This is a genomic window from Asaia prunellae JCM 25354 (assembly GCF_000613885.1).
GTDB classification, from domain to species: Bacteria; Pseudomonadota; Alphaproteobacteria; order Acetobacterales; family Acetobacteraceae; genus Asaia; species Asaia prunellae.
Genome location: NZ_BAJV01000006.1, coordinates 113993 through 197962, shown reverse-complemented (window position 1 = coordinate 197962; position 83970 = coordinate 113993). Strand labels below are relative to the sequence as shown.

The window sequence follows — 83970 nt, the reverse complement described above, 5'->3', positions numbered from 1 at the left end:
TCGTCAGCAATGACAAGATTGGTGATCCATCTCAGGTGATCTGGTCCAACCAGTCAGGTGCCGTACCCGGATCAACCGCCTTCCCGTCTTTCGGGGGCGCCAGCACAAGTCTCAAACTGGAAAATGCGGCAGGTACTGAGAGCATCTCCTATGACCGCATTTCGGGAGGCGTAACCAGTCCCGGATTTTACGACCCCAATGCGCATTTCAATATGCCCTGCTTCCTCGCAGGTGCCATGATACTGACGGAACGCGGCTATTGCGCAGTGGAATCACTTCGCCTCGACGATAAAATCGGAGTGTTTCTTGGATCGACCGTCAAATGGCGCCCAATCAAAGCACTCTCGACTGGCATCTGCCATGTATCAAACGATCCCTTCCCGGATCGCGCCGGGTATCCGGTCGTCATTCGCAAGAATGCTTTCGGAGAAAATAAGCCGAACGACGATCTGCGCGTAACCCCTGATCACGCAATTGACATTGATGGCACTCTTTTCATGGCCAGAAGCCTCGTCGACGGTGCCAAGATCTATTTTGATAAAGAGGTAAGATCCTATTCCTATTACCATATCGATCTTCACGACCATCATGTCATTGAAGCTAATGGTTTACGTGTAGAAAGCCTTATCAATCACAATTCTCAAAGTGTTTTCAGAAACACTGTAACGCAGCAGAACGAGAATTTTTCAGCCATTGGACCGGCCAGACAAATACCTCTTTGCACCGATCCAGCAAAAATCGAGAGTGTACGCAACAGACTTGATCTGCAGTCCTGTCCAGCTGCATCTCAGACAGGCGCTCCCCTCTCCTTCAGGGTTTTCAGTGATGACGGTCAGGAATTGCCTTTCCGATCCGCAACTGGTCAAAAAGCCAGCTTTGTCGTACCTGCGCACGTCAATGCTGTAAAAATTGTTTCGGAAATTGCACGCCCTTACGATGCGATAGGCGTTCATATTGAAGATCGTCGCAAACTGGGCCTGCTCATAGGTGAAATCACTATCTATGAGTCTTCCTCATCCGTCACACAAAAGAGCCATCTTGAGCATCAACGTGGCTGTGGCTGGTCTTCGCTCGAATCAGATACGTGCAGATGGACGGCAGGAGAGGCTCATCTGAAACTCGATCGTCACGATCCTGCCAATGACGCGATCATTGCCTTCGATGTACTCGATGACTGTGCACGTTTCCTGCACTATCATTGATAGATCAATGAGTGAGACTTTCTTGCAAGTCTCACTCAAAAGAGCCGGGCAGAGAATAAAACCAGTTCCATTGCCTGCCCGGCAATTTCCATGACGCATGCTACTGTACGGTTTGAATCTCTGCTTTCTGAACGCGCCCTGTTCAGAGCCCGGAAAACTCGTATGAGTTACCGCACAACTTAAATATTCACGACACCGTTTTCCCGGATCCTAGTCTTTTATCCCGCCCATGATTGGCCGCAATTCCACACGGCTCTGACTTCTGCGCCTTACGGGTGGACGAGGCTGGCAGGAAACAAAATATAGACCTATTGCGAAAATCAGATTTGACACGATCATAAACAGATCAACGAGCATCAGGGGGCCGCTACCGGTTACCCCTCTCCACAGCGAATAGATCAAGAAAGCAACGTTCAGCGGGCGCATACCAAGCAGGAGCGAACGTAAGGGATTGGCCTGTCCCGGCTTCACCAGAACGCGCATTCTCATGATACCCAGATAGAATGTCACGAAGAGTATCCAGTTCAGAATATTGAACACGGAAGCTCCAAGAGATGCATAGCCGCAAAAAGACAGAATGACGATTGCCGCCAGGAAGAAAATGATAGCTCCGAGTTGCAGACTCATACCGAGTTCGGCTGAGGGCAGTTTCTCGGGTAATCTGTCCGAGACAGGCTGGAATATCTTATCGAGCAGCCAGAGATCGGCCTGATTGATGCGTTCGACGAATGTGGACATGAGGCTGATTTAACCTGCTCTTTGCCAAGCCGCATCTTTTTTCTTCATGCTCCGGATATGACACTCCGACGCGTCATATCTGCTCCACCAAACAGAAGAGTGCGGCACTGTCCACCAGAACAACAATCGTATTCTTGACGAAACAAAAAAGACAATAGTATATTTTTTCAGTAAACTAAAAGAAATCAGAATGATTCTTCGCCTTATCAAGGGTTTATCGCATGTCCTTTCCGGTCTCTTTATCGGGTGTTTGCAAGACCTGTGATAGCAAAAAAATTCTTGACGACATCACTGTCTTTCTACGCCCGGGAAGCATTAATGCTCTGCTTGGCCCCAATGGTGCGGGCAAGACGACACTGATCGGATGTCTTCTGGGGCTTCTGACACCGGATTCAGGTTCTGTACAAATCTGGGGCGAAAAAGCCGATGCCCTGAGTGACTCAATGCGCCTGCGTATCGGTTTCGTTCCACAGACCATGACCGGACTTACCTGGTTCCGCGTGCAGGAACTCAAGGATTATCTTGCGTCTTTTCGAAACAGCAAAGAAGATCAGGAAGACCGGATATGGGCTGACTGGGCCGCGCTGGATCCGAAAGCGCGCATCTCAACGCTGTCAGGTGGAGAACGACAACGTCTGGCCATTGTTCTGGCCCTTCGTTTCTCACCGGATCTGATTATCCTCGACGAACCTGTCGCCAGCCTCGATCCTGCAGCGAGACGTGATTTTATCGATCTGCTTTCGCGCCATGTACAACGCCGAGAGACCACGGCTCTGATTTCCTCGCATATTATTTCCGATCTGGAACGGATCTGCGATCGCTTCCTCTTTCTTCAGAAAGGGCGGCTAATTGGCGATCTGGCTGCCGATGTCTTTACACGTGAGATACGTCGTCTCGCAGTCTGGCCTGATACGCATCTCGGCCTGAGGATCATCTCAGATCAACCCGATGGCAGTGTCTGGGTAAGCGGCTGGAGGCCCGAGCTTGATACGCTGGATCTGCCCGTTCTGTCCGGCGATATGGAAGCGTATTTTCTGGCATTGACCCGATGAACACCTTCGGAAATTCGGGCTCCCGCCAAGTAGTCACAGATTGCCGGCGTGCCGTGCGGCTGTATATCTCGCCTGTTTTCACGCGAGAAAATCCAATGGCTTTTCTCGCAATTCTGTACGGGATCTTCTGCTTTTCTCTAGCCTGTATCCTGCGCCATGGCCAGTTCTGGCATGATGGACATTATGCAATTCCGCCAGTTCTGGCATCCTTCTGGTGGTTTCTTCTCTATAGCGGCTTTTCCGCCATCAGCCTGCATTACTGGCGGCAAGTGCGACTTCTCACGGCCTATTTTCTGCCGCGTCAGCAACGCGCTGAATATCTCGCCATTCATGTCGTCGCCATTATCCTGATTCTGCTCCTTGCCATTCCTCCCCTGATGACGAATGCACCACTGCTCAACAGCCTTTCGCTTGAAACCATAAGCCTGGTGCTGTGGTCTGCCCCCCGCGAAACGGCCTCCGTCAACAGGCTGCGGAACCTGGCAACGCCGCAAGGCATGATCAATACACTCTGTTTTTTCATTCTTCTTGTACCCAGAATGCAGAATTATCTTTTCTCCGCTCCCTGGTTCATTGCCCTGGCAATCATCATTTTCTGTTTCGGCCTGACACTGTATTTTCTTCGCGTCCCGAAATACTCGCCCGCTACAGAGAGGGCGCAACGCGCTTCATCCGGTTTCCAGCCATCATCCGCGCCTGTCAGGCATCTCGGGGCTGTACTTCTCTGGCGCCCGTCGTGGCTCGTCAGATTACCTCTTGCTGACCCTGTGCACACCGGAAGTCCAATCGCTGTCGCCATGCTCGTTATTGGTGCAACGCTGTTCTTTGCCTGTATCTCACAGGTGATCATGTGGGCGACAGACGGCGTCGCGCCATCACTTCTGACCACACGCCACCGCCTGCCCGAACTGGCACGTCAGTCGCTTTTTCTGGTTGGTATCGGTCTCTCGGCCTGGATGACCCAGCGCGGAGACTGGCCTTTTCTGCTGACACTCGGACCATGTGGCAAAAAACGGGTTTTTGCCCGGATGGCCTATCGCCTTCATCTGCAACGCGCACTTCAATCCGGCCTAATCGCAGGAACGCTGATCGCCATCGTTACATGGCTTGACCACCGTCTTGCTTTCAGTTCTGCCCTTGCAGGCGGATGGTCCTGCGGAGCTTTTCTGGTCGGCGCCAGCTGCCTGCCGACGCTTGCATTTCTGGTACCGAAACTCAACCGTCCGGGTGTGATCATGGCGCTCAATATCGCTGGCATGATCATGGGAATGCAGGCAGCCACCTCTGTCATCATGGATACGGAACTGTGGTGGCGCTGGTTCCTGGCACCTGCATCACTTCTCCTCGCCATCCTGTTTTATTATCTGATTCCGCCCCGTCTGGCTGCCCAGGACTGGCCTATCGAACCACCCCGCTGAGAGGGAGTGGAATGGACAGGCTGTGACAAGCTGTTACGCTGACTTCTTTCTATCGTGTTTCCTGCATTCAGGAGTTTATTATGGCCATGCTGCCCCATCTGCGAAAAATGCTTCTGGCGTCGAGTCTACTTATCGCGCCTGCGCTCTCCCTTTCCGCCATGGCAGCGCCTGATACTCCCGCCCCCCATGCCGCCACGGCCATGGAAAGTGCTGTGAAATCCACATTGCCCAACGGGTTGCGCGTGGTCATCGTGCCCGATCGTCTTGCGCCTGTTGTACAGACGCAGGTCATTTATCTCACCGGTTCAGCAGCAGCACCGGAGGGCTTCCCCGGAACAGCCCATGCGCTTGAGCATATGATGTTCAACGGATCCAAGGCACTGAGCCGCGACCAGCTTTCGACCGTCAGCGCGCGTATCGGCAATGTCAGCAACGCCTTCACAACAGAAGATACGACCCAGTTCTACTTCCAGGCGCCTGCGCATTATCTCGATCTTCTGCTGAAAATCGAAGCTGACAGGATGCGTAATATCCTGTTGACCGACGCTGACTGGACACATGAACGCGGGGCTATCGAGCAGGAAGTTGCCCGGGACGTTTCGATGCCGTTCGAACGCTACCTGATCGCCCAGAACCGCGCCCTGTTTGCCGGAACCTCTTACGAACATGATGCGCTTGGTACACGTGAATCTTTCGACAAGACGGATGCCAGGCTCCTACGCAGCTTTTATGACAGCTGGTACCAGCCAATAACGCCATTCTGCTCATTGTCGGCGATGTCGATCCCGCGACCACCCTCGACAAGGTACGCAGCCAGTTCGGCGCGATCCCCGCTGGTAAGCTCCCCGCACGCCCGGTTATCAAGCCCGCTCCTGTCAAAGCCCAGACAATCAAAATCGACAGCGATTATGCAACGGGCATTCTGAGCATCGCCTATCGGATGCCTGGGTCACAAAGCCCTGATTATGCTGCTGCCCAGATACTTTCCGATGTACTGGCCAGCCAACGCGGTGCCCTTTTCGCCCTTGTCCCGCAGGGAAAAGCGCTCGCAACCGAGTTTTCCTATAATGCCCGTGTACAGGCTGGTGTTGGCAACGCTCTGGCTGCCTTCCCCAAAGGCCAGGATCCCAGCGCTCTGCTCGGCGAGATCCGCACCATCCTCGACACCATTCGCCAGAAAGGTGTTCCTGCCGATCTGGTCGAAGCAGCGAAACGCAAGGAGATTGCAGCCCTTGAGTTCAACGCCAATGGTATCACGGACCTTACACAGAGCTGGGCCGATGCGCTTGCCTATAGCGGCGTCGATTCACCCGCTGATCTGGTGAAGGCCTATCGCAATGTTACGCCGGAGCAGGTTAATGCACTGGCGGCGCGTCTGCTCGATCCCGCTCACGCTGTTACCGGCATCCTGACGCCGTCCGGAGGCAAGTCGCCCGATATCGGTGGCAACAAGGGACCTGAGTCCCTCCTGCCGCCACCCAGCAAGAATATTGTTCTGCCCGAATGGGCTGCCACTGCTCTGGCCGATCTGCCCAAGCCAGAACCTCTCTCGCAACCGGCATACTTTACACTCGGGAATGGCATCACCCTGCTGGTGCAACCAGAGCATGTCAGCCACACAATCCGGCTCTATGGCGCCATTCGTCACAACAACTATCTGCAACAACCCAAAGGCAAGGAAGGTGTCGCCGATCTGACGAGCGACCTTTTCCTCTTTGGCAGCACATCTCATAACCGTCTCGCCTTTGCAGCGGCACTTGATGAGCTCGCTTCTGATGCTCATGGCGGCATATCGTTCTCGCTCAGCACTCTGAGCGCCAATTTTGACAAGACGCTTGCCCTGCTCGCCGAAAACGAGTTGCATCCCGCCTTCCCGGCACAGGCTTTCACCATTCTCAAACAACAGGCCATCGCAAGCCAGGCAGGAATCCTTCAATCTCCCGGCTATCGCTTTCAGCGTGCCGTCACCAAAGCGCTTGCTCCGGCTAACGATCCGTCCCTACGTGAAACCACGCCCCAGACATTATCGACTGTCTCTCTTGCCGATGTGCAGAGTTTCTACAAATCGGCCTATCGTCCTGATCTGACGACCATCGTGGTAATTGGCGACATCACACCGGAAAAAGCCAGGGCTTCTGTCGAAGCCGCTTTTGGCAGCTGGACGGCAAATGGCCCCAAACCCGTGGTTGATCTGCCTGCACGCCCGCAAAGCAAGCGGTCTGAGACAGTCGTCGACGACCCCGGCCGTGTGCAGGATACAGTCTACCTCGCCCAGACTGTGGCCAGTGGCGTGAAAAACCCCGATCGTTATGCACTGGAAGTCGGCAATGAAGTGCTTGGCTCGGGTTTTGCATCGCGGCTGATGCAGGATCTGCGTGTACGCAGCGGCATGGTCTATACCACAGGTTCGGATTTTGCCTGGTCTGCCAATCGTGGCGCCTTTATGATCACCTATGGCTCTGACCCTGACAAAACAGCCAAGGCTCATGATGCCGCGTTGCGTAACGTGGCTTCCATGCAATCCGGTCCCGTTTCGGATGACGAGCTGCTTAATGCCAAGGGGTCCATACTACGCGCCATACCGATGGAGCGGGCCAGCTTTGGCGGCATTGCCGGCCAGTATCTGTCACTGATCGGCCTCGGCCTGCCCCTTACGGAGCCGGATGAACGCGCCAAGGCTGTTTATGGTATGAGCGCCAAACAGGTACAGGACGCATTCCATCGCTGGGTCCGTCCGGCCGACATGGCACAGATTATCAAGGGACCGGCACCGAAATAACAGGGTGCCTCCGGGGCTTTGCCCCGGCCCCACAAGAGCCCTGCCCTTCTGACCTCCAGTTCAGGAACGGAGAAAAAAGGCGCGCTTTCCCTTTGCCGGCAGATGAGGGGTAACCCGCAGAGTTCAGAAATCTGCGGGAGCCGCGCCCGAGGCCTCGGCAATCGCGGCTGCTTCTTCCTCAAGATAGGCAATCAGATCGCCACCTGTTGCCGCATTCAGATCACGTTCGGAAATACCGGCTCTGGCTGCTTCGGCAAGACATGACTGCGCAGCCTGTCTGGGTGAGCCCCAGCTCAGATGATGGTTTTCTACCCAGCTGTCGAGCCATTCATCGATATCTTCACCGGTCATTGATCAGCGTGTCCCAAACAGGCGATCGCCTGCATCACCCAGACCCGGGCGGATATAGCCTTTCTCGTCCAGTCCACGATCAACGGCACAGGTGACCACCCTCACATCAGGGTGACGCTCGGCCAGGCAGGCTACGCCTTCGGGAGCGGCAAGTAGGCAGACAAAGATGATCTTGCGTACACCACTGGCTTGATGCGATCGATTGCGGCAGCAGCACTGTGGCCGGTTGCCAGCATAGGGTCGACCACAATGCAGTCACGCTCGGCCACATCCTCCGGAAGCTTCATGTAATATTCAATCGCTTCAAGCGTATCGTGGTCACGATAAAGGCCTACATGACCGACGCGCGCGGCCGGAATCAGGTCGAGCATGCCATCAAGAATGCCGTTTCCTGCACGCAGGATCGATACGAAACACAGCTTCTTGCCAGAGAGCTGGCGCCCCTCCATACGCTCGAGCGGCGTTTCGATCTCGACCGGCTCCGTGCTGAGGTCGCGCGTTGCCTCATAACACATGAGTAGACTCAGCTCACGCGTGAGACGCCGGAAGCCTGCTGTCGAGGTCTTGGCCTGACGCAGACGGGTCAGCTTGTGCTGAACGAGCGGATGGTCGAGCACGACCAGAGAGGGAGGAAGGGCTGTCATAGCGCGATCCTTAACGATAAATCGTTGCGCTGTCAGCTTGGTTCGAAACGAAGCGCCACACCATTCATGCAGAAACGCAATCCGGTTGGTTTCGGCCCGTCCGGAAAGACATGACCCAGATGTCCCTTGCATTGGGCGCAGTGTACCTCGATGCGAGTCATGCCATGGGTCTTGTCGACCGCAGTCTCGGTCATGCCCTCGCGCGGCTGAAAAAAGGAGGGCCAGCCACTGCCACTCTCATATTTCGCAGACGAGTCGAACAGGGGCGAGTTACAGCCGGCACAATAATAGACGCCCTCACGTTTTTCATCATTGAGGGGGCTTGAGCCTGGGCGCTCCGTAGCATGTTCACGCAACACGCGATGCTGTTCTGGCGTCAGAGGCAGGCCACAGCTTGGCATCTGAATGTCGTCGCTCATGAAATGATCCTTTTTCGGGTTGGGTGACGGGAGCGTTGTTTCAGCTATGCCCGATATGGCGATTCAATCTGTTTTTTCCAGCGCGTCAGACGGCTTGCGGTTCAGTTCCAGCCGTTTGACAAGGCAAGAAGCACTCGTCAGAGACATCATCAGGAAAGTCATTCTGCTTTGTGGCAGAGTGTTCGCATACGCTGCAAAATGCGTCATGATAGCTGCGACATTGCAGGAGATCTTTCATGTCCGCATCGCATTCCGGCACACCCCGCCCAGTCATGCTCGTCATTCTCGACGGGTTCGGTGACAGCGCAACGCACGAAGACAACGCCGTTGCCCTCGCCAACACGCCGAATTTCGATCGTCTTTGGGCCAGTTCGCCCCACGCCTATCTCAGGGCCTGCGGTGAAGATGTGGGTCTGCCAGAAGGACAGATGGGCAACTCGGAAGTCGGCCATCTCAATATCGGGGCCGGGCGCGTGGTCATGCAGGATCTGCCCCGCATTACCCGCGCCGCGCGCGACGGATCCCTGGCGCAGAATCCGGCGCTCTGCGCCCTTATCGACAGGCTGAAAACCACAGGTGGCACCTGTCATCTCATGGGGCTCGTCTCGTCGGGAGGTGTTCATGCCCACATGGACCACATCGCCGCCCTGGCCAAGATCGTCGCAGCCGCCGGCGTTCCGGTCGCATTGCATGTCTTCTCGGACGGACGCGATACGGCACCGGATTCAGGCGATGGCTATATACGCGCCCTTGCTGCTGAACTGCCAAAAGGCGCAACCATCGCGACTGTCAGCGGACGTTACTACGCCATGGATCGCGATAATCGCTGGGAACGCGTCAGCCTCGCCTATGACGTGATCGTTTCAGCCAAGGGTGAACATGCAGCCAACGCGCTGTCTGTTCTGCCTGCCAGTCAGGACAAGGGCGTGACGGACGAGTTTGTCATTCCAACCGTCATCGGCGATTACACCGGAATGAAGGATGGCGACGGCATTCTTTCTGCCAATTTCCGCGCCGATCGTATCCGTGAGTTGCTTGATGCAATGCTCTTCCCGGATTTCCAGGGATTTGCACGATCGAAAACCGTCACATTTGCCGCCGTCTGCGGCATGACGGCCTATAGTTCGGCGCTGGCACCTTTCATGAGCGTGATGTTCCCCAAGCAGTCGATGGAAAATCTGCTGGGTGATGTCGTGTCACAGGCGGGACGGGCCCAGCTGCGCATGGCCGAAACCGAAAAATATCCGCACGTTACCTATTTTCTCAATGGTGGGCGCGAAGCGGTTCTGACCGGCGAAGAACGTATTCTTGTGCCCTCTCCCAAGGTGGCGACCTATGATCTGCAACCTGAAATGTCTGCTCCTGAACTGACCGACTATGCAGTCAAGGCGATCGAAAGCGGCAAATTCGATCTCATCGTGCTGAACTACGCCAATCCTGACATGGTGGGCCATACAGGCGTTCTTTCTGCTGCCATTAAGGCTTGCGAAGCTGTCGATACCGGCCTCGGACGTATCGTCGCCGCCATCGACAAAATGGGTGGCGCGCTGGTCGTCACCGCCGATCATGGCAATTGCGAAACAATGCGCGATCCGGTGACAGGCGGCGTACATACGGCTCACACACTCAATCGCGTGCCTGTGCTGCTGCATGGGGGACGCAATGTCACCGCGATCCATGATGGACGCCTGGCTGATCTGGCCCCGACTCTCCTTGCCCTGATGAAGCTGGAACAACCGGCTGACATGACCGGCAAAAGCCTGATCACCGGCTGACCACGCATGCCGGTCATCAAACCGGTAATGACCGGCAGCCTTATCCTCGGAATCTGCCTTATGGGGGAAATCCCGGTTCCTGCCGCGGCCTCCCCCTCCCGCCATCCGGTATCGAGCGCCAGCCAGAAGGCGCTCGAAAAGACCAAGCGTGATCGCGAGGCCCTGCTTTCACGCAAGGCCGGCCAAGCGGCACAGATAGAAACCCAGCGCAAGGCCCAGGTGAAAGCCGCCCAGGAAGCGGCACTTCAGGCAGACCGCGCACGGCATTTCTCCGCTCTCACAGATCAGGCAGCAGAAGAGCTCGCCGCAACAGAAAAACAGATTGATGCCCTAACCCAGGAAATTGCCCGGCTTACCGACCTGCAGAGCAGACAGCGCGCAGCACTTGCAAGGAGACGCGCCAGTCTTCAGGCGATTCTTCCGTTGCCCTGCGTCTGGCGCACTATCCCAGCACGTCCTTCATCGCTCTGTCAGGACAGGCAGAAAAATCGGTGCAGGGCCTGAGTCTGATTGCTGGTCTTACGCGCCTGACAACCCGGCAGGCCGAGGATTTACACGGTCAGCAGATCCTGCTGGATCAGACGGCACACGAGCTCAGCGAACGCAATGACGCCCTCGAAAAGGCACGGAAGATGCAGGCACGGCTGCGCGACATCAATGCACGCAAAAAGGACGATGCGACCCGACATCAGGAAGAAGCCGAAGCCCGACTGAAGCAGGCCCGTGCCGAAATCGCCTCCGCCACAGTGAAAGCAGCCACGCTCGATGACGCCCTGTCCGCACTGGACAAGACGCAGGCCCGTTTGCGCGCACGTATGGAAGAAGAGGCAAGAGCCTTGCGCGTCAGAACCAGAAAGAGAAAGCTGAGGCTGTCAGCAATCAGGCAAAACGTCTGAGCAGCTCATCCGGGAAGGGAATCAGCCATGGTGGCGGACACGGGCCTGTTTCCGGCACCATTGTGACCACCTGGCATCAGGATACCGAGAGCGGCCCTGCGACCGGCGTGACCTTCGAAGCGCGGGGAGCCGGACCGGTCAGCGCGCCCTGCGCCGGTCAGGTCGATTTTGCCGGCCCTTTCCGCTCGTTCGGCAATATGATCATTCTCGATTGCGGAAGGCATTACCGTTTTGTCCTTTCCGGTATCGGCCAGCTCGCCGTATCGAGCGGACAAAGCGTGGGAAAGAGTGCCTCCCTGGGAAACATGGGAGCCTCCGGAGGAAGACTTTTTGTACAGCTGCGCTCAGGCAGTGCGATTATCGATCCGCGCCCCTATCTTTAAGGTCGACACGTACCGGTAATGCCTGACGAATTGCAGGATCCCACTTGGCGATTCCGCGTTGTTTCGACAGAGTGCTTCAACACGGCTATAGTTTTCCCGTATCAGATCGGTTCAGGCTCCGGGCTTCCGGATCCTGCCGTCAAACAAGACGCTAACAGGATCGGCTCAGGGCCGGATTCAAGGGATGAATTGCATGAAGCTCCGCACTGGTCTGCTGCTCGGAACGGCATTCCTGGCCGGAATCACCGCCGGTCCAAGACTGGAAGCATGATGGCACCAAGCCTTGCAGATGATCAGCAGCAAGGCCTTCGCAAAAGAAGTTACGGCTGATCCCGATAACCATAGCGAGACCCTGCGCCTGCTGACCCTGTTCGGCACGGTGCTCGATCTGGTACGTGCCGAATATGTGGAGCCGGTCAGCGACAAGGACCTGATCAACAACGCACTCGACGGCATGGTTGGTGGTCTCGATCCGCACAGCTCCTATATGAACGAAAAGCAGTTCAAGGAGATGCAGATCCAGATCAGCGGCAAATTCGGCGGTCTGGGCGTTCAGGTCCAGCAGCAGAATGGCCATATCCGTGTGGTCTCGCCCATTGATGGGACCCCTGCCTCGCGTGCCGGCCTCAAACCGGGTGATTACATCACCGAAGTCGATGGCAAGTCCCTTGAAGGCATGACCCTTGATCAGGCTGTGACCAGGATGCGCGGTGATCCGGGTACCAAGATCACACTGACGATCATCCGTGCGAAAGAGCCCAAGCCGCTCAAGATCACCATGACGCGTGAAGTCATCCACGTTCAGGTTGTGCGATCAGCGCTCTATGGCAATATTGGCTATATCCGCATTTCCGAGTTCGATGACGACACCGAAACCGCGATGCATGAAGCCTTTGACAAGCTCAAGGCCAAATCAGGCGGAAAGCTTCAGGGTCTTGTACTTGACCTGCGTCTGAATCCGGGCGGCAAACTCGACCAGGCCATTTCGGTCAGTGATGATTTCATCCCCGAAGGCGAGATCGTTTCGATCCGTGGCCGTCACGCCGAGAATAACCGTCGTTGGGATGCCAAGGGGACTGACATTACGGGCAAGCTGCCCATCGTGGTCCTGATCGATGGCGGTTCGGCTTCGGCCTCAGAGATTGTGGCTGGTGCGTTGCAGGATCATCGCCGTGCCGTATTGCTGGGTGAAAAATCCTTTGGCAAAGGCTCGGTACAGTCACTCATCCCGGTACCGGGTCATGGTGCAGTGCGCCTGACAACGGCACGCTATTACACGCCGTCGGGACGTTCGATCCAGGCACTCGGTATTGCTCCCGATATTCTGGTCAAGGAGAGCAAAGACGATGATGGCTATGGCTATCGTGAAGCCGATCTTGCCCATATCATCACCAATACCGGCGGCAACAAGAACAAGGCGCCGGTACGCACCGATCTGCCCTCGATTTCAACCAGCATCCCCAATGCGCCGCCGGAAAACTGGCCGCGTTTCGAACTCTCCAAACCGGCAACGGATTTCCAGCTTCAGCAGGGACTTCGTGTTGTACGGGCCATGGCCTCGCTCCCTGACGAAGCTTTGCCACTCGGTCAGCCGGCCTCCGACAAGCCTGCGGATAAAAAAGACCAGAAACCGGTACCGGCCACACCTCCGGCATCTGCTCCGAAGCACTGATCCTGTTCCTTTCCGGCCCCTCAGTGGGGTCGGTTTCTTCTGAGCCTGACACGATGATTGATCCTGAAACCCTTCCCTATCGTCCCAATGTCGGAATCATGCTTTTCAATCGCGCGGGTGCGCTCTTTCTCGCCCGACGCACTGATCTGCACAATGTGTGGCAATGCCCACAAGGCGGCATAGACGATAACGAAACACCGGAAGAAGCAGCTGTCAGGGAGCTGCGTGAAGAAACCGGTTTGCGCCAGGCGACCCTGCTTGGCAGTTTTCCCGGCTGGCTGTCCTATGATCTGCCTCCCCACCTGATCGGCAAGGCCTTGCATGGCCAGTACCGTGGCCAAACGCAGCGCTGGTTCGCCATGCGGATGACGGAAGCAGACAGCGCGATCAATCTGATGGGAGACGGTTCCGAGCCAGCAGAATTCGATCAGTGGGAATGGGTGGCACCACAGGATGTGACACGTTTCAATCTGGGCTTCAAACGCCCGCTCTACGAAAAGCTTCTACCCGTTCTCACAGCTCTGGCACCTGCCCTATAAAGGCGCATTTTCCAGATCCTCGTTAGGCACATCCACAAGATCAAGAGACTGGTTGCGTACAAGGCGGGCATAAAGGCCGCCCTGGGCGTAAAGCTCGGCATGGGTGCCGAGTTCGACCGCTCTGCCCTCACTCATGACAATAATCAGATCGGCACTTTTAACCGTTGAGAGACGATGCGCCACGATGACAGTAGTGCGGTCTCGCCTCAGCTCGGCAAGCGTATGCTGCACTTTCGCCTCGCTCTCTGAATCGAGCGCGCTCGTCGCCTCATCAAGAAGCAAAAGACGTGGATCACGAAGCAGGGCCCGAGCCAGCGCCACACGCTGACGCTGTCCTCCGGAGAGGCGCTGCCCTCCCGGTCCTACCCGTGTATCGAGCCCCTGTGGCAGGGTATCGGCAAAATCAACGGCGGCGGCGAGCGCTGCAGCCTCGACTTCTGCCCGGCTCGCATTCGGACGACCGATACGGATATTTTCCAGCACCGACATGTCAAAAAGAGTCGTATCCTGGCTGACATAGGCAATGGCATCACGCAGATCTGCAAGCCGCAGATCACGCAGATCGACGCCATCAAGCAGAATAGCCCCCTCACTGATATCATGGAGACGCGGAATAAGAGACAGAGCCGTTGATTTACCTGCACCGGAAGGCCCGACAAGAGCCACAGTCCAGCCCGGGCGTACATCAAAGCTCAGCCCGTTCAACCCGATACGCCCATCAGGATAGGCAAAATGCGCGTCCTCGAAAACAAGACGACCATGACCAGGCGGAAGCGCCCGGGCAGCAGGACGTTCAGCGACTGCAGGTGGCTCATCAATCACGGAAAAGACGCGCTCAAGGCCGCCAAGCCCTTCCTGAAGAGCCGCATTGAGCGAACCGAGCGAGCGCAGAGGACGCGACGCCGCGAAGAGAGCCGCAATAAACGCTGTGAAATCACCAAGCGTGGCGCCCCCCATGGCCGCACGCCATCCGGCAAAGCAAGAACAGCAGCAATTGCCGTGCCTCCCAGCACCTCAAGGACGGGATCGACACGGGCGCGACCACGTGAAATCCGCCAGAACGCGTTATGCAGGAGATCAAGTGAACGATCGATACGCGTCGTTTCGCTGCCTTCCATGCGATAGACGCGCACCTGACGCGCCAGAGCGAAGCTCTCATTGAGCAGTGTTGCCGTCTCGCCGATCTGCTCCTGCATACCGCCAGACGCACGACGCACGCGCTTTCCGAGTTTCTGGATCGGCACTGCAGCAACCGGATAAAGCACCAGTGCGATCAGACTGAGCTCCCAGTCAGTGTAGATCATCGAGGCCACAAGCCCGATAACCGTTACCACATCGCCCAGTGCGTTGACCGCACGGATCATAGCCTCACGGATCGAGACTGCGTCAGTCGTAAAGCGCGCAGCCCACTGCGCAGGGGCCTCCCGCTCAATACGTGCAATATCAGCAGCAAGCGCATGCGAGAACATGCGTGACTGAAGGCCGCGGATGACGACCAGAACAAGCCCCTGTACAGAAAGCGTCTGGCCGTATTGCGAGGCAGCTTTGAGGCCGGTCACCAGAACCACAAGAGCCGGAACCTGATACAGAATACGCGGATCATGGACCGCAAACATATCTACAGCCCGCTTGATAACCAGCGGATAGAGCGCCGTCAGTCCCGCAGTAAGAACGGTCAGTACCACGACACCGGCCAGCCGACCGACATGTTGGCGCACTTCCTCACGCCAGATACGCCATAGCATCTGGCGCCCCTGAGCTCCCTGAGGTCGATGCGGCGCAAAGGGAGCTGGTTTGCCTGCTGCGGTATTTTCATTCCTGCCGTTTACCCCCCAAGACCCCGAGGGGAAAGAGGCAGAGATCTTTTGAGTTCGCTCAGACAGGCTTCACGATCAGGCAGACAGCCATTGGCGCGCCACCAGCGCGTTACTTCATTCATCAAGACACCAACCGCCTTGCCGGCGGGAACGCCAAGCGCCACGACATCACGCCCTGCCAGCGGAAACACAGGCACTTCCATTGTCGCCAGACGCGTTCTGAGACCATTCCAGTCTCTCCCGTCATCTGCCTTCGACTCAGCCTGAACAACCCAGCTCCAATCGTTCAGGCTTTCCCGGGAATGAAAGGAAAGAAGCTGACGCAAGGCATCTTGCGATAAATCGGGTGAAATCCTGAGCCGATCCGATGCATTATCGCTGTCCCCGTCACAGGAAATCAGGCCGTTCCTCGCATGCATACGCTCAAGCCGCTCACTTTTTCTGGCTGACAGACGCAGCTTCCTGCCCAGACCGGATGTGTCGCTCAACACTCCAAGGCGCAATACAGGGTCTTCGGGCAGATCATTTTCAAGGGCACGAGAAAGTCTGTCGAGGCGGTACGACGGGATGACACAGGCAAGAATACCGGCGCCTTCCATATGCAGGAGTGTACGCATGAGATTCGGCCCGACGAGGATACGCAGCATTTCGCTCGCCAGTCTCTCCGCGGAAAGTCCCTCAACCAGAGCCGCTCTCGTGCGAATGGCAGCAATCGCGGTTTCATCCGGCGTTTCACTGCCGAAACGCGCATCAAAACGGAAAAAGCGCAGGATACGCAGTGCATCCTCTTCGATACGTTGTCCCGCATCACCTACAAAGCGCAGGCGATGTGCGGCCAGATCCTGCTGTCCATCAAAGAAATCATGAATTGTACCATTCCGGTCGCAGAACAGGGCATTGATCGTGAAATCACGCCTTGCCGCATCTTCGCGCCAATCGGTGGTCCAGGCCACTTCGGCATGACGCCCGTCAGTGCTGACATCACGACGCAGAGTCGTGATCTCGTAAGGCACATGATCAATGAGAGCGGTAATCGTGCCATGAGTGAGGCCTGTGGGAATGGTTTTGATTCCCGCCGCCTGCAATTGCGCCTGAACCTCCTCGGGGGGCTCAGGCGTTGCAAGATCGAGGTCATGCACATCCTGCCCGCCGAGCAGCAGATCGCGAACAGAACCACCGACCAGACGGGCCTGTGGCAGAATCGACCAGAGACGGTCCAGCCCGGAGCGATCAGGCAGTCGATCTAGAATGGTCACCATCACATCCAGAGACGAAAAAACGAAAATCACCCGGTTTTCAGAGAGCGGGCATGGGGGCGAGTGGAAAGAAGCAATCCTGGCTCCAGACCCCCATACAGGGCCGACACCCGACATGACCCGGTACCGCGAGAGCAACAAGCTCGTAATAAACCGGACGTGACAGCCGGGCGAGAATAGGTTTGTCACCATCACCGCGGCGGACCTGCACATAGGGAACAGCCGCACAGTCATCGGCAGGCGGACGTTGCCAGTCGACGATCAGGGGATGGGCAGGCCCGACACAGAGCAGTTCATCCATATTGGTACGGAGACACAGATTCTGCTGTCGACCGCAGACCCCACGAAAATCAAGCTCACGTATGATGAAAGGCACGTCCTCAACCTGAATCAGGCCGGTTTCAGTAGGCGTACGCAGCCAGTAATCCCCGTTCGTATCACGCGTCAGCATGGCGCCGAAAAGACAGAGCATTTCCTTCCTGCGTATGGGCGACCCCCGGTACAGCCACGTACCATCGCGCCTGATCAGAAAAGGCAGCACACGAGGGGCCTCCGTCTCGATCACGTCATCAGTTTCCTCACTCCTGTCGGGACAGAAATCAAATTTAGGGGTCGCCTGCATTTCCGCGTAGCATGACGTCTGTTTTGCCACTCCGTCTTTCAACGCTCTCTCCGCTTGCGGTCCAAGAATTTCGTCTTCAGCTGCAAGTTGGGTCGTCTTATGGCTTGATGAAACCCCCGGAACTGTCAGATTGATAAATATGAGCCAGAACGATCCTTCTTCCTTCTCCGCCGATAGCCCTGCCGATCTCGCCATGGCTGAACGCCTGACAGCGCAGCTCGGTGCTGTCAGAAGCGCCATCGGACAGATCGTGCTCGGTCAGCGCGACGTGATTGATCGCCTGCTGGTCACGATCCTCTCAGGTGGTCACGCGCTTTTGATCGGTGCGCCCGGTCTTGGCAAGACGCTGCTTGTCAGCACCGCTGCCCATGTACTGGGGCTTGATACACGCCGCGTACAGTTCACCCCCGATCTGATGCCCTCGGACATCACCGGGAGCGACATTCTCGACGAGGACGAAAACGGTCGCCGCTTCTTCCGTTTCGTGAAGGGGCCGATCTTCACCCAGCTTCTTCTGGCTGACGAGATCAACCGCGCCAGCCCGCGTACGCAATCGGCACTGCTTCAGGCCATGCAGGAATATGAAGTGGCCCAGGCAGGCACCAATCATAAGCTGCCACGCCCCTTTCATGTTCTGGCCACACAGAATCCGATCGAGCAGGAAGGTACCTATCCCCTGCCTGAAGCTCAGCTCGACCGCTTCATGCTGCGTATCGCCCTGACCTTTCCCGAACGTGATGCCGAGCGCGACATGCTGCTTCAGACCACGGGCGCCCAGACTGCCGAAGCACCCGTCCTGCTCTCGAATCAAAAGCTGATTACGGCCCAGGCGCTCATCCGTCGACTTCCTGTGGGAGAAAAGGTGCTTGAAGCCATCCTCACCCTTGTACGCGGCCTTCGCCCCGAAACCGCCTATCAGCCCGATCTTGCTTCATCCCTGCTCTACGGCCCTGGCCCCCGCGCAGCTCAGGCGCTCATGCTGAGCTGCCGTGCCCAGGCACTTCTGGATGGAAGGCTGACACCGAGTCTTGATGATGTGGTCGAGCTTGCCGAACCCGTACTGGCTCATCGTATGGCACTGAGTTTTTCTGCACGGGCCTCGGGTCTCAAGGTGGAAGAACTGATTGCCAGGGGCGTCGAGGTGCTTCTCTGACCGTGAGTGGTTTCTTCGGGAAATGGCGCCGCCAGAAAGGGACAGCCGCGCCATCCTCTGTACAGCCCTCCGGATTCACCCCGGAGGCGGAAGCCTTGCTCCCGCCTCTGGTTATAGAAGCCGAACGCATAGGCAGACAGATACGTGCTGGTGTACATCATCAGCATCGCGCCGGCTCGGGTGAGGATTTCTGGCAATATCGCCCGGCCCATGAGCATGAACCCGCTCATCGGATCGACTGGCGACAGTCTGCACGCAGCGACCAGCTCTGGGTGCGCGAGCGCGAGGCTGAAGGCGCGCAACAGCTTACCCTGTGGTGCGACCCCTCGCTCTCGATGGACTGGCAATCGCGCGCCGACCTGCCACGCAAGAAAACACGGGCACAGCTTGCCACACTGGCACTGGCTGCAGCTGCACTGCATGGTGGCGAACGCGTTGCTCTTCTGAACGGTCCTGAACAGGGACGATCAGTGAGCGGTCCTCATGCCCTGTCGCGCCTTGCCCAGAATCTCGTTCTCGGCCCTTCTCCCCCGCTGCCCGCTCTCGATACGTTGCGTCCTTATGGCCAGCTCGTTCTTGTAAGCGACTTTCTGGTTGCTCCCGAAGCTCTTGAGAAACTGCTGCGTGACGTTGCGGCACGGCCAGCACGCACGGAGCTGTTCTGCGTGCTTGATCCGGCAGAACGCAGCCTGCCTTTTGCGGGACGTATCGCTTTCGACAGCCTGGAGGCGGAAGGTCGCCTGACCCTGTCAGCTGTAGAAACACTGTCCGATTCCTATGAGCAGGAAATGCAGGCACATCTCGACCAAATCGCATCCATGGCTGAGGCTCATCGCGCGAGCTTCACGCTCAATCATACCGACCAACCCGTACTGCCTGCCCTTCTTGCGCTTTATGCGCGCCTCACCGGAGGGCGTCTGCACGCATGATCTTTCTCAGTCCCCTTGCCCTGCTCGGTCTGATCGCTCTTCCCGTCATCTACTGGCTGGTCAAGGCAACTCCACCACCTCCCAGAGAACAGCTCTATCCTTCTCTCCAGATCCTGCAGCGCCTGAGACCCGGGCGGGCTGATACGGCGCGTTCGCCATTCTGGCTTCTGGTGCTGCGTCTGCTGGCTGTCACCTTGCTGGTATTCGGCCTGTCCCAGCCCTTCTGGCTCGGACGTGATCCTGCCCTGAAATCCTCGCAGGATCTGGTACTGGTTCTCGATAATGGCTGGGCTGCCGTACCCTACTGGCAGGAGCGTCTGCGTGCCGCACGCGGTCTTGCGGAAAGACGGTTCCGTTCAGGCCATGAAGTCACACTTCTTCTGGGCGCGCCCAATGCGGATGGCAGTATGGCGGCACCCTTCACTACCCGTGATCGCGCCCGTTTCGAAGAACGTCTTCTGGCACTCACCCCGCATTCCTGGCCTTCGGACAGAGCCCGGAGTGCAGAACAGATCAAAGCTCTCGGACGTGTGACCCCGCAGCGTGGCCTCCATGACATCGTGATGCTTTCCGATGGCGTGGCGACAGAGTCTGATACGGTATTCGCGACCTCCCTGCGCGCATCCGGTAGCTGGATCGGCGATATGCGCTGGCCGGGCTGCGACACCATGCTGCTCACAGCCCATCAGGGCGATGCCGGAGTGCTGAGCGCCTCGGTCAGTGCCCTGCCCTGTCCTGCGCATCCCCTGAATGTCAGGGTACGTGACGAGAATGGTGGTACGCTCGGTATCTTCCCTCTCGTCAGCAAAGCATCCGGATCGACGGATCTGCCTTTGCCCCCTCTGCTGCGCAATCGTGCCAGAAGACTTGTACTGGAGCGTGAGAACACATCTCTGCCAGGGCCTTCGGCCATATTCCTGCTTGACTCAGATGATCGCCGCCATCCGGTCGGTCTGCTGACTCCCGGTACCCAGGACACACCTCTGACAGGTCAGGGTTTCTTTCTGGCCCAGGCCATTCAGGGTGTTGGCGAGCTTCATCGCGGGACAGCGCAGGATCTTCTGAAACAGAAACTGTCTGTCCTGGTTGCAACCGATGGAACACTTGCCGATGACGATACGCGCAGACGCGTTGCAGACTGGGTACGCCATGGCGGGGTACTGATACGCTTTGCCGGTCCGGTTCTCGCTGCCGACCGGAATGCGTCCACCCCCGATCAGAGCAAGACGCTTTTGCCCGTGCCCCTGATGAGTGGCATGCGTCAGCTTGGCGGCCCGATGTCATGGGGCAAACCGCAGACACTCTCTGCTTTTGCCGAGCATTCTCCTTTCGACGGGCTGAGCCTGACGAAAGAAGTGACTGTCACCCGTCAGGTACTGGCTCAGCCTACACCCGATCTGGCTGCCCATGTCTGGGCAAGACTGAGTGACGGCACACCGCTGGTGACGGCCAGTCCCTTTGGTCAGGGTGAACTTGTGCTGTTTCATGTAACGGCAAGTGCCGACTGGTCCAGCCTGCCGCTTTCCGGGTTGTTCCCCGACATGCTTGATCGTCTGGTGCAACGTTCTGCCGGCCAGAAAGACCAGAGCGAACTCCGTAACCTCGTCCCTTTCACCATGCTTGATACACGCGGAATGCTTGTTGCCCCTCCCGAAGCGGCCCGTCCTCTGTCTGTTGCAGCATTCGCTACCACCAGAGCTGATGTGCAGCACCCGCCCGGCTTCTACGGCCCCCGTCTTTCCCGTCGCGCCTTCAATCTGGGTGATCATCTGCCAGCGCTTCAGCCAGAACCTCTCCTGGGATCTGCGCTGACACCGGCCCACGTCTCCCCTGATCGCGCCCTGGCGCCCTATCTGCTGGGTACGGCGCTGCTCCTGCTCCTGGCTGATTTCCTTGTAGCACTCTGGCTGCGCGGCATGCTGGGGCGCATTGTCGCACTGACCCTGATCATCGCTCCACCGGTCTTCCTGTCCTTTCCCGTTGCCCATGCACAGGAGGATGAAAGCTCCCAGAAGATACAGGCAACGACGCATGGTCCGGTCCCCGGTGCCGCCCTGGAAACCCGTCTTGGCTATGTGCTGACAGGTCATGACGACATAGATGAAGCCTCACGTGAAGGGCTTCAGGGTCTGTCCAATTATGCCTCTGACCGCTCTTCTGCGGTGATGGGCCACCCCGATGGCGTGACTCCGGGCAAGGACGATCTGGCCTATTATCCCCTGCTATACTGGCCGATCACCGATGACGTGCAGGAAGATCCGAAACGTTCTGCCGCACTCAACAGCTTCATGGCTCATGGCGGCATTCTTATGCTTGATACACAGGGCGTAGGCTCCGAGCTCTCGACCCAGGACGAAAGCCAGACACGCTCGGCGCTCAGGCGCGCCACGGCCGGTCTTGTCGTGCCACCACTCAGCAAGCTCGACGATCACCACGTGCTGGCTCACAGTTTTTACCTGATGCATGACTTCCCGGGTCGCGTGCAGGGTTTGCCCGTCTGGGTGGCCCGCAGTGGCGATGACACCAACGACGATGTCAGCCCCATCATCATCGGAGCAGGAGACTGGGCACATGCCTGGGCCATGGATGCGCAAGGCAATACACCCTATGCCGTCATTCCCGGTGGCGATGAGCAGCGTACCCAAGCCTATCGCTTCGGCGTGAATCTGCTGCTCTACGCCCTGACCGGCAATTACAAGGCCGACCAGATGCGCGTTCCCGAACTTCTGAAGAGGATGGAACAATGATCCATCTCACCTTCATGCCCCTCATACCCGTCTGGCTGATCGGTCTGGCCGGGGGAAGTGTCTTTCTAGTCGGACTCTACGCATTACTGCGCCGCGTACCGGGCAGCCTGGCACGTATGCTGGCACTGCTTCTGCTCATCTTCTGGCTGGCCGGACCGCGCTTGAGCCGCCCCTTCTATGAACCTGCCCCGCAGGATGTGTTGCTGGTGGTCGATCACTCGCCCTCCATGGCTCTGCGCAATCGCCTTGACAGCGCGGAAAAAGCCGCCGCTCTTCTGCAACAGGAAGCGCACGCCATACCTGGTCTTACCCTGCATACCGTGACGGTTCAGGGAGGCCATGGTCATGGCACCCGTCTTTTCGATGCGATCGACCAGGCCGACCTGCCCCCCGGTCGGTTCAGCGGCGCCATTCTCCTGACCGATGGCATGGTTCATGATGCTCCCGCTACGCTGCCTGCGCTTTTCAGACGTGATGGTATTACCCTGCCCCTGCATGTTCTGCTGACAGGAGCAGGTGAAGAAAAGGATCGCAGATTACGCGTTCTTCAGGCCCCGCCCTATGCACTTGTCGGCAAGGACGCGTCCCTGCGTGTAGCCGTTGATGATCTCGGCGCAACAGGCCATCAGCCAGTCACTCTGACACTGCGCCAGGGTGACGAGCCGCCCCGGCAAATTCCCGCCATTTCAGGAGAGCCGATCGAGATCACCGTTCCTGTCCGTCATCCCAGCGAAACGCTAGTCACCCTCTCGGCAGCCCCTCTTTCCGGCGAAGTGAGCACACGCAACAACAACGCGATTGTCCGGATCAACGGTGTGCGCGACAGACTTAAGGTCTTGCTTGTTTCGGGCACACCCAACCAGGGCGAACGGGTGTGGCGTCGCCTGCTCAAGGCCGATCCTTCTGTCGATCTCGTCCATTTCACTATCCTGCGTCCACCTGACAAGGATGACGGTACACCCCTTTCGGATCTCGCCCTGATCCCGTTTCCGATCAAGGAACTGTTTCAGGACCGGATCAAGCAGTTCGACCTGATCATACTCGACGGTTTCCACAATGCTGGCATCCTGCCACAGGATTACCTGACTAATATCGCCGATTACGTACGCGAGGGCGGTGGATTACTGCTGACAGCGGGACCTGAATTCACTCAGGACGGCACGCTGCAGGATACGCCTCTGGCCGATATCCTGCCGGCCCACGTCCCCGCGACGGGGGTGATCAATGAGCGTTTCGTGCCACAACTCACCGAATCAGGAAAACGCCATCCCGTTACTGCCGGACTGCCTCAACCCTGGGGGCCGTGGTATCGTGGGCTGGCATCAGAGAGACTGCGTGGTACCTCCCTCCTGACCGGACCTGAAAACCAGCCCCTTCTGGTACTTGATACAGTACGCAAGGGGCGCGTGGCGCTGCTCCTGTCTGATCAGCTCTGGCTCTGGTCGCGTGGTGAAGGCGGTGGCGGCCCCCAGGCCGAATTGCTCAAACGCCTGTCGCACTGGCTGATGAAAGAGCCCGATCTGGAAGAAAACCAGCTACGTGCCTCTATCAGCGACAATAATCTTCATATCCAGCGTCGCAGCAGCGCAGCAAGTTTGACGAATCCTGCCCAGATTACATCGCCGGACGGCAAAACCACCGCCGTTTCTCTCAAACCTGCCGGAGATGGTGTCTTCACAGCCGGTTTCGCGACCAATGGTCAGACCGGTCTCTGGATCATTCGACAGGACGGGCTGACCACAATGACAGCTCAGACAACGGAGGATCCAGTCGAGGAATCCGACCTGCGGGCAACGGCCACCATTCTCGACAGCCTAGTCAAACAGAGTCATGGCACGACACGCTGGCTCGGCTCCGGAACCATCGTACCCGGAATTCGGCAGGTTGCTTCCGGTACGCTCTACGGCTCAGACTGGATCGGTTTTCCACGTCAGCTCGTATCCGTTGCTTCATCGAGTCGATTGACCGAGCTCTGCCCCTCCTGGATCGCCCTTTGCGGCACGCTGGTCCTTCTCTTCATCGGCTGGTGGCGCGAAGGTCGGCTTCGCCGCCGATAGGGAGTCGCCAGCCTCTCAACGATCGCTTATAGTCTGTCCATGCGCCACTCGAGACGTCACATGAATGTCCCACGACTCTTTCCCCTGATGCTGACAGCGGCTCTGGCTGCGTCGCCTGTATTCTTTATTCCCTGGCATGCAGCGCATGCACAGTCTGCCGACGATGCGGAAGCGGAACAGGAAGCCGAAGAAGCACAGAAGAAGGCTGAAGCCCGCCGCGCTGCCAAGGCAGCGGCACCGCCTTCCGCTCTTCCAGGCGCGGATTCCCAGGAACAGGATGCGGGCCACGCCAATGTGGATCTGAACCCGACTGAAGCCCTCTTCGACGCCATCAATCGTGGTTCACTGAATGCCGCGAAAGAGGCGCTGAACCGCGGCGCCGATATGAATGCCAAGAATGTTCTGTTCCAGACTCCTCTCGACATGGCCATCGACCTGAACCGCAAAGACATCATGTTTCTGCTGCTCTCGATGCGTAACTACGGCGATAGCAGCTTTGCCGCCGAGACGACCCACTCGGCAATCGAGACCGACTCCAAAGGAAATGGTCATCTGACGATCAAGGGCAAAGGACGGAAAAATGCGTCGGCCATGGCTGTTGCTGCCAAAGGCCGACAGGAAGCTTCAGGCGGTCAACCCCAGCCTGCAATCGGCTTTCTCGGTTTTGGCGGGCGCTGACCCCAATCCTCTTTCGAAAGACCGGATTGCCTCATCACAGAAAAGGCAATCCGTTGCCATTTCAGTCAACAGGCGTGCTGTGGTGCAGGGGTAACGTCCAGTGTGGCAGGTCCATGCTGAGACCTGTTATCGGGGTCAGTGCATCACTCCGCGCTTCGAGACGGTAGCGCCCGGCGTGACGTACCCAGTTATCGCCAACAACTTGCGCCAGCAATCTGGGCTCGAGTCCGACTGATACGCCAGCCGTCTCTCCAGGCGCGAGCCTGATTTTCGAAAAGCCGACGAGACGCGGCTGAAATGATGAATCTCCTTCCCTGAAAGCATAGATCTGAACAACCTCGGCCCCTGAAACGGCCCCGGTATTGGTTACGTCGACAAAGACAGAACCATGATCTGACGCAAGACTCAGAGAACCATAGCTGAACTGCGTATAGCTGAGACCAAAACCGAAAGGATAAGCAACCTTTCTGTCAACCCGGCTAAACCAGCGATAGCCGACATCAGCACCTTCAACAGTATAATCACGGTGAATAACCGGCTGTGTTACCGGCTGCCCCGGATTGGAAACCACGGTTTTCGGGTCGATCTGATCGGGTCTGGGCAGGTCATCTTCGCTCAGGGGCGTGGTATAGGGCTGACGTCCGGAAGGATTTACCTTTCCGAACACTATCGCCGCAATCGCCTCTCCCCCTCCCGATCCCGGATAGAAGGCATTCAGGATGGCAGGGACCTTTTCGCGCCACGGCATGAGCACTGGTCCGCCCGTTTCGAGAACCACAATTACTTTTGGATTTGCGGATGCCAACCTGACAATCAGTGCCTCCTGATCATCCGGCAGGGAAAGTCCCTGCACATCCTGTCCCTCACTTCGCCAGAGTTCGGCAAAAACAATTACAATCTCGGCCTCTCGGGCCCTGGCTGCAACAGCGTCATGATCCTTGCCATCATCATAGATCACTGTAGCTTCTGGAACGATCTGCTTTATTGCCCGAACAGGAGATGACGGCTGGTAAACCTTTTCGAGGGAAACCCCCGCAAATTCTGCGCCATCGAGCTTCAGGCTTCCTGTCGGCGTAACAGATGAAGACCCGCCCCCCGACAAAACGCCTGTATCGGCATGTGCGCCAACAACCAGAATATGTCGTAGCGTCGCAGGGAGTGGAAGAATAGCCTGCTCATTGCGCAGCAGAACAATACCGCCTTCAGCAGCACGCTGCGCAATTTTCCTGTGCGCTTCATAATCGATTTTTCCACCCGGTTTTGCCGGATAATCGATTGCACCGACGGTAAACAGGCTGCGCAGCTGCCGTGTGATTGACTCATCCAGACGCTCGGACGGTACAGCGCCGCTTTCGATCGCCTTTTCCAGTGGAGCACCGAAAAAAGGTTCGGGGTCGATATTCGCACCCGACTGCACATCAAGCCCTGACATGATCGCTTTAACGGTCGAATGGGTCGCTCCCCAGTCAGACATGGCCCAGCCGCGATAGCCCCACTCGTTCCTGAGCACCTGCGTCAGCAGAAAGGCATTTTCCGAAGCCCATGTGCCGTTGACAAGATTATAGCCGGGCATCACCGCTCCGGGCTTTCCGATTTCGATTGCCATCTCGAAGGCAAGCAGATCGCTCTCACGCAGCGCAGACTCGCCAATATCAGAGCTGATCATCACACGGCCTGTTTCTTCCGGGTTGATCGCATAATGCTTGATTGTCGAAACGACGTGCTCGGACTGGATACCGACGATCGAATTGCCTGCAATATGCCCCGTCAACAAGGGATCTTCCGATACATATTCGAAGATACGCCCGCCACGCGGGTCACGAAGCAGATTGGCGCCGCCTCCCAGCACCACGTTAAATCCCTTGGCATGACCTTCACGGCCAACCATCTGTCCTGTTTCTCTTGCCAGCTCAGGGTCGAAGGAAGCACCAAGCATGAGTGACGATGGCAACGCTGTCGCCGTATCACCCGGCCTGACATCTCCCAGATTACCAATCCCGAGACTTGCATCACTCTGCTGCTGTGCCGGAAGCCCGAGCTCAGCCATGGCAGGAAAATAGCCTGCTGACCCAATAGCCCCTTCAGGTTTCTCTTTGCCATTGATCGGTATCGCCATCGGGCCGGACATCCAGGCCATTTTCTGCGCGTGACTCATCGCCTTTGTCGCCGCACGCGCTCTTTCATCAGGATTTCGCCTTGGGTCCGTCCATTCCTGCATATTGTCTGGGCTAATTTCATCCATGATCGCCTCATGCTCCTCAGATCCGAACAGAGGCTCGCCGTAACGCCAATCCGACCAGCGGCAACAACCGGAAAACAAATCCCGGCCCTGTCATTGAGTCCAGGGATTTGAAACCCTGAGAGCTGTCTGGACCGTGTCGGTCACTCTGCACACAAAGCGACAAGCGAACCTCATGCATGAACGCGTGAGCTCGCCATTTTTTCCGGAATATTTTCTCAGATTATGTCCGGAAATAGTTTGCAAACAAATACCCATCCTGAAGTGATGGATATTCTGCAGACGTCCACAGATGATCGTCCATAAAACAGGACAAACCACACGCTTTTTCCGGTATGAATACTTATAAAATCGGAATGAAATGAAGTGTCAGTTTACCTGTTCCGGAGAGAGACAGTCAGAATCCTCCCTCCCGCAGAATAGCTACCCGACATTGCGAAGTGGTGCCTGAGCCTGCTCAGTGCGCAGAATATCGATCTGAAGCACCTCACCCTTTCGCTCGAAATACCAGAACGTCCAGCCATTACAGGAAGGGGCATTGGTCAGGATTGCACCCATTTTATGGATGGAACCACGATGGATACCCGAAACAAGACTGCCATCGGGCATGACTGTCGCACTGACGCGCCGCTGACGATCAAAGAGCTCAGTGCCTGCAGGAAGCGCACCCTGTTCGACAAAACTGCCAAATGGAATGCGCGGCATTTCCCGCTTGGCAGGGGTAATGGCAAGCTGATCATCAGGAAGGCGCACTTCAGCCTCGACACGAGCGCGAGCCGCTTCGATATAATCGGGGTGGCGTTCAATACCGATGAAGCGCCTGCCAAGGCGTTTGGCCATGGCCGCTGTTGTGCCACTTCCTGAGAACGGATCAAGAACAACATCATCTACCACGGTGGAGGCAATCAGTACCCGATGAAGCAGGCTTTCTGGCTTCTGGGTAGGATGCAGTTTGAGGCCATGCGCATTGCGCAGGCGCTCATTGCCTGTGCAGAGCGGCAGATACCAGTCACTGCGCATCTGCATGTCATCATTGAGCGCCTTCATGGCCTGGTAATTGAAGCGATATTTGCTCTCAGGGCCACGGGCCGCCCAGATCAGTGTTTCATGCGCATTGGTAAAACGGCGCCCTCGAAAATTCGGCATCGGATTGGCCTTGCGCCAGATAATGTCATTCAGGATCCAGAATCCGAGATCCTGCATGATCGCGCCAAGCCGGAATACATTATGATAGGAGCCGATCACCCAGATTGTGCCGTCCTTGGTCAGGAGACGACGCGCCTCGGCCAGCCATTCACGCGTGAAATTATCATAGGTGGCGTAATCGGCGAATTTGTCCCACGCATCATCGACCCCATCGACAACACTTTCATCAGGGCGACGCAATTCACCGCGCAGCTGGAGATTATACGGGGGATCGGCAAAGATGCAGTCGATGCTGGCATCAGGCAGACCACGCATCGTGTCGATGCATTCACCGCACAGGATCTGATCAAGGGGAAAATCCTGCATTAGATAGCTCCGGCCGGTTGAACTGCACAAGCGAGATGGGCGCGTATGGGCGCGAATTCGCGTCGATGATGGGGAGTAACTCCGGCCTTTTGCAGACCGGCCATGTGCAGGGCCGTGCCGTAACCGGCATTCTTTTCCCAGCCATAGGCATTGTGCCGTTCAGAAAGACGCGCCATCAGCCGGTCACGTGTAACCTTGGCAATGATCGACGCACCGGCAATCGACAGACTTTTACGATCGCCCCCCACGACAGCAATGGCAGGGCATTCCAGATCGGGAAGACGGTTACCATCAACCAGAGCACAATCCGGCATCATGCCAAGATGGTGCAAAGCGCGTTGCATGGCGAGGTGACACGCCTTGCCTATATTGATGGTCCCGATTTCTGCTACCGAAGCCGCACCGAGACCGATACGCACCGAAGCGGTTTGCATCAGGGCCCTGTAGGCCGCGTCGCGTCGTCTGGCTGTCAGTTTTTTCGAATCATCAATCATGGACGCCAGATCTTCGGCAGGCGGCGTCATGAAAAGCAGCGCCGCTGCGATGACCGGTCCGGCAAGAGGGCCGCGCCCGACCTCATCGAGCCCGACTACACTCCTCAATGGTGCCCCATTGGCAAATTCAAGAGCATAGTCTGGCATGGGCGGCCGCAGGATCCTTGACGAAAGAAAATGAACCAGACTGTCCGAGTCGCACAGTCACACGAATCGCTTTTGAATCACTCGAATCGAGCTGTAAACCCCTGGCACGACTCCCTGATCCGTTTTTCTTTCCTCAATACGAAGAAAGGGGACCGCGTCACTGCGATCCCCTTCCGAAATACCGTATGAAAAACCGGTATTATTTCTTCTTCGAACGTCCGAAGAACAGTGCTCCGAGAATGGTACCCACCAGAATGGCAACACTGAGTGAAATCAGCGGACGATCCTGCACGAAGGCTGTTGCCTTTTCGAGCGTGGTCTCGGCATCATCGTAGAGATCTGCAAACTCCTGCTGTGCCATGCCGGAAAGCTGGTCAACCTTGCCCTGAGCCTGAAGCTTGGCATCACCCGTCAGACCGCCAGCTGCATCCTTGAGGCGGCCTTTGGCTTCGTCGAGGAGACCTTCAGCCTTGTTTTCTGTTGCATCGGCCATTGTCATAATCCTTTCACTGAACGGACACTGAAACATCCGCGATGATAAGAGCAACGACGCATAAGCAAATCGGTTTCTTTCGACCATACACAATGTCGGATAACCATGCGGCGATGTAACGTAACGCAGTGTGTTTTGAATTGTTTCGTCATTGAACTAGAATTTAGCTGACGTCATGATAGGGCAGCCGCAAATAACGTATGTCTCAGACACCAGAACGTGCATGTGATCGCGCCTGGATTTGGGTGATGGAAGACGAGAAGAGATGACTGACCAGACGGGCCCGGACCGGACCCAGCCTGCGCGCCATACTGCGCCCCATGCCTCAGTTTCACCCGCAACGGGTAAACCGCGCCGCAGACGCCGCCTGCTCTTCGTGATTGGCGGAGCGATCGTTCTGCTTCTTGCCGTCGCCTTCCTGCGTCCGCACAGCACAACCCGCCATGCCGGGCGCGGCACCCACAAGGGCACTGCCAGCGCACAGCGCAATGCCACCGCCAGCCCCGTCGCCGTTGCCGTCGTCAAGACGGGCGACATGCCTGAGATCCTGACCGAGCTGGGTACGGTCGTACCCATTACCAACGTGACGGTACAGGCGCGTGTGAGTGGCTACATCATGAATGTGGCTTTCAAGGAAGGTCAGCACGTCAAGGCGGGTGATGAACTGGTTCTGATCGATCCGCGTCCTTATCAGGTCGCGCTCGAACAGCAGCTCGGCACACTCAAGCAGGATCAGGCCCAGCTTGCCGATGCGCGAATCAATGCCGGCCGCTACGACAAACTGATCAAACAGAACTCGATTGCTGCCATGACGGCTATCGACGCCCAGTACAAGGTTCAGCAGCTCGAAGGTACGGTCAAACTGGACCAGGCCAATGTCGATAATGCCCGCCTGAACCTCTATTACTGCCATATTATCGCCCCTGTTGATGGGCGCGTAGGTATTCGCGCTGTGGATATGGGTAACTATTTTGCTGCAGGGCAGTCAGGCGGACTGACGATTCTCACACAGATGCAACCGATTTCGGTCATCTTCACCCTGCCACAGGATCAGCTGCCCCAGGTTATGGACCGCCTGCGCAAGGTCGGTGAGCTGCCTGTCGAGGCATGGGACAGTGCCAATCTCAACAGGATTGCAAGTGGCACGGTCAAGGCGGTCGATAGCCAGATTGATACCGCAACCGGCACGGTTCGTATGCGCGCCATCTTCTCGAATGAGGACGAGCATCTCTTTCCGAACCAGTTCGTGAATGCACGCCTGCTGGTTGATACGTTGCATGACGTGATCCTTCTCTCGTCCAACGCGCTCCAGACCGGGCCTGAAGGCCAGTTCGTCTATGTCGTCAAGGATGACAACACCGTTGAGATGCGCAACGTCACAACCGGCATTGCCAGCAATGACGTGACAGTGATCAAATCCGGTCTCAAACTGGGTGAACGGGTGGTGACCGATGGCACGAACCATCTGCGTCCCGGCGCAAAGGTCAGTATTCCTGCAGACACGGCCGACAAGGGCGACAGCAAGACCGATACCGCTCCCGCCGCCAAGCCTGCGCAGTAAGCCCGATCATGAACCCGTCACGCCTCTTTATCGATCGTCCGGTCGCAACGTCGCTGCTGATGCTGGCGATCATGCTGACCGGTTTGCTTGGCTATCACTTTCTACCGATCTCGCTCTGCCTCAGGTCGAATATCCGACAATCACGGTTTCCACCTTCTATCCGGGCGCAGGCCCGGATGTGATGGCGACCTCAGTCACGGCACCGCTCGAGACCCAGCTGGGTCAGATGCCGGGCCTCGACCAGATGACGTCCCAGTCTTCCGGTGGCGCATCGGTCATCACCCTGCGCTTCGGACTCGACATGTCGATGGATATCGCCGAGCAGGAAGTGCAGGCGGCTATCAACCAGTCGAATTCACTCCTGCCGACCGATCTTCCGGCGCCTCCGATCTATGCCAAGGTCAATCCGGCGGATACACCCGTTCTTACCCTCGGCATCACTTCTCGTACCCTGCCGCTCACCGAGGTGCAGGATTACGTGAATACGCGCCTGCAGCAGCGTGTCAGCCAGATTTCGGGGGTGGGTCTCGTCACGCTCTCAGGCGGCAATCGCAAGGCTATACGTGTCCGGATCAACATACCCAAACTGACCTCCTATGGTATCGCGATCGATACGGTTCGTACCACCATCGGCACAGTCAATATCAATTCGCCTACCGGCACGTTTGACGGACCGCATCGCTCGACGACGCTGCGTATCGACGGTCAGATATCCTCTGTCGATCAGCTGATGAACCAGATCATTGCCTATCAGAATAACGGTCCTATCCGCCTGCGCGATGTCGGGACCGTGGTTCAGGGACCAGAGAATGACCAGCTTGCGGCCTGGTCAGACAAGACCCCGGCTCTCATCCTCAATGTGCAGCGTCAGCCAGGCGCCAATGTGATCTCGGTGGTCGATAACGTTCTGGCCGTACTGCCCGAGCTGCGCAAGACATTGCCGCCCGGTATCGAGATCACGCCCCTGACCGACCGAACCACCACCATTCGCGCTTCTGTATCGGATGTGGAATTCGAACTGGCCATGGCCATGATTCTGGTTGTCGCGGTGATTTTCGTCTTCCTGTTCAACGTCCCGGCCACCATTATCCCAAGTCTCAGCGTACCGCTCTCACTGATAGGCACGCTGGCCGTCATGTATCTGCTTGATTTCTCGCTCGATAATCTGTCGCTGATGGCCCTGACGATTTCCACAGGCTTCGTGGTCGATGACGCCATCGTCGTGATCGAGAATATCGCGCGCTACATCGAGATGGGCGAGGATCGTTACACAGCCGCCGTCAAGGGATCGCAGGAAATCGGCTTCACCATCATCTCGCTGACGGTCTCGCTGATTGCCGTGCTGATTCCGCTGCTGTTCATGAGCGATGTCGTGGGGCGCCTGTTCCACGAGTTCGCCATGACGCTCGCCATCACCATCGTGATCTCGGCCATCGTCTCCATCACCCTCGTGCCGATGATGTGCGCCCGCCTGCTCAGCGAACGTGCGCATGACGAACATGCCAGCACGCGTTTCCAGCGTCTGGCTGCACGCGTCGGCAACGGGATTGATCGCATTATCGCCACCTATGCTCGCTGGCTTGATGTGGTGCTGCGCTATCAGACAGCCACCCTCATCGTGGCACTCGGCACCTTCATTCTGACCTTTGTACTGGCAGTGATCATTCCAAAGGGGTTTTTCCCGCGTCAGGATACCGGCGTGGTGCAGGGTATTACAGAAATGGCACAGGCCATTTCGTTTGACAGCATGAAGAAGCATCAGGAAGCGGTCATTGCCGAAGTGCTCAAAGACCCTGACGTCGCCAGCGTCTCGAGCTTCGTGGGTATCGATGGTCAGAACATGACGCTCAATGTCGGGCGCATGCTGATCAATCTCAAACCGCTGGAACAGCGTACAAGTGGCTTGTCGACCATTCTTGCACGCCTGGCTGCCAATGGCAGCTCGACGCCCGGCGCTCGTCTCTATCTGCAGCCTGTGCAGGATCTCTCACTTGATTCAACGGTTTCGGCAACGCAATACCAGTTCCTTCTCGAAAACCCGGATTACGACACTTTCAAGATCTGGGTGCCCAAACTTCTGACCGCGTTGCAGAACGAACCGGCTCTTGCCGATGTAACCTCCGACCTCCAGGCCGAAGGTCTGGTCGCCCATGTCGATCTCGACCGCACCAATGGCGCACGCTACTCCATCACCCCTCAGACCATCGATAATCTGCTCTATGACAGCTATGGCCAACGTCAGATCTCGACAATCTACACGCAGTCCAACCAGTATCGTGTCATTCTTGAGACCGAACCGCGCTTCCAGCACGATCTGGCAAGTCTGAGCCAGCTTTATCTGCCGGGCATTTCGAGCGAGGCCGGACAGAGCTCCTCGGGTCCGACGCGCCTGCCAACCTCCGGGCTCGTGCCGCTTCATCAGGTGACAACCATCACCAAGGGGCTCGCCCCCCTCCTGATCACCCATTTCGGGCAGTTCCCGGCAACCACGATCTCGTTCAACGTCGCCGAGGGTTACTCACTCGGGGCAGCGACGAACGCCATCGATCATGCGGCTTCAAGCATTGGCCTGCCACCAGCCTTCCAGAGTGCATTTCAGGGTACCGCAGCAGCTTTCCGCTCATCGCTCAGCAATGAGCTTTATCTGGTCATCGCGGCACTTCTTGCGGTCTATATTGTGCTCGGCGTGCTGTATGAGAGCTTCATCCACCCCGTTACCATTCTCTCCACCCTGCCTTCAGCAGCCATAGGAGCCCTTCTGGCGCTCCTTCTCTGTGGCATGGATCTGGATGTGATGGGCATCATCGGCATTGTATTGCTGATCGGCATCGTGAAGAAAAACGCCATCATGATGATCGACTTCGCACTCGAAGCCGAGCGTCTGGACGGGCTTGCGCCACTGGATGCCATCCGTAGGGCCGCCTTGCTGCGTTTCCGCCCGATCCTCATGACAACTCTGGCGGCATTCTTTGGTGCGCTGCCACTTGTGCTGGGTCATGGCGTCGGCTCGGAGCTGCGACGCCCGCTTGGTGTCGCGATTGTGGGGGGGCTGCTGTTATCGCAGCTTCTGACCTTGTTCACGACACCTGTCATCTATCTGATGATGGATCGCATTGCAGTCGGTACGCGCCGCCGTTTCGGATTGCGCAGCATGTCCGAGCGCCTTGCTGAACAGAGTGGCGAGTGAATATCACCCGCCCTTTCATCCTGCGACCGGTCGCGACTTCGCTCATGACCGTCGCAATGCTGATTGCAGGAATTCTGGCCTACAGGCTGCTGCCCGTAGCCGATCTGCCCAATGTGGATATGCCGGTGATCATGGTGCAGGCACAACAATCCGGTGGCTCCCCCACCGAGATTGCCAGCACCATTGCCGCCCCGCTTGAACGCCATCTGGGGGCCATTGCGGGACTGTCGGAAATGACCTCGCAATCGATGGTCAATCAGGCACGCATCATTCTGCAGTTTGACCTTTCCCGTGACATCAACGGTGCTGCGCGTGATGTGGAAGCTGCGTTACAGGCAGCCCGTGCCGATCTGCCCACGACACTGCGCACCAACCCCAGCTACCAGAAAGCAAATCCGAACGGCGCGCCCATTCTGGTCATGGCACTGACCTCACCTACAAAAACTCCCGCCATGCTCTATGATCAGGCGACCAATGTGCTGCAACAGCAGCTCAGCCAGGTACAGGGCGTCGGTGAGGTCGAGGTCGGCGGCGGCGCCCTGCCTGCTGTAAGAGTGGAGGTCAATCCGCTCCTGCTCTACAAATATGGCATCGGCTTTGAAGACGTACGCGCGGCCCTTGCTTCGGCCAATGCCCATACGCCCAAGGGTTTCATCGACTCCAATGGGTTCCGCTTTACACTTGATACCAATGACCAGGCTGAAAAGGCCCAGGCTTATCGCGATCTGATCATCGCCTATCGCAACGCCCGCCCCGTGCGCCTCTCGAGCGTTGCGGAAATCAATGACAGCGTGGAGAACCTGCGCACTCTGGGCGTCTATAACGGTCAGCGTGCCGTGGTCGGGCTCGTCTTTGCCCAGGCAGGGGCAAATGTCGTGAAAACGACAGATGAGATCAAGGCACGCCTGCCCCTCATCCGGGCGGCTCTTCCCCCTGATATTGATCTGCATATTGCCGTCGATCGCTCCAAGACCATCCGGGCGGCTCTGGACGACACGAAACTGACACTCATCCTTGCCGTCGTGCTTGTGGTGCTGGTTGTGCTGGTCTTTCTGCAATCCGCTCCGGCCATTCTCGTCCCGGCTATTGTGGTACCAACCTCGATTATCGCGACTTTCGCCGTGATGAAGCTTATGGGCTATCAGCTCGACAACATGTCGCTGATGGCGCTGACAATCTCGACAGGCTTCGTCGTCGATGATGCCATCGTGGTGCTCGAAAACATCACCCGCTATCTCGAACAGGGTCTTTCGCCACTCAAGGCAGCCCTTACAGGGGCTGGCGAAGTGGCCTTCACGGTTGTGTCCATCACACTCTCCCTGATCGCGGTTTTCGTACCCATTATCCTTCTGGGCGGCATTGCCGGGCGTTTGTTTCATGAATTCGCCATGACCATCTCGATCACGCTGGTGATATCGATGTTCCTGTCCCTGTCACTGACCCCCATGATCTGCGCGCTGCTGCTGCGCCAGGCGAAGGAAAACCATCAGCGCGCGCGCATCGCGATCTGGCTTGACCGGCAGATCACGCGCATTACCGATAGCTATGTCGTCTCGCTCGACTGGTCACTGCGTCACCGATGGCTCATGCTGCTGAGCCTGCCCCTGACTCTCGTCATCGCCGCTGCTCTTTTCGTGAAGATGCCCAAGGGCTTTTTTCCTGACGAGGATACCGGACTTATGATGGGGCATATCATGGGCGATGAATCCTCCTCATTCAGTCAGATGAGCAGCAAGACCTATGAAGTAGCCAAAACCGTCTCGCAGGATCGCGATGTTGAGTCGATTGTCGGGTTCCTTGGTGGCAGACAGGCCAATCAGGCCAATCTCTTTGCGTCCCTCAAGGATAAATTAGTCCGCAATGACACTGTTACCCAGACCATTGAACGTCTGGGGCACAAATTCCGCAAGATGGTCGGGGCAGAAGTCTTCTTCATGGCTCCCGGTGCCGTGCGAGCCGGCGCCAGAGGGGGGAATGCTTCCTACCAATATGCACTGCAGGGCCCCGATGCCGACGAACTTTTTGCCCTGACACCCAAAGTAGTCGAGGCTTTCCAGAAACTGCCCGAGCTGATGGATGTTTCCTCTGACCTTGCGGAAGGTGGCGCGGCCCTGGACGTAAAGATCAATCGCGATCTTTCATCCCGTTTCCAGATCACGCCTCAGCTTGTCTCGAATATCCTGTATGATGCCTATGGCCAGCGTGCAGCCTCTGTCATCTACAAGCCCATCAACCAGTATCGTGTGATCATGGAGGCTGCCCCACGCTTCTGGAAAGACCCGACCTCTCTCAATCAGGTCTGGATCAGTACATCTGGCGGTACGGCATCAGGAAGTGTGGCATCCAATCGTATCCGTGTTGTTACGACAGCTACGGAAGCATCGAGTGTCTCGACCGCTGCCACAAATTACCAGAACCAGATGGCCAACAGTCTTGCGGGTGGCAGTAATGCCTCTTCAGGTTCGGCAGTAGCGACAAGCAGCGAGACCATGGTGCCATTATCCCTGACATCGCATATCCTGCCCGGAACAACAGCTCTGAGTGTCAACCACCAGGGACAGTCGGTTGCCACCACCATCTCGTTCAATCTGCGTCAGGGTGTGTCACTGGGGGATGCAGTAACCGCCATCAACACAGCACTGGTCAAGCTGCACGTACCCTCCGACATCCAGGGGGGATTTGCAGGCAACGCCGCCCTTTTCCAGAAATCGGTCAATGACGAGCCCTTGCTGATTCTGGCAGCGCTCGCAGCAGTCTATATCGTTCTGGGAATCCTTTACGAAAGCCTGGTACACCCGATCACGATCCTCTCCACCCTGCCCTCCGCTGGCGTGGGGGCCATACTGGCCCTTCAGATCTCTGGTGAAGAATTTTCACTCATCGCCATGATCGGTGTGATCCTGCTTATTGGCATCGTCAAAAAGAACGCGATCATGCTGATCGATTTTGCCATGCAGGCCCAGCGCGAGGGTGCCTCACCCGAAGAAGCCATTCGCATGGCAAGTGCGCTTCGTTTCCGGCCGATTATCATGACATCGCTTGCGGCAGCGCTTGGAGCTGTTCCGTTGATCATCGCCAATGGGTATGGTGCCGAGCTGCGCCGCCCTCTGGGCATCTCCATTCTTGGCGGTCTGGTCGTCAGCCAGGCCCTGACCCTCTACAGTACGCCCGCCGTATTCCTGACGCTGGACGCCATGGGACGCGCGGTAAAACGTCGCCTCTTTTCCTTCTTCGCTTTCTTCCGCCCGCGCCATCAGGATCAAATTCAAGGATGACCTCTTCTCCGTCCCGCTCCGCTCGACGCTTTAGCCTCCTTGCTGCGTGTTGCATGCCCATGCTTGCCGGCTGCTTCATGGTGGGTCCTGACTATCATCGCCCTCACGCCGTAATCTCGGCGAAATTCAAGGAAGCGCCCCAACCTCCCCCGGGATGGGGTGTAGCCCAGCCACAGCTGGCCGAAGCCCCCAAAGGTGCCTGGTGGGAAATCTATCATGATCCCGAACTGAACTGGCTTGAGTCCCAGGTCGCGATCTCGAACCAGAACGTCAAGCAATATGAAGCGCAATACCGCAAGGCAGCTGCAACGATCGACTCGATCCGCGCGCAGCTTTTCCCCACACTTTCCGGCTCGTTCAGCTTCAGCCGAAACGCGCAAGGCAGCGGCTCGCGCAGCGCAAGCAGCGGATCTGTCGTCAATTACTCAACCACGACCACGGTCAATACGTGGAATACCGGACCATCGGCATCGTGGACACTCGATGTCTGGGGGCGCATCCGCCGCCAGATCCAGCAGCAAGTAACCGCCACCCAGGCAAGCGCAGCCGATCTGGCCAATGCGCAGCTTTCCTATCAGTCACAACTGGCAAATGCCTATTTCAACCTGCGTTATCAGGATAGCCTCAAGAAGCTCTATCAGGACAATGTCGGCTATTTTCAGCAGGCGCTGACAATCGTGCAGAACCAGGTCGATGCAGGGGTGACGGACCCAAGCTCGCTCTGGCAGGCACGTTATCAGTTACAGCAGACCCAGGCACAAGCTACGCAGGCCGGTATCGCCCGGGCACAATATGAGCACGCGATCGCCACGCTGATCGGACGTGCACCTGCCGATCTGAGCATTCCTGTAGGCGCATTGCCCACAATACTCCCGGACCCGCCTACAGCTGTCCCCTCGATCATGCTGCAACGCCGTCCGGATATCGCCGCAGCAGAACGCAACATGGAAGGGTATAATGCCGAGATCGGGTACTATATAGCTGCGTTCTATCCCGAGATATCCGTGAGCGCGACCTATGGATATAGTGGCAACCCCCTTCAGACGCTCATTCAGGCCGCCACACGGTTCTGGTCGCTGGGAGCCTCTTCAACCGAGACGCTTTTTAACGGCGGCGCACGTAGCGCGGCCGTACGCTCTGCACGGGCGGATTATGATGCCTCGGTTGCCACTTATCGTCAGACAGTCCTTACCGCGCTTCAGGGGGTGGAAGATAACCTCTCGAATCTGCGTATTCTTGGGGAACAGGTTGCACAGCAGGACATAGCGGTAAAATCTGCGCAGGAGGCTGTGCGGGTCTCGATGAACGAATATCTTGCAGGCACCCAGACCTATACCACAGTACTGACGAGCCAGCAGAATGCCCTCAGCTATCAGGTGCAGGCCCTGGGTATTCGTCAGAACATCGCGACGTCACATGTGGATCTGATCGTGGCACTGGGCGGTGGCTGGGATGTATCCCAGCTCCCGAGCAAAGCCTCGTTGCAGACCAATAATCCGCTCTTGCCCGAGTTCATCTCCAAGACAAAACCCTGAGGCATCTCAAGCCAGAGCACGCATCAGCCAGGACGTATAAAAAAGGGGAGAGCCGCTAAGCTCTCCCCTTTCTGCTACCTTGCGCTCAGGCTCAGGTCACGGCCTTGCCAACAAACACCGCAATGACCAGGAAAAGCACAAACAGGGCAATGAAGAGGAAGAAGAGAATCTTCGCGATGCCCGCTGACGCTGCAGAGATACCGGTGAATCCGAAGAGCCCTGCGATCAGGGAAATGATCAGGAAAAATATGGCGAGTTTGAGCATGGCGAAACCCTCTTAGTTCTGTCCGGGTTCAACGCGATCTCGCAATGAAAGTTCGCTCAGGCGGAATACGAACAACTATGACATTACGGTTGACGCAACGGGAAAACAAACATGAGCTCGAACACCTCGCACCAGAGCTCCATGGTAGCACTGAACTGCCCCAGACGCGTAAAATAGCGCTCATGTTCCTGGCGCCAATACGCCAAGCTTCTGTCACCTTCACCTTCCCTGCGTGCAAAATCGTCTCCCACATCGCAAAAGCATATCCTGTCGAGAGAAACAGTGCGTGTGATCGCCCGTGGCTGATCTCTGCCGTCACATACGATGTTCAGCTTACCCGGGTAGGTCTGCTCACCATCACTGACTGCCCAGCATGTCCCGGTCTTGATCCCGCGCAATACGAGATCAAGTAACTCATCAGCCAATGCGGGGCTATCACCAAACGAGAAACGTTCAAGACTTTCCCAGCCTGCGGGCGGTGCGGAAAACATGTCAGTCATGCAGCCAAAGAAAAGACGCCGCTGACAGATGTCAACAGTGCCTTACAACAGCCGGATCAGGGCCGCCTATACAGAGAGCCTGTTAATGTCCTACCGCCGTGATGCTTTCTCCGCGAGCGAGCGCTTCCTGCGTATAACGACGTGCTTCATCCGAAATACGAAGCGTAATGGTCATTCCTGCTGCAGCAAGATAGATCAGGCGAAAGCCCAGATGATACCCTCCATACCGAAACCGAACACACTCTCACAGATGCCGGCTATAGCCGGACCTACCCAGTGCTAGCACCAGCGCCGAGACCGAGGATAGACAAGGCTGCAGCCTTCTCTCTGGGGCAGATCTGAGGCATCAGACCTGAGAGCGGGACAAAAGCTGCCACTGTCGCACCGTAGAAAATGCCCACTGCCGCGGCGGCCGCAAAATTGCCGGGATACCAGACCGGAATATAATAAAAGAGCGGGATCGACACGAAACCGCCAATACCTCCAAAAACAGCGACAATGAAGCGATGCCCCAGAGCATCTGCCAGCATACCTGAAACCAGATTGAACAGGATATTGCTGAGAAAGATCAGTGAGAGCAGGTTCAGCCACTGACCCTGGGTAAACCCGAGATGATCAATGAAAAATGCCGGCATGATCGCGAGGAAAGCATATTCGGATGACGTATCGATCGTGCGGATGATGCCCGCAATGAGGGTCTTGGGCTCACGCCACATGATACTGATCGAGCCGAAAAAGATATCCCTGGTGCTGACATGCTCGGGGAGAAGACGCTTCTTGCCGGTAGGTTCATGCGTGAAAAGCAGAGCGACAAGACCACCCAGAATCACAAGACCAAGCGAACACCAGAATGTCGCCAGTTCGCCAATCGCCGGAATGGCATACCGGGCAAATTGTGAGCCCAGTGTCGGCAGGCCTGCGAGAACGAAAACCAGAACCAGCCAGCCGCCGAACCCAGCATTGTCGCCGGCGTCGCTGCCGCGATCCACACCAGAAAGCCATAGGCGAAAAGAGGATAGGCAAAACCACGCAATGTGTAGAACAGCAGCGTCATGGTGAAATTGTTCGGTCCGAGACCGAGCGCAAGCAACCCGACTTCCAGAACCGCCCAGAGAATAAGGCCAATCCACATTACCTTTTTGGGGCCGTAAAGATCCGAGAGCGGTCCGGAGAACCACGCTGAAATCATGACGGTGATGCCATAGGTCGTGAAAAGGAGGTTCACATCTCCCTGGGTATGGCCATTATGCAGCATGAAGGTATCGAGATAGCCAGCCTCGACGCCGTCCCCGATCATGAAGAGCAGAAGCCCGACAAAGCCAAAAAAGAGGGGGCGTGGAATACCGAGGATCTCTGCGATCCCGCGTCTCTGGGTGGTACGTGCCTCAGACAAAGAAGCTCTCCTGTATCTACACGCGACACGAGCTCTACCGGACCTCATTGCCCGGGACAGCATGGGAAGCATGGTGACTGGTCCTACGAGAGTGCTCGGACCGTATGGGAAATCAGGATCGTTGAACGCCTGGAAGCGCCGCCCTATCCGTCCTGACATCGCGGTTTTGCGAAATTTCGAAACCACGATCCAATCTGATCAAAAATCCCACGCTTGGCGCTCGGATTGTTCGGATTGGCTTGTTGGGAGCTACATAAACGAAACTACTGGATTTTGTAAGCAAAAAACAGAAAAAGCCGGGCAGATCCCTGCCCGGCTTTCTCAAAACTCACTGAAGCGTAAGGCCTCAGGCAGCCATCGGCTCTTCACCAGACTGGTTGAACACCGGGCCGCTGTCCTTGCCCTTGGCGTCAACGTCGCGGTCAACCATTTCGACAACAGCCATGTCGGCGTTGTCGCCATAGCGAACGCCAGCTTCAGAACGCGGGTGTAGCCACCCGAACGGCCCTGATAACGCTCTGCAATGGTCGAGAACAGCTTCGTGACGATGGTCTCGTCGCGCAGCTGGGCGAAAGCCTGGCGGCGGGCATGCAGCGTGCCACGCTTACCAAGGGTGATCAGCTTCTCGACGACGGGGCGAATTTCCTTCGCCTTGGGCAGGGTCGTCGTGATCTGCTCGTGCTTGATGATAGCCACGGCCATGTTGCGGAACATGGCAGCGCGGTGGGTCGAGGTAACATTGAGCTTACGCCCAGCAACACCATGACGCATGATCGGGTTTCCTTACTCTACTTTCTTCCGGATAGGGCTCAGAACGTCTCGTCGAGACGCTTTGCCAGATCCTCAATGTTCTCGGGAGGCCAGGCCGGAACATTCATGCCCAGCGACAGACCCATGGAAGTCAGGACTTCCTTGATTTCGTTCAGCGACTTACGTCCGAAATTCGGCGTGCGCAGCATTTCCTGTTCGGATTTCTGCACGAGGTCACCGATATAGACGATGTTGTCGTTCTTCAGGCAGTTCGCGCTACGAACGGAAAGCTCGAGCTCGTCAACCTTGCGAAGCAGGTTACGGTTAAACGGCAGATCGTCACGCGGCTCTTCCTGACGGACCGGACGCGGCTCATCAAAGTTGATGAACAGCTGCAGCTGGTCCTGAAGGATACGGGCTGCGAGAGCGAGGCTGTCTTCAGGCGTAACTGCGCCGTTGGTCTCGACCGTCAGCAGAAGCTTATCGTAATCGGTGACCTGACCAACGCGGGTCGGTTCAACCTTGTACGAGACCTTGCGAACCGGGGAGTAGATCGCATCGATGGGGATGAGCCCGATCGGTGCATCTTCCGGACGGTTTGCAGCAGCCGGGACGTAGCCCTTGCCCATGTTGACCGTGAATTCCATACCAAGCTTCACGCCGTCATCGAGCGTGCAGATCACGAGGTCAGGGTTCATGATCTCGATGTCATGACCGGCCTGGATCTGGCCTGCACGCACTTCGCCTGGGCCAGTAGCCGTCAGCACCATGCGCTTGGGGCCTTCGCCATGCATACGCAGGGCAAGCTGCTTGATGTTCAGCACGATATCCGTCACGTCCTCGCGGACGCCCGGCACGGACGAGAACTCATGCAGCACGCCGTCGATCTGGATCGCCGTTACAGCGGCGCCCTGAAGCGAAGACAACAGAACGCGACGGATCGCATTGCCGAGCGTCATGCCGAAACCACGCTCCAGCGGCTCGGCGATCACCGTAGCTGTCTGCGTGGGCACGGAGCCGGGCGCGACTTCCAGCTTTTCCGGCTTGATAAGGGACTGCCAGTTCTTCTGGAGGACCAATGTCGTGGCCTTTCAAACAACTTGTCCCGCTGGGGCCCAACGGAACATCAACCGCGCCGGAGCGCGGTCAGAACGTGCCGGTGGCCTCCCCCAGAGGAGAAGCCACCTACGGACGGGTGGTGACAGACGAGCGACCCCCGAAAGGGCCGCAGTCAATCAGACGCGACGACGCTTGCGCGGACGGCAGCCGTTATGCGGCACCGGGGTCATGTCGCGGATCGACGTGATGGAGAAGCCAACGGCCTGAAGGGCACGAAGGGCGCTCTCACGGCCCGAACCCGGACCCGAAACTTCGATTTCCAGCGTCTCCATGCCGTGGTCGCGAGCCTTGCGGCCAGCATCTTCAGCAGCAACCTGAGCGGCATACGGGGTCGACTTGCGCGAACCCTTGAAGCCCTGGGCGCCAGCCGAAGACCAGGCAATCGAGTTACCTTGGGCGTCGGAGATGGTGATCATGGTGTTGTTGAACGTCGAAAGAACGTGCGCGACACCAGAGATGATGTTCTTGCGCTCCTTCTTGCGGATACGCGGAGTTGCGGCCTTGGCCATAGTGAGGTCGTCCTGTCAGTCTTGGCAATGAGCGAAGGGCAGAGGACAGCCTGTTGGCCGCCACTCGCCACGATCCGCTTAAGATGCGCGAATTAGCGCGTGGCTTTCTTCTTACCGGCAATCGCCACGGCCTTGCCCTTGCGGGTACGGGCGTTCGTGTGCGTACGCTGGCCACGCACCGGCAGACCACGGCGATGACGCAGACCACGATAGCAGCCAAGGTCCATCAGACGCTTGATGTTCATCGCGGTTTCGCGGCGGAGGTCACCCTCGACGCGGTAGTCGCCATCAATCAGTTCGCGGATCTTCACGATCTCATCGTCGCTCAGCTCGTTAACGCGCTTCGCTTCAGGTACTTCGAGCTTGGAGCAGATTGCCTTCGCCGTCGACGGACCAATGCCGTAGATGTAGCTCAGGGCAATGACTACCCGCTTGTTCGTCGGAATATTTACGCCGGCAATACGCGCCACGCCACTCACTCCCTGCCTGACCGGAGCCAGGCTCTCTTTCTGCTTCGACCCAGTTTCTGGGCCAGTTCAATCGAAACTGTTCAGTGCGCTAAAGAATCGACTGCTTCGAAAAGCAACGATCACCGCGTCTGACAGCGCCTATGTCGAGGGCGCGCAATATATCGAGCACCCCCCTTGAGTCAAATAAAACCATTCACTTTTTCGTGAACGTCCTAAGGACACTCATTTTCCAAGACCAAGAACGTCAACAATAGCAGCCTGAACCGCGTCGGGACTCATCATCCCGTCAACACGCCGCAGGCGCCCCGCATTTTCATAATAAGGCAGGATAGGAGCCGTCTGGTCTCTGTAAACCTGTATCCGACGACGTACGGTATCTGGTTCGTCATCTGCACGACGGGATCCATCAGGCGCACGACGCTCTGCAAGACGCGTGACAATCTGCTCGGCATCCACTTCAAGCAAAAGCACGGCATCAATCCTGGTCCCGCGCGACGAGAGCATGGCATCAAGGGCCTCAGCCTGGCTTTCTGTACGAGGAAATCCATCCAGGATGAATCCCTGTGCACAATCTGCCTGAAGCGTACGGCTCTTGATAAGGTCAATCATCACAGGGTCAGGGACAAACTGACCGGACTCGACAATAGCCTTCACATTGAGCCCCAGGGGGGTACCTGCTGCCATCTCGCACGAAGCATGTCTCCTGTCGAAATCTGCTTCAGGCCGAAATCCTGCTCCAGACGCTGCGCCTGAGTGCCCTTGCCCGCACCGGGCGGGCCGAGAAGAATGATGTTCATCGACGGCGCCCCCCTCTTCCACCTTCAGCCTTGCCGGCTCCACGACCACGCTGCTTGCGAATAAGACCCTGGTAGCGGTGGGCAACAAGATGCGACTGTACCTGCGTCATCGTGTCGATTGTAACCGATACAATAATGATCAGGCTTGTACCGCCAAAATAGAACGGGACGTTATAGCGGCTGATCAGGATCTGAGGCAGCAGACAGACAGCAACGAGATAAAGCGCCCCGATTGTGGTCAGACGAGACAGGATCCGGTCAAAATACCGAGCTGTGTTCGAACCGGGACGGATACCCGGCACAAAACCACCCTGCTTGCGCAGGTTCTCGGCGGTCTCCTCCGGGTTGAACGTCACCGCAGCGTAGAAGTAGGAGAAGAACAGGATCATCGCGGCATAGAAGATCATATACAGCGGTTGGCCCTGTCCGAACTCCTGCCCGAGGGTATTCAGCCAGCCCGGCATGTTCTTGCCGTTCATGAAACCGGAAATCGTAACCGGAATCAGCAGAACGGAAGAGGCAAAGATTGGCGGAATAACACCCGCTGTGTTGACCTTGAGCGGCATATGCGAGGAATCACCCCCAAACATACGACTCCCGACCTGACGCTTGGGATACTGGATAACCACGCGACGCTGGGCCTGCTCCATAAACACAATGAACGCGATGGTCGCGCCCGCGAGTACAAGAAAGAGCAGGACGAAGAACGGCGAAAGCGCACCGGTATAGCCGAGCTGGAAAAGACTTGCGAGCGCATGAGGAAGGTTGGCGACAATACCCGCAAAGATGATCAGCGAGATACCGTTGCCAACACCCCGCGAGGTAATCTGCTCACCCAGCCACATCAGGAACATCGTACCACCGACAAGGGTGATCACACTGGACAGGATGAAGAAGGGTCCCGGAGACACGACCGCACTGATGCCACCGCTCGTCATATGTTCGAGTCCCATGGCAATGCCATAGGCCTGGAACAAAGCAATCAACACCGTGAGATAACGCGTATAGGCATTGAGCTTCTTGCGTCCCTGCTCGCCCTCCTTCTTGAGCGCCTCAAGCGAAGGCAGAGCTGTAGAAAGCAGCTGGACGATAATCGAAGCGCTGATATAGGGCATGATATTGAGCGCGAACACGGTCATACGACCGAGTGCACCACCGGTGAACATGTCAAACATGCCGATGATGCCGCCCTGGTTCTGGTGCAGAAGCTGCCCCATGACCGTCGCATCAACACCCGGCACCGGAATATAGGTGCCAAGGCGATAGATGATCAGTGCGCCCAGTGTGAACCAGATACGTTTTTTCAGTTCGGTCGCCTTGGCGAACGAACTCAGATTGAGATTGGCGGCAAGCTGCTCGGCTGCGGAGGCCATCCACCGGTCCTTTCAACAAAAACAGCGTCACCGCGCAGGCGCGGGACGCTGTTCATGATTACCTATGCCCGCCCTGCACCGCAACGGCGCAGAGCGTTCTTTCGGGCGATCAGGCCTCGGCGGGTGCCTCGGCCTTGGCGGCAACCTTGACAGAGCCACCAGCCTTCTCGACAGCCGCAACAGCGGTTGCAGAAGCACCAGAGACTTCAACGGTCACAGCACGGGTCAGCTCGCCCTTCGCCAGTAGGCGGATACCGGCATATTTGCCAGTGCCCACCAGACCAGCTGCGCGCAGAGCCTCTTCGGTGATCGTCGCATCTGCCTGAAGCTTGCCATCAGCCAGTGCCCGGTCGATGGCGCCCAGGTTCACAGGAGCAAATTCCTTGCGGAAGATGTTCTTGAATCCGCGCTTCGGCATACGGCGATACAGCGGAAGCTGACCACCCTCGAAGCCGTTCAGAGACACGCCTTCACGGGCTTTCTGACCCTTGACGCCGCGACCTGAGGTCTTGCCTTTGCCTGAACCGATACCACGGCCCAGACGCTTCTTGCGGTAACGCGCACCGGCGTTATCGCGCAGTTCATTCAGGTTCATATCAACCCTCCACCTGGATAAGGTGGGCAACCTTGCGGATCATGCCGCGAACTGAAGGAGTATCCTCCAGTTCACGCTCACTGCCGATTCCGCGCAGACCAAGACCCACGAGGGTCTCAGCCTGGCCGGGCTTGCGCCCGATAGCGGAAGCGATCTGCTTGACGCGAACAGTCTTGTTCTCAGCCATTGGTCGCCTCCGCTGCCTCTTCGGTCTGCGCATCGCGCTTGGCGAACAGCTCGGAAGCCTTCTTGCCACGGCGGCTAGCGACAGCGCGGGGGCTGCTGCAACGCTCGAGAGCGGCAAAGGTCGCCTTGACCATGTTATGCGGGTTACGGGTCCCGAGGGACTTCGCAACAACGTCATTCACGCCCAGTGATTCGAAGACAGCGCGCATCGGGCCGCCTGCGATGATCCCGGTTCCGGCTTCAGCTGCACGAACCACGACCTTACCGGCACCGAAATGCCCGTAGGAATCGTGATGAAGCGTGCGGCCTTCCTTCATCGGGACGCGGATCATGGTGCGCTTGGCGCGTTCGGTCGCCTTGCGGATTGCCTCGGGGACTTCACGGGCCTTACCCGCACCGTACCCGACGCGACCCTTCTGGTCACCAACCACGACCAAGGCAGCAAAAGCGAAACGACGTCCGCCCTTTACGACCTTGGCAACACGGTTAATGGTGACCAGCTTGTCAACCAGATCGTCGCCTTCGCGTTCCCGCTCGCGACCACCACGGCCGCCTTCTCTTGGCTCACGTGCCATGTGTGATCCTTCCTTAGAACGAAAGGCCGCCCTCACGGGCAGCTTCGGCCAGCGCCTTGACGCGGCCATGATAGAGATATGCACCGCGATCGAACACGACCGCCGTCACGCCAGCGGCGAGAGCGCGCTCTGCAACCAGCTTGCCGACAACCGAAGCGGCTTCGACATTCGCGCCGGTCTTGCCAGCTTCGCGCAGGGTCTTTTCGAGGGTCGAAGCGCTGGCGAGCGTTACGCCCTGCGCATCGTCGATGACCTGTGCATAAATGTTCTTGCCTGAGCGGAAGACCGACAAACGCGGCCGGCCACCGCTCTTGCGGCGAAGCTGGAAGCGAAGCCGCTGACGGCGCCGTTCCTGCAATCCATGCTGCGTAGCCATTATTTCTTCTTGCCTTCCTTACGACGGAGAACTTCGGTCTCGTAACGCACGCCCTTGCCCTTATAGGGTTCCGGCTTGCGGAAGTTACGGATGTCGAGCGCAACCTGACCAACACGCTGCTTGTCGTTCCCTTCGACCGTGATGGCCGTGGGACGGGGCGTGGTGATCTTCACGTCGGCGGGGATCGGATAGACGACGTCGTGGGAATAACCCAGGTTCATCACCAGATTCGAGCCCTGCACACTGGCGCGGAAACCGGTACCGGTGATTTCAAGCGTCTTGCTGAAACCCTCGGAAACACCCTTGACCAGGTTTGCGACGATAGCGCGGGTGGTGCCCCACATCGTCCAGGTCTCACGTGAGCGGTTACCTACCGGAAGGATCGAGACCTTGCCGTCTTCCACCTTCGCCTGAACGAAGCGGGTCAGAGGCATGCTAAGCGAACCGCGCTTGCCCTTGGCAGTCAGGGATCCGTCAGCAATGGAAACGTCCACGCCAGCAGGAATGACAACCGGATACTTGCCTACTCGTGACATGTGATCCTCCTCAGAAGACGCGGCAGAGGACTTCGCCACCGACATTTGCGGCGCGAGCCTCGATATCCGACAGGATACCGCGCGGGGTGGAAAGGATCGACACGCCGAGACCGGCATACACGCGGGGCAGTTCCTTGATCTTGGAATACACGCGGCGGCCCGGCTTGGACACGCGGTGGATTTCCTTGATCACGGGCTGACCGTCAGCATATTTCAGCTCGATGCGAAGCTGGGAGATACCAGCGCGCAGCTCTTCCGTGGTGTACCCACGAATATAGCCTTCGCGACGCAGCGCTTCCAGAACGTTTGCACGCAGCTTGGAAGCCGGTGCGACGCAAGCCGCGTGACGCGCACGCTGGGCATTGCGAATGCGGGTGAGCATATCACCCAACGGATCGGATAGGGACATTCGCTTCTACCTTACCAGCTCGACTTGACCATACCGGGGATCTGGCCGGTGGAGGCCAGGTCGCGCAGAGCGATACGGCTCAGCTCGAACTTGCGATAGTTCGCGCGGGGACGTCCCGAAACCTTGCAACGCAGACGGAAACGAACGCGCGACCCGTTACGCGGCATTTCTGCCAGCTTCAGGGTTGCGTCGAAACGCTCCTCTACCGGAAGGCTCCGGTCCTTGATGATATCTTTCAACGCGGTCCGCTTCGCCTTGTCGCGCGTCGCCATATAGGCGCGCTTGGCGTTGCGGTTCACGGCGGAGATTTTTGCCATGCTAAATCTTCTCCCGGAACCTGTCGGGCCAATCCCAACGGTTTTCCAAACAGCGTGTGTATATAGGGAGCCGGGATTGCTTTGGAAAGCAAAAAACCCGGCTCAACCCGATAAATCAGGCAGTGAAGGGCAGATCGAACGCCTTGAGCAGCGCCTTTGCCTCTTCATCCGTCTTCGCCGTGGTGACGAAGATGATGTCCATGCCACGTACGGAGTCGATCTTGTCGTAATCGATTTCCGGGAACACGATCTGTTCCTTGATGCCCATGGCAAAATTGCCACGACCGTCAAAGCCCTTGTTCGGGGGCAGACCGCGGAAGTCACGAATGCGCGGCATCGCGATCGTCACGAGACGATCGAGAAATTCGTACATGCGTGTACGACGCAGGGTTACCTTGCAACCGATGGGCAGACCTTCACGGATCTTGAAGCCTGCGATAGCCTTGCGGGCCACCGTCTTGACGGGCTTCTGACCGGAGATGGCTGCCATTTCGGCAACGGCGGCATCGAGCTGCTTCTGGTCGCCAGCGGCTTCGCCGACGCCCATGTTTAGAACGATCTTTTCCAGCTTCGGAACCTGCATGGCGTTCTTGTAACCGAACTGCTCACGCAGCTGGCCACGAAGGACGTCATTGTAACGCTGCTGCAGACGCGGCTGAACGCGGATAATGGTCTCGCTCATTGTCGCCCCCTTAGCCTTCGATTACTTCGCCGGTCACCTTGGCGACACGGACCTTGCGTCCATCTTCAAGCTGACGGAAACCAACACGAGTCGGCTTGCCGCTCTTCGGATCGACGAGCTTCAGGTTGGACAAATGAACCGGCATTTCCTTGGCGATAATGCCGCCTTCCTGGTTCATGCGAGTCGGCTTCTGGTGGCGCTTGGCCACAGCAACACCGCGCACGATGGCCTTTTCGACCTTCGGCAGAACAGCAAGAACTTCACCGCGCGTACCGCGCGACGAGCCGGAGAGGACCAGAACCTGGTCGCCCTTCTTGATACGAGCAGCCATTATAGCACCTCCGGAGCCAGGGAGATGATCTTCATGAACTTGCGCGCACGCAGCTCACGAACCACCGGGCCAAAGATACGGGTGCCGATGGGCTCCATCGACTTGTTGATCAGCACAGCCGCATTCTTGTCGAAGCGGATGGCGCTGCCGTCAGCGCGACGGACAGGGTAGGACGTGCGAACGATGACGGCCTGATGCACGTCACCCTTCTTCACCTTGCCGCGGGGAATCGCTTCCTTGACGGACACGACGATCACGTCGCCGACCGAGGCGGTTTTCCGCTTGGAGCCGCCCAGCACCTTGATGCACTGCACCTGACGGGCGCCGGAATTGTCGGCGACTTCCAGGTTGGTCTCGGGATGGATCATTTCTCAGTCCCCTCTTACGCTGACGCCTGAGCCGGTGCCGTCGCCGCTGCCTCAAGGGCCGCGCCGTTACGGGTGATCACCGTCCAGGTCTTGCGCTTGGAAATCGGTGCGCATTCTTCAATGCGCACCGTATCTCCGATCTTGCACTCATTCAGCTCGTCATGCGCCGCATACTTCTTGGAGCGACGAATGAACTTCTTATAGAGCGGGTGCATAATGCGGCGATCAACAAGAACGGTAACCGTCTTGTCCATCTTGTCGCTTGTCACTCGCCCTGTCAGGACGCGCCTTGGCATCGTCCGTCTCCTCTCAGGACTCTGCGGTGGACGTTTTTGCGCCCACCTTGTTCTTCGATTGATGCGCAACCGTCTTGATGCGAGCGATCGCACGACGGAGAACGCGAACTCGTCCGACTCCTTCGGACTGTCCCGTGGCAGCCTGGAACCGAAGGTTCAGCTGTTCACGCTTCAGGTCCAGAAGAAGGGCCTGCAGTTCATCAGGGGACTTGGCGCGCAGATCGGCGACCTTATAGGCGTCAGCCATTCTTATGCCTCCCCAATACGGGTGATGAACTTGGTCTTGATCGGCAGCTTTGCTGCGCCAAGAGCCAGAGCCTCACGTGCCACTTCCGGCGGCACGCCTTCGATTTCAAACAGCACGCGACCGGGCTTCACGCGGGCCACCCAGAATTCGGGTGAGCCCTTGCCGGAGCCCATGCGGACTTCGGCAGGCTTCGTGGAAACCGGCAGATCCGGAAAGATCCGGATCCACACGCGACCTGCACGCTTCATGGCGCGTGTGATCGCGCGACGTGACGCTTCGATCTGGCGTGCCGTAATACGTTCGGGTTCGAGAGCCTTAAGGCCGAACGCGCCGAAATTCAACGTCGTTCCGCCCTTGGCCAACCCATGAATGCGACCCTTGTGGGCCTTGCGAAACTTAGTCCGCTTCGGGGAAAGCATGGTGTCGTATCCTCATGCGCCTCGCGGCGCTTGTCATAATCTACTGCTCAGCGCTGCGGCGCTTGTTCCGCTGCACGACGGTCCTGAGCCATCGGATCATGGGCAAGGATTTCACCCTTGAAGATCCAGACTTTCACACCGCACGTACCATAGGTCGTCTTGGCAGTGGCGATACCGTAATCAATGTCGGCGCGCAACGTATGAAGTGGCACGCGGCCTTCGCGGTACCATTCAATACGGGCGATTTCCGCACCACCGAGACGGCCGGAGCAGTTGATACGAATGCCCTGTGCACCCAGACGCATGGCGGACTGAACCGCACGCTTCATGGCACGACGGAAAGCAACGCGACGCTCGAGCTGCTGCGCGATGTTCTCGGCAACGAGAGTCGCATCGATTTCTGGCTTGCGGATCTCGACGATGTTCAGCGCAACGTCGGTCTTTGCCAGGCGGCTCAAATCCTTGCGCAGGTTGTCGATATCCTGACCCTTCTTGCCGATGACGACGCCCGGACGCGCTGCATAGATCGTGACGCGCGGCTTCTTGGCCGGACGTTCGATCACGACGCGGGAGACGCCTGCACCTGACAGCTTGCGACGCAGGTAAGCGCGCAGCATCAGGTCTTCATGAAGCAGACGGGAATAGTCATTGCCAGCGTACCAGCGGCTATCCCAGGTGCGGTTTACGCCGAGCCGGAGCCCGATCGGATTGACTTTGTGTCCCATATCAGGCTGCCTTCTGCTCTGCTGCGTCCTTGCCCTTGCCCTTCGGCGCAGGTGCTTCGTCTGCAGCGCGCTCGGCAACGACGATCTTCAGATGGCTGAAGAACTTCTCGATGCGCGAGGAACGACCACGGCCACGAGCGTGGAAACGCTTCATGACGATCGACTTGCCAACTTCTGCGGTCTTGACCACGAGCTGATCGACATCGAGCTGGTGATTGTTCTCTGCATTGGCCACAGCACTCTCCAGGGTCTTGCGAACCTGCTGAGCGATACGGCGACGTGAGAACGTCAGCGCTGCGATTGCCTTGTCTGCCGGCTGGTTGCGGATCATTGCCGCAACCAGGTTCAGCTTGCGCGGGCTGACGCGGATGTTGCGGGCAACTGCCTGCGCTTCCGTATCAGCGAGTGTGCGAATGTGCTTCGGCTTGCTCATGATCAGCCCCGCTTCGACTTCTTGTCGGAAGCATGACCCGGGAACGTGCGCGTCGGTGAGAATTCACCGAACTTGTGCCCGACCATGTTTTCCGTCACCTGCACCGGCAGGAACTTATGGCCATTATAAACGCCGAACGTGAGTCCGACGAACTGCGGCAGGATGGTGGAACGACGCGACCAGATCTTGATCACCTCATTGCGACCCGAAGCGCGTGACGCTTCAGCCTTGCCGAACAAGTACCCGTCAACGAACGGGCCCTTCCAGACGGAACGTGCCATCTCTGTTTGCCCCCTTCTTACTTGCCGGTCTTGCGGCGACGGATGATCAGGCTGTCCGTCTTCTTGTTAACACGAGTTTTGTAGCCCTTGGTCGGCTTGCCCCACGGAGTAACCGGGTGACGGCCACCGGAGGTACGACCTTCACCACCACCATGCGGGTGATCGACCGGGTTCATGACGACGCCGCGGTTATGCGGACGACGGCCGAGCCAACGGTTACGACCGGCCTTGCCGAGATGCTGGTTCATGTTGTCGGGGTTCGACACCGCGCCAACAGTCGCCATGCATTCACCACGGACAAGACGCAGCTCACCGGACTGGAGCTTGATCTGGGCGTAGCAGCATCTTTGCCGACCAGCTGGCAGTAGGTGCCAGCCGAACGCGCGATCTTGCCACCGGCACCGGGCTTCAGCTCGATGTTGTGGACGATCGTGCCAACGGGCATCGAACCCAGCGGCATGGCATTGCCCGGCTTCACGTCAGTGCGTTCGCCAGCAATCACCTGATCGCCAACCTTAACGCGCTGCGGTGCTAGGATGTAAGCCAGCTCGCCGTCTTCGTACTTGATCAGCGCGATGAAGGCCGTGCGGTTCGGGTCATATTCCAGACGCTCGATCGTGCCGGCAACATCAAACTTACGACGCTTGAAGTCGACATAACGATAGGACTGCTTGTGCCCGCCGCCACGGAAACGCGACGTGGTACGACCGTGGTTGTTACGGCCGCCCGTCTTGTTCTTGCCTTCGGTCAGCTGCTTGACCGGCTTGCCTTTGTAGAGCTCGCTGCGATCGATCAGAACCGTGCCACGTGTGCTCGGCGTCGTGGGATTAAAGTGCTTTAGTGCCATGGTATCCTATCCCGCGTCAGCCCAGCTTTGCGGTAAGGTCAATGGACTGACCTTCCGCAAGCTGAACATACGCCTTCTTGATGTCCGAACGGCGACCAGGACGGCCCTTGACCATCTTGGTCTTGCCCTTCTGCACCAGCGTGTTCACGGAGACGACCTTGACGCCGAAAAGCGTCTCGATTGCAACCTTGATTTCCGGCTTGGCGGCCGTCATGGCCACGCGGAAAACAACCTGGTTACGCTCGGAGAGGGCCGTCGCCTTCTCGGTGATGAGTGGCGCGCGAACGATGTCAAACATCGCTTCACGCGTCATGCGCTGCGCCTTTGTGCGGCGCGCAAGAACGATGCCCGTGGTCATGCCAGGCGCTCCTTGAGACCCTCGAGCCCTGCGCGCGTCAGCACGAGAACATCGTGGTTCAGAATGTCATACACATTGGCGCCGATCGTGGGCAGCACGTCGATCTTGGGCAGGTTGCGCACAGCGCGACCAAAAGCCACATCGACGGCTCCGTCAACGATCAGGGCCGAGGACCAGCCGAGAGCGGCCAGCTTTGCAGCGGCTTCACGGGTCTTGGTCACACCAGCGGCCTGATCGATCACGATCAGCTTGCCAGCAGCAGCCTTCTGCGACAGCGCAGAGATCAGGCCGAGGCGGCGCACCTTCTTGGGAAGGTCATAGCCGTGGTCGCGAACGACGGGACCATGAACCACACCACCAGTGCGGAACTGCGGAGCGCGCAGCGAGCCCTGACGTGCCGAGCCTGTGCCTTTCTGACGGTACGGCTTCTTGGTCGTACCGGAGACTTCGCCCATGCCCTTCGTGCGGTGCGTGCCAGCACGGCGCTTGGCCAGCTGCCAGTGCACAACGCGTGCCATGATGTCTGCACGCGGAGTCGCGCCAAACAGTTCCTCAGGCAGGGTCACCGTTCCGGCGCTGCCATTATCGAGGGTTTTGATATCGTATTCCATCGCCCTCAGTCCTTAACCGGCGGCCGCTGCAGTCGCTGCCGGGTACGGCGCATCTGCATGGCGGGCCTTCTTGATCGCATCGCGGATCATCACCAGGCCGTTCTTGGCACCCGGAATCGAACCACGAACCATGATCAGGTTGCGTTCGGCGTCTACGGCTGCCACTTCGAGGTTCAGCGTCGTGATACGCTCGTCACCCATATGACCGGCCATTTTCTTGCCCTTGAAGACCTTACCCGGATCCTGGCGCTGACCCGTCGAACCATGCGAACGATGGCTGATGGACACGCCGTGGGAGGCTTCAAGACCAGCGAAGTTCCAGCGCTTCATGACGCCGGCGAAGCCTTTGCCCTTGCTGGTGCCGGTGACGTCGACCTTCTGGCCAACGACGAAATGGGCCGCGGAGAGCTTCGTACCAGCCTCAAGCACGGCATCTTCTGCCACGCGAAACTCGACGAGGGTCTTCTTCGGCTCCACCTTGGTGCGAGCATAATGGCCACGCATCGGCTTGGTGACGTTCTTCACCTTAGCCTTGCTCATACCGACCTGTACTGCGGTGTAGCCATCACGCTCCTGCGTGCGGGTATCCACCACCTCGACCTCGTCGAGATGCAGCACTGTGACCGGCACGTGTGTGCCATCTTCCTTGAATAGCCGGGTCATACCCAGCTTTTTTGCGATCAATCCGGTACGCATCGTCTGGACCTTAAAGTTTGATCTCGACATCAACGCCAGCGGCGAGGTCGAGCTTCATGAGGGCGTCCACGGTCTGCGGTGTCGGCTCAACAATGTCGAGCAGGCGGCGATGAGTCCGAATTTCGAACTGCTCGCGGCTTTTCTTGTCCACATGTGGGGAACGGTTCACGGTGAACCGCTCGATATGCGTCGGTAGCGGGATAGGACCCCGAACCCGCGCACCCGTACGCTTCGCCGTGTTTACGATTTCCTTCGTGCTGTTGTCGAGCACGCGGTGATCGTACGCCTTTAGGCGAATGCGGATGTTCTGGTTGTCCATCTTACCAATAATCCAACTCGTTGGGGTTCGGGTCTTACCCTGCTCCCTCCTGGCCCCTCTGAAAGCCGACCCCGGCCGGATTGCTCCGACCGGGGCCAGCCAATTCAGGGCCCGTGCTTAAAATCAGGCGCTGATCGAGGAGACCACGCCTGCACCGACGGTACGGCCGCCTTCACGGATAGCGAAGCGGAGACCTTCGTCCATGGCGATCGGAGCAATCAGCTCGACGTCCATGGCAACGTTATCGCCAGGCATGACCATTTCCGTGCCTTCCGGCAGCTGAACGACGCCCGTGACGTCGGTCGTGCGGAAATAGAACTGCGGACGGTAGTTTGTAAAGAACGGAGTGTGACGTCCGCCTTCTTCCTTCGTGAGGATGTAAGCCTCAGCCTTGAACTTCTTGTGCGGGGTGATCGAACCCGGCTTAGCAAGAACCTGGCCACGCTCGACGTCTTCACGCTTCGTGCCACGAACCAGCGCACCGATGTTGTCACCGGCTTCACCGCGGTCGAGCAGCTTGCGGAACATCTCAACGCCCGTAACGGTCGTCTTGACAGTGTCCTTAAGACCAACGATCTCGACTTCGTCACCCACGTTCACAACGCCACGCTCAACGCGACCCGTGACAACCGTACCACGACCGGAAATTGAGAACACGTCTTCGATCGGCATCAGGAACGGACGGTCAACCGGACGCTCCGGCTGCGGAATGTAGGTGTCGACCGCTTCCATCAGCTCGAGCACGCGGTCTTCACCGATTGCTGCATCGCCGTCTTCAAGCGTTACCAGAGCCGAACCTTGACGATGGGGATATCGTCGCCGGGGAACTGGTAGGATGACAGAAGCTCACGGACTTCCATTTCGACGAGCTCGAGCAGCTCGGCATCATCAACCTGGTCAACCTTGTTGAGGAACACGACGAGAGCCGGAACACCAACCTGGCGAGCGAGCAGGATATGCTCACGCGTCTGCGGCATCGGGCCGTCAGCAGCGGACACAACCAGAATCGCGCCGTCCATCTGGGCGGCACCGGTGATCATGTTCTTGACGTAGTCAGCATGGCCCGGGCAGTCGACGTGGGCGTAGTGACGGTTCTTGGTCTCGTACTCAACGTGAGCGGTGGAGATCGTGATGCCGCGAGCGCGCTCTTCAGGAGCCGCATCGATCTGGTCATACGCACGATAGGTCGCACCGCCGGACTTGGCGAGTGTCTTCGTGATTGCAGCCGTCAGTGAGGTCTTGCCATGGTCAACGTGACCGATGGTGCCGATGTTGCAGTGCGGCTTCGTCCGCTCAAATTTAGCCTTAGCCATCATTCTCTCCATAACCCACCGCCGAAGGAGCGGCGGGGAAGATTGCTAATTCGTGCCGGGCGCGCCGTAAAGAGGCACCCGGAGATACAGGTCAGCTTTTAAAGCTTACCAACGATAGTGGCTGAATGCCTTGTTGGCTTCAGCCATGCGATGCGTGTCTTCGCGCTTCTTGACGGCGGAGCCGCGATTGTTGATCGCGTCCATCAGCTCGTTGGAAAGGCGTTCCTGCATCGTGTTCTCACCGCGCTTGCGCGAGGCGTCGATCAGCCAGCGGATCGCGAGAGCCTGACGGCGCTCGGTGCGGACTTCGACGGGGACCTGATAGGTCGCACCGCCGACACGGCGAGAGCGGACCTCTACGGCCGGCTTCACGTTGTCCAAGGCCGCATGGAACATGGCGACCGGGTCAGCCGTGGCGCCGCCGCGACGACGCACCGATTCCAGCGCACCATAGACGATACCCTCAGCTGTGGACTTTTTACCGTCGTACATCAGAGCGTTCATAAAACGCGTGATGACGACATCTCCGAATTTCGGATCGGGAAGGATCTCACGCTTAACAGCGCGATGACGGCGACTCATGCCTGAATTTCCTCTTACTTCGGACGCTTCGCGCCATACAGCGAACGACGCTGACGACGCTTGGCGATGCCCTGCGTGTCAAGCACGCCGCGCAGGATGTGATAACGCACACCCGGCAAATCTTTTACACGGCCGCCGCGGATCAGCACGACGCTGTGTTCCTGCAGGTTATGGCCTTCACCGGGGATGTAGCTCACGACCTCATACCCGTTGGTCAGGCGCACCTTTGCCACCTTACGCAGGGCCGAGTTCGGCTTTTTCGGGGTAACCGTATAGACGCGCGTGCAAACGCCGCGCTTCTGGGGGCAACCCTGGAGGGCCGGCACTTTATTCCGCTTGGCGGCAGGCTCACGGCCCTTGGCGATCAACTGGTTGATGGTCGCATACGCCCTTCCCGATCCTTGTTCACTGCGAGACCGGACCAAGGCCCGATCTGCTCGCTTCCAACAAAATGCAGCGCACGACAGAATGTCGTCCGCTTTAACTCTTTCACTACCGGCCTGAGCCTCACCCGAAGGCGGCGGCACCGTTAGCGTTTGATGCTGTCAATCAACGGCTCAGACGCCTTACGAGACGGGGGTAGCCGAGGGCGCGGACCCTATGGCTGATCAAAACGAAAGTCAAGCATTCTGTAGAGTTATGCTCGATTCTCGTCCGAGTCCCGTTTCGAATCGCCGGATACGAAATCGGGCGGGTATTACCCCGCCCGATCTCAAACGTAAACCGGTTTTTCCAGACGCTCCTGCGTCCTTACTCCGCGGCGTCGTCCGTAACCGCCGGAGCGGTGCGGCTGACGCGCTGACGGTCCTGGGAGGCCGCCATGGCACGCAGCTTGTTCATCACGCTGCCCGTACCTGCCGGGATCAGACGTCCGACAATCACGTTCTCCTTCAGGCCGTTCAGCGTATCGACCTTGCCAGCTGTCGCTGCTTCGGTCAGCACACGTGTGGTCTCCTGGAAGGAAGCCGCAGAGATGAAGGACTGCGTCTGCAGCGAGGCCTTGGTGATACCCTGCAGGATGGGCATTCCCCTTGCGGGCTCCTCACCCATCTTGACGCGCTTCTCGTTCTCGACCTCGAACTCGATGCGATCAACCGTCTCACCAATGAGATAGGTGGTGTCACCCGGCTCCAGGATCTCCACCTTCTGCAGCATCTGACGAACAATGACTTCGATATGCTTGTCATTGATCTTCACGCCCTGCAGTCGATAGACGTCCTGGATCTCGTTGACGAGATAGTCGGACAGAGCTTCGACACCCATGACCTTCAGAATGTCATGCGGCACGCGCGGACCGTCGACCAGCGGATCGCCCTTCTGGACGAAATCGCCTTCCTGAACCGAGACATGCTTGCCCTTGGGGATGAGATAGTTGGTCTCTTCACCAGTCTCATCGTTCTTCACGATAATGCAGCGCTTGGACTTGTAGTCCTTGCCGATCTCGATGCGACCTTCGGTTTCCGCGATAATCGCATGGTCCTTGGGACGACGGGCTTCAAACAGTTCAGCCACACGCGGCAGACCACCCGTAATGTCACGGGTCTTGGAGCCCTCACGCGGGATACGGGCCAGCACGTCACCGGCGTGAACCGTAGCACCGTTCTCGACTGACAACAGCGAGTCGGGCGACAGGAAGTAGCGCGCTTCGTTGCCGTTCGCGAGATGGACGACGTTACCTGCAGGGTCCTTGAGCTGCAGGCGTGGACGCAGATCCACACCCTTGCTGCCCTGCTTGTAGTCAACGACCACCTTCGAGGTCAGACCCGTCACTTCGTCCATACGCTCGACAAGCGTGATGGAATCGATCAGGTCGAGATATTCGACCGTACCGGCCTGCTCGGTGATGATCGGCAGGGTGTATGGATCCCACTCGGCCATCTTGAAGCCGCGTGTCACTTCCTGATTGTCACCAACCATCAGACGTGCACCGTAAGGCACACGATAACGGGCACGCTCGACACCCTTCTCGTCCGTCAGCAGGATTTCGCAGTTTCGCGACATCACGATGGTGACGTTCTGGCTGTTCTGCACGACGTTGCGGTTGCGGATGGTCACCTTGCCGTCACGTGAGGCCTCGACCATCGACTGCTCTGCACCACGTGTTGCCGCACCACCGATATGGAAGGTACGCATGGTCAGCTGCGTGCCGGGCTCACCGATGGACTGGGCAGCAATAACGCCCACGGCCTCACCGATATTGACCGGTGTACCGCGTGCGAGATCACGACCATAACAGTGCCCGCACACACCGACGCGGCTGTCACAGGTCAGCACCGAGCGGATCAGGACGCTTTCGACACCTGCCTTCTCGATGATCTCGGCTTCAGCTTCCTCGATCAGCGTATTGCGCGGGAAGAGAACCTCACCACTTACCGGATCGGTCACATCAGCCGTGAGCGTACGACCAAGGATACGCTCGGAGAGCGAGGAGATAACCTCACCGCTATCCATGACTGCACGAATCGTCAGACCACGCTCGGTGCCGCAATCGTTCTCGACAATGATGCAGTCCTGCGCCACGTCGACAAGAGACGTGTGAGGTAACCTGAGTTAGCCGTCTTCAGCGCCGTATCCGCAAGACCCTTACGGGCACCGTGGGTGGAGGTGAAGTAATCGAGAACCGACAGGCCTTCCTTGAAGTTCGCGATGATCGGCTGCTCGATGATCTCGCCCGAAGGCTTGGCCATCAGGCCACGCATGCCGGCGAGCTGCTTCATCTGGGCTGGCGACCCACGGGCACCGGAATGGCTCATCATCCACACCGAGTTCGTCGGCTTGCCGACAACCTGACGGGAGATCTCCTTCATCATCGCGGCCTGGACTTCGTCCGTGCAGCGTGACCAGGCGTCAACCACCTTGTTGTAGCGTTCGCCAGCCGTAATCAGACCATCCTGATACTGCTGCTCGAACTCCTTGATCTCGGCCTGGGTGCGCTCGACCAGCTCCTGCTTCTCGACGGGGATGATCATGTCATCCTTGCCGAAGGAGATACCGGCGCGGGCAGCGTGACGGAAACCAAGACCCATCAGTCGGTCGCAAAAAATAACCGCTTCCTTCTGACCGCAGTGACGATAGACGGCGTCAATCACGTCAGACACGTTCTTCTTGGTCAGCTGCTTGTTGACCAGTGAGAACGGAATGGCTGCATTACGCGGCAGGATCTGGGCAATAAGCGCACGACCCGGCGTGGTCAGCATGGTCTGGCGGACGGGCTTGCCGTCGGCATCCAGCGTGTCCATGCGCAGACGGATCTTGTCATGCAGCTTGAGCGTGCCCTCGTTCATGGCCAGCTCGATTTCTGCCACCGAGGCATAGGCCGAGGGGCCGGCCTTCACGAGACGTCCCTCTGCATCATACTCAGCCTGATCCGGCGTCGTGTGATATTCGGGAACCTCAAGACTCAGATAATACAGACCAAGAACGATATCCTGCGACGGCACGATGATCGGCTTGCCGTTCGCAGGGCTGAGAATGTTATTGGTCGACATCATCAGCACGCGAGCTTCAAGCTGGGCTTCAAGCGACAGCGGCACGTGAACGGCCATCTGATCACCGTCGAAGTCGGCGTTGAACGCGGTGCAGACCAGCGGGTGAAGCTGGATGGCCTTGCCTTCGATCAGCACGGGCTCGAAAGCCTGAATGCCGAGACGGTGAAGGGTCGGGGCGCGGTTCAGCATCACGGGATGCTCGCGGATAACCTCTTCAAGGATATCCCAGACTTCCGGACGCTCCTTTTCCACCATGCGCTTTGCAGCCTTGATGGTAGTGGCGTGACCGTACTTTTCGAGCTTGCTGTAGATGAAGGGCTTGAACAGCTCGAGTGCCATCTTCTTCGGTAGGCCGCACTGGTGCAGCTTCAGCTCAGGACCAACCACGATGACCGAACGGCCCGAATAGTCCACGCGCTTGCCAAGAAGGTTCTGACGGAAGCGGCCCTGCTTGCCCTTGAGCATGTCAGAGAGCGACTTCAGCGGACGCTTGTTGGCACCCGTGATGGCGCGGCCACGACGACCGTTATCGAACAGCGCGTCAACGGCTTCCTGCAGCATGCGCTTTTCGTTGCGGACGATGATGTCCGGCGCACGCAGTTCGATCAGGCGCTTCAGACGGTTGTTACGGTTGATCACACGACGGTAGAGATCGTTCAGATCGGACGTCGCGAAACGACCGCCGTCCAGCGGCACGAGTGGACGCAGTTCGGGCGGAATAACCGGCACGAGGTCCAGAATCATCCATTCCGGGCGCGAGCCGCTCTCGGCGAAGGCTTCGAACAACTTCAGACGCTTGACAAGCTTCTTGCGCTTGGCTTCTGACGTCGCTTCACGCAGATCTTCACGCAGCAGATCGCCGTCAGACTTGTCCTGATCGCGACCATCGCGGTCGATCAGACCGGGACGATCAACTTCGGTGGAAAGCAGACGGGCCTTCCACAGGATCTTCTTGACCGCTTCGGCACCGATACCGACTTCCAGGCCTTCATCGGCATAGTCGTCCATGGCGTCGAAATACTGGTCTTCCGACAGCAGCGAATAACGCTTGAACGGACTCGTGCCGGATTCGAGAACGATATAGCTCTCGAAATACAGGACCTTTTCGAGATCCTTCAGCGTGATGTCGATCATCGTCGCGATACGGCTCGGAAGCGACTTCAGGAACCAGATATGCGCAACCGGCGAAGCAGCTCGATATGGCCCATACGCTCGCGGCGAACCTTGGCAAGCGTGACTTCCACGCCGCACTTCTCGCACACGATGCCACGGAACTTCATGCGCTTGTACTTGCCGCACAGGCACTCATAGTCCTTGATCGGACCAAAGATACGCGCACAGAACAGGCCGTCGCGCTCAGGCTTGAACGTACGGTAATTGATGGTCTCGGGCTTCTTGATCTCGCCGTAAGACCAGGAGCGGATCTGCTCGGATGAAGCGAGCTGGATTTTGATCTGGTCGAAAGACTGGGTCTGGCCCGTCTGACCAAGGATCTTCATGAGTTCGTTCATGCGCCGAAATCCCATTTCACGGAGCGGGCCGGAAGACCGGCCGCGCCCGCGTTAGCAACAAACACAGAAAAGACAGAGGCAGAAATCATCAGACGCTGCTCTGCTCCAGATCGACATTCAGGCCGAGCGACTTCAGTTCCTTGATCAGAACGTTGAAGCTCTCCGGAATACCAGCCTCGAAATCATCCTGCTCGCGAACAATGGCCTCATAGACCTTCGTACGACCGGAAACGTCATCGGACTTGACCGTGAGCATTTCCTGCAGGGTGTAGGCGGCACCATAGGCTTCGAGAGCCCAGACTTCCATCTCACCAAAGCGCTGGCCACCGAACTGCGCCTTACCACCCAGCGGCTGCTGTGTGACGAGCGAGTACGGACCGATCGAGCGTGCATGGATCTTGTCATCGACAAGGTGATGCAGCTTCAGCATATAGATGTAACCAACCGTCGTGCGACGCTCGAACGCCTCACCCGTGCGGCCGTCGATCAGCTGCGACTGACCTGATTTGTCAACACCGGCCTTGACCAGCATGTCTTCAATATCAGGGATCGATGCACCGTCGAAAACCGGGGTTGCGATCGGCACACCCTTGCGAAGGTTACCCGTCAGCTCAAGCAGCTGCTCGTTAGGCAGGGTCGCGATATCACTCTCGAACACGGCGTCGCCATAGACGTCGCGCAGGCTTTCGAGGAGCTCGAGCTTGCGCTCACCCGTGCGCTGGTAATCATCGGCAATCCTGCCGATGTTCTGTCCGATATTCGCACAGGCCCAGCCAAGATGGGTCTCGAGAATCTGACCGACGTTCATGCGTGACGGCACGCCCAGCGGGTTCAGCACGAGATCAACCGGCGTACCATCCTCAAGGAACGGCATATCCTCAACCGGCACAACGCGGGAAACAACACCCTTGTTACCATGACGACCGGCCATCTTGTCACCCGGCTGAAGCTTGCGCTTCACGGCAACGAAGACCTTGACCATCTTCATCACGCCCGGCGGCAGCTCATCACCGCGCTGCAGCTTCTCGACCTTGCTGTCGAAACGGGCCTGAATCTTGCCAACGGCGGCATCGAACTCGCGACGCAGCGTTTCCAGCTCGGACATCACGCTGTCATCGGTGACCGTGATGTTGCGCCAGGCGCCACGCGGCTGCTCGTCTAGCACCTCATCGGTGATGACCGTTCCGGCGCGAATGCCCTTGAAGCCGGCCGCAGCCGTCTGGTTGAGCAGACGCTCACGCAGACGATTGATGAAGCTACGCTCCTGGATGGCGCGCTCGTCATCGCGATCCTTGGTCAGACGTTCGATTTCCGAGCGCTCGATCGCCATGGCGCGCTCGTCCTTGTCGACACCGCGACGTGAGAACACGCGCACATCGACAATTGTACCGCTCGTGCCCGGGGGCAGCTTGAGCGAGGTATCACGAACGTCAGACGCCTTTTCACCGAAGATGGCGCGCAGAAGCTTCTCTTCCGGCGTCATCGGGCTTTCACCCTTCGGCGTGACCTTGCCGATCAGGATATCACCGGGATTCACCTCGGCGCCGACATAGACGATACCTGCCTCGTCGAGATTACGCAGTGCTTCCTCACCGACATTCGGAATATCGCGGGTGATTTCTTCCTGACCCAGCTTGGTATCACGGGCCATGACCTCGAATTCCTCGATATGGATCGAGGTGAACACGTCATCACGGGCAATACGCTCGGAGATGAGGATCGAATCTTCGAAGTTATAGCCGTTCCAAGGCATGAACGCGACGAGCACGTTACGACCCAGAGCCAGTTCGCCCAGCTCTGTAGACGGGCCGTCAGCAATAATGTCGCCGGCGTGAACCGTATCGCCCACGCGCACCAGCGGACGCTGGTTGATGCAGGTGGACTGGTTCGAACGCATGTATTTGCGCAGACGATAGATGTCGACGCCCTGCGTCGAGCCAGCTTCATCAGTCGCACGCACAACGATACGGGCACCGTCGATCTGGTCGATCACGCCGTTGCGCTTGGCAACAATGGTCGCGCCCGAATCATGAGCCACAGCGGCTTCCATGCCCGTACCGACCAGTGGCGCATCGGCGCGCACCAGCGGCACGGCCTGACGCTGCATGTTCGATCCCATAAGGGCGCGGTTGGCGTCATCGTTCTCAAGGAACGGAATCAGCGCCGCAGCGACGGAAACAAGCTGCTTGGGCGAAACGTCGCAAGCCGTGACCTGCTCGGGCGGCACAAGACGGAAGTCACCCGAACGACGGACGGAGACCAGCTCGTCGGTCAGACGACCCGTATCCTTGTCCTGCGCGGCGTCGGCCTGCGCAACGATCAGCTTGTCCTCTTCCATGGCGGAAAGGTATTTCCAGCCTGTCTGAAGTACGCCGTCCTGAACCAGGCGATACGGCGTTTCGATGAAGCCGTACTTGTTCACCTTGGCATAGGTCGAGAGCGAGTTGATCAGACCGATATTCGGTCCTTCAGGCGTTTCGATCGGGCAGATACGACCGTAATGCGTCGGGTGAACGTCACGCACTTCGAAGCCTGCACGCTCACGGGTCAGACCGCCCGGGCCAAGCGCCGAAAGACGACGCTTATGCGTCACTTCGGAAAGCGGATTGGTCTGATCCATGAACTGGCTGAGCTGCGAGGAGCCGAAGAACTCACGCACCGCGGCAGCGGCAGGCTTCGCGTTGATCAGGTCATGCGGCATGACCGTATCAACATCGACCGAACCCATACGTTCACGGATCGCACGCTCCATACGAAGCAGACCGACACGATACTGGTTTTCCATGAGCTCGCCGACGGAACGGACACGACGGTTACCGAGGTTGTCGATATCATCGATCTGGCCGCGACCGTCCTTCAGCTCGCACATGATCTTGACGGTACGCAGGATGTCTTCCTTGCGCAGAACGCGCATGGTGTCCGGCGCATCGACTTCGAGACGCATGTTCATCTTGACGCGACCCACGGCCGAAAGGTCGTAGCGGTCGGCATCGAAGAACAGGCCCTGGAACATGGCTTCTGCCGTTTCCGGGGTCGGCGGCTCACCGGGACGCATGATGCGGTAGATATCGATCAGCGCTTCGTCACGACGGTTGTTCTTGTCGACGGCGAGCGTGTTGCGGATCCAGGGACCATGCGAGGAATCGACCGCGAGCATCGGCAGCTCGGTCACGCCGGATTCCTCAAGGGCTTCCAGACGCGCTTCGGTCAGCTCTTCACCGGCCTCGGCATAGATTTCGCCCGTATCTTCATTGACGAGATCCTGCGCCATGAAACGGCCCAGCAGATCGGCGCGACCAACGAGCACGTCCTTGGTCGTCTCGGCAATCTTGCGCACCATGCGAGCGGTCAACTTGGCGTCGGCCTCGGCAACCACTTCACCCGTATCGGCGTCATAAAGCGGCTCGAGCAGCTTCATGCCACGGAAGGCTTCGGGGTCGAAAGGACGCGCCCAGCCCTTGGGCATGCGCGTGAAGGGCACGGTGCCGTAGAAATAGGCCAGGATTTCATCCTGATCCATACCCCGGATCGCCATGGACTCGAGATCGCCACCTTCGGCTGCCTTGGCGGCGCGGGCTGCAATCGAGTGTTCGCCCTCAAGGGCGTAAAGCAGGGTAGTGACCGGCAGCTTGCGCTTGCGGTCGATACGCACATAGATCAGATCCTTGGCGTCGAATTCGAAATCGAGCCAGGAACCGCGGTAGGGAATGACGCGGGCCGCGAAAAGATATTTGCCGGAAGAATGCGTCTTGCCCTTGTCGTGATCGAAGAACACGCCGGGGCTACGGTGCATCTGGCTGACGATAACACGTTCGGTACCATTGATGATGAAGGTACCGTTATCAGTCATGAGCGGCATGTCGCCCATATAGACCGGCTGCTCCTTGATGTCGCGGATCGAGCGTGAGCCCGTATCCTCATCCACGTCCCAGACGATAAGACGCAGGATGACCTTCAGCGGAGCTGCATAGGTCAGACCACGCTGGATGCACTCTTCAACATCATATTTCGGCTCCTCGAGTTCGTAGGAAACGAACTCGAGGCGGCCACGTCCCGCAAAATCGTTGATCGGAAAAACCGACCGGAACACTTCCTGAAGACCCGTCTGCTGACGGCTGTCAGGCGCCACGTTCATCTGAAGGAACGTCTCGTAGCTTGCGCGCTGCACGTCAATCAGGTTGGGCATCGGCGCAACTTCGGGGATCCGCCCGAAGCTCTTGCGAATCCGCTTGCGTCCTGTGAACGATTTGGTGATTGCGTTCATCTATCCCTGCCCTCTCGCACCAGACCTTCGGGTCGTCCACACGCCAGGAATCCTGTCATGTCGGGCGACCGGAACGACCGGCACCGTAAATTCATAGTGTTGTTGCGTGACAACCGGCCCTTATACAGGGTTTGTCCGCAACGGCAAATCGGGCGGAAACCCCTTAGGATTTCCGCCCTGACCTGTCTCAGTCCACAACCGGCCCCGCCCAGGGGCAAGGCACAGCCTGTGGGCTTGATTACTTGACTTCGACCTTGGCGCCGTTGTCTTCAAGCAGCTTCTTGATCTTGGCTGCTTCGTCCTTGGAAACGCCTTCCTTGACGGTCTTCGGAGCGCCTTCGACCAGGTCCTTGGCTTCCTTCAGACCCAGGCCCGTGATGCCACGGATTTCCTTGATCACGTTGATCTTCTTGTCGCCTGCTTCGGCGAGGATCACGGTGAACTCGGTCTGCTCTTCAGCAGGAGCAGCAGCGGCAGCAGCCGGTGCAGCAGCAGCAACAGGAGCAGCAGCGGAAACGCCCCACTTCTCTTCGAGCAGCTTGGACAGTTCAGCGGCTTCGAGAACGGTCAGAGCGGACAGTTCGTCAACGATTTTGTTCAGATCGGCCATGATAATGGTCCTTTTGTATAACTGGTTTTCGATTCACAACACACGCCCCGAGCGCGGGGCGACGCTGCGTAAGACAATTCAGGCTGCTTCGCCGGTCTTGGCATAGGCGCCGAAAACGCGAGCAAGCTGGCCGGCCGGAGCCTGGACAACGCCTGCGATACGCGTAGCGGGGGTAGAAATCATACCCACCAGCTGCGCACGCAGTTCGTCCAGCGACGGCAGGGCGGCAAGAGCCTTGATACCATTCGCATCGAGCGTCTGGTTACCAAGGGAGCCACCGAGCACCACAAGCTTGTCATTCGTCTTGGCGAACTCGACGATCGCCTTCGCCACTGCAACGGGGTCCTCGGACCACGCAAGCGCGGTCGGGCCCTTCAGCAGCGGAAGGATACCGTCGAATTGGGTCCCATGCAGAGCGAGGCTGGCCAGCCGGTTTTTCGCAACCTTATACGTCGCACCCGCCGCACGAACGCGTCGACGCAGCTCCGTCACATCAGCTACCGTGAGACCTTTGTTTTCGGTCACGACAACCATGGACGTGCTGTTGAACACGTTGGCGAGGAATTCGACGAAGGCCCGTTTTTCCTGACGGTCCAAATCCATTCTCCTCGTCAGTCCGGAAACCGGAGCTTCCAGACCGGGTTACCCATGACACTCCCCCAGAAACGGAAGAGCGCCGCTCGCCTGTCCATTCAATCGGAACCCAGCATATCCGACAGGTTGCCCTGCCCTGTCTGCTGACGCCCCGTCTCCCGCTCGCGGATCTCTCTCAAGATCCCTTAGGCTGTTTCGTGAAACAGCACGCCCGGTCTCGGACAGGTTCGGAAGCGGGAAAATGACTTCCCGCCCCTACGCCACCGCACGGCCAGGCCGCACGGCGTCATCTTTCAAATCAGGCCGTGAACGACGCCACGTCGACGCGCACACCCGGACCCATCGTGGAAGACAGGGCTGCCTTCTTCAGATAGGTGCCCTTGGCACCGGTCGGACGGGCCTTCTGGACGGCATCGACCAGGGCCTTGATGTTCTCGACCAGCTTGTCTTCGCCAAACGAAGCCTTGCCGATACCAGCATGGATGATACCAGCCTTCTCGGCGCGGTACTCAACCTGACCGGACTTGGCTGCCGTAACGGCACCCTTGACGTCCATGGTCACGGTGCCCAGACGGGGGTTCGGCATCAGACCACGCGGGCCGAGGATCTTACCCAGACGACCGACCAGTGCCATCATGTCCGGAGTCGCAATGCAGCGATCGAACTCGATTTCACCGTTCTGGATCTTCTCGGCCAGATCTTCCGCACCGACGACTTCCGCACCGGCAGCCTTGGCTTCTTCAGCCTTCGGGCCGCGTGCGAACACGCCAACGCGCAGGGTCTTGCCCGTGCCGTTCGGCAGCGAGATCAGACCACGGACCATCTGGTCGGCGTGACGCGGATCGATGCCGAGGTTCAGCGAGATTTCGATGGTCTCGTCGAACTTTGCCTTGGCATTGCCCTTTACGAGAGCCACAGCTGCGCCGAGGTCATACTGCTTGTCGGTATCTACTGTCGCGCGGGCGGCGTTCAGCCTCTTGTTCTTGGCCATAGGATCAGCCCTCCACCACGTTCAGACCCATCGACTTGGCCGAACCGGCCAGCATGCGCACTGCGCCGTCGATGTCATTCGCGTTCATATCCTTGAACTTCTCTGCAGCGATTTCGCGCAGCTGCGCGGTCGTGACAGAACCGACTGCGGCAGACTTGCCAACGGTCTGGCTGCCCTTGGAGACCTTGGCGGCCTTGAGCAGGAAGTAGGTGTTCGGCGGGGTCTTGGTAACGAAGCTGAATGTACGATCCGCATAGGCCGTGATAACGACCGGGATCGGCATGCCGGGCTCGAGAGTCTGCGTCTTGGCGTTGAACTCCTTGCAGAACTGCATGATGTTCAGGCCGCGCTGACCCAGGGCCGGACCGACTGGCGGCGACGGATTCGCCTTGCCTGCCGGGATCTGCAACTTGATGTAGCCAACAACTTTTTTGGCCATATCCGGGACTCCTCAATGGTTTGCCCGAACCGCGGTTCCAGTGAGACTCATGCAGTCTTTCGACTGCTCATGCCTCTCCCGCGTTCCGAATGGGAGCGGCCCCTTAACGCCCCTGACCTGAAGCTGTCAAGCTTTTGATCGCCTGATTCGGAACCGCCGAACCCGTGAGATCCTGATCCGAGGCCCCGGTACGTGTATCAACATCACCAGCCGGACGTGGGTGGTGCAATCCGTCATACTGCAGGATCCCGAACGGATTGATCTCTTTCACCGATGGCAGGGCTGCGCGATCCCATCCACCGCCCAGAGCCCTTATCAGGCGTACACTGGCCTGAACCTGAATGGTTTGTGCCTGTACAGCGTCAATACGCGCTACAAGGGCAGCCTGCTGGGCCACCACGACATCGAGATAATTGGTCAGACCACCCGTATAAAGCGCCATGGTCATACGCTGGTCCGCAATGCGGCATCAACAGCAGCCATCTGCTGTTTCTGCTGGTCAGCATAGGCGCGTGTCTGGGAGATACCATCCTCGACGTCCTGGAATGCGGCAAGAACTGTGGAACGATAATGATCGGCACTCTCGCGGTACTGCGACCATGCGCGTTGCAGGGCTGCGCGACGCAAGCCACCCGTGAAAAGCGGTTCAACCGCCTGCACACCATAGCTCCACATGGAATTGCCCAGACTGGCGAGGTCGAAGCCATTATTCATGAAGCCACCGTTCAGACTGAACGTAACATCAGGATAGAAAGCAGCCCGCGCCACGCCGATGGCCCGGCTGTTGGCAGCCAGATTGCGCTCCGCAGAAGCTATATCCGGACGCCGTTCCAGAAGCTGGGACGGGAACCCCGCAGGGATACGCAGGATCGTATAGGGCAGCGTCTGCGCTGTGGACGGTGCAATATGGAAGCTTCCCGGCACCGTATTGACCATGACAGCAATGGCATGCTCCATGACCTGGCGCTGTGCCCGCACATTGCTCTGCGCCGCCATGGTCGCGAAAAGCTGATTTTCGGCGCGTGAGACATCGAGCCCGGCCGCAATGGCCCCTGCCTGACGGAGACGGGTAATCTTTACCGCGGTCTGGTAATAGCGGATCGAGTCCTCATAGACCGCGTATTGCGCATCCAGTCCCCGAAGACCCAGATAGTTCGAAGCAAGCTCGGCTTCGAGCATAAGACGTAGATTGGCGTAATCAGCTGCACTCGCCTGCGCCATGTTCTTCTGCATACGGGTCGCATTACGGATACGACTGAAGAAATCAGGCTCCCAGGTCGCAGCACCGCTGTAGAAGACACTTGATTCTGTCGTAGGCGAATTCGCGTTTGCCCCGCGCCACAGACGGGTAAGGGATGTCTTGTTGTTCGACATCCCTGCAGAGCCGTTGAGTTGCGGTGCCAGCTGTGCCTGGGTCTCTCTGGCAATATCGCGCGACTGCGTAAAGATTTCTGCCTGGGCCTGAAGATCAGGATTGGAAGCAAGCATCTTCTCTTCAAGCGCGTTCAGCTGGGGATCGTGAAAGACCTCCCACCATTTGCCCCTCGGCACATCATCGGCAGGTTTACCGTCAACAAGAACACCCTTACCGCCCCACCCGTTGGGATAGATGAATTTGGGTGCCTCGTAGTTCGGTGCGAGATCACAACCCGAAAGCAGGGAGAGACAGAGAGCCGCACTCGCCACACTGCCGCGCAACATACGGCGCTTTGCTCCTGACCTCATCGACGCGCCCCGCTTTCACTGCTGCTTTCACCTTCTTCAAGCTGGGACGGCCTGGGTACAGGAGCGACGTTCTTGCGCGGAGCAGCCGTCACATCGTTATAACCACGCGTCGGGCTGACGACCTTCACCTCATCCCCTTCCAGCATATCCGCAGTCGGATTTGCTACGATCTCATCCTTTTCCGAAATACCGCCCAGAATCTGGATGGTCATGCCGTAATTGATGCCGGTCTTCACATCAATCAGATGAACGCGATTATCGATCACCGTTGCAAGCTGCGTTCCCTGTGCACGAAAGAGCAGTGCATTGACCGGCACGATCAACACTCCCGGTTCGCCTGGCGCCGTAAAATGAGCCGTGGCATAGGAATCAGGCCAGAGTGAGCCATCCTCATTTCCCAGCTCGAGCTCGGTGGTCACAGTACGTGTGGCAGGGCTGAAAGCCTGCGCAGTCGCAAGAAAGCTCGCTTTGTACACACGCCCCGGAAATTGCGGCAGCGTCAGCGTGGCAGCAAGCTTGTCGGAAATAACAGCCGCATAATCCTGCGGTACGGAAACGAAAACACGCATGCGGTGCGTGTCCGCCACAGTGAACAGCTCGGAGGCGGAGCCACGGGAGTTGAGATCACCACCGCCCGCATTGACATAATCGCCCACGTTGACAAGACGCGAAGTGACGATGCCATCAAAGGGCGCCACAATACGCTTGAAGTTTTCCAGAGCTTCGAAACGCTCGACTTCATGCTGCGCCTGATCGACCTGTGCCTTCTGGGCGGCGGCATTGGCAGCCTGCACATCGACTTCCTGACGTGACACGGCCTGCGTGTCACGCAGATCGGCCCATCGCTTGGCGGTGATCACGGCCAGTCTGTAGCGGGCCAGTACGACATTATAATTCGCCTTTGCGGCTTCGTACTGGGCATCCAGACTTGGCGTGCTGATTTCAGCCAGAAGATCACCAGATTTCACATGCGCGCCGTAATCCTTGTACCACATTTTCACATAGCCTGAGACCTGAGCGTAGATCGGCGCCTGATACCATGCCGCCAGATTGGCAGGCAGATCCAGATGACGTTCGGCCGGGCCGGGCTGTGGATGAATCAGGCTGACACGGGCGCGGGCATTATCATCCGCCTCTTTTTCAAGACTGCTGTAATGCAGCCTGCGTTCAATAATCCCCCATGCCGCGACCACAAGAGCGATCGCCAAAACGATAAGGATGACAAAGCGGCCCCGCTTGCGGTTCGGCTCGGCACCGGGCTTCTGGTGCTGGGTCATGCGTGGGCTCCCTCATCTCCGCGTTCGCGCGGCTTTCTGTAATGGACAATGGCAAAGACACAGGGGACGAACAGGAGCGTCGCTGCAGTCGCTACAATCAGACCTCCGATTACGGCCTTGCCGATCGGAGCATTATCGGAATTGCTCATGGACATCGGCACCATGCCGATGATCATGGCAAGGGCGGTCATCAGCACGGGGCGGATACGCTCATACCCCGCTTCGAGCGCGGCCTTCAGCGCATCACCGTGGATTTCCATACGCTCCCGGGCAAAGGAAACAACCAGAATGGCGTTGGCTGTCGCCGTACCCATGCACATGATAGCCCCCGTCAGGGCCGGTACGGAGAGTGACGTATGGGTCAGGAAAAGACTCCAGGCGATACCACCCAACGCGCCGGGCAAGGCTGTGATGATTACGAACGGATCAAGCCATGACTGAAAATTCACCACAATGATCAGATAGACCAGCGTGATCGACATCGCGAGACCCACGATCAGCTGCGAATAGGCGTCAGTCATTGTGACAGCCTGACCGCGCACAACCAGATGCGAACCGCGCGGCAGTTCCGATTTCATTGAATCGGCTACACGCTGCACTGAACGTGCCACCGTGCCCAGATCGATATTCTCGTTGGAAGCGTAGATATCAAAGACCGGCATGATATTGTAATGCGCGACTTCAGCCGGGGTGCCTGTCTGCTCGATATCCGAAAGGGCGCCCAGAAGCTGAGGCTGGGCGTTCGTCGGATTGCCATCACCACGATCGATGGGCAGGGTTTGCAGATCATTGAGCGTCTGGAGATAATTGGCAGGCGTCTGCACATCGATCAGCTGTGCAACTCCCGAAGGATTCAGAAAATAGACTTGCCCGATCTGCGCCGAACCCGACAGGGCGACCAGCGCATTCTGCGCAATATTCTGCTCCGTGATCCCTGTACCAAGCGCAAAACTGCGCTTGGCATTGATGCTGAGCGTTGGCTGCGTCATCGGCTGCTGGATTGATACGTCGGTAATCCCCGGGATTGCCGCCAGCTTGCGACGCAGCTTTTTCGCAAAAGCGAAATTGCCGTACAGATCACGCCCTACAACCTGCACATCAAGCGGTGCCGGCAAACCGAAATTCAAGATTTTTGCAGTCAGATCAGCAGGCTGGAATGTAATCTGCGTCCCGGGAAACGCCTCGATCAGACCCGCGCGTATCCTGCGACGGTATTCCGCCGTCGGACTCTCGTCATTCTTGAGCGAAACGGTGATATCGCAGTCTTCCGTACCAACTGTCGGTGTCGGAATGAATGCCTGGTTGAGCTGCGAGAACGGCAGGCCGCAATTATTGAGCACGGCGTCGATCTGGCCCGGCAGGATCTCATGCATCTTCTTTTCGATCAGCACAGAAATCTTGCCTGATTCCTCAAGCCGCGTGCCGATAGGGGCACGCATATGCAGCTGAAGCGTACCTGATTTGATTTCGGGAAAGAAATCCTGACCGACGAAAAAATACAGTCCGCTCGACGCGATCGAAACTGCCATAAAAAACGGTACGAACTTCGCCCGTTCTTCAATCAGTCCGGCGAGCACAATCTTGTACCGCTCGCGGAAACGCGTGAAACGGTGCTCGAAACCGCGCTGGAATCGCCCGAAGAAACCCGGCTCCTTGCCTTCGTCGCCATGTTCATGGGCTGCCACCTGCGCCGCCAGCATCCAGTTGGCCATGGTCGGCACCAGGTTCGTGACAGGATGAACGACGCGATCATGGCAAATATAATGGCCTCGGCCATCGGCATGAACAGCCAGCCAGCAACACCTGTAAGCTCGAAGAGCGGCAGCCAGACAATACAGATACAGGTTGTCGAGACGAAAGTCGGAATGACGATCTGGTTGGCCGCATCAATGATGGCCATTTCCAGATCCTTGCCCATCTCCAGATGGGCGTCGATATTTTCGATCATGACGGTGGCGTCATCGACCAGAATACCGACCGCAAGCGCAAGACCACCAAGTGTCATGACATTGATCGACTGTCCGGCAAGGCTCAACCCGATAACCGAACAGAGAATAGCAAGGGGAATAGAGGTCGCAACAATCAGCGTCGAACGCCATGACCCGAGGAAGAGCAGAACGGCGAGAGACGTCAGAAGTGCCGCGATGATCATCTCGCGCACCACATCCTCGACCGAATCCTTCACGAAGCCGGAGGCATCGGTCAGTATCTTGATACTCGTCCCCTTCGGCAGGGTATCAATCACCTGAGGCAGCAGTTTCTTGACGCCCGCCACCACATCGAGCGTTGAGGCATCACCACTCTTCATGATGACCATCATGACGGCCTGCCGTCCCTTCACGAGGACCATATTGGCCTGGGGCGGCCCACCGCGATGCACATAGGCGACATCGCGCAGATACACGACCGCATTGCCTACCTGCTTGAGCGGCAGGTTGTTGAAGGTCTCGACCTCGCGCGGCTGGGCGTTCGTACGCACCATGTAATCAAACGGTCCAACACGCTGGTCTCCTGCCGGCAGAACAATATTCTGCTTGTTCAGCGCGGTGCTCACATCGACCGCCGACAGATTGTGAGCCATCAGCTTGGCGGGATCGATATCGACCGTGATGTAGGGAGCAAGACCACCATAGGGATTAGGGATCGAAACCCCCGGAACAGAGATAAGCTGCGGCCTGATCAGGTTCGAAGCCATATTGTACAGCTCTGAGCCGTTCAGCTTGTCCGAATTGATCTGAAGAGTCAGTACCGGAACAGACGAGGCATTATAGGCCAGGATAAGCGGCGGCGTAGCGCCTGTGGGCAGCTGCTTGATGACAGTCTGTGAAACGGAGGTAATCTGCGTCTGGGCCACCGATGTATCGGTACCCGGCTGGAAATAAACCTTGACAATACCGCGACCGTAATATGAGCCGCTTTCAATATGTTCAATATTGTTAACAGTTGTCGTCAGGGTACGTTCATAATAATAAACCACACGACCTGACATATCTTCCGGCATAAGGCGAGATAAGACCAGACAATAGCAACAACGGGAATGTTGATATTCGGGAAAACGTCAGTCGGTGTCTTCAGAACTGACCGGACGCCGAAAATTACAATAAAGATCGACAGGACGACGAACGTATAAGGCCGCTTCAGCGCGGTGATAACAACCTGATTCATGCAGTTGTCCCATATCGCGATCCGCAGATCGTCCGGTGCCTGAGCTCATAGACCGGCATGGGGAATCCCCATCCGTTTCCCGATATCATCAAGGACATTCCTTTTCCTGTTACGGCCAGAAATACAAATACGCCCGGAGGCGACAAGGAAAATTCCTTTTAAGTTTCGATCTGCAACGAGCTTTAATATCTTCGTCACAAACAGCCTGTGATACCGGATACCGCGCAGAACGACCGATTTCAGGCGGATTCAGAAACAACCGAAAGCTGAAAAACCATCTCGAACGCACATCCCGGCCTTTCTGCCGGACCATCCCCATCGGCGATGGCAAGATCGACACCGTGCAGTCTGAGAATGGCCATGACAAGACTGAGCCCGAGTCCACTACCGGGTACATGGCGACTCTTGTCCGAACGGTAGAAACGTCCCAGTACGGCCTCACGTTCCGCTTCGGGAATACCTATTCCCGTATCGGCAACGCGCAGCCTGATCATACCAGGCCCCGAAACAGCCGAGACAGTCACCCGGCCACCAGCCGGTGTGAATTTCAGGGCATTATCGAAAAGATTGGCCAGAACCTCGACAAGAAGATCACGATCACCAAAAGTCGTCATGGCCTCGGCACAGGCAGGGTCAGCCGTTACCTCGTTAATCAGAGCCAGTCCGTTTGTTTCGGCAATCGGTTCATAAAGATCCACGATATCGGCAACGAGATCAGCCAGATTGACCTGTGCGAACCCTGCACGGCGTCGGCCATTTTCTATTTCCCCGATACGGAGCAATGCGGTGATGACCGAGAAACACTGATCCAGATCCAGTGTGGCCCGCTCGATAACCGAATTCAGATAATCTGCATCATGCGGGCTGGAGGTTGCCCGTTCGAGCCGCGCCCTCACACGCGACAGGGGAGTTCGAAGATCATGAGCGATGTCGTTGCCGACATCACGTATCTCATCCATCAGATGTTCGAGCCGATCCAGCATACGATTGACCGAACCGGCCAGTCGCTCCAGCTCATCACGTTCACGCGCCGCCGGCAGACGCTCATGAACGTCACCCTGCATGATTCGATCGATAGCCTCATGCATGGTTTTTACCCGTGCCAGAGCACGATGACTGAGAACCACACCAGTCAGCAGCGCAAACACCACCACCGGAAACACGGAAAGCAACGCACCACGCCGTATCATAAAGCGCAGTTCTGAGAGCAGATGCAGTGAATGGGCCAGAACAAGAATACGCCCACCAGGCACCCTGACCGCCAGAAACCGCATCTCATAGGGTGCATCATCGGTCGGAGAGAGAGTCAGACGGTGCACTTTCCCGTCCACCTCCAGCCCTTCAGGCCAGGTTTTCAGATCACCCGCTATATGACGGTAATGCCCGTCAAACAGACCAACCCAGTTAATGACCACACGCAGCTCGTTGCTTGCGCGCTCTCGGACCTGATATTCGAGCCGCTCAGGCGTCTCCTGCACCAGAACATCGGCTTCACGATGCAGAATACCGCTCGATCGTTCAGCCTCGAAATGCGTCATCTGCACGAATAGCAGAACGAACTGCAGCACCATGCCGCAGATGATCGCCGCAACGAACGCCAGCGTCAGCCGAAAGGTAGCCGTACGAAAAACGCCAAGGCGTGGATTTTCAGAGAGTGACACGCAGCATGAACCCCGACCCTCTGATACTGTGGATCAAGGGGGTTTCACCCGGACCGTCGACCTTGCGTCGCAATTTGCCGATATGCACATCCACCAGATTGGTCTGGGGAATGAACCGGTAATTCCAGACATCTTCAAGCAGCATGGTGCGCGTCAGAACCTGGTTTGGGCGGCGCATCAGATATTCAAGCAGACGGAATTCACGAGGGAGCAACTCTATTTCGCGCCCTTCACGCATTACCGTGCGATCAATCAGATCCATATCAAGCGGGCCAACACGCAGCATGGTGGCACGTGTATCATTTGGCCGGCGCAAGAGGGCCTCGATACGGGCAACAAGCTCATCCATGGCGAAAGGCTTGGTCAGATAATCATCGCCTCCCGCCTTGAGACCGGTCACCCGATCATCAACCGCCGAAAGTGCAGACAGGACCAGAACAGGAGAGCGTATGTTCTGATTGCGAAGCTTCTCGATGACCGAAAGTCCGTCGAGCAGAGGCAACATGCGATCGAGCACCATGAGATCATAGGACTCACTGATAGCGGCTTCCAACCCGGCCTGACCGGTCGATACGTGAGAAACCGAGAAGCCCCGGGCCGAGAGCTCTTCTACCACTTCACGAGCAAGGGTATCGTCGTCTTCGACAAATAATATGCTGGCTTTGCCAGGCATTTCAGGGGGCGTGAAAGAGAGACTCTGATCCGGTATCATGCTGACATTTCTGCCCAAACCCTTGCTGTTTCGATAGTAAATTCGGCTTAAAGCTCTTCCAGGGTTTCCAGATCGTCACCCGGCACCTGCCCGTCAAGGCCACGCAGCTTACGTCCCAGAACACGGGTACGCCTTCTGGCCTCTTCTATCGTATTGCTCATGGCGCCTGCCCCCCGAGAGAGTTTTTCAAGCACCCCATCCATACGCAGCATCTCCTGTCGGGTCAGACCGAGCAGACGGGCAATGGCATCCGTGCGCTCCTCGAGCGCCAAAGTCACATATCCGAGATGAACGGTACGCAACAGCGCTGGCATGAGAGAGGGGCCCATGACAATGACACGATGCAATCGCCCGACTTCATCGATCAGACCCGGAATACGGGCCACCTCCATATAGAGCCCGTCCGTAGGCAGATAAAGCACGGCAAATTCAACCGTTATCGGAGGCTGGATATACTTCTCACTGATCTTGCGCGCCTCCATACGAACCGCATTATCCAGGGCGCGGCGTGCAATGCGTTCTGCGGCCTGGTCAGTGCGATCAGCCGCATCAAGCAGACGCTCATAGGCTTCGGTTGGAAATTTGCTGTCTATGGCAAGCCTTGGCGGCACAGAGCTGCGTACCGGCATGCGCAAGGCAAATTCCACAGCCTCGGTACTGTCTCCAATCCGGAAATTGCTGTCATAGGATCCGGCAGGGAGAATATCGTCGAGTATGGCTCGCAGCTGAGCCTCCCCCCAGCCACCACGCGTTTTGACATTGCCAAAGAGCCGTTTGAGATCCCCAATCTGGGCCGTCACGGCAGAGACTTCGCCAATAGCCTTCTGCATGGCGGAAAATTGCTCGACCACGCGCTGAAACGAGGTCTGCATCTGTTTTTCAACCGTGACATGAAGCTGCTCGCTGACAGAGGCCCTGATCTGCGACAGTTGCTCGGCATTTTCGCGCATCATGTCACGGAGCATTTCTGACTGGGCAAGACGTGTATCAGACAGCTCCTGCCCCAGACGGTGGCTCAGACCTGCCAGACGATCGCTCATGTCACTACGCTGCTGCTCCAGCCTTGCGCCCAGAGCGCGTTCTGTCTCGACAAGAGCCTTGCGCTGGAAATCAAGATCGGCGCTACGCTCGGCGGCCTCACGTTCCAGCAATACATAGATGCGAGAGAGAAGATCCCGATCTGTCCCACGCCGCGACAGACGCGACCAGAGAAAGATCGCCACAGCCAATGCCAGAAAGGCCACCAGCCAGGGAAAGAAACTGAAGAAATCCTGCGACAATTCGGGCTCCGTATTCTGCTCCCCTTATAAGAACAAAATAGGAATCATTAAAAGCGTTTCCATCCTCCTGGAGCCGTCTCTTATGTGAGAAGACGCCAGGAGGCTCCCTCTCAGGGCTGGTGGATGTTGCCGTAGGAAGCGGCACCAATACCGGGGCATGAACAGGGATTACCCAGCGGAACCTGGGTCGGCATCTTGCAGGTATAGATGCCTGCCTTGCAGGTATAGCCATACCCGACAACCTGCGTGCCAGGCGGCGTCGGGCCGGGGGCTGCCGTACCCTGGCAGGCGGCAAGAAGCGTCAGCCCGGCAAGGCCGCCAAGAACGCGGGCAGAGCGGCGGAATGGTGTCGAAGGTGTCATGGTACTCCCTTTCTTGCTTGTGGCCTGCCCCGCAGTTTCCGCATTCGGGAAGGCTCTCTTCACAGCGAAGAACATAGGATAATAAAGGCGGTTTTCAGGCAGTTTTATCACGATATTGCGCAACCAGAGCCTCGCAGAATGCAGGGAGATCATCGGGGCAACGTGATGAGACAAGATTGCCTTCAATTACGACTTCACGATCCACCCAGCGGGCTCCTGCGTTGAGCAGATCGGTCTGAAGCGAGGGCCAGGATGTCAGGGTGCGCCCTCGCACGCCTCCAGCCTCGATCAGTGTCCAGGCACCATGCAGATACTGGCAATGGGCTTGCCCTCGGCGACAAAGCCGCGAAGGAAGGCGATCGCGGCTTCATCGATACGCAATTTGTCGGGATTGGTTGTGCCACCGGGCAAAACGACCCCGGCCAGCTCCATATCGGCGGCAGTACCGATGGACGCATCGACCTTGTGTCGCGATGCCGGGTGGACATCCCCCTGCATGGACTGGATCTCGCCTTTCTGCGGTGAGACAAGCAGTGTTCTGATACCGGCACGCTCCAGTGCCTGACGTGGCTGGACGAGTTCGCATTCCTCCACGCCGTCAGTTGCAAGTATTGCCACGCAAAGAGCCATGAGATTGACCTCCTGAAACGAAGCCGCCTCACTGCGGCTCCGGTTAAGCGTGCGCTCAAGACGCGCAAAGCCGGGAGAGGTTCGAAAATTCCCCGTTGCCGGAATCTAGCGTCTTTCGGCGATCGCCCTTCCGGCTGCGACACCGCTCGACCACGCCCACTGAAAATTATAGCCTCCGAGCCATCCCGTCACATCAACGGCCTCACCAATCGCAAACAGCCCCGGCACGTCACGCGCTTCCATGGTCTTGGAGGACAGCCGGTGCGTATCGATTCCGCCCCTCATGACCTCAGCCTTGGCATAGCCCTCCGTCCCCGAAAGCCTGGGCTTCCAGGCCGATATCTGCGCTGCGACTGCCGCAATGCGCTTGTCGGGCAGATTGGCCAGAGTACAGGCAAGATCAGACAACGTGTTTTCGGCAATATGACGTGCCAGACGCTGGGGCAGGTCCTGCAAGAGCGAAGGAGGTTCGGCCCGCGGCCTTGCTTTCTTGATGGCACCAAGAGCCTCTTTGGCGTCACGCCCCGGCATCATATCAATCAGCGGCGCATCCAGGGGGCCATTCTGATAAGAGGAGATCTGAAGGATTGCCGGACCTGAGAGGCCACGATGGGTGAAAACCATTCCATCCGTAAAGCCGATCTTGCCCATACTGGCCCGCACCGGAAGAGACACTCCGGCAAGCTCCGGCAAGGGCGTTTCCAGGGTCAGAGGGACAAGCCCGGGCACCGTCGGCACGACAGACAAGCCGAACTGACGGGCAAGACGCAAAGAGAGATCCGTTGCACCCAGCTTGGGAATGGATAATCCGCCGGTTGCCAGAACGAGAGTCCGTGCCGCGAATTCGCCTGTATCGGTCTGGATGTGAAACACATCGCCTTTTGTCACATTGCGTATGGACGTATTGAGCCGCAATGTGCATCCTTCGGCTTCACGCAGGAGCAACGACACAATCTCACGTGCGGAATTGGTACAGAAAAGCTGTCCTTCGGCCTTTTCCTCCCAAGGGATACCATGACGTTCCACCAGTGAGAGAAAATCACGCGGCGTATACCCCGCCAGAGCCGACCGCATGAAATGGCGGTTGGCCGAAAGAAAATTTTCTGCCCTGGCATCGAGATTGGTGAAATTGCAACGCCCGCCGCCAGAGATCAGTATCTTGCGTCCGGCCTCTGCCGCGTGATCGAGTACCAGAACCGAAGCCCCGTTTCTGCTCGCCGTAGCAGCCGCCATCAGCCCGGCAGCTCCAGCGCCGAGAATGACAGCATCAAAGATCGTGCTCATTCAGAAATCCAGATCGGCATAATGCGCAGGCGGATTGAATCCGTTCACACGATCATTGAGCAGGGAGCGAAAACTGGGCCGCGATTTCATCCGCACATACCAGTCCTTTGCCGCTGGCGCTTGGACCAGTCTATATCGCCAATGAAATCAAGGCAGGAGAGATGCGCTGCGGCGGCGAAATCGGCAATCGACAGCATATTGCCGGCAAGCCAGGAGCGCGTTTCCGCCAGCCAGCCGATATAGTCCAGATGAAAGCGCATATTGGCATAGCCGGCCCGCAGGGCCGTACCATCGGGATTACCCCGGCCGGCCAGACGCTTGTCCACCTTTTCACCCAGGAGGTTGCGCGATACCTCATGTCCGAACTTGCCTTCAAACCAGGCCATCAGACGCCGCACCTCGACACGCTCTGCCAGAGTACGTCCCATCAACGGCATGTCAGGATAGGCTTCCTCGAGATATTCGCAGATCACCCAGGCATTCGGAATCGAGAGCCCGTTTTCCTCGACGAGCAAAGGCACGTCCCCCGCGGGATTCAGCGCGAGATATTCCGGGCGATTCTCCCAGACCTTTTCGGTCTTGGGTTCGTAGGGTAACCGTTTCTCGGCGAGAACAAGCCGAACCTGACGACTTTGCGGCGAGAGCGGCAGATGGTACAAAATGCGCATTCTGCATTCTTAAGCGTCTGCCCCATGGCGAAGCAAGAGAGCCGCACAATCAGATCGATCGAAATTCCCGTTCATGAGCCTCAGAGCGTTCCCAGACGATGACAGAACAGATAACCAACGCCGATCCCGCCTCAAACCGGGCCCCTATGCGTATCCGTGCGCGCGGGCGTTCCTTTCTGGCGCTCGTCCTGTCTCCAGAAGCGCCTCTTGTCTCATGGCTCGAGGGTCTTGATAACCAGATTGCCCGCTCCGTCGGTTTCTTTTCCGGTCGCCCTGTCATTCTTGATCTTGGCCTTGTCGGACAGGATACAGAAGGCCTCGATACCCTCCAGGCAGATCTGAAAGAACGCGGCATTCACATGATCGGAGTCGAAAGCGCCGATCAAAACTGGACAGCACTGGCTGAATGGGACTGGCCCGCCCCGCTCGAAGGCGGACGCGCCAGCGGTGCCGTGGCTTTTCCCGAATCCTCTGATGAGCGTCTGCGCCTGCGGAAAACCCTGTCTCGCATGCGGAAAACCTGATCCTTGACCGCGCAATACGCTCGGGACAGAGCATCATGCATCTCGATGGCGATATCGTCGTCATCGGTTCGGTCGCTTCAGGGGCCGAGCTGATTGCTGGCGGCTCGATCCACGTCTATGGCGCGCTACGCGGACGCGCCATAGCCGGTGCGGGGGGACAGCCCAACGCCCGTATTTTCGCCGCAAGAATGCAGGCCGAATTACTGGCAATAGACGGTTTCTACATGATTGCCGAAGAAATCGACGCCTCGCTTCATGATCAGTCTGCCCAGGCGATGCTGAGCGAAGACCGGATTACGGTAACAAAAATCGCTTGAAGGGAACTATTTGCGCGCAAGAGATTGCGGCGCAAACCCTTTCCTCATTAAGATTGTATGGCCGCACCCTGTGGATTGCGGTTGTTACCGTTATAATCTGGTGGAGCGCACATGGCTAAGGTGCTGGTAGTCACTTCCGGTAAGGGCGGGGTCGGAAAAACGACCACGACAGCAGCATTGGGTGCCGCTCTTGCCCAGTCGGGACAGAATGTCGTCGTGA

At 57.7% G+C, this 83970-nt stretch carries 67 protein-coding genes and 15 pseudogenes (1 of these 82 running past the window's edge); 22 read left to right on the top strand and 60 right to left on the bottom strand.

From position 1 onward, the window contains the following. Nucleotides 1-1202, top strand: a 1202-nt coding sequence (locus tag JCM25354_RS06950) for a Hint domain-containing protein (RefSeq protein WP_025885471.1), incomplete at its 5' end; no start/stop codon positions are given. A gap of 210 nt (nt 1203-1412) precedes the next feature. On the opposite strand, the gene JCM25354_RS06945 is transcribed toward JCM25354_RS06950, so the two are convergent. Continuing rightward, complete coding sequence (locus tag JCM25354_RS06945; protein WP_035446909.1) at nt 1413-1940, bottom strand: hypothetical protein; 528 nt, start codon at nt 1938-1940, stop codon at nt 1413-1415. A 221-nt stretch (nt 1941-2161) separates the two neighbouring features. Here JCM25354_RS06945 and JCM25354_RS06940 point away from each other — a divergent pair, with 221 nt between their 5' ends. From JCM25354_RS06940 to JCM25354_RS22335, 3 genes and pseudogenes are all read left to right on the top strand, one after another. Further along, complete coding sequence (locus tag JCM25354_RS06940; protein ID WP_025885469.1) at nt 2162-2992, top strand: ABC transporter ATP-binding protein; 831 nt, start codon at nt 2162-2164, stop codon at nt 2990-2992. A gap of 95 nt (nt 2993-3087) precedes the next feature. Continuing rightward, nucleotides 3088-4410, top strand: a complete 1323-nt coding sequence (locus JCM25354_RS06935; protein WP_025885468.1) for a hypothetical protein — start codon at nt 3088-3090, stop codon at nt 4408-4410. An 80-nt stretch (nt 4411-4490) separates the two neighbouring features. Further along, nucleotides 4491-7189, top strand: a pseudogene (locus JCM25354_RS22335) (M16 family metallopeptidase). A 123-nt stretch (nt 7190-7312) separates the two neighbouring features. On the opposite strand, the gene JCM25354_RS06925 reads toward JCM25354_RS22335, so the two are convergent. The 3 genes and pseudogenes from JCM25354_RS06925 to msrB all read right to left on the bottom strand — a co-directional run bounded on the left by JCM25354_RS06925 (nt 7313) and on the right by msrB (nt 8603). Further along, nucleotides 7313-7540 (bottom strand): hypothetical protein, encoded by a 228-nt coding sequence (locus tag JCM25354_RS06925; protein ID WP_025885467.1) that lies wholly within the window; start codon nt 7538-7540, stop codon nt 7313-7315. A gap of 3 nt (nt 7541-7543) precedes the next feature. Further along, nucleotides 7544-8184, bottom strand: a pseudogene (gene upp, locus JCM25354_RS17285) (uracil phosphoribosyltransferase). A 32-nt stretch (nt 8185-8216) separates the two neighbouring features. Continuing rightward, the gene (msrB, locus tag JCM25354_RS06915; RefSeq protein WP_025885466.1) at nt 8217-8603 is read right to left on the bottom strand and encodes a peptide-methionine (R)-S-oxide reductase MsrB; all 387 of its coding nucleotides are present in this window, start codon (nt 8601-8603) and stop codon (nt 8217-8219) included. Between the two features lie 236 nt (nt 8604-8839). On the opposite strand from msrB, the gene gpmI reads away from it, so the two are divergent. The 6 genes and pseudogenes from gpmI to JCM25354_RS06880 all read left to right on the top strand — a co-directional run bounded on the left by gpmI (nt 8840) and on the right by JCM25354_RS06880 (nt 13868). Further along, nucleotides 8840-10378: a 2,3-bisphosphoglycerate-independent phosphoglycerate mutase gene (gene gpmI, locus JCM25354_RS06905; protein WP_025885465.1), complete on the top strand. Its 1539-nt coding sequence runs from the start codon at nt 8840-8842 to the stop codon at nt 10376-10378. A 6-nt stretch (nt 10379-10384) separates the two neighbouring features. Next, a complete protein-coding gene (locus JCM25354_RS06900) occupies nt 10385-10882 on the top strand; it encodes a hypothetical protein (RefSeq protein ID WP_025885464.1) in 498 nt (165 codons plus the stop codon). Continuing rightward, complete coding sequence (locus JCM25354_RS06895) at nt 10870-11274, top strand: hypothetical protein (protein WP_025885463.1); 405 nt, start codon at nt 10870-10872, stop codon at nt 11272-11274. Before JCM25354_RS06900 ends, JCM25354_RS06895 begins: the two co-directional genes overlap by 13 nt. Before the next feature lie 62 nt (nt 11275-11336). Next, complete coding sequence (locus JCM25354_RS06890; protein ID WP_025885462.1) at nt 11337-11657, top strand: murein hydrolase activator EnvC family protein; 321 nt, start codon at nt 11337-11339, stop codon at nt 11655-11657. A 193-nt stretch (nt 11658-11850) separates the two neighbouring features. After that, nucleotides 11851-13329, top strand: a pseudogene (locus JCM25354_RS17280) (S41 family peptidase). Nucleotides 13330-13382: 53 nt separating this feature from the next. Beyond that, complete coding sequence (locus JCM25354_RS06880) at nt 13383-13868, top strand: RNA pyrophosphohydrolase (protein WP_025885461.1); 486 nt, start codon at nt 13383-13385, stop codon at nt 13866-13868. Here the strand turns inward: JCM25354_RS06880 and JCM25354_RS17275 are convergent. The 3 genes and pseudogenes from JCM25354_RS17275 to JCM25354_RS17270 form a co-directional block, all read right to left on the bottom strand. Further along, nucleotides 13863-15613, bottom strand: a pseudogene (locus JCM25354_RS17275) (ABC transporter ATP-binding protein). The gene JCM25354_RS06880 and the pseudogene JCM25354_RS17275 overlap by 6 nt on opposite strands. A gap of 80 nt (nt 15614-15693) precedes the next feature. Next, nucleotides 15694-16944 carry a CCA tRNA nucleotidyltransferase gene (locus tag JCM25354_RS06870; RefSeq protein WP_035446952.1) on the bottom strand — a complete coding sequence of 417 codons (1251 nt, stop codon included), beginning with the start codon at nt 16942-16944 and terminating at the stop codon, nt 15694-15696. Nucleotides 16945-16981: 37 nt separating this feature from the next. Beyond that, the gene (locus JCM25354_RS17270) at nt 16982-17506 is read right to left on the bottom strand and encodes a DUF1285 domain-containing protein (RefSeq protein WP_243443943.1); all 525 of its coding nucleotides are present in this window, start codon (nt 17504-17506) and stop codon (nt 16982-16984) included. 196 nt (nt 17507-17702) lie between these two features. On the opposite strand from JCM25354_RS17270, the gene JCM25354_RS06860 reads away from it, so the two are divergent. The 5 genes from JCM25354_RS06860 (at nt 17703) to JCM25354_RS06840 (ending at nt 25127) form a co-directional block, all read left to right on the top strand. Continuing rightward, a complete protein-coding gene (locus JCM25354_RS06860; protein WP_025885458.1) occupies nt 17703-18716 on the top strand; it encodes an AAA family ATPase in 1014 nt (337 codons plus the stop codon). Nucleotides 18717-18718: 2 nt separating this feature from the next. Next, complete coding sequence (locus JCM25354_RS06855; RefSeq protein WP_025885457.1) at nt 18719-19645, top strand: DUF58 domain-containing protein; 927 nt, start codon at nt 18719-18721, stop codon at nt 19643-19645. Further along, nucleotides 19642-22392: a DUF4159 domain-containing protein gene (locus JCM25354_RS06850; RefSeq protein ID WP_025885456.1), complete on the top strand. Its 2751-nt coding sequence runs from the start codon at nt 19642-19644 to the stop codon at nt 22390-22392. The genes JCM25354_RS06855 and JCM25354_RS06850 overlap by 4 nt, the downstream gene beginning before the upstream one ends. Continuing rightward, nucleotides 22389-24449, top strand: coding sequence for a hypothetical protein (locus JCM25354_RS06845; protein WP_025885455.1), 2061 nt, complete (start codon nt 22389-22391; stop codon nt 24447-24449). Before JCM25354_RS06850 ends, JCM25354_RS06845 begins: the two co-directional genes overlap by 4 nt. 87 nt (nt 24450-24536) lie before the next feature. Continuing rightward, nucleotides 24537-25127, top strand: coding sequence for an ankyrin repeat domain-containing protein (locus JCM25354_RS06840; RefSeq protein WP_243443946.1), 591 nt, complete (start codon nt 24537-24539; stop codon nt 25125-25127). A 61-nt stretch (nt 25128-25188) separates the two neighbouring features. Here the strand turns inward: JCM25354_RS06840 and JCM25354_RS06835 are convergent, their stop codons facing one another. From JCM25354_RS06835 to JCM25354_RS06820, 4 genes are all read right to left on the bottom strand, one after another. Then, nucleotides 25189-27369: a beta-glucosidase gene (locus tag JCM25354_RS06835; RefSeq protein ID WP_025885453.1), complete on the bottom strand. Its 2181-nt coding sequence runs from the start codon at nt 27367-27369 to the stop codon at nt 25189-25191. A gap of 420 nt (nt 27370-27789) precedes the next feature. Beyond that, a complete protein-coding gene (locus JCM25354_RS06830) occupies nt 27790-28878 on the bottom strand; it encodes a site-specific DNA-methyltransferase (RefSeq protein ID WP_025885452.1) in 1089 nt (362 codons plus the stop codon). After that, nucleotides 28878-29519 carry a ribonuclease HII gene (locus JCM25354_RS06825; protein ID WP_025885451.1) on the bottom strand — a complete coding sequence of 214 codons (642 nt, stop codon included), beginning with the start codon at nt 29517-29519 and terminating at the stop codon, nt 28878-28880. Before JCM25354_RS06825 ends, JCM25354_RS06830 begins: the two co-directional genes overlap by 1 nt. A gap of 199 nt (nt 29520-29718) precedes the next feature. Continuing rightward, a complete protein-coding gene (locus JCM25354_RS06820; protein ID WP_025885450.1) occupies nt 29719-30012 on the bottom strand; it encodes a CsbD family protein in 294 nt (97 codons plus the stop codon). 265 nt (nt 30013-30277) lie between these two features. Here JCM25354_RS06820 and JCM25354_RS06815 point away from each other — a divergent pair, with 265 nt between their 5' ends. From JCM25354_RS06815 to JCM25354_RS06800, 4 genes and pseudogenes are all read left to right on the top strand, one after another. Continuing rightward, entirely contained in the window at nt 30278-31573 is a 1296-nt protein-coding gene (locus JCM25354_RS06815; RefSeq protein ID WP_025885449.1) for an efflux RND transporter periplasmic adaptor subunit, read from the top strand. Between the two features lie 8 nt (nt 31574-31581). Continuing rightward, nucleotides 31582-34760 (top strand): annotated as a pseudogene (locus JCM25354_RS17265) (efflux RND transporter permease subunit). Beyond that, nucleotides 34757-38035 carry an efflux RND transporter permease subunit gene (locus tag JCM25354_RS06805; RefSeq protein WP_025885448.1) on the top strand — a complete coding sequence of 1093 codons (3279 nt, stop codon included), beginning with the start codon at nt 34757-34759 and terminating at the stop codon, nt 38033-38035. The pseudogene JCM25354_RS17265 and the gene JCM25354_RS06805 overlap by 4 nt, the downstream one beginning before the upstream one ends. Then, complete coding sequence (locus JCM25354_RS06800; protein ID WP_025885447.1) at nt 38032-39570, top strand: efflux transporter outer membrane subunit; 1539 nt, start codon at nt 38032-38034, stop codon at nt 39568-39570. Before JCM25354_RS06805 ends, JCM25354_RS06800 begins: the two co-directional genes overlap by 4 nt. Before the next feature lie 91 nt (nt 39571-39661). On the opposite strand, the gene JCM25354_RS20630 is transcribed toward JCM25354_RS06800, so the two are convergent. From JCM25354_RS20630 to JCM25354_RS17215, 49 genes and pseudogenes are all read right to left on the bottom strand, one after another. Continuing rightward, nucleotides 39662-39835: a DUF1328 domain-containing protein gene (locus JCM25354_RS20630; RefSeq protein ID WP_023978976.1), complete on the bottom strand. Its 174-nt coding sequence runs from the start codon at nt 39833-39835 to the stop codon at nt 39662-39664. Between the two features lie 83 nt (nt 39836-39918). Then, nucleotides 39919-40335, bottom strand: coding sequence for an ASCH domain-containing protein (locus JCM25354_RS06790; protein ID WP_199899921.1), 417 nt, complete (start codon nt 40333-40335; stop codon nt 39919-39921). A gap of 82 nt (nt 40336-40417) precedes the next feature. Further along, nucleotides 40418-41728, bottom strand: a pseudogene (locus tag JCM25354_RS17260) (MFS transporter). Between the two features lie 346 nt (nt 41729-42074). Beyond that, nucleotides 42075-42499 (bottom strand): annotated as a pseudogene (gene rplQ, locus JCM25354_RS17255) (50S ribosomal protein L17). A gap of 38 nt (nt 42500-42537) precedes the next feature. After that, entirely contained in the window at nt 42538-43557 is a 1020-nt protein-coding gene (locus JCM25354_RS06775; protein WP_023978980.1) for a DNA-directed RNA polymerase subunit alpha, read from the bottom strand. 156 nt (nt 43558-43713) lie between these two features. Beyond that, on the bottom strand, nt 43714-44106 hold the full coding sequence (rpsK, locus tag JCM25354_RS06770) for a 30S ribosomal protein S11 (RefSeq protein ID WP_023978981.1): 393 nt from the start codon (nt 44104-44106) through the stop codon (nt 43714-43716). Nucleotides 44107-44198: 92 nt separating this feature from the next. Further along, nucleotides 44199-44576, bottom strand: coding sequence for a 30S ribosomal protein S13 (gene rpsM / locus JCM25354_RS06765; RefSeq protein ID WP_023978982.1), 378 nt, complete (start codon nt 44574-44576; stop codon nt 44199-44201). 222 nt (nt 44577-44798) lie between these two features. Then, nucleotides 44799-45373 (bottom strand): annotated as a pseudogene (locus tag JCM25354_RS17250) (adenylate kinase). Next, nucleotides 45370-46746: a preprotein translocase subunit SecY gene (gene secY / locus JCM25354_RS06755; protein ID WP_025885445.1), complete on the bottom strand. Its 1377-nt coding sequence runs from the start codon at nt 46744-46746 to the stop codon at nt 45370-45372. The pseudogene JCM25354_RS17250 and the gene secY overlap by 4 nt, the downstream one beginning before the upstream one ends. Before the next feature lie 109 nt (nt 46747-46855). Next, the gene (rplO, locus tag JCM25354_RS06750; RefSeq protein ID WP_035446908.1) at nt 46856-47341 is read right to left on the bottom strand and encodes a 50S ribosomal protein L15; all 486 of its coding nucleotides are present in this window, start codon (nt 47339-47341) and stop codon (nt 46856-46858) included. Between the two features lies 1 nt (nt 47342). Further along, nucleotides 47343-47528, bottom strand: a complete 186-nt coding sequence (rpmD, locus tag JCM25354_RS06745; RefSeq protein ID WP_025885443.1) for a 50S ribosomal protein L30 — start codon at nt 47526-47528, stop codon at nt 47343-47345. Beyond that, nucleotides 47521-48102, bottom strand: coding sequence for a 30S ribosomal protein S5 (rpsE, locus tag JCM25354_RS06740; RefSeq protein WP_025885442.1), 582 nt, complete (start codon nt 48100-48102; stop codon nt 47521-47523). Before rpsE ends, rpmD begins: the two co-directional genes overlap by 8 nt. 13 nt (nt 48103-48115) lie before the next feature. Beyond that, nucleotides 48116-48478 (bottom strand): 50S ribosomal protein L18, encoded by a 363-nt coding sequence (gene rplR / locus JCM25354_RS06735; protein ID WP_035446907.1) that lies wholly within the window; start codon nt 48476-48478, stop codon nt 48116-48118. Next, nucleotides 48478-49014, bottom strand: coding sequence for a 50S ribosomal protein L6 (rplF, locus tag JCM25354_RS06730; protein ID WP_023978989.1), 537 nt, complete (start codon nt 49012-49014; stop codon nt 48478-48480). Before rplF ends, rplR begins: the two co-directional genes overlap by 1 nt. A gap of 10 nt (nt 49015-49024) precedes the next feature. Next, nucleotides 49025-49423: a 30S ribosomal protein S8 gene (rpsH, locus tag JCM25354_RS06725; protein WP_025885440.1), complete on the bottom strand. Its 399-nt coding sequence runs from the start codon at nt 49421-49423 to the stop codon at nt 49025-49027. Nucleotides 49424-49434: 11 nt separating this feature from the next. Further along, nucleotides 49435-49740 carry a 30S ribosomal protein S14 gene (gene rpsN / locus JCM25354_RS06720; RefSeq protein ID WP_023978991.1) on the bottom strand — a complete coding sequence of 102 codons (306 nt, stop codon included), beginning with the start codon at nt 49738-49740 and terminating at the stop codon, nt 49435-49437. Nucleotides 49741-49855: 115 nt separating this feature from the next. Then, a complete protein-coding gene (gene rplE / locus JCM25354_RS06715) occupies nt 49856-50422 on the bottom strand; it encodes a 50S ribosomal protein L5 (RefSeq protein ID WP_025885439.1) in 567 nt (188 codons plus the stop codon). A gap of 10 nt (nt 50423-50432) precedes the next feature. Continuing rightward, the gene (gene rplX, locus JCM25354_RS06710) at nt 50433-50753 is read right to left on the bottom strand and encodes a 50S ribosomal protein L24 (RefSeq protein WP_025840917.1); all 321 of its coding nucleotides are present in this window, start codon (nt 50751-50753) and stop codon (nt 50433-50435) included. Continuing rightward, nucleotides 50753-51121 carry a 50S ribosomal protein L14 gene (gene rplN, locus JCM25354_RS06705; RefSeq protein WP_025822040.1) on the bottom strand — a complete coding sequence of 123 codons (369 nt, stop codon included), beginning with the start codon at nt 51119-51121 and terminating at the stop codon, nt 50753-50755. Before rplN ends, rplX begins: the two co-directional genes overlap by 1 nt. A 14-nt stretch (nt 51122-51135) precedes the next feature. After that, complete coding sequence (rpsQ, locus tag JCM25354_RS06700) at nt 51136-51417, bottom strand: 30S ribosomal protein S17 (RefSeq protein WP_025885438.1); 282 nt, start codon at nt 51415-51417, stop codon at nt 51136-51138. Nucleotides 51418-51430: 13 nt separating this feature from the next. Next, nucleotides 51431-51664, bottom strand: coding sequence for a 50S ribosomal protein L29 (gene rpmC, locus JCM25354_RS06695; protein ID WP_025885437.1), 234 nt, complete (start codon nt 51662-51664; stop codon nt 51431-51433). Between the two features lie 2 nt (nt 51665-51666). Continuing rightward, entirely contained in the window at nt 51667-52083 is a 417-nt protein-coding gene (gene rplP, locus JCM25354_RS06690; RefSeq protein ID WP_023978997.1) for a 50S ribosomal protein L16, read from the bottom strand. 47 nt (nt 52084-52130) lie between these two features. After that, a complete protein-coding gene (rpsC, locus tag JCM25354_RS06685) occupies nt 52131-52808 on the bottom strand; it encodes a 30S ribosomal protein S3 (RefSeq protein ID WP_025885436.1) in 678 nt (225 codons plus the stop codon). A gap of 1 nt (nt 52809) precedes the next feature. Further along, complete coding sequence (gene rplV / locus JCM25354_RS06680) at nt 52810-53241, bottom strand: 50S ribosomal protein L22 (RefSeq protein ID WP_023978999.1); 432 nt, start codon at nt 53239-53241, stop codon at nt 52810-52812. 2 nt (nt 53242-53243) lie between these two features. Further along, on the bottom strand, nt 53244-53522 hold the full coding sequence (rpsS, locus tag JCM25354_RS06675) for a 30S ribosomal protein S19 (protein WP_023979000.1): 279 nt from the start codon (nt 53520-53522) through the stop codon (nt 53244-53246). Between the two features lie 17 nt (nt 53523-53539). Next, nucleotides 53540-54369, bottom strand: a pseudogene (rplB, locus tag JCM25354_RS17245) (50S ribosomal protein L2). Between the two features lie 16 nt (nt 54370-54385). Next, nucleotides 54386-54682, bottom strand: coding sequence for a 50S ribosomal protein L23 (locus JCM25354_RS06665; protein ID WP_199899922.1), 297 nt, complete (start codon nt 54680-54682; stop codon nt 54386-54388). A 41-nt stretch (nt 54683-54723) separates the two neighbouring features. Continuing rightward, entirely contained in the window at nt 54724-55338 is a 615-nt protein-coding gene (gene rplD / locus JCM25354_RS06660) for a 50S ribosomal protein L4 (protein ID WP_025885434.1), read from the bottom strand. Between the two features lie 12 nt (nt 55339-55350). Beyond that, nucleotides 55351-56034, bottom strand: a complete 684-nt coding sequence (rplC, locus tag JCM25354_RS06655; RefSeq protein ID WP_025885433.1) for a 50S ribosomal protein L3 — start codon at nt 56032-56034, stop codon at nt 55351-55353. A 10-nt stretch (nt 56035-56044) separates the two neighbouring features. Next, on the bottom strand, nt 56045-56353 hold the full coding sequence (rpsJ, locus tag JCM25354_RS06650) for a 30S ribosomal protein S10 (protein ID WP_007282720.1): 309 nt from the start codon (nt 56351-56353) through the stop codon (nt 56045-56047). A 123-nt stretch (nt 56354-56476) separates the two neighbouring features. Further along, nucleotides 56477-57666, bottom strand: a pseudogene (gene tuf / locus JCM25354_RS17240) (elongation factor Tu). 105 nt (nt 57667-57771) lie between these two features. Continuing rightward, the gene (rpsG, locus tag JCM25354_RS06640; protein ID WP_025822017.1) at nt 57772-58248 is read right to left on the bottom strand and encodes a 30S ribosomal protein S7; all 477 of its coding nucleotides are present in this window, start codon (nt 58246-58248) and stop codon (nt 57772-57774) included. Between the two features lie 14 nt (nt 58249-58262). Continuing rightward, a complete protein-coding gene (rpsL, locus tag JCM25354_RS06635) occupies nt 58263-58673 on the bottom strand; it encodes a 30S ribosomal protein S12 (RefSeq protein ID WP_051537265.1) in 411 nt (136 codons plus the stop codon). Nucleotides 58674-58998: 325 nt separating this feature from the next. Continuing rightward, a pseudogene (rpoC, locus tag JCM25354_RS17235) lies at nt 58999-63235 on the bottom strand (DNA-directed RNA polymerase subunit beta'). 100 nt (nt 63236-63335) lie between these two features. Further along, nucleotides 63336-67511: a DNA-directed RNA polymerase subunit beta gene (gene rpoB / locus JCM25354_RS06620; RefSeq protein ID WP_025885431.1), complete on the bottom strand. Its 4176-nt coding sequence runs from the start codon at nt 67509-67511 to the stop codon at nt 63336-63338. 238 nt (nt 67512-67749) lie between these two features. After that, on the bottom strand, nt 67750-68121 hold the full coding sequence (rplL, locus tag JCM25354_RS06615; protein WP_025885430.1) for a 50S ribosomal protein L7/L12: 372 nt from the start codon (nt 68119-68121) through the stop codon (nt 67750-67752). A 78-nt stretch (nt 68122-68199) separates the two neighbouring features. Continuing rightward, nucleotides 68200-68718 carry a 50S ribosomal protein L10 gene (gene rplJ, locus JCM25354_RS06610; protein WP_025840929.1) on the bottom strand — a complete coding sequence of 173 codons (519 nt, stop codon included), beginning with the start codon at nt 68716-68718 and terminating at the stop codon, nt 68200-68202. Between the two features lie 295 nt (nt 68719-69013). Continuing rightward, complete coding sequence (gene rplA, locus JCM25354_RS06605) at nt 69014-69706, bottom strand: 50S ribosomal protein L1 (protein WP_025885429.1); 693 nt, start codon at nt 69704-69706, stop codon at nt 69014-69016. A gap of 4 nt (nt 69707-69710) precedes the next feature. Next, nucleotides 69711-70145: a 50S ribosomal protein L11 gene (gene rplK, locus JCM25354_RS06600; RefSeq protein WP_025885428.1), complete on the bottom strand. Its 435-nt coding sequence runs from the start codon at nt 70143-70145 to the stop codon at nt 69711-69713. A 103-nt stretch (nt 70146-70248) separates the two neighbouring features. Beyond that, a pseudogene (locus JCM25354_RS17230) lies at nt 70249-71870 on the bottom strand (efflux transporter outer membrane subunit). Further along, nucleotides 71867-73147 (bottom strand): efflux RND transporter periplasmic adaptor subunit, encoded by a 1281-nt coding sequence (locus JCM25354_RS06590; RefSeq protein WP_025885427.1) that lies wholly within the window; start codon nt 73145-73147, stop codon nt 71867-71869. The pseudogene JCM25354_RS17230 and the gene JCM25354_RS06590 overlap by 4 nt, the downstream one beginning before the upstream one ends. After that, nucleotides 73144-76312, bottom strand: a pseudogene (locus tag JCM25354_RS17225) (efflux RND transporter permease subunit). The gene JCM25354_RS06590 and the pseudogene JCM25354_RS17225 overlap by 4 nt, the downstream one beginning before the upstream one ends. 239 nt (nt 76313-76551) lie before the next feature. Then, a complete protein-coding gene (locus JCM25354_RS06575; RefSeq protein ID WP_025885426.1) occupies nt 76552-77973 on the bottom strand; it encodes a sensor histidine kinase in 1422 nt (473 codons plus the stop codon). Further along, nucleotides 77960-78685, bottom strand: coding sequence for a response regulator transcription factor (locus JCM25354_RS06570; RefSeq protein ID WP_025885425.1), 726 nt, complete (start codon nt 78683-78685; stop codon nt 77960-77962). Before JCM25354_RS06570 ends, JCM25354_RS06575 begins: the two co-directional genes overlap by 14 nt. Nucleotides 78686-78732: 47 nt before the next feature. Continuing rightward, nucleotides 78733-79965, bottom strand: a complete 1233-nt coding sequence (locus JCM25354_RS06565; protein ID WP_025885424.1) for a DNA recombination protein RmuC — start codon at nt 79963-79965, stop codon at nt 78733-78735. Between the two features lie 110 nt (nt 79966-80075). After that, entirely contained in the window at nt 80076-80327 is a 252-nt protein-coding gene (locus tag JCM25354_RS06560) for a hypothetical protein (RefSeq protein ID WP_025885423.1), read from the bottom strand. Between the two features lie 94 nt (nt 80328-80421). Then, a pseudogene (locus tag JCM25354_RS17220) lies at nt 80422-80957 on the bottom strand (type 1 glutamine amidotransferase domain-containing protein). A 105-nt stretch (nt 80958-81062) separates the two neighbouring features. Beyond that, a complete protein-coding gene (locus JCM25354_RS06550; protein ID WP_025885422.1) occupies nt 81063-82241 on the bottom strand; it encodes a BaiN/RdsA family NAD(P)/FAD-dependent oxidoreductase in 1179 nt (392 codons plus the stop codon). After that, a pseudogene (locus tag JCM25354_RS17215) lies at nt 82242-82909 on the bottom strand (glutathione S-transferase family protein). Nucleotides 82910-83007: 98 nt separating this feature from the next. Here JCM25354_RS17215 and JCM25354_RS23380 point away from each other — a divergent pair. The 3 genes from JCM25354_RS23380 to minD form a co-directional block, all read left to right on the top strand. Next, on the top strand, nt 83008-83433 hold the full coding sequence (locus JCM25354_RS23380) for a septum site-determining protein MinC (protein WP_369345740.1): 426 nt from the start codon (nt 83008-83010) through the stop codon (nt 83431-83433). Further along, nucleotides 83430-83750: a septum site-determining protein MinC gene (gene minC / locus JCM25354_RS23375; protein ID WP_369345742.1), complete on the top strand. Its 321-nt coding sequence runs from the start codon at nt 83430-83432 to the stop codon at nt 83748-83750. The genes JCM25354_RS23380 and minC overlap by 4 nt, the downstream gene beginning before the upstream one ends. A gap of 111 nt (nt 83751-83861) precedes the next feature. Continuing rightward, a protein-coding gene (gene minD / locus JCM25354_RS06535) for a septum site-determining protein MinD (RefSeq protein WP_025885421.1) crosses the window boundary here: on the top strand, nt 83862-83970 show its 5' portion. Its footprint extends 707 nt past the window's final position; only the first 109 of its 816 coding nucleotides appear in the window; it begins with the start codon at nt 83862-83864; its stop codon lies off the right edge, out of view.

Coding starts and splice junctions, on each gene's coding strand:
- JCM25354_RS06945 (WP_035446909.1), bottom strand. CDS start 1,940: ATGTCCACATTCGTCGAACGCATCAATCAGGCCGATCTCTGGCTGCTC.
- JCM25354_RS06940 (WP_025885469.1), top strand. CDS start 2,162: ATGTCCTTTCCGGTCTCTTTATCGGGTGTTTGCAAGACCTGTGATAGC.
- JCM25354_RS06935 (WP_025885468.1), top strand. CDS start 3,088: ATGGCTTTTCTCGCAATTCTGTACGGGATCTTCTGCTTTTCTCTAGCC.
- JCM25354_RS06925 (WP_025885467.1), bottom strand. CDS start 7,540: ATGACCGGTGAAGATATCGATGAATGGCTCGACAGCTGGGTAGAAAAC.
- msrB (WP_025885466.1), bottom strand. CDS start 8,603: ATGAGCGACGACATTCAGATGCCAAGCTGTGGCCTGCCTCTGACGCCA.
- gpmI (WP_025885465.1), top strand. CDS start 8,840: ATGTCCGCATCGCATTCCGGCACACCCCGCCCAGTCATGCTCGTCATT.
- JCM25354_RS06900 (WP_025885464.1), top strand. CDS start 10,385: ATGCCGGTCATCAAACCGGTAATGACCGGCAGCCTTATCCTCGGAATC.
- JCM25354_RS06880 (WP_025885461.1), top strand. CDS start 13,383: ATGATTGATCCTGAAACCCTTCCCTATCGTCCCAATGTCGGAATCATG.
- JCM25354_RS06870 (WP_035446952.1), bottom strand. CDS start 16,944: ATGGTGACCATTCTAGATCGACTGCCTGATCGCTCCGGGCTGGACCGT.
- JCM25354_RS06860 (WP_025885458.1), top strand. CDS start 17,703: ATGAGCCAGAACGATCCTTCTTCCTTCTCCGCCGATAGCCCTGCCGAT.
- JCM25354_RS06850 (WP_025885456.1), top strand. CDS start 19,642: ATGATCTTTCTCAGTCCCCTTGCCCTGCTCGGTCTGATCGCTCTTCCC.
- JCM25354_RS06845 (WP_025885455.1), top strand. CDS start 22,389: ATGATCCATCTCACCTTCATGCCCCTCATACCCGTCTGGCTGATCGGT.
- JCM25354_RS06840 (WP_243443946.1), top strand. CDS start 24,537: ATGCTGACAGCGGCTCTGGCTGCGTCGCCTGTATTCTTTATTCCCTGG.
- JCM25354_RS06835 (WP_025885453.1), bottom strand. CDS start 27,369: ATGGATGAAATTAGCCCAGACAATATGCAGGAATGGACGGACCCAAGG.
- JCM25354_RS06830 (WP_025885452.1), bottom strand. CDS start 28,878: ATGCAGGATTTTCCCCTTGATCAGATCCTGTGCGGTGAATGCATCGAC.
- JCM25354_RS06825 (WP_025885451.1), bottom strand. CDS start 29,519: ATGCCAGACTATGCTCTTGAATTTGCCAATGGGGCACCATTGAGGAGT.
- JCM25354_RS06820 (WP_025885450.1), bottom strand. CDS start 30,012: ATGGCCGATGCAACAGAAAACAAGGCTGAAGGTCTCCTCGACGAAGCC.
- JCM25354_RS06815 (WP_025885449.1), top strand. CDS start 30,278: ATGACTGACCAGACGGGCCCGGACCGGACCCAGCCTGCGCGCCATACT.
- JCM25354_RS06800 (WP_025885447.1), top strand. CDS start 38,032: ATGACCTCTTCTCCGTCCCGCTCCGCTCGACGCTTTAGCCTCCTTGCT.
- JCM25354_RS20630 (WP_023978976.1), bottom strand. CDS start 39,835: ATGCTCAAACTCGCCATATTTTTCCTGATCATTTCCCTGATCGCAGGG.
- JCM25354_RS06790 (WP_199899921.1), bottom strand. CDS start 40,335: ATGACTGACATGTTTTCCGCACCGCCCGCAGGCTGGGAAAGTCTTGAA.
- rpsK (WP_023978981.1), bottom strand. CDS start 44,106: ATGGCCAAGGCCGCAACTCCGCGTATCCGCAAGAAGGAGCGCAAGAAC.
- secY (WP_025885445.1), bottom strand. CDS start 46,746: ATGGCCTCCGCAGCCGAGCAGCTTGCCGCCAATCTCAATCTGAGTTCG.
- rplO (WP_035446908.1), bottom strand. CDS start 47,341: ATGAACCTGAATGAACTGCGCGATAACGCCGGTGCGCGTTACCGCAAG.
- rpmD (WP_025885443.1), bottom strand. CDS start 47,528: ATGGCTGAGAACAAGACTGTTCGCGTCAAGCAGATCGCTTCCGCTATC.
- rpsE (WP_025885442.1), bottom strand. CDS start 48,102: ATGGCACGTGAGCCAAGAGAAGGCGGCCGTGGTGGTCGCGAGCGGGAA.
- rplR (WP_035446907.1), bottom strand. CDS start 48,478: ATGGCTACGCAGCATGGATTGCAGGAACGGCGCCGTCAGCGGCTTCGC.
- rplF (WP_023978989.1), bottom strand. CDS start 49,014: ATGTCACGAGTAGGCAAGTATCCGGTTGTCATTCCTGCTGGCGTGGAC.
- rpsH (WP_025885440.1), bottom strand. CDS start 49,423: ATGTCCCTATCCGATCCGTTGGGTGATATGCTCACCCGCATTCGCAAT.
- rpsN (WP_023978991.1), bottom strand. CDS start 49,740: ATGGCAAAAATCTCCGCCGTGAACCGCAACGCCAAGCGCGCCTATATG.
- rplE (WP_025885439.1), bottom strand. CDS start 50,422: ATGAGCGAGACCATTATCCGCGTTCAGCCGCGTCTGCAGCAGCGTTAC.
- rplX (WP_025840917.1), bottom strand. CDS start 50,753: ATGGCTGCTCGTATCAAGAAGGGCGACCAGGTTCTGGTCCTCTCCGGC.
- rplN (WP_025822040.1), bottom strand. CDS start 51,121: ATGATCCATCCCGAGACCAACCTGGAAGTCGCCGACAATTCCGGCGCC.
- rpsQ (WP_025885438.1), bottom strand. CDS start 51,417: ATGCCAAGGCGCGTCCTGACAGGGCGAGTGACAAGCGACAAGATGGAC.
- rpmC (WP_025885437.1), bottom strand. CDS start 51,664: ATGGCTGACGCCTATAAGGTCGCCGATCTGCGCGCCAAGTCCCCTGAT.
- rplP (WP_023978997.1), bottom strand. CDS start 52,083: ATGCTTTCCCCGAAGCGGACTAAGTTTCGCAAGGCCCACAAGGGTCGC.
- rpsC (WP_025885436.1), bottom strand. CDS start 52,808: ATGGGACACAAAGTCAATCCGATCGGGCTCCGGCTCGGCGTAAACCGC.
- rplV (WP_023978999.1), bottom strand. CDS start 53,241: ATGAGCAAGCCGAAGCACATTCGCACACTCGCTGATACGGAAGCGCAG.
- rpsS (WP_023979000.1), bottom strand. CDS start 53,522: ATGGCACGTTCCGTCTGGAAGGGCCCGTTCGTTGACGGGTACTTGTTC.
- JCM25354_RS06665 (WP_199899922.1), bottom strand. CDS start 54,682: ATGACGCGTGAAGCGATGTTTGACATCGTTCGCGCGCCACTCATCACC.
- rplD (WP_025885434.1), bottom strand. CDS start 55,338: ATGGAATACGATATCAAAACCCTCGATAATGGCAGCGCCGGAACGGTG.
- rplC (WP_025885433.1), bottom strand. CDS start 56,034: ATGCGTACCGGATTGATCGCAAAAAAGCTGGGTATGACCCGGCTATTC.
- rpsJ (WP_007282720.1), bottom strand. CDS start 56,353: ATGGACAACCAGAACATCCGCATTCGCCTAAAGGCGTACGATCACCGC.
- rpsG (WP_025822017.1), bottom strand. CDS start 58,248: ATGAGTCGCCGTCATCGCGCTGTTAAGCGTGAGATCCTTCCCGATCCG.
- rpoB (WP_025885431.1), bottom strand. CDS start 67,511: ATGAACGCAATCACCAAATCGTTCACAGGACGCAAGCGGATTCGCAAG.
- rplL (WP_025885430.1), bottom strand. CDS start 68,121: ATGGCCGATCTGAACAAAATCGTTGACGAACTGTCCGCTCTGACCGTT.
- rplA (WP_025885429.1), bottom strand. CDS start 69,706: ATGGCCAAGAACAAGAGGCTGAACGCCGCCCGCGCGACAGTAGATACC.
- rplK (WP_025885428.1), bottom strand. CDS start 70,145: ATGGCCAAAAAAGTTGTTGGCTACATCAAGTTGCAGATCCCGGCAGGC.
- JCM25354_RS06590 (WP_025885427.1), bottom strand. CDS start 73,147: ATGACCCAGCACCAGAAGCCCGGTGCCGAGCCGAACCGCAAGCGGGGC.
- JCM25354_RS06570 (WP_025885425.1), bottom strand. CDS start 78,685: ATGATACCGGATCAGAGTCTCTCTTTCACGCCCCCTGAAATGCCTGGC.
- JCM25354_RS06560 (WP_025885423.1), bottom strand. CDS start 80,327: ATGACACCTTCGACACCATTCCGCCGCTCTGCCCGCGTTCTTGGCGGC.
- JCM25354_RS06550 (WP_025885422.1), bottom strand. CDS start 82,241: ATGAGCACGATCTTTGATGCTGTCATTCTCGGCGCTGGAGCTGCCGGG.
- JCM25354_RS23380 (WP_369345740.1), top strand. CDS start 83,008: ATGACAGAACAGATAACCAACGCCGATCCCGCCTCAAACCGGGCCCCT.